The organism is Faecalibacterium duncaniae (assembly GCF_010509575.1).
GTDB classification, from domain to species: Bacteria; Bacillota; Clostridia; order Oscillospirales; family Ruminococcaceae; genus Faecalibacterium; species Faecalibacterium duncaniae.
In genome coordinates this window covers 2,702,155-2,815,327 of record NZ_CP048437.1, presented here as the reverse complement: position 1 = coordinate 2,815,327, position 113,173 = coordinate 2,702,155, and the positions used below count along the sequence as shown (strand labels likewise).

117 protein-coding genes, 3 tRNA genes and 3 rRNA genes (1 of these 123 cut by a window edge) are annotated in these 113,173 nt (G+C 58.1%); 99 read left to right on the top strand and 24 right to left on the bottom strand.

The features are described from left to right. Positions 1-786, top strand: the 3' portion of a protein-coding gene (locus tag GXM22_RS13540; RefSeq protein WP_005934515.1) for a phospholipase D-like domain-containing protein. Its footprint begins 834 nt before the window's first position; 786 of the gene's 1,620 nt are visible here — the last part of the coding sequence; its start codon lies beyond the left edge, outside the window; the stop codon is at positions 784-786. 70 nt (positions 787-856) lie between these two features. Here the strand turns inward: GXM22_RS13540 and GXM22_RS13535 are convergent, their stop codons facing one another. From GXM22_RS13535 to GXM22_RS13505, 7 genes are all read right to left on the bottom strand, one after another. After that, on the bottom strand, positions 857-1,795 hold the full coding sequence (locus GXM22_RS13535) for a nucleoside hydrolase (protein ID WP_005934514.1): 939 nt from the start codon (positions 1,793-1,795) through the stop codon (positions 857-859). Positions 1,796-1,806: 11 nt separating this feature from the next. Continuing rightward, complete coding sequence (locus GXM22_RS13530; protein WP_005934513.1) at positions 1,807-2,787, bottom strand: alpha/beta hydrolase; 981 nt, start codon at positions 2,785-2,787, stop codon at positions 1,807-1,809. 142 nt (positions 2,788-2,929) lie between these two features. After that, complete coding sequence (locus GXM22_RS13525) at positions 2,930-3,799, bottom strand: YitT family protein (RefSeq protein WP_035394591.1); 870 nt, start codon at positions 3,797-3,799, stop codon at positions 2,930-2,932. A 154-nt stretch (positions 3,800-3,953) separates the two neighbouring features. After that, positions 3,954-4,628 (bottom strand): P-II family nitrogen regulator, encoded by a 675-nt coding sequence (locus GXM22_RS13520; RefSeq protein WP_005934511.1) that lies wholly within the window; start codon positions 4,626-4,628, stop codon positions 3,954-3,956. 12 nt (positions 4,629-4,640) lie between these two features. Next, a complete protein-coding gene (locus GXM22_RS13515; protein WP_005934510.1) occupies positions 4,641-6,191 on the bottom strand; it encodes a DUF1538 domain-containing protein in 1,551 nt (516 codons plus the stop codon). Positions 6,192-6,390: 199 nt separating this feature from the next. Next, positions 6,391-7,710, bottom strand: a complete 1,320-nt coding sequence (locus tag GXM22_RS13510; RefSeq protein ID WP_005934508.1) for an NAD(P)-dependent oxidoreductase — start codon at positions 7,708-7,710, stop codon at positions 6,391-6,393. 124 nt (positions 7,711-7,834) lie between these two features. Continuing rightward, complete coding sequence (locus GXM22_RS13505) at positions 7,835-9,061, bottom strand: nucleotidyltransferase family protein (RefSeq protein ID WP_242651685.1); 1,227 nt, start codon at positions 9,059-9,061, stop codon at positions 7,835-7,837. 183 nt (positions 9,062-9,244) lie between these two features. On the opposite strand from GXM22_RS13505, the gene GXM22_RS13500 reads away from it, so the two are divergent. The 47 genes from GXM22_RS13500 to GXM22_RS13270 all read left to right on the top strand — a co-directional run bounded on the left by GXM22_RS13500 (position 9,245) and on the right by GXM22_RS13270 (position 42,058). Beyond that, positions 9,245-10,441 carry an acetate/propionate family kinase gene (locus tag GXM22_RS13500; protein ID WP_005934505.1) on the top strand — a complete coding sequence of 399 codons (1,197 nt, stop codon included), beginning with the start codon at positions 9,245-9,247 and terminating at the stop codon, positions 10,439-10,441. Between the two features lie 315 nt (positions 10,442-10,756). Then, positions 10,757-11,044 (top strand): zinc-ribbon domain containing protein, encoded by a 288-nt coding sequence (locus GXM22_RS13495; RefSeq protein ID WP_005921120.1) that lies wholly within the window; start codon positions 10,757-10,759, stop codon positions 11,042-11,044. 332 nt (positions 11,045-11,376) lie between these two features. Beyond that, entirely contained in the window at positions 11,377-11,631 is a 255-nt protein-coding gene (locus GXM22_RS13490; protein ID WP_005934504.1) for a DUF1858 domain-containing protein, read from the top strand. Next, positions 11,632-12,303 carry a class I SAM-dependent methyltransferase gene (locus GXM22_RS13485; protein ID WP_005934503.1) on the top strand — a complete coding sequence of 224 codons (672 nt, stop codon included), beginning with the start codon at positions 11,632-11,634 and terminating at the stop codon, positions 12,301-12,303. Between the two features lie 143 nt (positions 12,304-12,446). Then, on the top strand, positions 12,447-13,223 hold the full coding sequence (locus GXM22_RS13480) for a Nif3-like dinuclear metal center hexameric protein (RefSeq protein ID WP_005934926.1): 777 nt from the start codon (positions 12,447-12,449) through the stop codon (positions 13,221-13,223). 234 nt (positions 13,224-13,457) lie between these two features. Beyond that, on the top strand, positions 13,458-15,215 hold the full coding sequence (locus tag GXM22_RS13475; RefSeq protein ID WP_005934925.1) for an Rqc2 family fibronectin-binding protein: 1,758 nt from the start codon (positions 13,458-13,460) through the stop codon (positions 15,213-15,215). Positions 15,216-15,799: 584 nt separating this feature from the next. Beyond that, the gene (gene rpsJ, locus GXM22_RS13470; protein WP_005934923.1) at positions 15,800-16,111 is read left to right on the top strand and encodes a 30S ribosomal protein S10; all 312 of its coding nucleotides are present in this window, start codon (positions 15,800-15,802) and stop codon (positions 16,109-16,111) included. A gap of 93 nt (positions 16,112-16,204) precedes the next feature. Beyond that, positions 16,205-16,837, top strand: a complete 633-nt coding sequence (gene rplC, locus GXM22_RS13465; RefSeq protein ID WP_005934921.1) for a 50S ribosomal protein L3 — start codon at positions 16,205-16,207, stop codon at positions 16,835-16,837. 14 nt (positions 16,838-16,851) lie between these two features. Continuing rightward, entirely contained in the window at positions 16,852-17,475 is a 624-nt protein-coding gene (rplD, locus tag GXM22_RS13460; RefSeq protein WP_005934920.1) for a 50S ribosomal protein L4, read from the top strand. Then, positions 17,475-17,771 (top strand): 50S ribosomal protein L23, encoded by a 297-nt coding sequence (gene rplW, locus GXM22_RS13455; RefSeq protein WP_005934919.1) that lies wholly within the window; start codon positions 17,475-17,477, stop codon positions 17,769-17,771. The genes rplD and rplW overlap by 1 nt, the downstream gene beginning before the upstream one ends. A gap of 78 nt (positions 17,772-17,849) precedes the next feature. Next, positions 17,850-18,680: a 50S ribosomal protein L2 gene (rplB, locus tag GXM22_RS13450; protein ID WP_005934917.1), complete on the top strand. Its 831-nt coding sequence runs from the start codon at positions 17,850-17,852 to the stop codon at positions 18,678-18,680. 17 nt (positions 18,681-18,697) lie between these two features. Continuing rightward, positions 18,698-18,964, top strand: a complete 267-nt coding sequence (rpsS, locus tag GXM22_RS13445; RefSeq protein WP_005934915.1) for a 30S ribosomal protein S19 — start codon at positions 18,698-18,700, stop codon at positions 18,962-18,964. A gap of 18 nt (positions 18,965-18,982) precedes the next feature. Next, a complete protein-coding gene (gene rplV / locus GXM22_RS13440; protein WP_005921882.1) occupies positions 18,983-19,318 on the top strand; it encodes a 50S ribosomal protein L22 in 336 nt (111 codons plus the stop codon). Positions 19,319-19,330: 12 nt separating this feature from the next. Beyond that, on the top strand, positions 19,331-20,035 hold the full coding sequence (gene rpsC, locus GXM22_RS13435; RefSeq protein ID WP_005934914.1) for a 30S ribosomal protein S3: 705 nt from the start codon (positions 19,331-19,333) through the stop codon (positions 20,033-20,035). After that, positions 20,035-20,475, top strand: coding sequence for a 50S ribosomal protein L16 (rplP, locus tag GXM22_RS13430; protein WP_005934913.1), 441 nt, complete (start codon positions 20,035-20,037; stop codon positions 20,473-20,475). The genes rpsC and rplP overlap by 1 nt, the downstream gene beginning before the upstream one ends. Continuing rightward, on the top strand, positions 20,465-20,650 hold the full coding sequence (rpmC, locus tag GXM22_RS13425) for a 50S ribosomal protein L29 (RefSeq protein ID WP_005934912.1): 186 nt from the start codon (positions 20,465-20,467) through the stop codon (positions 20,648-20,650). The genes rplP and rpmC overlap by 11 nt, the downstream gene beginning before the upstream one ends. A gap of 12 nt (positions 20,651-20,662) precedes the next feature. Then, positions 20,663-20,920: a 30S ribosomal protein S17 gene (gene rpsQ / locus GXM22_RS13420; protein ID WP_005921877.1), complete on the top strand. Its 258-nt coding sequence runs from the start codon at positions 20,663-20,665 to the stop codon at positions 20,918-20,920. A 43-nt stretch (positions 20,921-20,963) separates the two neighbouring features. Further along, positions 20,964-21,332, top strand: coding sequence for a 50S ribosomal protein L14 (rplN, locus tag GXM22_RS13415; RefSeq protein ID WP_005921875.1), 369 nt, complete (start codon positions 20,964-20,966; stop codon positions 21,330-21,332). A 13-nt stretch (positions 21,333-21,345) separates the two neighbouring features. Beyond that, positions 21,346-21,660 carry a 50S ribosomal protein L24 gene (gene rplX, locus GXM22_RS13410; protein ID WP_005934911.1) on the top strand — a complete coding sequence of 105 codons (315 nt, stop codon included), beginning with the start codon at positions 21,346-21,348 and terminating at the stop codon, positions 21,658-21,660. Positions 21,661-21,678: 18 nt separating this feature from the next. Continuing rightward, positions 21,679-22,227: a 50S ribosomal protein L5 gene (rplE, locus tag GXM22_RS13405; RefSeq protein WP_005934909.1), complete on the top strand. Its 549-nt coding sequence runs from the start codon at positions 21,679-21,681 to the stop codon at positions 22,225-22,227. Positions 22,228-22,243: 16 nt separating this feature from the next. After that, positions 22,244-22,429 (top strand): type Z 30S ribosomal protein S14, encoded by a 186-nt coding sequence (locus GXM22_RS13400; protein WP_005921866.1) that lies wholly within the window; start codon positions 22,244-22,246, stop codon positions 22,427-22,429. 110 nt (positions 22,430-22,539) lie between these two features. Continuing rightward, on the top strand, positions 22,540-22,938 hold the full coding sequence (rpsH, locus tag GXM22_RS13395; protein ID WP_005934908.1) for a 30S ribosomal protein S8: 399 nt from the start codon (positions 22,540-22,542) through the stop codon (positions 22,936-22,938). A gap of 17 nt (positions 22,939-22,955) precedes the next feature. Then, complete coding sequence (rplF, locus tag GXM22_RS13390) at positions 22,956-23,507, top strand: 50S ribosomal protein L6 (RefSeq protein WP_005934907.1); 552 nt, start codon at positions 22,956-22,958, stop codon at positions 23,505-23,507. A gap of 18 nt (positions 23,508-23,525) precedes the next feature. Then, positions 23,526-23,885 (top strand): 50S ribosomal protein L18, encoded by a 360-nt coding sequence (gene rplR / locus GXM22_RS13385; protein ID WP_005934906.1) that lies wholly within the window; start codon positions 23,526-23,528, stop codon positions 23,883-23,885. A gap of 19 nt (positions 23,886-23,904) precedes the next feature. Then, on the top strand, positions 23,905-24,405 hold the full coding sequence (gene rpsE / locus GXM22_RS13380) for a 30S ribosomal protein S5 (RefSeq protein WP_005934905.1): 501 nt from the start codon (positions 23,905-23,907) through the stop codon (positions 24,403-24,405). A gap of 14 nt (positions 24,406-24,419) precedes the next feature. Beyond that, positions 24,420-24,605: a 50S ribosomal protein L30 gene (gene rpmD, locus GXM22_RS13375; RefSeq protein ID WP_005934904.1), complete on the top strand. Its 186-nt coding sequence runs from the start codon at positions 24,420-24,422 to the stop codon at positions 24,603-24,605. A gap of 20 nt (positions 24,606-24,625) precedes the next feature. Beyond that, positions 24,626-25,066, top strand: a complete 441-nt coding sequence (rplO, locus tag GXM22_RS13370; RefSeq protein ID WP_005934902.1) for a 50S ribosomal protein L15 — start codon at positions 24,626-24,628, stop codon at positions 25,064-25,066. 1 nt (position 25,067) lies between these two features. Beyond that, complete coding sequence (gene secY, locus GXM22_RS13365) at positions 25,068-26,363, top strand: preprotein translocase subunit SecY (protein WP_005934901.1); 1,296 nt, start codon at positions 25,068-25,070, stop codon at positions 26,361-26,363. A gap of 141 nt (positions 26,364-26,504) precedes the next feature. Further along, on the top strand, positions 26,505-27,137 hold the full coding sequence (locus GXM22_RS13360; protein WP_005934900.1) for an adenylate kinase: 633 nt from the start codon (positions 26,505-26,507) through the stop codon (positions 27,135-27,137). A 2-nt stretch (positions 27,138-27,139) separates the two neighbouring features. Then, a complete protein-coding gene (map, locus tag GXM22_RS13355) occupies positions 27,140-27,931 on the top strand; it encodes a type I methionyl aminopeptidase (protein WP_005934899.1) in 792 nt (263 codons plus the stop codon). 383 nt (positions 27,932-28,314) lie between these two features. Beyond that, positions 28,315-28,566 carry a translation initiation factor IF-1 gene (infA, locus tag GXM22_RS13350; RefSeq protein WP_005937979.1) on the top strand — a complete coding sequence of 84 codons (252 nt, stop codon included), beginning with the start codon at positions 28,315-28,317 and terminating at the stop codon, positions 28,564-28,566. A 35-nt stretch (positions 28,567-28,601) separates the two neighbouring features. Further along, on the top strand, positions 28,602-28,715 hold the full coding sequence (gene rpmJ, locus GXM22_RS13345; RefSeq protein ID WP_005921832.1) for a 50S ribosomal protein L36: 114 nt from the start codon (positions 28,602-28,604) through the stop codon (positions 28,713-28,715). Between the two features lie 81 nt (positions 28,716-28,796). After that, positions 28,797-29,168 (top strand): 30S ribosomal protein S13, encoded by a 372-nt coding sequence (rpsM, locus tag GXM22_RS13340; RefSeq protein ID WP_005937976.1) that lies wholly within the window; start codon positions 28,797-28,799, stop codon positions 29,166-29,168. A gap of 14 nt (positions 29,169-29,182) precedes the next feature. After that, on the top strand, positions 29,183-29,593 hold the full coding sequence (rpsK, locus tag GXM22_RS13335) for a 30S ribosomal protein S11 (RefSeq protein WP_005934894.1): 411 nt from the start codon (positions 29,183-29,185) through the stop codon (positions 29,591-29,593). Between the two features lie 20 nt (positions 29,594-29,613). Then, the gene (gene rpsD / locus GXM22_RS13330; protein WP_005934893.1) at positions 29,614-30,216 is read left to right on the top strand and encodes a 30S ribosomal protein S4; all 603 of its coding nucleotides are present in this window, start codon (positions 29,614-29,616) and stop codon (positions 30,214-30,216) included. A 110-nt stretch (positions 30,217-30,326) separates the two neighbouring features. After that, positions 30,327-31,283, top strand: coding sequence for a DNA-directed RNA polymerase subunit alpha (locus GXM22_RS13325; protein ID WP_035394747.1), 957 nt, complete (start codon positions 30,327-30,329; stop codon positions 31,281-31,283). A gap of 25 nt (positions 31,284-31,308) precedes the next feature. Beyond that, a complete protein-coding gene (rplQ, locus tag GXM22_RS13320; protein WP_005934891.1) occupies positions 31,309-31,650 on the top strand; it encodes a 50S ribosomal protein L17 in 342 nt (113 codons plus the stop codon). A 299-nt stretch (positions 31,651-31,949) separates the two neighbouring features. Further along, positions 31,950-33,254: a hypothetical protein gene (locus tag GXM22_RS13315; RefSeq protein ID WP_242651690.1), complete on the top strand. Its 1,305-nt coding sequence runs from the start codon at positions 31,950-31,952 to the stop codon at positions 33,252-33,254. A 116-nt stretch (positions 33,255-33,370) separates the two neighbouring features. Then, positions 33,371-34,075, top strand: a complete 705-nt coding sequence (locus GXM22_RS13310) for a response regulator transcription factor (RefSeq protein WP_005934889.1) — start codon at positions 33,371-33,373, stop codon at positions 34,073-34,075. Positions 34,076-34,156: 81 nt separating this feature from the next. Continuing rightward, positions 34,157-35,578: a sensor histidine kinase gene (locus tag GXM22_RS13305; protein ID WP_005934888.1), complete on the top strand. Its 1,422-nt coding sequence runs from the start codon at positions 34,157-34,159 to the stop codon at positions 35,576-35,578. An 81-nt stretch (positions 35,579-35,659) separates the two neighbouring features. Continuing rightward, the gene (locus GXM22_RS13300) at positions 35,660-36,607 is read left to right on the top strand and encodes a DUF1385 domain-containing protein (protein ID WP_005934887.1); all 948 of its coding nucleotides are present in this window, start codon (positions 35,660-35,662) and stop codon (positions 36,605-36,607) included. Next, positions 36,601-37,452 (top strand): peptide chain release factor N(5)-glutamine methyltransferase, encoded by an 852-nt coding sequence (gene prmC / locus GXM22_RS13295; protein ID WP_005934886.1) that lies wholly within the window; start codon positions 36,601-36,603, stop codon positions 37,450-37,452. The genes GXM22_RS13300 and prmC overlap by 7 nt, the downstream gene beginning before the upstream one ends. Positions 37,453-37,578: 126 nt before the next feature. After that, the gene (gene recA, locus GXM22_RS13290; RefSeq protein WP_082210798.1) at positions 37,579-38,760 is read left to right on the top strand and encodes a recombinase RecA; all 1,182 of its coding nucleotides are present in this window, start codon (positions 37,579-37,581) and stop codon (positions 38,758-38,760) included. After that, positions 38,761-39,273: a regulatory protein RecX gene (locus GXM22_RS13285; protein ID WP_005934884.1), complete on the top strand. Its 513-nt coding sequence runs from the start codon at positions 38,761-38,763 to the stop codon at positions 39,271-39,273. A gap of 191 nt (positions 39,274-39,464) precedes the next feature. Beyond that, entirely contained in the window at positions 39,465-40,790 is a 1,326-nt protein-coding gene (gene rimO / locus GXM22_RS13280) for a 30S ribosomal protein S12 methylthiotransferase RimO (RefSeq protein ID WP_005934883.1), read from the top strand. An 18-nt stretch (positions 40,791-40,808) separates the two neighbouring features. Then, a complete protein-coding gene (pgsA, locus tag GXM22_RS13275) occupies positions 40,809-41,399 on the top strand; it encodes a CDP-diacylglycerol--glycerol-3-phosphate 3-phosphatidyltransferase (protein ID WP_005934882.1) in 591 nt (196 codons plus the stop codon). Then, complete coding sequence (locus GXM22_RS13270) at positions 41,396-42,058, top strand: hypothetical protein (protein WP_005934880.1); 663 nt, start codon at positions 41,396-41,398, stop codon at positions 42,056-42,058. Before pgsA ends, GXM22_RS13270 begins: the two co-directional genes overlap by 4 nt. Before the next feature lie 55 nt (positions 42,059-42,113). On the opposite strand, the gene asnA is transcribed toward GXM22_RS13270, so the two are convergent. After that, complete coding sequence (asnA, locus tag GXM22_RS13265) at positions 42,114-43,127, bottom strand: aspartate--ammonia ligase (protein ID WP_005934879.1); 1,014 nt, start codon at positions 43,125-43,127, stop codon at positions 42,114-42,116. Positions 43,128-43,264: 137 nt separating this feature from the next. Next, positions 43,265-43,633 carry a RidA family protein gene (locus tag GXM22_RS13260; protein WP_005934878.1) on the bottom strand — a complete coding sequence of 123 codons (369 nt, stop codon included), beginning with the start codon at positions 43,631-43,633 and terminating at the stop codon, positions 43,265-43,267. A 190-nt stretch (positions 43,634-43,823) separates the two neighbouring features. Between GXM22_RS13260 and GXM22_RS13255 the strand changes: the two genes are divergently transcribed. Then, positions 43,824-45,584 carry a tyrosine-protein phosphatase gene (locus GXM22_RS13255; protein ID WP_005934877.1) on the top strand — a complete coding sequence of 587 codons (1,761 nt, stop codon included), beginning with the start codon at positions 43,824-43,826 and terminating at the stop codon, positions 45,582-45,584. A 330-nt stretch (positions 45,585-45,914) separates the two neighbouring features. Next, a complete protein-coding gene (gene rny, locus GXM22_RS13250; RefSeq protein WP_005934875.1) occupies positions 45,915-47,486 on the top strand; it encodes a ribonuclease Y in 1,572 nt (523 codons plus the stop codon). Positions 47,487-47,709: 223 nt separating this feature from the next. On the opposite strand, the gene GXM22_RS13245 is transcribed toward rny, so the two are convergent. From GXM22_RS13245 to GXM22_RS13230, 4 genes are all read right to left on the bottom strand, one after another. After that, complete coding sequence (locus GXM22_RS13245) at positions 47,710-48,201, bottom strand: GNAT family N-acetyltransferase (RefSeq protein WP_005934874.1); 492 nt, start codon at positions 48,199-48,201, stop codon at positions 47,710-47,712. A 249-nt stretch (positions 48,202-48,450) separates the two neighbouring features. Then, entirely contained in the window at positions 48,451-48,903 is a 453-nt protein-coding gene (locus GXM22_RS13240; protein WP_005934872.1) for a VOC family protein, read from the bottom strand. A gap of 247 nt (positions 48,904-49,150) precedes the next feature. Continuing rightward, on the bottom strand, positions 49,151-49,591 hold the full coding sequence (locus GXM22_RS13235; RefSeq protein ID WP_005934870.1) for a hypothetical protein: 441 nt from the start codon (positions 49,589-49,591) through the stop codon (positions 49,151-49,153). Positions 49,592-49,708: 117 nt separating this feature from the next. Further along, positions 49,709-49,781: transfer RNA gene (locus GXM22_RS13230), tRNA-Val, on the bottom strand. 223 nt (positions 49,782-50,004) lie between these two features. On the opposite strand from GXM22_RS13230, the gene ruvC reads away from it, so the two are divergent. From ruvC to GXM22_RS13175, 11 genes are all read left to right on the top strand, one after another. After that, positions 50,005-50,517: a crossover junction endodeoxyribonuclease RuvC gene (ruvC, locus tag GXM22_RS13225; RefSeq protein ID WP_005934868.1), complete on the top strand. Its 513-nt coding sequence runs from the start codon at positions 50,005-50,007 to the stop codon at positions 50,515-50,517. A gap of 176 nt (positions 50,518-50,693) precedes the next feature. Continuing rightward, positions 50,694-51,302, top strand: a complete 609-nt coding sequence (ruvA, locus tag GXM22_RS13220; RefSeq protein ID WP_005934867.1) for a Holliday junction branch migration protein RuvA — start codon at positions 50,694-50,696, stop codon at positions 51,300-51,302. Between the two features lie 3 nt (positions 51,303-51,305). Next, complete coding sequence (gene ruvB, locus GXM22_RS13215; RefSeq protein WP_005934866.1) at positions 51,306-52,361, top strand: Holliday junction branch migration DNA helicase RuvB; 1,056 nt, start codon at positions 51,306-51,308, stop codon at positions 52,359-52,361. A 29-nt stretch (positions 52,362-52,390) separates the two neighbouring features. Further along, entirely contained in the window at positions 52,391-53,266 is an 876-nt protein-coding gene (locus GXM22_RS13210; RefSeq protein WP_005934865.1) for a class I SAM-dependent methyltransferase, read from the top strand. Between the two features lie 243 nt (positions 53,267-53,509). Further along, on the top strand, positions 53,510-54,349 hold the full coding sequence (locus tag GXM22_RS13205; protein WP_005934864.1) for an energy-coupling factor transporter ATPase: 840 nt from the start codon (positions 53,510-53,512) through the stop codon (positions 54,347-54,349). Positions 54,350-54,364: 15 nt separating this feature from the next. Continuing rightward, positions 54,365-55,285, top strand: a complete 921-nt coding sequence (locus GXM22_RS13200) for an energy-coupling factor transporter ATPase (protein WP_005934863.1) — start codon at positions 54,365-54,367, stop codon at positions 55,283-55,285. Further along, the gene (locus GXM22_RS13195; RefSeq protein WP_005934862.1) at positions 55,279-56,094 is read left to right on the top strand and encodes an energy-coupling factor transporter transmembrane component T family protein; all 816 of its coding nucleotides are present in this window, start codon (positions 55,279-55,281) and stop codon (positions 56,092-56,094) included. The genes GXM22_RS13200 and GXM22_RS13195 overlap by 7 nt, the downstream gene beginning before the upstream one ends. A gap of 104 nt (positions 56,095-56,198) precedes the next feature. Next, positions 56,199-56,948, top strand: a complete 750-nt coding sequence (gene truA, locus GXM22_RS13190) for a tRNA pseudouridine(38-40) synthase TruA (RefSeq protein WP_005934861.1) — start codon at positions 56,199-56,201, stop codon at positions 56,946-56,948. Continuing rightward, entirely contained in the window at positions 56,945-58,147 is a 1,203-nt protein-coding gene (locus GXM22_RS13185) for a DUF5711 family protein (protein ID WP_005934860.1), read from the top strand. The genes truA and GXM22_RS13185 overlap by 4 nt, the downstream gene beginning before the upstream one ends. 187 nt (positions 58,148-58,334) lie before the next feature. Next, the gene (locus GXM22_RS13180) at positions 58,335-59,030 is read left to right on the top strand and encodes a hypothetical protein (RefSeq protein ID WP_005934859.1); all 696 of its coding nucleotides are present in this window, start codon (positions 58,335-58,337) and stop codon (positions 59,028-59,030) included. Positions 59,031-59,086: 56 nt separating this feature from the next. Further along, positions 59,087-61,390, top strand: a complete 2,304-nt coding sequence (locus GXM22_RS13175) for an ATP-dependent Clp protease ATP-binding subunit (RefSeq protein ID WP_005934858.1) — start codon at positions 59,087-59,089, stop codon at positions 61,388-61,390. 123 nt (positions 61,391-61,513) lie between these two features. On the opposite strand, the gene GXM22_RS13170 is transcribed toward GXM22_RS13175, so the two are convergent. Together GXM22_RS13170 and GXM22_RS13165 are read right to left on the bottom strand one after the other, a co-directional pair. Further along, positions 61,514-62,809: a cation:proton antiporter gene (locus tag GXM22_RS13170; RefSeq protein WP_005934857.1), complete on the bottom strand. Its 1,296-nt coding sequence runs from the start codon at positions 62,807-62,809 to the stop codon at positions 61,514-61,516. 73 nt (positions 62,810-62,882) lie between these two features. Further along, positions 62,883-63,911: a glycosyltransferase family 2 protein gene (locus GXM22_RS13165; RefSeq protein ID WP_005934856.1), complete on the bottom strand. Its 1,029-nt coding sequence runs from the start codon at positions 63,909-63,911 to the stop codon at positions 62,883-62,885. Positions 63,912-64,172: 261 nt separating this feature from the next. Here GXM22_RS13165 and GXM22_RS13160 point away from each other — a divergent pair, with 261 nt between their 5' ends. Continuing rightward, entirely contained in the window at positions 64,173-65,753 is a 1,581-nt protein-coding gene (locus GXM22_RS13160) for a RecQ family ATP-dependent DNA helicase (RefSeq protein WP_097773281.1), read from the top strand. 189 nt (positions 65,754-65,942) lie between these two features. Here GXM22_RS13160 and GXM22_RS13155 read toward each other — a convergent pair whose 3' ends face one another. The 3 genes from GXM22_RS13155 to nrdD form a co-directional block, all read right to left on the bottom strand. Next, on the bottom strand, positions 65,943-66,923 hold the full coding sequence (locus tag GXM22_RS13155; protein ID WP_035394743.1) for an Abi family protein: 981 nt from the start codon (positions 66,921-66,923) through the stop codon (positions 65,943-65,945). Between the two features lie 13 nt (positions 66,924-66,936). Then, positions 66,937-67,488, bottom strand: a complete 552-nt coding sequence (nrdG, locus tag GXM22_RS13150; RefSeq protein WP_005934849.1) for an anaerobic ribonucleoside-triphosphate reductase activating protein — start codon at positions 67,486-67,488, stop codon at positions 66,937-66,939. A 69-nt stretch (positions 67,489-67,557) separates the two neighbouring features. Next, positions 67,558-69,729 carry an anaerobic ribonucleoside-triphosphate reductase gene (gene nrdD, locus GXM22_RS13145; RefSeq protein WP_005934848.1) on the bottom strand — a complete coding sequence of 724 codons (2,172 nt, stop codon included), beginning with the start codon at positions 69,727-69,729 and terminating at the stop codon, positions 67,558-67,560. Positions 69,730-70,547: 818 nt separating this feature from the next. Here nrdD and GXM22_RS13140 point away from each other — a divergent pair. The 20 genes from GXM22_RS13140 (at position 70,548) to GXM22_RS13045 (ending at position 88,628) form a co-directional block, all read left to right on the top strand. Further along, a 16S ribosomal RNA gene (locus tag GXM22_RS13140) occupies positions 70,548-72,058 on the top strand. A gap of 127 nt (positions 72,059-72,185) precedes the next feature. Next, positions 72,186-72,261, top strand: a tRNA-Ala gene (locus tag GXM22_RS13135). Positions 72,262-72,264: 3 nt separating this feature from the next. Beyond that, positions 72,265-72,341, top strand: a tRNA-Ile gene (locus GXM22_RS13130). A gap of 206 nt (positions 72,342-72,547) precedes the next feature. After that, a 23S ribosomal RNA gene (locus GXM22_RS13125) occupies positions 72,548-75,382 on the top strand. Positions 75,383-75,506: 124 nt separating this feature from the next. Continuing rightward, a 5S ribosomal RNA gene (gene rrf / locus GXM22_RS13120) occupies positions 75,507-75,623 on the top strand. The 16S, 23S and 5S rRNA genes sit together here with 2 tRNA genes alongside, the layout of an rRNA operon. A 148-nt stretch (positions 75,624-75,771) precedes the next feature. Next, complete coding sequence (locus GXM22_RS13115) at positions 75,772-76,242, top strand: LURP-one-related/scramblase family protein (RefSeq protein ID WP_005935115.1); 471 nt, start codon at positions 75,772-75,774, stop codon at positions 76,240-76,242. 118 nt (positions 76,243-76,360) lie between these two features. Next, the gene (locus GXM22_RS13110) at positions 76,361-76,879 is read left to right on the top strand and encodes a GNAT family N-acetyltransferase (RefSeq protein ID WP_035394816.1); all 519 of its coding nucleotides are present in this window, start codon (positions 76,361-76,363) and stop codon (positions 76,877-76,879) included. Between the two features lie 66 nt (positions 76,880-76,945). After that, positions 76,946-77,809 (top strand): TraX family protein, encoded by an 864-nt coding sequence (locus tag GXM22_RS13105; RefSeq protein WP_005935120.1) that lies wholly within the window; start codon positions 76,946-76,948, stop codon positions 77,807-77,809. 4 nt (positions 77,810-77,813) lie between these two features. Further along, positions 77,814-78,494: a response regulator transcription factor gene (locus GXM22_RS13100; RefSeq protein WP_005935122.1), complete on the top strand. Its 681-nt coding sequence runs from the start codon at positions 77,814-77,816 to the stop codon at positions 78,492-78,494. Then, entirely contained in the window at positions 78,476-79,417 is a 942-nt protein-coding gene (locus GXM22_RS13095) for a histidine kinase dimerization/phospho-acceptor domain-containing protein (RefSeq protein WP_005935124.1), read from the top strand. The genes GXM22_RS13100 and GXM22_RS13095 overlap by 19 nt, the downstream gene beginning before the upstream one ends. 185 nt (positions 79,418-79,602) lie before the next feature. Next, on the top strand, positions 79,603-80,514 hold the full coding sequence (locus GXM22_RS13090; RefSeq protein WP_005935125.1) for a hypothetical protein: 912 nt from the start codon (positions 79,603-79,605) through the stop codon (positions 80,512-80,514). 103 nt (positions 80,515-80,617) lie between these two features. Further along, on the top strand, positions 80,618-81,412 hold the full coding sequence (locus GXM22_RS13085) for an NAD(P)-binding domain-containing protein (protein ID WP_005935126.1): 795 nt from the start codon (positions 80,618-80,620) through the stop codon (positions 81,410-81,412). Beyond that, on the top strand, positions 81,409-81,999 hold the full coding sequence (locus tag GXM22_RS13080; RefSeq protein WP_005935128.1) for a dipicolinate synthase subunit B: 591 nt from the start codon (positions 81,409-81,411) through the stop codon (positions 81,997-81,999). Before GXM22_RS13085 ends, GXM22_RS13080 begins: the two co-directional genes overlap by 4 nt. A gap of 70 nt (positions 82,000-82,069) precedes the next feature. Further along, a complete protein-coding gene (locus GXM22_RS13075) occupies positions 82,070-83,389 on the top strand; it encodes a D-alanyl-D-alanine carboxypeptidase family protein (RefSeq protein ID WP_005935129.1) in 1,320 nt (439 codons plus the stop codon). A 144-nt stretch (positions 83,390-83,533) separates the two neighbouring features. Further along, entirely contained in the window at positions 83,534-84,100 is a 567-nt protein-coding gene (rfbC, locus tag GXM22_RS13070) for a dTDP-4-dehydrorhamnose 3,5-epimerase (RefSeq protein ID WP_005935131.1), read from the top strand. A 6-nt stretch (positions 84,101-84,106) separates the two neighbouring features. Next, a complete protein-coding gene (locus GXM22_RS13065; RefSeq protein WP_227611134.1) occupies positions 84,107-84,916 on the top strand; it encodes an ABC transporter permease in 810 nt (269 codons plus the stop codon). 13 nt (positions 84,917-84,929) lie between these two features. Further along, entirely contained in the window at positions 84,930-85,673 is a 744-nt protein-coding gene (locus GXM22_RS13060) for an ABC transporter ATP-binding protein (RefSeq protein ID WP_005935135.1), read from the top strand. A 3-nt stretch (positions 85,674-85,676) separates the two neighbouring features. Continuing rightward, entirely contained in the window at positions 85,677-87,566 is a 1,890-nt protein-coding gene (locus GXM22_RS13055) for a glycosyltransferase family 2 protein (protein ID WP_005935137.1), read from the top strand. Beyond that, a complete protein-coding gene (locus GXM22_RS13050) occupies positions 87,563-88,099 on the top strand; it encodes a DUF5662 family protein (RefSeq protein ID WP_005935139.1) in 537 nt (178 codons plus the stop codon). Before GXM22_RS13055 ends, GXM22_RS13050 begins: the two co-directional genes overlap by 4 nt. A gap of 22 nt (positions 88,100-88,121) precedes the next feature. Then, a complete protein-coding gene (locus GXM22_RS13045; RefSeq protein ID WP_005935141.1) occupies positions 88,122-88,628 on the top strand; it encodes a hypothetical protein in 507 nt (168 codons plus the stop codon). Positions 88,629-88,727: 99 nt separating this feature from the next. Here the strand turns inward: GXM22_RS13045 and GXM22_RS15375 are convergent, their stop codons facing one another. Continuing rightward, positions 88,728-88,853 (bottom strand): hypothetical protein, encoded by a 126-nt coding sequence (locus GXM22_RS15375; RefSeq protein WP_005935143.1) that lies wholly within the window; start codon positions 88,851-88,853, stop codon positions 88,728-88,730. Positions 88,854-89,198: 345 nt separating this feature from the next. Here GXM22_RS15375 and rsxC point away from each other — a divergent pair, with 345 nt between their 5' ends. The 13 genes from rsxC to GXM22_RS12980 all read left to right on the top strand — a co-directional run bounded on the left by rsxC (position 89,199) and on the right by GXM22_RS12980 (position 102,628). Then, positions 89,199-90,521, top strand: a complete 1,323-nt coding sequence (gene rsxC, locus GXM22_RS13040) for an electron transport complex subunit RsxC (protein WP_035394819.1) — start codon at positions 89,199-89,201, stop codon at positions 90,519-90,521. Then, a complete protein-coding gene (locus tag GXM22_RS13035) occupies positions 90,521-91,480 on the top strand; it encodes an RnfABCDGE type electron transport complex subunit D (RefSeq protein WP_005935147.1) in 960 nt (319 codons plus the stop codon). The genes rsxC and GXM22_RS13035 overlap by 1 nt, the downstream gene beginning before the upstream one ends. Then, positions 91,477-92,025, top strand: coding sequence for an RnfABCDGE type electron transport complex subunit G (locus GXM22_RS13030; RefSeq protein WP_005935149.1), 549 nt, complete (start codon positions 91,477-91,479; stop codon positions 92,023-92,025). Before GXM22_RS13035 ends, GXM22_RS13030 begins: the two co-directional genes overlap by 4 nt. Before the next feature lie 16 nt (positions 92,026-92,041). Further along, positions 92,042-92,707 (top strand): electron transport complex subunit RsxE, encoded by a 666-nt coding sequence (gene rsxE, locus GXM22_RS13025; RefSeq protein WP_005935151.1) that lies wholly within the window; start codon positions 92,042-92,044, stop codon positions 92,705-92,707. Between the two features lies 1 nt (position 92,708). Beyond that, on the top strand, positions 92,709-93,341 hold the full coding sequence (locus GXM22_RS13020; RefSeq protein WP_005935153.1) for an electron transport complex protein RnfA: 633 nt from the start codon (positions 92,709-92,711) through the stop codon (positions 93,339-93,341). A gap of 15 nt (positions 93,342-93,356) precedes the next feature. Then, the gene (locus GXM22_RS13015; RefSeq protein WP_005935155.1) at positions 93,357-94,274 is read left to right on the top strand and encodes an RnfABCDGE type electron transport complex subunit B; all 918 of its coding nucleotides are present in this window, start codon (positions 93,357-93,359) and stop codon (positions 94,272-94,274) included. A 734-nt stretch (positions 94,275-95,008) separates the two neighbouring features. Continuing rightward, positions 95,009-98,143 carry an InlB B-repeat-containing protein gene (locus GXM22_RS13010; protein WP_035394822.1) on the top strand — a complete coding sequence of 1,045 codons (3,135 nt, stop codon included), beginning with the start codon at positions 95,009-95,011 and terminating at the stop codon, positions 98,141-98,143. A gap of 14 nt (positions 98,144-98,157) precedes the next feature. Beyond that, entirely contained in the window at positions 98,158-98,472 is a 315-nt protein-coding gene (locus tag GXM22_RS13005) for a hypothetical protein (protein WP_005935164.1), read from the top strand. After that, positions 98,453-99,007 carry a signal peptidase I gene (lepB, locus tag GXM22_RS13000; protein ID WP_005935166.1) on the top strand — a complete coding sequence of 185 codons (555 nt, stop codon included), beginning with the start codon at positions 98,453-98,455 and terminating at the stop codon, positions 99,005-99,007. The genes GXM22_RS13005 and lepB overlap by 20 nt, the downstream gene beginning before the upstream one ends. Before the next feature lie 103 nt (positions 99,008-99,110). After that, positions 99,111-100,271, top strand: coding sequence for a DUF7601 domain-containing protein (locus GXM22_RS12995; protein WP_005935167.1), 1,161 nt, complete (start codon positions 99,111-99,113; stop codon positions 100,269-100,271). Between the two features lie 234 nt (positions 100,272-100,505). Beyond that, a complete protein-coding gene (srtB, locus tag GXM22_RS12990) occupies positions 100,506-101,255 on the top strand; it encodes a class B sortase (RefSeq protein ID WP_242651694.1) in 750 nt (249 codons plus the stop codon). A 13-nt stretch (positions 101,256-101,268) separates the two neighbouring features. After that, entirely contained in the window at positions 101,269-102,048 is a 780-nt protein-coding gene (locus tag GXM22_RS12985; RefSeq protein ID WP_005935171.1) for a Spy0128 family protein, read from the top strand. After that, the gene (locus GXM22_RS12980) at positions 102,041-102,628 is read left to right on the top strand and encodes a sortase (protein WP_005935173.1); all 588 of its coding nucleotides are present in this window, start codon (positions 102,041-102,043) and stop codon (positions 102,626-102,628) included. Before GXM22_RS12985 ends, GXM22_RS12980 begins: the two co-directional genes overlap by 8 nt. A 175-nt stretch (positions 102,629-102,803) precedes the next feature. Here the strand turns inward: GXM22_RS12980 and GXM22_RS12975 are convergent, their stop codons facing one another. The 3 genes from GXM22_RS12975 to GXM22_RS12965 form a co-directional block, all read right to left on the bottom strand. Beyond that, on the bottom strand, positions 102,804-103,703 hold the full coding sequence (locus GXM22_RS12975; protein WP_005935175.1) for a DegV family protein: 900 nt from the start codon (positions 103,701-103,703) through the stop codon (positions 102,804-102,806). A gap of 42 nt (positions 103,704-103,745) precedes the next feature. Continuing rightward, complete coding sequence (locus tag GXM22_RS12970; protein ID WP_035394824.1) at positions 103,746-105,041, bottom strand: adenylosuccinate synthase; 1,296 nt, start codon at positions 105,039-105,041, stop codon at positions 103,746-103,748. Positions 105,042-105,246: 205 nt separating this feature from the next. Then, positions 105,247-105,450, bottom strand: coding sequence for a DUF896 domain-containing protein (locus GXM22_RS12965; protein WP_005935179.1), 204 nt, complete (start codon positions 105,448-105,450; stop codon positions 105,247-105,249). 122 nt (positions 105,451-105,572) lie between these two features. Here GXM22_RS12965 and GXM22_RS12960 point away from each other — a divergent pair, with 122 nt between their 5' ends. Continuing rightward, positions 105,573-106,193 carry an epoxyqueuosine reductase QueH gene (locus tag GXM22_RS12960; protein ID WP_005935181.1) on the top strand — a complete coding sequence of 207 codons (621 nt, stop codon included), beginning with the start codon at positions 105,573-105,575 and terminating at the stop codon, positions 106,191-106,193. Positions 106,194-106,263: 70 nt separating this feature from the next. Here the strand turns inward: GXM22_RS12960 and GXM22_RS12955 are convergent, their stop codons facing one another. Next, positions 106,264-107,394 (bottom strand): MFS transporter, encoded by a 1,131-nt coding sequence (locus GXM22_RS12955; RefSeq protein WP_005935182.1) that lies wholly within the window; start codon positions 107,392-107,394, stop codon positions 106,264-106,266. A gap of 264 nt (positions 107,395-107,658) precedes the next feature. Between GXM22_RS12955 and GXM22_RS12950 the strand changes: the two genes are divergently transcribed. The 3 genes from GXM22_RS12950 to GXM22_RS12940 are packed head-to-tail and all read left to right on the top strand — an operon-like array spanning position 107,659 to position 111,843. Continuing rightward, positions 107,659-108,135, top strand: coding sequence for a MarR family winged helix-turn-helix transcriptional regulator (locus tag GXM22_RS12950; protein ID WP_005935186.1), 477 nt, complete (start codon positions 107,659-107,661; stop codon positions 108,133-108,135). Positions 108,136-108,169: 34 nt separating this feature from the next. Beyond that, positions 108,170-109,921 carry an ABC transporter ATP-binding protein gene (locus GXM22_RS12945; protein WP_005935188.1) on the top strand — a complete coding sequence of 584 codons (1,752 nt, stop codon included), beginning with the start codon at positions 108,170-108,172 and terminating at the stop codon, positions 109,919-109,921. Then, positions 109,921-111,843, top strand: a complete 1,923-nt coding sequence (locus tag GXM22_RS12940) for an ABC transporter ATP-binding protein (protein WP_005935190.1) — start codon at positions 109,921-109,923, stop codon at positions 111,841-111,843. Before GXM22_RS12945 ends, GXM22_RS12940 begins: the two co-directional genes overlap by 1 nt. Positions 111,844-112,236: 393 nt before the next feature. On the opposite strand, the gene GXM22_RS12935 is transcribed toward GXM22_RS12940, so the two are convergent. Continuing rightward, the gene (locus GXM22_RS12935; protein WP_005935194.1) at positions 112,237-113,055 is read right to left on the bottom strand and encodes a PfkB family carbohydrate kinase; all 819 of its coding nucleotides are present in this window, start codon (positions 113,053-113,055) and stop codon (positions 112,237-112,239) included. Positions 113,056-113,173: the final 118 nt, after the last annotated feature.

The window sequence follows — 113,173 nt, the reverse complement described above, 5'->3', positions numbered from 1 at the left end:
CGGAAAATTCTTGTCATTGACGGGCGGGTCGGTTTTACCGGCGGCGTGAATCTTGCCGATGAGTACATCAACCACATCCAGAAGCATGGCCGCTGGAAGGATGCCGCCGTGATGCTGGAGGGCGAGGCAGTCCGTTCGCTGACGGCTCAGTTTCTGCAGATGTGGGGCATCCTGAAGGAGCCGGAATATGAGCAGTTCCTGACCCAGCCCATTCCGGTGCCGGAAAATGCAAAGGGCGTGGCGGCTCCCTACGGGGACTGCCCGCTGGACGGCGAGCGGGTGGGCGAGATGGTCTATATCGACCTGCTCAACCGGGCCAGGGATTACATCCACATTATGACCCCCTACCTTATCCTGGACGGCGAGCTGGAGACCGCCCTGAAATTTGCCGCTGAACGGGGCGTGGATGTCCACCTTATCCTGCCCGGAAAGCCGGACAAGCAGTTCCCCTACGCACTGGCAAAGAGCCACTATTCGGCCCTGCTGGATTCGGGCGTGAAGATCAGCGAGTGGAGCCCTGGTTTTGTCCATGCAAAGGTATTCGTGGTGGATGGCAGGGAAGCGGTGGTGGGCACCATCAATCTGGACTACCGCAGCCTGTACCATCACTTTGAAGATGCCGTCTGGATGGTGGATGCTCCCTGTATCCGGGACATTGAGCAGGATTTCCAGCACACGCTGGAACAGTGCCGCACGGTGGAAAATACCTCGGCCAGCATCTGGCAGAAGCATTATCTGCTCCGTGCCACCGGAATGCTGCTCAAGGTCATTGCACCGCTGCTGTAACAGCTGAATTACAGAGCAACAGCCCCCTCAGGCTATTATGACCCGAGGGGGCTGTTGTTTTGTATGATCCTTATCTGAGGTAGCACAGCGCCAGCTTGGAATAAAAATCTTCCAGTGCAAAACGAACATCCAGATCGTGATAGACACGGATGGTTTTACGGTCGGAAGCTTCAGCATAGGTCAGGCTGGGCAGGAGCACAGGGGCCGGGCGGAGTGTCCAGTGCCCCCGGAATCCATTCTCCAGCAGGACGGCGGCGGTAGTGTTGTCACCCAAAGTCCAATTGCCCCCGGTGCGCAGAGGAAAGCGGGGATCGTATTCGGAGGGGTACTCGTCCATCAGCTGCTGAAATAGATAGGCTCCCACTTCGCCGCAGGGCCGTACCCGAAGCGCCAATTCGGCAAGGGATACCTCGAATCCGGCGTAGACATCCTGTGGGATCTGCCAGACCGTGACAGCGCTGTCCAACAGGACACGGCAGGCGATGGGGTCTTGCTGAACATTGAATTCCGGTCGTCCGGCGGGATAGGGGCCGCCGCCGTTCCAGAGCACCGTCATGCGGGACGCGATCTCCGGGGCACGGTTCAGGGCGGCGGCAATGTTTGTCATAGCGCCCTGGGCCGCAATGTACAGGGGAGCCGGGTCATCCCGCAGAGCCTCCTGGATCAGAAACTCGACAGCTTCACAGTCGGGAGCATCCTCCGGGGAGGCGAGAGGGGCAGTACAACCATGAAAAACAGGAACATCGTCGATGTGTGCGGCGTTCAGCAGGCGGCATACCTCCTGGTAACTGCGTTCCATGCTGTGGGGCGGCAAGCCCCTTTGGGTGGTTTTGACCTCGAAATGGGTGGCACAGATACCACGCACATCAAATTGCGGAGTAAGCAGATGGTGCAGGATGGCAAAGTCATCATCGCCCTCGTTTTTTGCATCGGTGTCAATGATGACCCGCACCCGGCAGGCCTCCGGCGGTGCAAATCCCAGCCGCGCAAGAAGTTCAGAGCGTTCCATGTGGTGTTACCTCAATTCAGTTTTACCAGAGCTTCGTTCAGTGCGGCCAGCTTTTCTTCATCGAACATTTTGTTGCTGTAGAATTGCAGATCATTCACCGAAATGCCCCGGGAGCCGGGCTCCTGCTGCACATATTGGGCCAGCTCCGGCAGCAGCTGCTGGATCAGGGCAGCGGACTGAGGAGTGTCCAGCAGGGTGCCGATCTTCATATCAAGACAGAATTCCTTGATTTCCTCCGGGGCGGGCACCAGCACGTCGTGGTTGAAGATGTGGTTCAGGAAGCCGAGTGCCATGCCCTGCCACACTGCGGATTCCGGGTTTTCCGGGTTTTGGGAATTGGCGATGTGGCGGCTGCCGGTGGAGAAGCCGTGGTCGCCGTAAGCAAAGATATGCATCTCATAGGGGATCTTCCGCTCTGCCAACAGGGTGGCAAACTGCAGGGACTGTGTGGCGGGCACCAGATGGTCGCCCTGAGTGGCAAAAAGGAAGGCAGGGGGAGTCTGGTCATCCACCTGCTGCAGCAGGTCCGGCAGCTCCATGCCTAACGCCTTGCCCGGGACGCTGAACACAGCGTAGCCCAGCAGCATGGCCGCAGGACGGACCCGGCCCATGGTGCCCACCGAGGCGGCAAGATGCCCGCCGGCAGAGAAGCCTACCACGGCAATCTGCTCCGAGTCGATGTGCAGGTCACCTGCGTTCTGATGCAGGTAGTCCATGGCCTCCTGCGCTTCGGCAAAGGCATTGGTATAGACCTCCTCCACCGGACAGTTCTGGGAGACGCTGTACCGCAGCACAAAGGCATTGTAGCCTGCATTCAGGAAGGCCAGCGCTACAGGATCGGCTTCCCGGTCTGAGCAGAAGGCATAGGCTCCACCCGGAAAGATCAGGATCGCAGGGCAGCGATCCAGAGCAGGCATTTCGGTGCAGGGATCCTGCAGGTAGCAGGTCAGCTGGGCATTGTGGGTCCCCATGGGGATCTGAGTGATTTTCATAGTTGGCTCCTTTTTCCTGTAGTAAAACGGGCCTTCGTACAGATAACCCCGAAAAGCAGGGGGGTCCCTGTGCGAAAGCCCAAAATCGACTTTGTTATTCCGATATCAATATAGCAGATAGCAGAAACACTGTCAAGGAGATTTACTGGTATTCCTTTTCCATCGAGAAGCCCCGGCCGCTGACTTCGGTCACGCGGCTGACGATGAGGAAACAGGCGGGGTCGATGGAATGGACCAGCTTTTCCAGCCGGGGCAGCTCCCGGTTGGAGATGACGCTGAGCAGCACCTCGCTGGGCTCGCCGGTGTAGCCGCCCTCGCCGTGGAGCACGGTCACGCCGCGGTCGATCTCAGCCAGAATGGCGGTGCGGATCTCATCCGACCGGGTGCTGATGATCTTGACCTCGGTGCGGCTGTCGCCCAGCATCAGCATCTTGTCCATGACGATGGTGTGGGTGATGACCAGCACGATGCCGTAGAGCACCTGCTCCGGCTGGCTGAACGCTGCCTGCACCAGCAGGATGGCGATATCAAAGAGCATCATGGTGATGGACACCGGCCAGCGGAACCATTTCTGCAGCACCAGCGGAGGGATATCCATGCCGCCTGTGGAAGCGCCCGCCCGGATGACCATGCCCAGCGCAACGCCGATGCCCAGACCCGAGAAGATGGTACAGAGGAAGATATCCTCAGTCAGCACCCGGCCATCCAGCAGCCGCTCAAACAGCGCCAGAAAGGCGGGGCTCAGCACGCTGCTGGCAAGGGTGTTCAGTGCGAACTTCCTGCCCAGCACCGCCCAGCCCCACACCAGCATGGACATGTTGAAGAGGAAGAGGAAACCGGAGACGGAGAGCCCCGTCAGCCGCCCGAAGGCCAGCGCGATGCCGGTGGCACCGCCCGTGATGAGCCCGGCGGGCTCCAGAAACAGGGCCACCGCCAGCGAATACAGTGCGTTGCCCAGGATGATAGCCAGACTGTTCAGCAAAAGCTGCTGCCAGCGACGAGTAGATTTCATAGCAGTACCTCCCATACTATCCTTATAATACAGGAAAACTTCAAGAAAATCCACCCGATGCGGTTGCTTCCCATCAGAACAGCGGAATTGATGTGGCTGCCAAGGGCTCCCCCTTTGGGGGAGCTGGCGCGAAGCGCCTGAGAGGGCGAGACCGTTACTCCTCGTCCAGCAGCCGCAGACCCGCCGTATCGGTCACGGGCAAGGAGAACACGATGGCTCCCGCCTTGGGGCCTGCCCCCTGCATGATGGCCTGCATGATCTGGTTTTTCAGGGTGGTGCGGGACACGATGAGCACCAGCTCCTTCTCGTTGACCAGCTCCACCCCCATAAAGTGGGCGGCACCCTCCATGCCGGTGCCCTTTGCGTGGATGACGGTGCCGCCGCCAGCTCCGGCGGCGCGGGCCGTGTCCATGATGGAGCCGGTGTGGCTCTGATTGGCAATGACGAGCAGCAGCTCATAGCGGGTATCCTTCAAGGTGCTTTCCTCCTTCAGTGCAAAGGTCTGGTGTTCGGTCAGGAATTGCAGCGCCCGCTTGCCGCCGATGCTGCTGACCGGGATGATGAACGCGATGCCGGTGCCCGGCACATCGATGCGCATTTTGCGGCGCAGGTCTTTTTGCAGGCCGGGCCAGGTCTCGGCGGTGATCATGGCAAAGAGCACGGCCTTTTCGGTCTGCTCCAGCCCCAGGGTGGAAAGGGTCTCCCGCACCGCCGTGCCTGCACCCACCGTGCGCAGGCTGACCGTGATGCCGTGCTCCTCGTAAAGGGCCAGAAAGGCATCGGTGGAGTGGCGGTCGGTGATGGTGATGAGCCAGTATAAAGTATTCACAGCAGGACCTCCTTACAGCTCGATGATGGCATCATCCGGCAGGTCGGCAAAGGCCAGCGCGGCGGCGGGCACAGGCTGTGCCTGGCGGGCCCGGCGCTGCTTGAGCTGGGCCATCAGACCCATGAGCTGCACCGTGATGAGGGGGGTCATGGCGACCATGGCCACCACGCCGAAGGCATCGGTGACGATATTGCCGCCCACGGCCACACAGGCACCCTGTGCCAGCGGCAGCAGGAAGGTGGCCGTCATGGGGCCGGAAGCAACGCCGCCCGCGTCAAAGGCGATGGCGGTGTAGAGCTTGGGCACCACGAAGGAGATGCCGATGGCAAAGGCATAGCCCGGGATGAGAAACCACAGGATGGAGATGCCGGTGAGCACCCGCACCATGGCAAGACCCACCGAGAGGGAAACGCCTGCCGAGAGGGCTGCGCCCATGGTGCTGGCGGAGATGGCACCGTCGGTCACTTCCTCGACCTGCTTGTTCAGTACATAGACGGCGGGCTCGGCCTTGACGATGAAGTAGCCGATGAGCATCCCGATGGGCACCAGCAGCCAGCGGAAGCTCTGGCCTGCCAGCACCTGGCCCAGATAATTACCGGCGGGCATAAAGCCGATGTTTGCGCCTGCGAGGAATAGCACAAGACCGAGATAAGTATAGGCCAGGCCCACGCCGATGCGGCCCAGCGTCCGCCGGTCGAGCTTGAGGGCCGCCAGCTGGAACACGCCGAACATGGCGATGATGGGCAGCAGGGAGGTGGCGATCTCCTTGATGTAGGTGGGCAGGCCCTCGTGGAAGAGCTGCCACAGCTCCACGGAATCGCTGACGTTGGGCAGGATGGGCGGAACGTAGGTGCTGTCGCTGGCCTGGAACGCAATGCCCAGAATGAGCACTGCCAGAATGGGGCCGATGGAACACAGCGCCACCAGACCAAAGCTGTCGTCCGCGGCATGGCGGTCGGAACGGATAGCGGCCACGCCGACACCCAGCGCCATGATGAAAGGAACGGTGATGGGGCCGGTGGTCACGCCGCCGGAATCAAAGGCCACGGAAAGAAATTCCTTTGGTACAAAGGCGGCCAGCACAAAGATGAGCCCGTAGAACACCACCAGCAGCTTGGGCAGGGCAATGCCCAGCAGCATACGCAGGAAGGCGACCACGAGAAACAGCCCCACGCCTGCCGCCACTGAGAGGATGAGGGTCATGTTGGGGATGGAGGGCACCTGATTGGCCAATACCTGTAAGTCGGGCTCCGAGATGGTGATGAGGAAGCCCAGCAGAAAGCCGACACCGATGATGAGCGGCACGCTCCGGCTTTTGGTGAGCATTGCGCCCACCCGCTCGCCCATGGGGCTCATGCTCATCTCCGCGCCCAGCGTAAAGAACATGATGCCCACAATGATCATAGCCGCGCCCAGCAGGAAGCAGAGCAGGATGCTGGGGGAGACGGGAGCAATGGAAAAGCAGAGCACCAGCACGATGGCCACGATGGGCAGCACCGCCTGAAGCGCTTCCAATAATTTTTCCCGCAGTTTGGGGATGGATGCCTTGAGAATAATGTCCACCGACCTTTCGAGAAAATATTTCCGCAGTGTACAAAACACATACGGATATATGATTAGTATACTGAAAAACGGAAAAAGGGGTCAACTAAGAAACGGTAAAGATGGATAAATAGATGCAAAATTTACAAATTGGAAATCAAATGGAAACCGATGAGAAATAAAACGCCCGGCGGGACAGACCAGCCGGGCGGGAAAAGCATTATTTGACTTCCTGTTTGCCCAGAACGTCTGAGGTGGGGGTCTGGAAGGTGGGGATGTCGGCGTAGGGATCGGGGGTCGTATCTGCAGGCAGGCTCTTCATGTACTTGTCCATGGATTCGGCCACCTGCTTGGCAATGGCTACGGCCTCGACCACGGTACGGGCACCCATAACGGCATCGCCGCCGGCAAACACGCCCTCGCGGGTGGTGCTGCCGTCCTCGCTGACGGTCAGCAGGCCCTTCTGGTTGGTCTCGATGCCGGTGGTGGTCTTGACGAGGTTGCTCTCCGAGCCCTGGCTCACCGAGACGATGACACCGGTGTGGGGGTAGAAGGTCTCGCTGCCCTCTACCTGCACGAACTTGCCCTCTTCGTTCTTGACCGTGTCGCGGCAGATCAGGCCGTTTTCCCGGATCTCCACCGGGGCCTTGCAGAAGCGGAAGCCCACGCCCTCGAGCTTGGCATAGCTGACCTCGTACGCAGAGGCGCTGATGCAGCTTTCGTCCCGGCGGGCATAGCAGGTGACATGGCGGGCACCGTTGCGGATGGCGGTGCGGGCGCAGTCCATGGCCGAGTTGCCCACGCCGATCACGGCGATGTCGTCCCCCAGCCGGAAGGCCTTGGAGTTGGCCAGATAGTCGATGCCGAAGGCCACGTTGCCCAGGGCCTCGCCCTTGATGTGCATGGCGTTGGCCTTCCACAGACCGGCACCGATGAACACGCTCTTGTAGCCGTCGCGGAACAGGTCGTCGATGGTGATGGTCTTGCCGATGGTGGTGTTGGGCCGGACATGGATGCCCTTGAGCTCAAGGTGGCGGTACTGGAAATCGTCCAGCACGCTGTCGGGCAGGCGGTAGTTGGGGATGCCGTACCGCATCACGCCGCCGATCTTATCCCGGGCATCGAAGATGGTGATATCATAGCCCCAGCGTGCCAGCAGCACGGCAATGGTCAGGCCGGCAGGGCCTGCACCCACCACAGCGGCCTTCATGCCGTTCTTGGGGGCGGGGCCCTTGGTCATCTTGTTGGCATAGGTGGTGGAGATATAGTCCTCGATGATGGAAAAGTGGACAGGATCGTGGCTGGGCATCCGGTTGCGGATGCAGTGGCCCTCGCACTGGTTCTCGTGGTTGCAGACCAGAGAGCAGACCGTGGTCAGGGGGTTGTTCTCAAACAGCATCCGGCCTGCGGCATCCAGCTCGTTTGCCTTGAGCAGACGGATGACCTCGGGGATGTTGGTGTGGATGGGACAGCCCTGCTGGCACATCGGCTTTTTGCAGCCGAGGCAGCGGTTGGCTTCGTCCAGAACGTGTAATGCCATGGAGTTCCTCCTCTTGTCCCACAGGCTGGGGACGCTTCGTTGTATCCAATACTATCATTATGATACACCGAACTGCTGCCGGGATACAAGTGTGGAAATGTAAAAATTTCAGGAGAAAATTTTGCTATTTCGTCAAAAAGATAATTTTTTGACGAAGTACACCCCCCATCGGCTCCGGCTTTTTACGACACAGCGCGCCAAAATCACAGGCCCGCAGCTGTGCATCCACCACCGCCCGGCAGGGGGTGTTCTGTTCGGCCAGCCGTGCAAGGGAGTGGGACACCGGCAGTGCGGCAGCCTTCAGGAAGGGAAGGGCATCCTTCTGCGCCCCCAGCAGGTGGAGATAGGGCGGCAGGGCGGGGAAGGCATCGGCAGAATAGTCCAGAGCGGCATCCATGGCCAGGCGGCGCATCCGTGCCCGTGGATAGCGCACGGTGGTCAGGCTATCCAGCAGCTCCGCATGGGTGGTGCTGGAACGCACGGCGGCTTCCAGCCGGTGCTCCAGACCTTCCGAAATGCCCCGCACCTGGGCAAACGGCGCGGTTCCTGTGCACCGGCTGCGCAGAAGCGCCAGCTGACAGCGCTGGGCGGCCGCAAGATCGGTGTACTGCCCGGCGGCAAAGGCTTCCCGGTAGAGCGGCAGGACTTCCGCCGGAACATAGGGGGCAGCGGCATTAGCTCCGCCGTTCTGCCAGAGCGTGCGCAGGGCGCTGGCACTGGCAAACTGCCCCCCTGTTTCGGTCAGGGCCTGCCCGTGACCGGCACCCTGCCGGGGCAGGGGGATCGGCACCAGAGAAGCCCCCAGCTCCAGAATAGCCTTGCAGTATTCCACGGCCAGATTGTTGTTGGGCTTGTCCAGCAGGGCGGCAAGGCCGGTGCCCGGGCAGACTGCTTCCACTGCTGCCTGCCGGGCTGCCGCAAAGCTGCGGGCCCCGGCAGCAAGCCGGGCCTTGAGGGCGGTGCGGTATTCCGCGCCGGAGAGCACCCGGGCGGCTTCCATCAGAAGCGCCGCATCCGGGGTCTCGGCTCCGAACACCAGAGCGTCGCACCCGGCGGCGGCCAGCAGCTGCACCCCGGCCCGGGCAAAGCATTCCGCCCCGGAACAGGCATAAGGAGCGGGCAGGGCGAACACGAGGTCGGCCCCGCAGGTCAGCGCGGCCTGCACCCGCACGCTTTCGGGCAGCAGGGGCAGCGCGCCCCGCTGGGTCAGCCCGCAGCTCATGGCCACCGCCACCCGCTGAGCACCCAGTGCCTTTGCCTGCTGCAGCTGCCAGGCGTGGCCGTTGTGGAAGGGATCGTATTCGGCAATGATCCCGGCAAGCTTATACATTGTGAAATTTATATCGTTCATACAGAAATAACCTGTGTCTCTTTCCATTTGTGGGCAGGGTGTACAAAAAAGCATGGATACTTTGTGGAACCCTTTGCCCGGTTGCGGCTTGAAAACCCTTGGAACCTATTATATAATATTTCTAGGAATCTGTAAAATTCTGTCCGCATCTGCGAACCGAAAAGAATATGGAGGCACAAGAAGATGAAAGTTCTGGTTATTAACTGCGGCTCTTCTTCCCTGAAGTATCAGCTGATCGATATGGACGGCGAGAAGGTGCTGTGCAAGGGCCTGTGCGAGCGCATTGGCATGGAAAGCAGCATGATCACCCACGAGGCCAACGGCCACAAGGCCACCACCCCGGCGATCTTCCCCACCCACACCGAGGCTTTTGCTGAGGTCGTGAAGAAGATGACCACCGGCGAGGGCAAGTGCATCAACGATGTCAGCGAGATCAACGCCATCGGCCACCGCGTTGTCCACGGCGGCGAGAAGTTCAAGGCCAGCTGCCTGATCACCGATGAAGTCATCAATACCCTCCGGGAGCTGAGCCCCCTGGCCCCCCTGCACAACCCCGCAGGCATTCTGGGCATTGAGGCTGCACGCAAGGTGTTCGGCAACATCCCCATGGTCGCTGTGTTCGATACCGCTTTCCACAGCACCATGCCCCCGAAGGCTTATATGTACGCCATCCCCTACGAGTACTATGAGAAGTACGGTGTCCGCCGTTACGGCTTCCACGGCACCAGCCACAAGTATGTTGCATACAAGGCTGCTGAGTACCTGGAGGAGCCCATTGAGCGCCTGAAGCTGATCACCTGCCACCTTGGCAACGGTTCTTCCATTGCTGCTGTGGACCAGGGCAAGGTCGTGGATACCTCCATGGGCATGACCCCGCTGGCAGGCCTGATGATGGGCACCCGCTGCGGTGACCTGGACCCCTCTGTAGTCAACTACCTGAAGTACACCCTGAACATCACCGGCCACGAGCTGGACGAGATCCTGAACAAGAAGTCCGGCCTGCTGGGCATCTCCGGTGTCTCCAGCGACAAGCGCGATGTGGAGGAGGCAGCTGCTGCAGGCAACAAGCGCGCACAGCTGGCTTCTGACATGCTGAACTACCAGATCAAGAAGACCATCGGCAGCTACATTGCCGCCATGGGCGGCGTGGATGCCATCGTCTTTACCGGCGGCATCGGCGAGCATGATGCTGCTGCCCGTGCAAAGATCTGCCACCACATGGATTGGCTGGGAATCCGCATCGATACCGACAAGAACAAGCATATCCAGGGCGATGTCTGCGAGATCACTGCCTGGGGCGCAAAGGTCCGCACGCTGGTCATTGCTACCGATGAGGAGCTGATGATCGCCCGCGACACCAAGGAAGTTGTCGAGAAGTAAGCCGTTCGTATTTTACGCGGTTTTTACAATGCAATAAAAAGGGGAACGCGCTTCTGGATGGGGCGCGTTCCCTTTTGCTGTTTTCCGGGGCGCAAACCCTGTCTAATTGGGCCGAATGCACAAAAATGAAGCCGAAGGTTTGTTTTTTGGTTGACAAATCAAAAAAAGAACGGTACAATAGAGAAGTCCTCAACCAGAGGATGTTCTATCATTCAAGCCCCTGGTAGCTTACGATCAGCGCGATGGTCCCTAAAAACCAAAGGTATGGTTACAATCCTTCCGCGGGCAAGAACTAAACAAAGAGGAGATACTACTATGTTCGAAGACAAGACTTTAGTTTGCAAAGACTGCGGCAAGGAGTTTGTTTGGACTGCTGGTGAGCAGGAGTTCTACGCATCTCGCGGCTTTGAGAACCAGCCCCAGCGCTGCAAGCCCTGCCGTGACGCTCGCAAGAACGGCGGCGCACGCAGCAACAGCGGTGAGCGCCAGATGTTCGATGCTGTCTGCGCAGCTTGCGGCAAGGCTTGCAAGGTTCCCTTCCAGCCCCGTGAGGACCGTCCGGTCTACTGCTCCGACTGCTTCGCTCGTATGAAGCAGAACTAAGCGCTGATTTTTAAATCTGAAGCTTGGCCCCCGCTGTCGCAAGATGGCGGGGGCTTTTTGTGTGGAAAGAGGACGCAAAACCTCTCCGTCATTGCTTCGCAATGCCACCTCCCCTAACGAGGGGAGGCCTTGGCATTCCACGCAAAGTTTCCGGTTTCGTCAGAGGCTCCCCTACCAGGGGAGCTGGCGAGCGTAAGCTCGACTGAGAGGTTGTACAAAGATGAGGCTTAAAATTTGTAAGAAGTCTTGCAAAAATACCTAGTAATAGGGTATAGTATATACGAATGGTCTGTTTGACCACGAAAACACCCACAACAGAAAGGAATCCCATCATGTTTGATATTTTTAATATGCTCAAGAAGAACGAGGAGAACAAGACGATGCAGGTGACCCGCGAGACCATCATTGGCGATATTCTGGATATGGATCAGACCACCGCTCCCTATTTTATGGAGATCGGTATGCACTGCCTGGGCTGCCCCGCTTCCCGCGGCGAGACCATTGCCGAGGCTTGCGAGGTCCACGGTGTGGACTGCGACGAGCTGCTGGAGAAGCTGAACGCCCATCTGGCTTCCAAGAAGGCCTGAGTGCTCCCCACACTGGATGCGCGTCTGACCGCCGCCGCCGAGCTGGTGCTGCCGGGCAAGCCGGTGGCCGACATCGGCTGTGACCACGGCAAGCTGACAGCGGTGCTGGCGGCCTCGGGGAAATACCCCCGGGTCATCGGGGCTGATCTGCGCCCCGGCCCGCTGGCAAAGGCAGAACAGACGCTGGAACATGCAGGATGCAAAGACCGCGTTGAGCTTCGGCTCGGCGACGGTCTTTCTGTGTTGTCTGCGGGCGAGGTGGGTACCATTGTGCTGGCGGGCGTTTCGGCACAGACCACCTGGGAGATCATCGAACAGGCCCCGTGGGTGTCGCAGGTCGGCGGGCCCCGGCTGGTGATGGTGCCGGCCACCCGCCACAGCGAGCTGCGCCGCTGGCTGTGGGAACACGGCTTTGCGCTGGCGGCAGACCGCCCCGTGCAGGCGGCGGGCCGCTGGTACGCCGTGATGGCCGCCGAGTACACCGGCGAGGTGCGCATCCCCACCTTTACCGAGTGCCTGTTCGGCAGAACAGCCGAATGGCCCGAGGGTGCAGGATATGCCGCCTGGCAGAAGGCCAAGCTCCCCCGTTTCCGGCTGGGCGTGCCGGATGGGACGGAGCTGGCAGAGGAGATCGATAAATTGTTAGATGGCTCGCCCTCTCAGACTCGCTGACGCTCGCCAGCTCCCCCAAAGGGGGAGCCCTTGGCAAAACCGGAAACTTTGTGGGGATTGTCAAAACCTCGCCCTTCGGGAGAGGTGGCATTGCGCAGCAATGACGGAGAGGGTGAGGCTGCTGAAATCGGAGGTACAGCTTTATGGCTACAACCAATGATATTTACGCTGAGATGCAGCGCTATGCGCCGCTGGAACTGGCAGAGAGCTGGGATAACCCCGGCCTGCTGGTGGACTGCGGCCGTGAGGTGTCCCGGGTGCTGGTAACGCTGGACATCACCCCCGAGGTGGTGGAGGAAGCTGCGGCCGGGGGCTGCGAGCTCATCGTGTCCCACCACCCGGTCATCTTCAGCCCGCTGAAAAAGCTGACCCCCCGAGATGTATCGTTCCAGCTGGTGCAAAAGGGCATCTCTGCCATCTGTATGCACACCAATCTGGATGCCGCCGAGGGCGGTGTGAACGAGGTGCTGGCGGGCATCTTCGGGATGCGGGACTGGGAAGTGTTTGCCGATGGCTGCGGCCGGGTGGGTGAGGTTGAGCCCATCACGGTGCCGGAGCTGGCCCGCAAGGCGCAGGCTGTGCTGGGCGGGCGGTGCAACCGGCCCCGGAGCGGCCCCGCGGTGCAGGTCAAGTTTGCGGATACCGGCAGGACCGTAAAGCGGCTGGCGGTCATCAGCGGCGCGGGCGGAAGTATGTTCGAGGATGCCCTTGCCGTGGGGGCGGACTGTCTGCTGACCGGCGAGGCCAACCACCACGCGGCCATAGATGCCGTGCGTCTGGGGCTGTCGCTGGTGGCGGCGGGGCACTACGCCACCGAGTTCCCGGTGTGTGCCGCCATCGCTGACCGTTTGCGCACTGCGTTCCCGGAGCTGGAGGTGCGGGTGAGCGGAGAGAACAGAGATCCGTTTACTTATATATAATAAGGAATTAAACCTCTCAGGCGCTTTGCGCCAGCATACGGGTTGCGGCTCCCAGCGTCCACTTCGTGCAAAGTATTACACTCGTGTCCTGCTGGCCGCTGCCCCAACAACTCCTCCCTTCATCCGCCACTGGCGGCGGTCGTCGTCGTTGCCTAGTAGGGGAGCCCTTGGCAAAACCGGAGCGTTTTGCGTAAACGAATAAGAGATTCTATCAGAGAAACAGGTGATTATAAGATGGCACTTGATGCCGCGACGCTGGCGCTGACGGCTGGGGAGCTGAAACAGACCCTGACCGATGCGAAGATCGCAAAAATATTTGAACCCACCCGCGACGAGCTGGTGCTGACCCTGCGCACCCGCACCGAGACCTATGCGCTGCTGCTCTCGGCACGCAGCGGCTCGGCCCGGGTCTGCTTGACCGAAGAGAGCTTCGAGAACCCCGAGACACCTCCCTCCTTCTGTATGCTGATGCGCAAGCATCTGACCGGCGGCAAGCTGCTGGATGTGCAGATGGAGCCGGGTGACCGCATCGTGTACTTTACCTTCCAGTGCACCAACGAGATGGGTGACCTGGTGCAGGACATCCTCTGCGCTGAGCTGATGGGCCGCTACTCCAATCTGGTGCTGGTGCAGAACGGCAAGATCATCGATGCCCTCAAGCGGGTGGATTTTGAGGACAGCGATGTCCGGCAGCTGCTGCCGGGCCTGCCCTACACCATTCCGCCCAAACCGGCCCGCCCTGACTTTTTGCAGGTGAGCGCCGCGTCTATCGTGGCGGCAGCCTGTGAGCGGGACCTGCCTGTGGCCGATGCTCTGAACAAGACCGTGGCCGGTGTCGGCCCGGTGGTCTGCCGGGAAGCCGCCTGGCGCGCCTTCGACGGGGAACACCTGCTGGCCAACGAGCTGGACGATGCGCAGAAGCGGAAGCTGATGGCCGCCATTGATGAGCTGAAGGAACTCCACCACAACGGCGGCTGTCCCTGCAGCGTGACAGCCCCGGACGGCAAGCCGGTGGAGTTCACCTTCTTCCGGCCCCTGCAGTACGGCGATACCTATATTATAAAAGAGTGGCCGTCCTTCAACGCCCTGCTCGAGGGCTACTATGCCGAGAAGGACCGCGCCGAGCGCCTGCGCACCAAGAGCAAGGAGCTGCACAAGGCCGTGCACAACATGTACGAGCGTGCGGTCCGCAAGCAGGCCGCCCGGCAGGAGGAGCTGGCCGCCAGCGGCAAGAGCGAGAAGCTGCGGCTCTACGGGGAGCTGCTCTCGGCCAACCTCTACATGGCCCAGAAGGGAATGAAGAGCATCACCGTGCCCAACTGGTACGATGAGGGCAAGGAAGTGACCATTCCGCTGGACCTGCGGTTCAGCCCCAGCCAGAACGCCCAGAACTTCTTCAAGAACTACAAGAAGAAGCAGACCGCCGCCCGGATGCTGGTAGACCTGTTGGCAGAGGGTGAAAAGGAGATCGCTTATCTGGAAACCGTACTCTATGAGGTGGAGACCGCCGCCGGTGAGGCGGCACTGAACGAGATCCGGGCCGAGCTCAAGAGTCAGGGCTACCTGAAATACTACAAGCAGCGCGACAAGCGCCAGAAGCCTGCCGACTTCCTGCGCTTTACCTCCAGCGACGGCTTTGAAATTCTTGTGGGCCGCAACAATGCCCAGAACGACAAGCTGACCCTCCACACCGCCCGGGGCAAGGATCTCTGGTTCCATGTCCAGAAGGCTCCCGGCAGCCATGTGGTCGTGATGAGCCGGGGGGAGGATATCCCGGACACCACCCGGCAGGAGGCCGCCGAGCTGGCCGTGATCTATTCCAGCGCCTACAAGGCCGGGACCGGTGCCAAGGTGGCCGTGGACACCACCGAGGTGAAGAACATCTGGAAAGCCAACGGCGCAAAGCCCGGCATGGTTCTGTATGAGGTGTACACCACCGTCTACATCACTCCCCGGGATGGGCTGGAAGAACAGCTGAAACAGAAAAAGTAAAGAATGACCCTCTCCGTCAAAGCCTGTGGGCCCTGACGGAGAGGGTCTTTTTGTATAAAGCGCCCCATTCCGGTGCATCCTGAAAGGCGGGGGAGTTTTCCACGCAAAAACGTGGAACGCGGTATGCAAAATGCACAAAAAATGCGCCAAAAGACCGTGTAGAGAAAATAAAAAAGAAAAATACGATTTTTTTGAAAAAACACTTGCCAAATGCACGCAGATGTGATAAAATATCTCTCGGCTGCAAAGGGCTTGTGCGATACAAGTCGTGCAGGCCAGCGATATGCGTAGATGCGGGAGGTTGTCATCCGGCAATAGTCGTGATGGGTTATTTCCGCGGAGTATGTCCGATCTTAGAACCGGGCGAAAAAATTACTGACAGCGATGGAATACGTTCCCTCGGCGGGGCAACCTGCGAAACGGGCGGAACCAATGTTCGGATTTGATTTGCTAATATATTTCCGGGAGAACTGCCAAGCGGTTCACCGGTTTTTCTAGTGCCAAATCGAGGAACACCCGGAACTGTGTAGAGCAATTTATCGGCTCGCCTAGGGCAAAATCAATTTTTTCAGGAGGCGTAAGCAATGGCAGTCAAAGAGAAAATCAGAATCCGTCTGCAGAGCTATGATGCTCAGCTGATCGATGCCGCAGCAGAGAAGATCGTGGAGACCGCAAAGCACACTGGTGCCCGCGTGTCCGGCCCCATCCCCCTGCCCACCGATCGTGAGATCGTTACCGTTCTGCGCGCTACCCACAAGTACAAGGATAGCCGCGAGCAGTTCGAGAGCCGCACTCATAAGCGTCTGATCGACATTCTGAAGCCGTCCAACAAGACGGTCGAGGCTCTGATGAGCCTCCAGCTCCCCGCTGGCGTGGACATCGAGATCAAGCTGTAACAGCTGATCCAAGCGATGCTCCTCGTTTCCCGAGGGGTCATGTTGGCGGTGACGTGCGCCGCCAACCAATAACCTTTACAGGAGGAAAAGAAAATGGTTAAAGGCATTATCGGCAAGAAAGTCGGTATGACCCAGCTGTTCGATGAGAGCGGCAAGGTTATTCCCGTAACTGTCATCGAGGCTGGTCCCTGCACCGTGGTGCAGAAGAAGACCGTCGAGAGCGATGGTTACCAGGCTGTCCAGCTGGGCTTCGGCGAGGTTTCCGCCAAGAAGGTCAACAAGGCAGCTGCAGGTCACTTCAAGAAGGCAAACGTTGCCCCCAAGAAGACCCTGCGCGAGTTCCGTCTGGAAGATGTTTCCGCAATGAACGTTGGCGACGTGCTGAAGGCTGATGTCTTCGCAGCAGGCGACAAGGTTGACGTTGCAGGCGTTTCCAAGGGCAAGGGCTACCAGGGCGTTATCAAGCGCTTTGGCCAGCACCGTCTGCGTGAGAGCCACGGCACCGGCCCTGTTGCTCGTCATGCAGGTTCTATGGGCGCTATTTCCAACCCCTCTCGTGTGTTCCCCGGCAAGCGCCTGCCCGGTCACATGGGCTTTGTGCGGGTCACCGTGCAGAACCTGACCGTTGTCAAGGTTGACACCGAGAACAATCTGATCGCTGTCAAGGGTGCGGTTCCCGGCTCCAAGGGCACCATCGTCACTCTGGCCAACAGCGTGAAGGCGTAAGGAGGAAAGCTACAATGGCAAAGTTTAATGTAGTCGATATGAACGGTCAGCACGTTAGCGAGATCGAGCTTTCCGACGCCGTGTTCGGTATCACCCCGAACGAGAAGGCTGTCCACATTGCTGTGGTGAACTTCCTGGCCAACCAGCGTCAGGGCACCCAGAACACCAAGATCCGCATGGAAGTTTCCGGCGGCGGCAAGAAGCCCTGGCGTCAGAAGGGCACCGGCCACGCTCGTCAGGGCTCCATCCGTGCTCCCCAGTGGACTCACGGCGGCGTTGCTCTGGGCCCCAAGCCCCGCAGCTACAACTACCACATCAACAACAAGGTCAAGCGCCTGGCTCTGCTGAGCGTTCTGTCTGACAAGGCTGCCAATGGCAACATGGTCGTTGTTGATAAGTTCACCTGCGACGAGTACAAGACCAAGGCTGTGGTTGCAATGCTGAACGCTGTTGGCGCTGGCAAGAAGAACCTGCTGGTCAACGAGACCGTCGATGCAAAGTTCGTCAAGAGCGCTGGCAACATTGCCGGTGTCAAGACCACCTTTGCAGGCAGCGTGAACACCTACGATGTGCTGAACGCCGACAAGCTGATCATCAGCGTCGACGCAGCTAAGAAGCTCGAGGAGGTGCTTGGCTAATGAAAACCGCACATGATATCATCCTGAAGCCGGTCATTACCGAGAACTCCATGGCTGGCATCGCTGATAAGAAGTACACCTTCAAGGTTGCTACTGATGCCACCAAGGTCGAGATCGCTCAGGCTGTCGAGACCCTGTTCCCCGGCGCTAAGGTCGCTAAGGTCAACACCATTTCCGTGCGTGGCCGCTTCCGCCGCCAGGGCATGCATGCTGGTTACACTGCCGCTTCCAAGAAGGCAATCGTGACCCTGACCAAGGACTCCAAGGAAATCGAGTTCTTCAACAGCATGGTCTAAACCGAACCCGCCGAGGGTTCCTCTATGGGGATATGACCCCGATAATAATTCATAAGATAAACAAAGGAGAATAGCACAATGGCTATCAAGAAGTATGGCCCCACTACTCCGGGCCGCCGCGGCATGACCGTCACGGATTACAGCGTCCTGAGCAAGGTCGCTCCCGAGCGCAGCCTGCTGGAGCCCATGAAGAAGCACAGCGGCCGCAACAACACCGGTCGTATCACCGTCCGCCACCAGGGCGGCGGCAACCGCACCAAGTATCGTGTCATCGACTTCAAGCGTCAGAAGACCGATATCCCCGCTACCGTCAAGACTCTCGAGTATGATCCGAACCGCAGCGCATTCATCGCTCTGGTCGAGTACACCGATGGCGTTAAGAGCTACATCATTGCTCCCGATGGCCTGAAGGTGGGCGATGTGGTCATCAGCAGCAAGTCTGCCGACATCAAGCCCGGCAACTGCCTGCCCTTCGAGAACATCCCCGTTGGTACCATCATCCACAACATCGAGCTGTATCCCGGCCGCGGCGCTCAGCTGGTTCGTTCCGCTGGCAACATGGCTCAGCTGATGGCTAAGGAGAATGGCTACGCTCTGGTTCGTCTGCCCTCCGGTGAGATGCGCAACGTGGCCGTGAACTGCACCGCAGTTGTGGGCCAGGTTTCCAACATCGACCACGAGAACGTCAACCTGGGCAAGGCCGGCCGTAAGCGCCACATGGGCGTTCGTCCCGGCAGCCGTGGTACCGTTATGAACCCCTGCGACCACCCCCACGGCGGTGGCGAGGGCCGCGCACCTGTTGGTCACTCCGGTCCTATGACTCCCTGGGGCAAGCCCGCTCTGGGTCTCAAGACTCGCAAGCATCATAAGCGCTCCGATAAGCTCATCGTGAAGCGTGCAGGTAAGTAAGAGAGGAGTTTAAGACAATGGGTAGAAGCATTAAAAAAGGACCTTTCGTCCAGGCTGCTCTTCTGAAGCACGTTGAAGCAATGAACGCTTCCGGCAAGAAGCAGGTCATCAAGACCTGGAGCCGCGCCTCCACGATCTTCCCCGAATTCGTTGGTCACACCTTTGCCGTTCACGACGGCCGCAAGCATGTGCCTGTGTATGTGACTGAGGACATGGTTGGCCACAAGCTGGGTGAGTTCGTTCCCACCCGTACCTTCAAGGGCCACACCGGTAATTCTAAATAATAGAGGGAGGAACACAACATGGAAGCTCGGGCAATTCTTCGTTATGCCCGCATTAGTCCCCGTAAGGTGTCTATCGTTATGGACCTGATCCGTAACAAGCCCCTGGACGAAGCGCTGGCAATCCTGCAGTACACCCCGAAGGCCGCTTGTGAGCCCCTTCTGAAGCTGGTGAAGTCTGCAGCCGCTAATGCGGAAAACAACTTCAATATGGACAAGAACAATCTGTACGTTGCTGAGTGCTACGTGTGCCCCGGCCCCACGCTGAAGCGCATGATGCCTCGTGCACAGGGCCGCGGCTACCGCATCCTGAAGCGCACCAGCCACATGACCGTTGTTCTGAAAGAGAAAGAGTAAGGAGGGAAAACAATGGGCCAGAAAGTAAATCCGCACGGCATTCGTGTCGGCGTTATTAAAGACTGGGACAGCCGCTGGTTTGCCTCCAAGAAGGATTTCAGCGATAACCTCGTCGAGGATCACAAGATCCGCACTGAGCTGAAGGCTCAGCTGAAGGACGCTGGTGTCCCCAAGATCGAGATCGAGCGTACTGTGGATCCTTCCACTTCCGCTCCTCGCGTGACTGTTAACATCTACTGCGCTAAGCCGGGCATGGTCATCGGCAAGGGCGGTGAGGAGCGCGTTGCTCTGCAGAACAAGCTGACCAAGGAGTATGGCAAGACTGTGATCGTCAATGTCATCGAGGTCAAGAGCGCTTCCACCAACGCACAGCTGGTTGCTGAGGACATCGCTCGTCAGCTGGAGAACCGTGTGACCTTCCGCCGTGCCATGAAGCAGTGCATGCGCAATGCTATGAGCCCCCGCGATCGTTCCACCGTTCCCGCTAAGGGCATCAAGGCTATGTGCTCCGGCCGTCTGGGCGGCGCTGATATCGCTCGTACTGAGAGCTATCACGAGGGCACCATCCCCCTGCAGACCCTGCGTGCCGACATCGACTACGGCTTTGCTGAGGCTGCTACCACCTACGGCCGCATCGGCGTTAAGGTGTGGGTCTACAAGGGCGAGGTCCTGAAGAGCGCTAAGACCGCTCAGAAGAAGGAAGGAGGCAACAAGTAATGTTACTGCCTAAGCGTGTTAAGTACCGCCGCGTTCAGCGCGGCCGCATGACCGGCAAGGCTACCCGCGGCAACGTGGTGTGCCAGGGCCAGTACGGCCTTGTTGCTCTGGAGCCGGCATGGATCTCTTCCACCCAGATCGAGGCTGCTCGTGTTGCCATGACTCGTTACATCAAGCGTGGCGGCAAGGTGTGGATCAAGATCTTCCCCGATAAGCCCGTTACTGAGAAGCCCGCTGAGACCCGCATGGGTTCCGGTAAAGGCTCTCCCGAGTACTGGGTTGCTGTCGTTAAGCCCGGCCGCGTTCTGTTCGAGCTGGCAGATGTCGATGAGGCAACTGCTCGCGAGGCTCTGCGCCTGGCTATGCACAAGCTGCCCATCAAGTGCAAATTTGCAGTCCGTGAGGACTCCGTGAAGGAGGATGGCACCAATGAAGGCTAATGAACTCCGCGAAATGCAGACCGCAGAGCTGACCAGCAAGCTGGTCGACCTGAAGGCTGAGCTGTTTAACCTGCGCTTCCAGCATGCCATCAACCAGCTGGAGAACCCCGGCCGCATCGACGCAGTCAAGAAGGACATCGCCCGCGTGATGACCGTTCTGGCTGAGAAGCAGTAAGGAGGTTAAACGATGGAAGAACGTAATCTGAGAAAGACCCGCGTCGGCGTTGTCGTGTCCGACAAGATGGATAAGACCATCGTGGTTGCCGTTAAGGATAGCGTGCAGCACCCCCTGTACAAGAAGATCCTGAAGCGTACCGTGAAGTTCAAGGCTCGTGACGAGCAGAACGAGTGCGGTATCGGTGACCGTGTTGAGATCATGGAGTGCCGCCCCCTGAGCAAGGATGTGCGCTGGCGCCTGGTCCGTATCGTTGAGAAGGCAAAGTAATCTTTGCCCGCTGCTTTGAACAGTTTGAAAGGAGATATCTGAAATGGTTCAGATGCAAACTTATCTCAAAGTTGCCGACAACACCGGTGCCAAGGAGCTGATGTGCTTCCGTGTGCTGGGCGGCACCCGCAAGAGATACGCAAACATTGGTGACGTCGTGGTCTGCTCTGTCAAGAAGGCAGCCCCCGGCGGCTCCGTTAAGAAGGGCGACGTCGTCAAGGCTGTCATCGTGCGCAGCAAGCATGGCGTGCGCCGCGACGACGGTTCCTACATCCGTTTTGATGAGAACGCCGCCGTTATCGTTATGGCCGACAAGAACCCCAAGGGTACCCGTATCTTTGGACCTGTTGCTCGCGAGCTGCGTGATGCCGGCTACACCAAGATCCTGAGCCTGGCTCCGGAATCGCTGTAAGGAGGTTTTAAAAATGAATAATCTTCATGTTAAAACCGGCGACAACGTTATGATCATCAGCGGCAAGGACAAGGGCCACACTGGTAAGGTCCTGCAGGTCAGCCCCTCTGAGAACAAGGTCATCGTTGAGGGCCAGAACATGGTTACCAAGCACGTCAAGCCTCGTCGTCAGGGCGAGCAGGGCGGCATCGTGAAGGCTGAGGGTGCTATGTACGCATCCAAGGTCATGCCCATCTGCCCCAAGTGCGGCAAGGCCGTGCGCGTGGGCCATGTCGAGAAGGACGGTAAGATGGTCCGCGTCTGCAAGAAGTGCGGCGCTGAGCTGTAAGGAAAGGAGTAAGGAACAATGGCTCGTTTGAAAGAACAGTATGTCAATGAAATTGCTCCTGCTCTGAACTCTAAGTTCGGTTACAAGAGCGTTATGCAGATCCCCAAGCTGGACAAGGTCGTCATCAACGTTGCCTGCGGCGAAGCCAAGGACAACGAGAAGATCCTGGAAGCTGTTATGAAGGATCTGGGCCAGATCACTGGCCAGAAGGCAGTCGTCTGCCGTGCCAAGAAGAGCGTTGCTAACTTCAAGCTGCGCCAGGGCACTCCCATCGGCTGCAAGGTCACCCTGCGTGGTGAGCGTATGTACGAGTTTGTCGATCGTTTCTTCAACGTCGCTCTGCCCCGTGTCCGCGACTTCCGCGGCATCAACGGCAACGGCTTTGACGGCCGCGGCAACTTTGCATGCGGCATCAAGGAGCAGATCATCTTCCCCGAGATCGACTTTGATAAGGTCGATGCAGTCCGCGGCATGGATGTCTGCTTTGTTACCACCGCTAAGACCGACGAAGAGGGCAAGGAGCTGCTGAAGGCTCTGGGTGCTCCGTTCGCTACCGAGAATAACTAAGGAGGAGATTGATACAATGGCTAAACTGTCTATGAAGCTGAAGCAGTCTCGTCCTGCTAAGTTCTCTACCCGTGCATACACCCGCTGCCGCATCTGCGGCCGCCCCCACTCCGTGCTGCGCAAGTACGGCGTGTGCCGTGTGTGCTTCCGTGAGCTGGCCTACAAGGGCGAGATCCCGGGCGTGAAGAAGGCTTCCTGGTAATCAAGCCAGAGGGCTGGATAGAATGTCGGATATCCGCCCCGGGGCAAGCATGTTTCGGGGCGGTATCATTATAAAACAAATGAGAGCTAATCTAAGGAGGTTAGTGGCACATGCAGATTACTGATCCTATCGCGGACCTGCTGACTCGCATCCGCAACGCTAGCACTGCCAAACACCCTTCTGTGGAGATCCCCGCTTCCAACATGAAGAAGGCTATCTGCCAGATTCTGGTTGACGAGGGCTACATCAAGGGCATGCAGGTGAAGAACGACACCGTTCAGGGCACCATCGTTGTCACCCTGAAGTACCAGGCTAACGGCGAGCCCGTTATCGCTGGCCTGCGCCGCGTGTCCAAGCCCGGCCTGCGCATCTACACCAACTGCGAGGATATGCCGAAGGTCATGAAGGGCCTGGGCACCGCAATCATTTCCACCTCTAAGGGCATTATGACCGATAAGGCTGCTCGTGCTGCGCACGTTGGCGGCGAGGTCCTGGCCTTTGTGTGGTAAGAAAGGGGTAAAAGACAATGTCGAGAATTGGAAGAAAACCCATCGTCATTCCTGCCGGCGTCACTGTTACTGTTGATGAAGCAGCACACACCGTCGCTGTCAAGGGCCCCAAGGGCAGCCTGAATTCCAACTTCCACCCCCTGATGACCGTTAAGGTCGAGGGCAATGAAGTTCTGGTCACCCGCCCCAATGACGATCCCCAGGCCCGCAGCCTGCACGGCCTGACCCGTACCAACATCGCTAACATGGTCAACGGTGTTGTGAACGGCTACGAGAAGAAGCTGGAGATCGTGGGCGTTGGCCTGCGTTGCCAGAAGCAGGGCTCCAACCTGGTTATGAACCTGGGCTTCTCCCACCAGGTGAATGTCCCCGATACCGAGGACTGCACCATCGTGTGGCAGGACCCCAACCACTTCTCTGTCACTGGTATTGACAAGCAGAAGGTGGGCCAGTACGCCGCCGAGATCCGCGCCAAGAAGCCGCCCGAACCCTACAAGGGCAAGGGCATCCGCTACGCAGGCGAGGTTGTCAAGCACAAAGAAGGCAAGGCCGGCAAGGGCAAGAAATAAGGTAAGGAGTGAAAGACAATGGTTAAGCAGATCGACAAGAACGAAGCTCGTCTTCGTCGTCATCGCCGCGTTCGCAACAAGATCAGCGGCACCGCAGCACGTCCCCGTCTGGATGTTTTCCGCTCCGCCAAGCACATTTACGCTCAGATCATCGATGATGAGCAGGGCGTGACCCTGGTGTCTGCATCCACTATGGACAAGGACTTCAATGGTTTCGGCGGCAACGTCGAGGCCGCAGCTGAGATCGGCAAGAAGGTCGCAGCAAAGGCTCTGGAAAAGGGCATCACCGAGGTCGTGTTCGACCGTGGTGGCTACGTTTATCATGGCCGTGTTAAGGCCCTGGCTGATGGCGCCCGTGAGGGCGGCCTGAAGCTGTAATGAGAGGAGGAAACACATTATGGCTATGAGAAACCGTGAAGACGACGGCATGATCACCAAGGTTGTCTCCATCAACCGCGTTTCCAAGACTGTCAAGGGCGGCCGCATCATGAAGTTTGCCGCTCTGGTTGTCGTGGGCGACGGCAAGGGCACCATCGGTTATGGCATCGGCAAGTCTGGCGAAGTGCCTGAGGCAATCCGCAAGGGCGAGGCTGCTGCAAAGAAGAACATGCACAAGGTTGCCCTGAAGGGCACCACCATCCCCCACGAGATCGTCGGCAAGTACGGCGCAGGTGCCGTTCTGCTCAAGCCGGCTGCACCCGGTACCGGCATGATCGCCGGCGGCCCTGTGCGTGCCGTCATTGAGGCTGCTGGCATCAAGGACGTCCGTGCGAAGTCTATGCGTTCCAACAACCCCATCAACGTTGTTTCTGCTACCTTCGCAGGTCTGTGCGGCCTGGTCAGCGCGGAGTCCGTCGCTGAGAAGCGCGGCAAGACCGTGAGTGAGATTCTGGGTTAAGGAGGTAACAAACCATGGCAGATAAGATGCTCAAGATCGAGCTGAAGAAGAGCCTGATCGGCCGCGGCGCTAAGCAGATCGCTACCGCTGAGGCCCTGGGCCTGAAGAAGCCGGGCGACGTTACCGTTCAGCCTGACAATGCCGCTACGCAGGGCAAGATCGCAAAGATCGGCTTTATGCTCAGCGTCACCGAAGCCTAATAGCAGGGGGTATACGCATAATGAAACTTCATGAACTGCACGCTATTCCCGGTGCAAACAAGGCTGTGACCCGCAAGGGCCGCGGCATTGGCTCCGGCAATGGCAAGACTGCCGGTTTCGGCAGCAAGGGCCAGAAGGCCCGTTCCGGCGTGAAGCACGCTGGTTTCGAGGGCGGCCAGATGCCTCTGGCACGCCGCCTGCCGAAGGTTGGCTTTAACAACATCTTTGCTACCCAGTACGCCATTGTTAACGTGGCTGACCTGGAAGCAGCTTTCAATGCTGGCGATGTCGTTGACACCGAGGCTCTGAAGGCAAAGGGTCTGGTCAAGAAGACTCTGGACGGTGTTAAGGTCCTGGGCAACGGCGAGCTGACCAAGGCTCTGACCGTCAAGGCCGCAGCCTATTCCGCTTCTGCCAAAGAGAAAATCGAGAAGGCAGGCGGAAAGGCTGAGGTGATGTAAGGTGTTCCAGACATTCCGTAACGCATGGAAGATTCCCGAGCTTAAAAATCGTCTCCTGTTCACGCTGGCGATCCTCGTGGTGTATCGTCTGGGCAGCGCCATCCCCGTTCCGTTCATCACCGGTTCTGCACTGAACCAGATGTTCTCCAACGGCAATATGCTCTCGTATCTCGATATGATGAGCGGTGGTGCCCTGTCCCGGTGCACACTCTTCGCGTTAGGTGTGACGCCTTATATCAACGCTTCCATCATTGTGCAGCTGCTCACCGTTGCGATCCCCGCCTTGGAAAACATGGCGAAGGAAGCCGACGGCCAGCAGAAGATGCAGCAGATCACCCGGTATGTCGGCGGTGTCATCGCTCTGGTGATGAGCCTCGGCTACTACTTCGTGATCCGCAAAATGGGCGCACTGAAGTACACCAGCGGCGCGGCCGGTATCTTTACCGCCGTTGTTATCATTGCCACCTTTACCGCAGGTGCGCAGCTGATCACCTGGTGTGGTGAGCAGATCGACGACAAGGGTATCGGCAACGGTATCTCTCTGTTGATCTTCTCTTCGATCGTTTCCAACTGGTCCGGTGTCTACACCACCGTCACGGGTCTGCTGACCCGCGCCGCTGCAGGCGAGACCCGGTTCTATATCCTGCTGCCCCTGCTGCTGGTTCTGGCACTGGTGGTGATCGTGTTCATCGTTGTTATGACCAACGCTGAGCGCCGCATCACCATCCAGTATGCCAAGCGTGTGGTGGGCCGCAAGCAGATGGGCGGGCAGAACAGCTACCTGCCCCTGAAGCTGAACATGAGCGGCGTGATGCCCATCATCTTCGCTTCCGCGATGGTTTCGATCCCCGGCACCATCGGCAGCTTCCTGCAGATCGATCAGGCAGCACATCCGTTCTGGTATGCTTTCTTCCATACCTTCAACTACACGTCGCTGCTCTATATCGTGATCTACCTGCTGCTGATCCTGGCCTTCAACTACTTCTATGTGGCCATCCAGTACAACCCCGTTGAGATTGCCAACAATCTGCGCCGCAACAACGGCTCGATCCCCGGCTTCCGTCCCGGCAAGCCGACCAGCGATTTCCTGACCCGCACCCTGAATAAGATCACCCTCATGGGTGCCATCTTCCTGGCTGCGGTGGCTGTACTGCCGATCATTCTGGGCAACCTGACCGGTATGAGCATCCAGCTGGGCGGTACCAGCCTGCTGATCGTGGTTGGTGTGGCACTTGATACCACCCGCAGCCTCGACAGCTTTATGACGATGCGCAACCACAAGGGTTTCCTTGGCTGATCTAAAACAAAAGCACTGATGTGAGAAAGCACTGGAAAGGGGAGCATGCTCGTACTTTTCAGTGCTTTTTTGCTTTGAAGGGGCGTTAGTTCCTTCAAACATCAAAAAAGGCTCCTTTGATAGAGGAAAGGAAGAATACCTATGAATCTGATTCTGTTAGGCGCACCCGGCGCGGGCAAAGGCACCCAGGCCGAGATCATCTGCGCAAAGCTGAACATCCCCTCCATCAGCACCGGCAACATCCTGCGCGCTGCTGTCAAGGAAGGCACCGAGATGGGCCTGAAGGCAAAGAGCTTCATGGACGCTGGCGCTCTGGTGCCCGATGAGGTCATCATCGGCATCCTGAAGGAACGCCTGGCACAGGACGACTGCGCCAACGGCTTCATCCTGGACGGCGTGCCCCGCACCATCGCTCAGGCCGAGGCCATCGAGACCATGGGCATCCGCATTGACAAGGTGCTGGAGCTGTCTGTGGCGGACGATGTCATCGTGGAGCGGATGAGCGGCCGCCGCGTCTGCGAGAAGTGCGGCGCAAGCTACCACATCATCAACAAGAAGAGCAAGGTCGAGGGCGTGTGCGACCTGTGCGGCGGCAAGACTGTCATCCGCAAGGACGACCAGCCTGCTACCGTTCTGGATCGCCTGAAGGCTTACCACGAGCAGACCGAGCCGCTGGTGGCGTTCTACCGTGAGCGCGGCAAGCTGGCCGTGATCCCCTTCTGCCCCTCCATCGAGGAGACGACCGCTGAAGTGATGAAGGCACTGGAGGCATAATCGTGATCCAAATCAAGAATGCGAAAGAACTGGACGGAATGCGCAGGGCCAATGCCCTGAGCGCAGCTGCCCTGAAGTACGGCGGCCAGCACATTGAGGCTGGCATGACCACCTGGGAACTGGATAAGCTGATCTACGATTTCATCGTAAAGCACGGCGGTACCCCCAACTTCAAGGGACTGTACGGTTTCCCGGGAACGGCCTGCATCAGCCTGAATGATACCATCATCCATGGCATCCCGTCGCATGATATCGTCATCCGCCCGGGCGACATCGTCAGCATCGACACCGGTGCAAAGGTCGATGGCTTCAACGGCGACAACGCCTGCACCTATGCGGTGGGCAAGATCGACCTGGAAGCACAGCGCCTGCTGGATGTGACCAAGGCAGCTCTGTACAAGGGCATCGAGCAGGCAAAGGCCGGCAACCGCATCGGTGATATCGGCTATGCGGTGCAGAGCTACTGCGAGGACGCAGGTTTCTCCGTGGTCCGGGAGTTTGTGGGCCACGGCACCGGCCGTGAACTGCACGAGGACCCCGAGGTGCCCAACTACGGCCATCAGGGCCGCGGCCCCCGCCTTGTGCCCGGCATGACCATTGCCATTGAGCCTATGATCTGTCAGTACGACTGCAAGATCACCCAGGCCAAGGACGGCTGGACGGTCAAGACCAAGGACGGCGGTCTGGCAGCGCACTTCGAGCACTCGAACGCGATCCTGAAGGATCACACCGAGATCATGACCCGCTTCTGGGATGATCCCGATTTTGATCCCGAGACCTTTTGCCTGAAGTAAGCAGACCGGTACAGCATCCCCCAAGGCCTCCCGGAAACGGGAGGTCTTTTTGCATCCGGAGCAGGTCCTTTGTGCAATTCTGACAAGTTTTGGTGAAAAATTTTCATCTTCCCGGTGGAGAAGCGCAAAACCGGGGCGGGGAAACGGCCGGTTTGAAAATGCGAGAATTTTTTATCGGAAATACGGAAAAAACACTTGCAAATCCATTGCAAAAGGTGTATAATCTATAAATGGCCGTGACAGCCAGATGCTTTCTCGGTGGACAGGGATTTTCTGCCCACTTTGCGGATTTTGTGCCGCAGGAGAAGAAGTATGTGGCGGTTATCGCCGCCTGTCCGTCAATTCATGGCAAACTGAGCAGATCCAATGAGGAGGCAAATAGCTTGTCTAAAGAAGACGTTATCGAGATCGAAGGCATCGTGCGTGAAGCCATGCCCAACGCCATCTTTAAGGTGGAAATGTTGAGCGAGGATAAGAACACCGGGAAGCTCACTCCCAGCGGGCACATCCTCTTAGCGCACATCTCCGGCAAGCTGCGGACCAATTTCATCCGTATCCTGCCCGGGGACAAGGTTACCGTAGAAATGTCGCCCTATGACTTGTCAAAGGGCCGCATCACCTGGCGCTCCAAATAAGTGCCAGGGCATCAACCAAAAGGAGGTTCAACATCATGAAGGTCAAGCCTTCCGTGAAACCCATCTGCGAAAAGTGCAAGGTCATCCGCCGCAAAGGCCGCGTGATGGTCATCTGCCAGAACCCCAAGCATAAGCAGCGCCAGGGCTAATTCGGGCGCCTGGGGGTCAAGTGCGTAGAGTCCCGGCGCAGACCCCGACACTGACATGGGATGATTTTGGAGGATACTACTATGGCACGTATTGCCGGCGTTGACCTGCCCCGCGAGAAGCGCGTTCAGGTGGGTCTCACCTACGTTTACGGTATCGGTCAGACCACTGCTAACAAGATCCTGGAAGCAACTGGCATCAACCCCGATACCCGCGTCAAGGACCTGACTCTGGAAGAAGAGGCTAAGATCCGTGACTACATCGATCAGGCTAACATCATCGTTGAGGGCGACCTGCGCCGCAACGTTGCTCTGGACATCAAGCGCCTGGTTGAGATCCAGTCCTTCCGTGGCACCCGCCATCGCAAGAATCTGCCCTGCCGCGGCCAGCGCACCAAGACCAATGCACGTACCTGCAAGGGTCCCAAGCGCACTGTCGCTAACAAGAAGAAGTAAGGAGGATTTGAGAAATGGCAAGTGCAAATAACGCCAAGAAGGGCGCAAATGTCCGCATGAAGCGGAAAGAGCGCAAGAACATTGCTGCTGGTCAGGCTCATATCCAGTCTACCTTCAACAATACTGTCGTTACCATCACCGACCTGCAGGGTAATGCAGTGTCCTGGTGCTCCTCTGGCTCCCTGAACTTCCGTGGCAGCCGTAAGAGCACCCCGTTCGCAGCCCAGTCTGCTGCCGAGACCGCAGCCAAGGTTGCAATCGAGCATGGCATGAAGACTGTTGAAGTCTACGTCAAGGGCCCCGGCGCTGGCCGTGAGTCCGCTATCCGTGCGCTGCAGGCTACCGGCCTGGAAGTCACCCTGATCAAGGACGTGACTCCCATCCCCCACAACGGCTGCCGTCCCCCGAAGCGCCGTCGTGTCTGATCGAAGGAGGAAATTGAATTATGGCAAAGAATACGCAGCCTATCGCAAAGCGTTGCAAGGCCCTGGGCATTTCTCCTGCGGTCATGGGCTATGCAAAGAAGAATACCACCCGCAACTCCAACGGCAATGTCCGCAAGAAGCAGTCTGAGTACGCATCTCAGCTGAAGGAGAAGCAGAAGGTCAAGTTTATCTACGGCGTTCTGGAGAAGCAGTTCCACAATGCTTACCTGCGTGCTGAGGCTCGCCCCGGCAAGACCGGTGAGAACCTGCTCCAGATCATGGAGTGCCGTCTGGACAACGTCGTGTTCCGCCTGGGCTTTGCTCAGACCCGCCGCGACGCTCGTCAGCTGGTGAGCCACGCTCACTTCACCGTCAATGGCAAGAAGGTCAACATTCCTTCCTACCAGGTCAAGGCCGGTGACGTGATCGAAGTTCGTGAGTCCAGCCGCTCTTCTGCTAAGTTCGCAAAGCTCGTTGGCCCCGAGGCTCCCGTTGTGGCTCTGCCTTCCTGGCTGAACCGTGAGGCCGGCACCCTGAAGGGTGTTGTGACCAAGCTCCCCGAGCGCAGCGACATCGACTACGAAGTTGCAGAGCACCTCATCGTCGAGCTGTACTCCAAGTAATCCATTAAGAAGGGGAGGCCTTCCTTCTGGATGGCGACCTTTCGCATTCTTTTTAAAAGAATTTAATAATGGGCCGATGGCAACATCGGTTTGACAAGGAGGGCATAGATATGATGGAGATTGAACGTCCCAAAATCGAAACGGCAAGCCTGTCCCCGGACGGCCGCTACGGCAGATTCGTGGCGGAGCCTCTGGAGCGTGGCTTTGGCATCACACTGGGCAACAGCCTGCGTCGTGTGCTTCTTTCCTCTCTGCCCGGTGTCGCCGTGACCAGCGTCAAGATCGACGGCGTGGTTCACGAGTTCTCCACCATTGAGGGCGTCAAGGAAGACGTTACCGAAATTGTCCTGAACCTGAAGGGTATTGCTGCAAAGCTGTACACCGACGGGCCGAAGACAGTGCGTGTTGAGGCAGTCGGCCCTTGTGAGGTTACTGCGGACAACATCAAGCAGGGCGACGATATTGAGATCCTGAACCCTGAATGGCACATTGCAACCCTGGGCGAGGGCGGCAAGCTCGTCATGGAGCTCACCTTCGATAAGGGCCGCGGTTATGTGCCTGCAGAGCGCAACAAGCAGGCCATCGTCGAGAAGAACGATATCAACACTCTTCCCGTCGATAGCATTTACACCCCCGTGCTCAAGGTGAATTATAACGTTGAGAGCACCCGCGTTGGACAGGCCATCGATTACGACAAGCTGACCATCGAGGTTTGGACGGATGGCACGATCAATGCACAGGAAGCCGTTTCTCTGGCTGCCCGTGTGCTGACCGAGCACCTGAACCTCTTCGTCAACCTGTCCGATGAGGCTGCCGGTACGGAGATCATGGTGGAGAAGACCAACGACGATAAGGAAAAGGCTCTGGAGATGACCATCGAAGAGCTGGATCTGAGCGTCCGTTCCTTCAACTGCCTGAAGCGCGCCGGTATCAACACGGTGGAGGATCTGGTCAGCAAGAGCGAGGACGAGATGATGAAAGTCCGTAACCTCGGCCGCAAGAGCCTGGAAGAAGTCATGGCAAAGCTGGACTCCCTGGGCTTCAAGCTGAACACAGACGATGAGTAACTAAAATAATAAGGAGTGAAACGGGATGCCCGGTACCAGAAAGCTCGGTAGAACCAGCGACAGCCGCAACGCTATGATGCGCGCTATGGTCACCTACCTGTTAGAGAATGGCAAGATTGAGACCACTGTCACTCGCGCTAAGGACGTTCGTTCCATGGCCGAGAAGATGATCACCCTGGGTAAGGCCAGCGACCTGCACACCAAGCGTCAGGTCTACGCCTACATCACCAAGGAAGATGTTGCAAAGAAGCTGTTTGATGAGATCAGCCCCAAGTACGCTGACCGCAACGGCGGCTACACCCGCATCATCAAGATCGGCGCTCGCCGCGGCGACGCTGCTGAGATGGCAGTTCTGGAGCTCGTCTGATCGACTCTGACTGTTCAAACAGTGTAACAAAGGCTCTTTCCCTTCGGGGAAAGGGCCTTTTTTGCATCGTGTGGCCCGGGCAGCGGGGTGTTCCCAAAGCAAGTGTCCGCTGGGGTGGGACCCTGCTGCCGCAGGCAGTAGGGCGGGCGATGGAATGGCCCGTTTCACTTGCGTGGGAATGCCGCGCTGCCCGGTTGGGCGTTAGCAGCTGGGGCTTGTGATGGCGGGGCAAGAATGCTATAATTGTACTGTATTTCTGCACGACTTTGCGAATTTTCCACAGAAGGGAGGGGCGGCGGTTGAAAAGACGACGGTTTCTGGTGCTGAGTGCAGGCTGCATGATGGGTCTGCTCTCGGCGTGCGGCCTTCCGATGTCGGAAAATGTGCAGGTGGAGGAGTTGCTGCGTGCCCCGCGCCTTCCGGGCGACTACGGTGCACTGCAAAATGCCCTGAACGAATGGCTGGGGGAGAGCGCCCAGCTGAAATACCCGATGCAGGGGGAGCTGCTCTCGCCGTTCCTTTTGCAGGATCTGGATGGTGACGGCCAGCAGGATGCCGCTGTTCTCTACACCACGGCTCAGAGCTCCAACGTCTGCATTGCATTTTTGCAGAAGGATGCCGCAGGCGTGTGGCAGGTCCGCCAGAGCATCGAGGGTCTGGCGGATACAGTGGACAATGTCCGGCTGGCACAGCTGCAGGATGGTGCCGCCACCCAGCTGGTGGTGGGGTACCTCGCCGCGCAGGGGGACAGCTATCTGGCGGTGTACTCCTACGAGAACGGCACGGTCAATGCCATTCTGGAACAGTCCTATGAGCAGTATCTGGTGGAGGATATCACCGGCGGCGGCAACGAGGATCTGATCCTGATGTCCACGCTGGAGGACGGCGGGGTGCAGATCGAGCTGCTGACCGTTGACCGGGACGGGATGTTCCAGCAGGTGGCTGTCATGGGCCTTTCGGCAGATAAGTTCTCGGGCTGCGCCGCTGTGGCGGCGGGCCTGGGAGCGGATGGAAAGCGCTATCTGGTGCTGGACGGCTGGACCGGCCTCTCAGGCAACAATCTGGCCACGGTGCTGCTCTACTTCGATGAGGAAAGCCAGCAGATGCTGCCCGCGGAGCAGATCAGCACCAGTGAGCTGTACAATGCGTCCCTGCGCAATGTCTCCACGCTGGTCAGCCGGGATCTGGACGGCGACGGCATCGTGGAGATCCCCACCCAGCCTGACGAAGCGGGCCTGCTGAACCTGAGCCAGAGCCGACGAATGGATTTTATCGTCTGGATGGACTACACCAGCCCGGAGCCGGAAAAGAGCTTCGGCCTGTTGGACGAGGAGAGCAGCTGCTACATTGAGCTGCCTGCCGAGTGGGAGGGCAACCTGATGCTCACTGACAGCGCTGAGGGAGAGGAAGCTGTGGAGCTGCACACCGTGGACGAGGGCAAGCTGGTGCTGACCATGCGCCTGGTTCCTTCCAGCGAGAGCGCGGCGGGCTGGACCCGTCTGGGCGTGGTGGCATCCCGCCAGATGCAGGCCAGGTTCGGGCCGGACGTGGTGCTGAAGGATCAGAGCTATCGACTGTCCCGGTCGTTGTACCGGTTGAATTGATGATGCCGCTCAGTTTTGCAGAAGCTTACCGGATGCAGGCTGGATGTTCTGAGGTGAAATGCTTCTCCGTGTGCTCTTGGGCAGAGGGAGAAGGCAGAAAAATATGGAGGTCTTAGATGGTCAAGGTACTTGTGGTAGAGGATGAAGCCAGCATCCGCGAGATGATCGCGCTGAACCTGCGGCTGGCGGGGATGGAGGCGGTGGAGGCCGACAGCGCCGAAGCCGCCCTGCCTCTGCTGGAGCAGAAACCCGGCTGTGATGCTGCCATTCTGGATGTGATGCTGCCCGGCATGAATGGGTTCTCGCTCTGCGAGACCATCCGCCGCACCGACCAGAAGATCGGCATTATCATCCTGAGTGCCAAGGGGCAGGAGCAGGACAAGATCCGCGGCCTGTCCATCGGCGCGGATGACTATATGACCAAGCCCTTCAGTGTCAGTGAGCTACTGGCCCGTGTGGAGGCCCTCTGCCGCCGGGTGGGCCGCTCGGGCGGCGGCTCCGCTGCAGACGAAAATGCCCCCACCACGCTGGTCAGCGGGGAATTTGTGCTGGATGAGAACCGCCGTGTTCTCCTCAAGGCCGGGCGGCAGATCGAGCTGACCCAGGTGGAGTTCCAGATCATGGAGCTGTTCTTCCACAACCCCGGCATCGCGCTGGTGCGGGAAAAGATCCTGAAGGGCGTGTGGGGCGAGAACTACTTCGGCGATGTGAAGATCGTGGATGTGAACATCCGCCGCCTGCGGATGAAGGTAGAGGATGAGCCCAGCCACCCCACCCACATTATGACAGTGTGGGGCTACGGCTACCGGTGGGAGGAGTAAAGAAAAACCTCTCAGTTGCGCTGTACTCGACTGCTCTCCCAATAGGAGAGCCAGGATTACTGACAGAAAGGAGGAAAAGCAATGCGCAGTGGGATTACCCACCGCTGGCTGCGGGGAAGCCTGTTCCTGACGGTGCTGCTGGTGCTGTTGGTGGAAAGCATGTTCGTGTACAACTTCAGCCGCAGCTACTACAACAGCGTCCAGCAGACCATGATGCGGCGTTTTTCCTCCATCAACGGTCAGCTGAAAATGTACACCGGCGACACGGCCCAGAAGACCGCGGCCAACCGCAGTGTGGCCCTGCGCCGGATGGTGGAGCAGTTTGCGGATAAAGACAAATATGAGTTCATGCTGCTGGACGGTTACGGCGGCGTGATCGCCTCGTCCAGCGGCACAGGTGCGGACGGCATCGTGGTGCAGGACGATTTTAACAAGGCGCAGGATGCCCCGGACGGCGTGGGTGTGGCCATCTACCGCACCGCCAGCGGGGAAACGGTCATGGCCGTGTGCAGTCTGGTGCCCTATGCGGCCGAGGACGTGGCTGCCATGCGCCTTGTCACCAGCCTGACGCTGGTGCAGGCGCAGCTGAAGAGCGTTTTCATCGTCAGCCTGATCGTGGTGGCGGCCATTCTGGGCTTTACAGTGGCCTCCGGCCTGTACTTTGTGCGGGGCATCGTGGTGCCGCTGGGGCAGGTGGAGCGGATCGCCGCCAGCATCGCCCGGGGAGAACTGGATGTCCGCCTGCCTGTGACCGGTGACGAGCGGGACGAGGTGGACCGCCTGCGCGGCACCATCAATCAGATGGCCGAGGGACTGGAAGAGACGGAGAAGATGAAGAACGAATTCATCAGCTCGGTCTCCCATGAGCTGCGCACGCCGCTCACCTCCATCCGGGGATGGGTGGAGACCCTGCGCACCCTGGATGACCCCACCGATGAGAACTACCGCAAGGGGCTGGAGATCATCAACAACGAGACCGCCCGCCTGTACAACATGGTGGAGGAGCTGCTGGATTTCAGCCGCCTGCAGAATGGTCGCCTGAAAATGGAGTGCCGCCCCCTGGACCTTGTGGCCGAGCTGACGGACGCTGTCCTTTTCTGTGAAGCGCGCATCCAGCGGGAGGGGCTTCTGCTGGCCTATGCGGAGCCGGAGGAGATGATTCCGGTCTACGCCGACCCCGACCGCCTGCGGCAGGTGTTCATCAACATTCTGGACAATGCCATCAAGTATTCGGCCCCCGGCGGACGCATCACGGTCAAGATCTGGCAGGGTGAGTACAAAGCTTTCATCGAGATCATCGATCAGGGCCGCGGCATCCCGCCGGAGGATCTGGAAAACGTCAAGACCAAGTTTTACAAGGGCAGCAACTCGGTGCGGGGCAGCGGCATCGGCCTTGCGCTGGTGGATTCCATTATGACCGCACTGGACGGCACCATGGACCTCAAGAGTACGCTGGGCCGGGGCACAGTGGTCACCCTGGGCCTGCCGATCTATAAACGATAAGAGATTGTCCATATTTATCTGGTAAGATAGAGGGGCAGTTTTTACGATAGAGAGGGGCCGCAGCGCCCCATAGGAGAGCCAATGAATCAACCGAACAAGGAACGCTTCAAGACGAGTGTGGGCGGGCAGGCCCTGATGGAGGGCATTATGATGCGGGGCCCGAAAAACATCTGCTGTGCCGTCCGCAAGCCCGATGGCACCATTGAGACCAAGGTCGAACCAACCCCTGCTCACGGCGTGTGGACGAAGATCCCGCTGGTGCGGGGAGCCATCTCGATGATCGAGAGCCTGATCATGGGATACAAGTACATGATGTACTCGGCACAGGTGAGCATGGGGGACGACTACGACCCCGCCGAAGAGGAGACCGCCTTTGAAAAATGGGTGGGTGACCATCTGGGCAAAAAGGCCGAAGATATCATGTTGGCGGCAGCTGCCGTGATCGGCGGGCTGTTTGCCATCCTGCTCTTCACTGTTCTGCCCACGGTGCTGGTGGGTGGCCTGAACCATCTGGTGCCGCTGGGCCGCTGGGCCAAGGTGGTGCTGGAGGCGGTGCTCAAGGTCGCCATCTTCCTGACCTACATGGCCGCCATCTCCCGGATGAAGGAGATCCACCGGGTGTTCGAGTACCACGGAGCAGAGCACAAGACCATTGCCTGCTACGAGGCTGGAGACCCCCTCACGGTGGAGAATGTCCGCAAATATACCCGCTTCCACCCCCGGTGCGGCACCAGCTTTTTGATTTTGGTGGTCATCGTCAGCGTGTTCCTGTACAGCGTGCTGCCCTGGTCCAGCACCAGCCTGCGGGTGGTGTTCAAACTGCTGCTCCTGCCGCTGGTCATGGGCATCAGCTACGAGCTGCTCAAGTGGTGCGGCCGGTCGGACAATATTGCCACCCGCATCATCCGGCAGCCCGGCATCTGGGTGCAGCATCTGACCGTGTTTGAGCCGGACGACAGCATGATCGAGGTGGCCATTGCCGCCGTCACGCCGGTCCTGCCCGAGGACCCGGAGGACGGCAGATGGTAACCGCAGGGATGCTGCCCCGGGCAGCAGTCCGGGAGGTGGAGGCACGCCTGCGCGCCGCAGGCTGCCCCGACGCGGATTTTGACGCGGCCGAGCTCTTCCGGCTGGCAGCGGGCGGGGATGCCCGCCTTGCCGATGCTCCGCTGGGCGCAGAGCAGGCCGAGCGGCTGGAAGCCCTGACGGCCCGCCGCGCGGCCCGGGAGCCTTTGCAGTACCTTTGCGGCAGCTGGCCCTTCCTCGACTTTGAGCTGGCTGTCGGCCCCGGCGTGCTCTGCCCCCGGGCCGATACTGAGGTGGTGGCCGAAGCCGCCGCCGGAATGCTGGCTGGGGTGGAGGCACCCCGGGTGCTCGACCTCTGCGCCGGCACGGGCTGTTTGGGGCTGGGCGTGAAGCGCTTCTGCCCGGCGGCACAGGTCACCAGTCTGGAGAAGAGCCCTGCGGCATACCGCTATCTGGAGCAGAACGCCCATCTCTCCCCGGTACTGACCATCACCCCGGTGCAGGGGGATCTGTTCACCTACTGGCAGACCCTGCCGGAGGGGCAGCTCGACCTCATTGTGTCGAACCCGCCTTACCTGACCGCCGCCGAGATGGGCGCGCTGCAGCCCGAGGTGGCGCAGGAGCCTGCCATGGCGCTGGAAGCGGGGGAGGATGGGCTGGTATTTTACCGCGCCATTGCGGAACACTACCAGAAAGTTCTGCGCCCCGGCGGTGCCCTTGCCCTGGAGATCGGCTGGCAGCAGCGGGAAGCTGTAACGGCCCTGCTTGCCGCCAACGGGTGGACGGATATCGTGTGCAGAAAAGACTTTGGCGGCAATGACCGCTGTGTGATGGCGAGAAAACAATAAAAATATCTACAACTTCCTGTTGTAATATCTGTAAAATGTGTTATACTAGTACCGAAAGAATTGGAATGCCCGCGCCTGCGTTTGGCCGCACCGCGCCGGGAACAGATGACAAAGGAGCATGACACTATGGCAAAAAATCAGAACAACAACGTTGCCCCGGCGACCCAGAAGACCGATCCCGGTGCCAAGAAGGATGCGCTGGCCACGGCACTGGCCCAGATCGAGAAGCAGTTCGGCAAGGGCGCTGTGATGAAGCTGGGCGACAACGCCGCCATGCAGGTGGATGCCATCTCGACCGGCAGCATCGGCCTGGATCTGGCACTGGGCGTGGGCGGTGTGCCCCGGGGCCGCATCATTGAGGTGTACGGCCCTGAATCCAGTGGTAAGACCACGCTGGCCCTGCATGTTCTGGCCGAAGCCCAGAAGAAGGGCGGCGATGTTGCCTTCATCGACGTGGAGCACGCGCTGGACCCTGTGTATGCCGAGGCGCTGGGTGTGGACATCAACAACCTGCTGGTCAGCCAGCCCGATACCGGTGAGCAGGCCATGGAGATCTGCGAGGCGCTGGTGCGCTCCGGTGCCATTGATGCCATCGTTGTGGACTCTGTTGCCGCCATGGTGCCCCGCGCCGAGATCGAGGGTGAGATGGGCGACAGCCATGTGGGCCTGCAGGCCCGCCTGATGAGCCAGGCCATGCGCAAGCTGACCAGCGTCATCGGCAAGACCAACACCGTCTGCATCTTCATCAACCAGCTGCGTGAAAAGGTCGGCGTGGTCTACGGCAACCCCGAGGTCACCACCGGCGGCCGCGCCCTGAAGTATTATTCCTCTGTCCGCATCGATATCCGCCGCGTGGAGGGACTGAAGGATTCTTCCGGCCAGTTCATCGGCAACCATACCCGCGCCAAGATCGTCAAGAACAAGGTGGCTCCTCCGTTCCGTGAGGCGGAGTTCGACATCATGTTCGGCGAGGGCATCTCCAAGATGAGTGAGCTCATCGATCTGGGTGTCAAGCTGGGCATCGTTCAGAAGAGCGGTGCATGGTTCAACTACGGCGATATCCGCCTGGGTCAGGGCCGCGACAATGCCAAGCAGTTCCTGCGCGATAACCCCGAGATCGCCAACGATATCGAGGGTCAGGTGCGCGCCAATGCCGACAAGCTCTATGCCACCCGCCGCCCGGGGGGCAAGGCTGCTGCCGCCCCTGCAGAGGGGGAACCGGCAGCTCCTGCCACAGCAAAGGAGCCGGTGGTCAAGGCTCCCGCCCGCAGCAGCGAGAGTGAGCTGGATATCATGGTGGAAGAGTAAATGGCCTTTTACAGCCGTGGCCGCCGCCCGCTGGCCGAAGAGGAAAAATCTACCGATGCCGCCAAGGCCCGCACCCGGGCCATGGAGCTGCTGGCCGGGCAGGAGCTTTCCTCTGGCCAGCTGTATGAGCGGCTGAACCGCCGCTATACCCAGCAGACCAGTGCCGCCGTGGTGGCAGAGATGGTGCAGCGGGAGTATATCAACGATGCCCGCTATGCCGAGACCTGTGCCCACGCCCTGCTGGCGGCAAAAAAGAGCCGCCGCGCCGCTGCCCAGAATCTGCGGCAGAAGGGTCTGGCCGCAGGCGAGATCCAGCAGGCGCTGGATGCTGTTTACACCCCCGATGCTTCCGGCGAGGACCCGGAGCTGGAGGCCGCCGCCGCTCTGGTGGAAGGGCATTACCGCAAAAAGCTGGAAGCGGGCCGCAGGGATCTGGTCATTGCGGCCCTGCAGCGGCGGGGATTTTCGTATTCCATCATTAAGGAAGCCATTCGGCGAATCGAAGAGGAATAAGTGATCCGTTGTATAACCTCTCAGTCTCGCATCCGCTCGACAGCTCCCCTAGTAGGGGAGCCCTTGGCAAAACGGGAAACTTCTCCCTTACTGCCAAGGCCTCTCCTACTAGGAGAGGTGGCATTGCGAAGCAATGACGGAGAGGTTATACAACGGAGATTTGACAAACAGGAAAGAGAGTATCCCTTTTTATGAAAATTGCATGTATTTCCCTTGGCTGCCCCAAGAACCAGGTCGATCTGGACGTGATGGTGCACATCCTGCTTTCGGCCGGTCACGAGACGGTGGCCGATCTGGGTGAAGCCGATGTTATTCTGGTCAACACCTGCGGCTTTATCGAGAGCGCCAAGACCGAGGCCATTGAGAACATTCTGGAGGCCTGCGCCTACAAGCAGCAGAACCCGGAGCTGAAGGTCATCGTCACCGGCTGCCTGGCCGAGCGTTACCGCAGCCAGATCGAGGAGGAGATCCCCGAGGTGGATGCTGTGGTGGGCTGTGCCTCCAACAAGGCCATTGACACCATCGTGGCCCGCCTGTTCCACGGTGAGAACCATCTGGAAAGCTACGGTGCCAAAAAGGACTTCCCGCTGGGCGGCAAGCGTGTCATCGGCACGCCTGCCCACTATGCGTACTTAAAGATCGCAGAGGGCTGCAACAACCGCTGCCACTACTGCGCCATCCCCGGCATCCGCGGCCCGCTGCACAGCCGCGATCTGGCCGACTGCGTGGCCGAGGCCCGCTGGCTGGCCGGTGAGGGCGTGAAGGAGCTGATCGTGGTGGCCCAGGACCCCACCGCCTATGGCGAGGACTGGGGCAAGCCCGGCAGCATCTGTGAGCTGCTGGACAAGCTGAACAAGGTGCCGGGCCTTGAGTGGATCCGCATCATGTACGCCTACCCGGAGCGCATCACCGATGACTTTATTGCCGCCATGAAGCGGAACGAGAAGGTGGTGCCTTACCTTGACCTGCCCATCCAGCACTGCAACGATACCATCCTCAAAAACATGAACCGCCGCTCCACCCGTGCGGAGCTGCTGGAGGTCATCGGCAAGCTGCGCCGGGAGATCCCCGGCATCACCCTGCGCACCACCCTGATCGCAGGCTTCCCCGGCGAGACCGAGGAGCAGTTCGAGGACCTGTGCAACTTCGTCAAGGAGGTCAGATTTGACCGTCTGGGCTGTTTTGCCTATTCTGCCGAGGAGAACACCGTGGCCGCAAAGATGGACGGCCAGATCGATCAGGAGACCAAGGACCGGCGCGCTGAGCTGGTGATGCAGATCCAGACCGGCATCATGGCCCAGAAACAGGCCGAAAAGGTGGGCCAGACCGTCCGTGTGCTCTGTGACGGCATCGACGAGGAGAGCGGCCTGTACCTCTGCCGCACCACCGGCGATGCCCCCGAGGTGGACGGCAATGTCTGCGTTTCCAGCGAGGAGCCGCTCTACCCCGGCCAGTTCTATGATGTGCTGGTGGAGGACAGTGACCTTTACGATCTGTATGGCACGGTTGCAAAATAACAAATTGGAGGAATCTATATGAATCTGCCCAATAAGCTCACCCTGACCCGCATCATTCTGGTGCCGGTGTTCATGGTCTTCGTTTCCCTGACCCAGATCGGCACGGAAGATTTCAACCCCACCTGGTATCTGGTGGCGGGCATCATCTTTGCCGCGGCCAGCTTTACCGATTTTCTGGACGGCCATCTGGCCCGCAAGTGGAACATGGTCACCGACTTTGGCAAGTTTGCCGACCCGCTGGCCGACAAGATGCTGACCACCGTGGCCTTCATTTACATGCTGCGGGACGGCGTGTGCAGCCCGGTGGTGCTCTGCATCATCCTGGCCCGTGAGTTTGCCGTGTCCGGTCTGCGGATGGTGGCCGCCGGTGCCAAGGACGGCAAGGTCATCGCCGCCAACATGTGGGGCAAGGTCAAGACCGTGCTGCAGATGCTGACCATCATCTTCTACTACTTCGGCACCGCATTGACCTGGGGCAATTCCGTTATGATAGGCGCTGACTGCGTGTTCCTCTCTTACTGGCTGTGCTGGCTGGTGGCCATTGCCACCGCCATCTCCGGCATCAAGTACCTGTGGGACAACCGCAGCTTCATCAATACCGCAAAATGATCAAGAAGATCGCCATTCTCTGTTCCATTTTCCTGAACCTCTGCATCGTGCGGTGGGAGCCGGTGGCCATCCGGATGACCTGGGAAGCGGTGGGCAGCCAGACCTTCACCTTTTACACCGAGAACTCCAATGTCTTTGCGTTCTTTGTCTGCCTGCTGGTGGCGGTGTGTCAGGTGATCTGTCTGTTCACGGGGCGGCAGCTGCCCCGCTGGGTCAAGACACTCAAGTACATTGCCACCTGCTGCCTGACCATGACCTTCCTGACCGTGGTGTTCGTGCTGGGGCCCTACTGTGCCGACCAGGGCGGCGTGGTATTTCTGCTGACCGAGAGCTCCATGCTCTACCACCACCTGCTCAACCCGCTGTGTGCCTTTGTCTCCTTTGTCCTGCTGGAACGGGAGCCAAAGCTGCCTGCGCGGTGCGTTCCGCTGGCGTTGGTCCCCACGATGCTCTATGGCTCTGTGGCCCTCTGGGCCAATTACCAGCGGCTCATCACCGGGCCTTACCCGTTCCTGCTGGTCTATCAGCAGACCACCCGGCAGACGGTGCTGTGGTGTGCGGCCATCCTGGCCATGAACCTGCTCTATGCCTGGCTTGTCTGGCGGCTGGGCGGGAATCGCCGCAAAAAGAAAAATGTGGGCTTGCTTTTCAGAAGCTGAGATGCAAAAAAGGCTCTCTGCCGGTTTTGGCAGAGAGCCTTTTCTCGTGTTTTGCTTACAGCAGGGGGATCCCGGCCTTTGCGCAGGCCGCGCGGGTGGCTTCGTCCCAGACGCTTGCCTGTACTTCGCCGATGTGGGCGCTGCCCAGCAGCAGCATGCACAGACGGCTCTGGCCGATGCCGCCGCCGATGGTGTAGGGCAGCTCACCGCTCAGCACTGCCTTGTGGAAAGGCAGGGTGCGGCGGTCGTCACAGCCTGCCATGGTCAGCTGCCGGTCCATGCTCTCGGGGCTGACGCGGATGCCCATGCTGCTCAGCTCGTAGCTGCACTGCAGGGGCTCGTTCCAGAACAGCAGGTCACCGTTCAGGTCCCAGTCATCGTAGTCGGGGGCGCGGCCATCGTGGGGCTTGCCGCTCTTCAGGGGAGCACCGATCTTCATCAGGAAGGTGGTGCCGTTTTCCTTTACAAAGGCGTTCTCGCGCTCCTTCGGGGTCAGGTCAGGGTACTTGTCCTCCAGCTCCTGGGTGGTGATAAAGGTTACGTTGGGGGTGTGCAGGGGCAGATCCTGCAGCTGGGGGAACATGGCGTGCAGATTCATCTCGGTGGCGCAGACGGCCGACACGATGGAGCGCACCACGTTCTTCAGGTAGGCCTCGCTGCGGTCCTCCTTGCGGATGACCTTCTCCCAGTCCCACTGGTCCACATAAACGGAGTGGAGGTTGTCCAGCTCCTCGTCCCGGCGGATGGCGTTCATGTCGCAGTACAGGCCCTTGCCCACGCGGAAGCCGTAGTCCTTCAGGGCCTTGCGCTTCCACTTTGCCAGCGACTGCACCACCTGTGCCTCAATGCCGCTGTCCCGGATGTCAAAGGTGACCTTGCGTTCCACGCCGTTCAGGTCATCGTTCAGGCCGGTGGAAGCCTCCAGAAACAGCGGAGCCGACACGCGGTAGAGGTTCAGCGTGGCACACAGGGTGTCGGCGAACAGCCGCTTCACGGTGCCGATGGCACGCTGGGTGTCGTACAGGTTCAGCGCGGGTGTGTAGTTCTGCGGGATCATCGTTTTGCTCATAACAGTTTACCCCTCTCTTTCCGTTCTCCGCCGCCGAGTTGCGGCACCGGAACGGCTTTCCCTTTAATACAGTAAATTATGGCACAATTTCAGAGCGTTGTAAAGGGGAGAACGCAAAGCTGGTGCAATTCGGGAGCTTACGCCTCTGCCACGGCCTCGATCTCGCACAGGACACCCTTGGGCAGATCCTTGACGGCAACGCAGCTGCGGGCGGGCTTGGAGGTAAAATACTTTGCGTAGACCTCGTTGAAGGCGGCAAAGTCGGCGATATCGGCCAGGAAGCAGGTGGTCTTGATGACCTTGTCGTAGCCGGAACCGGCGGCTTCCAGGATCGCACCCACGTTCTTGCAGCTCTGCTCGGTCTGGGCGGCGATGCCCTCGAGCACAGTGCCGTCTGCGGGGTTCACAGGGATCTGGCCGGAGGTGTAGACGAAACCGCCTGCGATGAAGCCCTGGGAGTAGGGGCCGATCGCGCCGGGAGCTTTTTCAGTAGCGATGACTTTCATGGAAAATACCTTCTTTCTGTGTGTTTGATGGAGCTTTTCTCTTCGGGGAGAAAAATTCTGCTGCTTGAAGTCTACACCATGCGGCGGGATGTGTCAATCCGGGAGGGACTTTTTGCCCATGCGGCCTTTACAAGCGGGCAAAAAGGCGGTATCCTTAATCTATTGATACACCACCCTTCAGGAGGAACCCATGGATATCCGCCAGCTGCACTATTTTCTGGTTTTGTGCGAAGAAATGAACTATACCCGCGCGTCACAGCGGCTGTTTCTGTCGCGGCAGGCCCTGCGGCAGAGCATCACGGCGCTGGAAGCCGAGCTCTGCGGCCCGCTGTTCGTCAGCGCCCACCACAAGCTCTCGCTCACCGAGCGGGGGCTGAGCTTGCAGCGCCATGCGGCCCCGGTGGTGGAGCAGTTCCAGCAGATGCAGGCGGCCCTCCATGCGGAGATCCAGTCGGCCCAGCCGGTGCGCATCGGCATCAGTGTCTCGCTGGTGCCGGACTACCTGCCCGGGCTGGAGACCCAGCTGGACAAGTTCCGCCAGCAGTACCCCCACATTGAGATGCGGTTCCGCCTGCTGGAAAACGATGCCGTGGCCGATGGTGTGGAGCAGGGCGAGCTGGACGCGGGCCTTGTGATGGATCTGGGCACGGCGGCCCCGGTGCTGGCCCGCACCACCCTGCGGGCCGACCCGGCCTGCCTGCTGGTGCCGCGCGGCCATCCCCTCTGGGAGAAGGAGCGGGTGCCGCTTTCGGCTCTGCGGGGCCAGCGGGTGCTGCTGCCCAGCCTGCGGCAGGATCTGTTCAGCCCCCTGTGGGATGCCTGCGCCAGGGAGGGGTTTGCACCCAACGCGGAGATCGGCCCCAGCTTCTATCAGGCGTACTATCTGGTGCAGGAGCAGCTCTGCACCTGCCTGACCCGCTACGAGCCGGGGGCACGGCGGGAGCTGGACCGGGTGCGTGACGTGCTGCTGGAAGATCTGCCGCCCCTCTGCGTCTCGATGGTGCAGCGGCGCGACCACAACTCGGCCTATCTTGACCTGCTGCGGGGCTACCTGATGGAGGTCATCGGGGGAGCGGCATCCCTGCCGCCCCGGCGGGGCCGCCCGGCAAAGCCCTTCTACAACTTCCCGGTGCTGTCCAGCGCCGCCCCCAAGGCGGCACCGCAGCACCCGGCTCCGGGCACCCAGCTGCCCTTTGCGGGCGGAAACAACTTCCGGGAGCTGGGCGGCTACGAGGCCGACGAGGGCAAGCATGTCAAGTGGGGGCAGATCTACCGCGGCATTCCCACCGGACTGCTGACCGGGGCGGCTGACCGTAAGCTGCTGGACAGCCTGGGCCTGCGGCTCATCCTTGACCTGCGCAGCGAGTCCGAGGCAGCGGAGCAGCCTGACTATGTGCCCGATGGCGCGCGGCTGGTGCGCATCTGCGGGCTTTGCCACCCGGACGGAAGCGAGATCTCCTTCTCTCCCGGGGACATTGAAAAGCTGCTCAAGGGCAAGAAGGATGAGGAGCATAACCTCGCCGATGCCATGTATGAGCAGATGCTCTTCCGCAATAAGGCCTACAAGGAGCTGTTCCGGGCGCTGGAGGCGGGCGAAACGCCGATCCTGTTCCACTGCTCCGGCGGGAAAGACCGCACCGGCGTGGCGGCCATGCTCATCCTGCTGGCGCTGGGCGCTTCCGATGAAACGATCTGTCAGGATTTTGTCCGGACCAATGTCTGCCGCCGCCCGGAGCTGGAAAAAATCTGGGCCGCCCATGCCGAGGAGATCGAGGCGCATCCCGAACAGAAGCAGTTCTATCAGGGCATTGCCGGTGTCCACCCGGAGTCTGCCCCCTTTGTGTTGGACACCATCCGCAAAAAGTACGGCACCACCGATGCCTATCTTGAAGCCGAATACGGCCTGACCCCCGCCCGTCTGATGCGGCTGCGGCGGATGTATCTGGAATAATGGCTGTTTTTTTAGAAAATTCCTTTCACTTTACTTGACATTGTACCAAATGTTTCGTAATATAAGAAGTAGTATGGAATCCATGACGCTGCGTGCAGGGATCTTCCACAACCAAAGTTCAATGGGGCTTCATCTGCCCGTTTTTATATGAAAACCTTGTAGATAAAAAAGCTGCATCAGGCCGCAGGGGCAAACATGCCCTTTTTGTGCGGTGCTGTTGTCTGTTTTGTTGTTGAGAGCTTGATTTTGTATTGTTGACCCACGCCTTGCGCGGCAGCGTCTCCAGATTTTAGTTAATTTTGAACTTTAATTGTAAGGAGAGTGAACACGATGTCCCCGATCATTCTGTTGATCGTGGTCGTGGTTGCTGCTGTTGCTGCCGGCGCGGGTTATTTTATTGGTTACAACAACCGTAAAAAGACTGCCGAGGCACAGATCGGCAGCGCAGAAGCCGAGGCTACCCGCCTGGTGAACGAAGCAATCAAGACCGCTGACCAAAAACGAAAAGAAGCTGTTCTGGAAGCCAAGGATGAGGCTTTCCGTCTGAAAGCCGAGGTCGATGCCCAGAAGGCAGAGGCCGACAAGGAGATCAAGCAGCGCCGTGCTGAGATCAGCCGCCAGGAGAACCGCATTGACCAGAAGGAAAATGCGCTGGACCGCAAGACCGAAGCCCTGGAAAAGAAGGAAGAAGAGCTCAAGAAAAAGCACGAGGAGGCCGACAGCCGCTTGGCTGAGGTGGATGCCATCCGTGCCAAGGAGATGGAGCGCCTGGAGACCCTGGCGGGCCTGAGCCAGGAGGATGCCCGCGAAGTGCTGCTGCACAAGGTGGACGAGGAGCTCACCCACGAGAAGGCTGTCCGTGTGGCTGCCTACGAGACCGACCTGAAGGAAAACTGCGATAACATCGCCCGAAACATGATCGGTCAGGCCATCAGCCGCTGCGCCGCTGACCACTGCAGCGAGACCACCGTCAGCGTGGTGCCCCTGCCCAGCGACGAGATGAAGGGCCGTATCATCGGCCGTGAGGGCCGCAACATCCGCGCGCTGGAAACTGCCACCGGCGTGGATCTTATCATCGACGATACCCCGGAGGCTATCACCCTGTCCTCCTTTGACCAGACCCGCCGCGAGGTTGCCCGCATGACGCTGGAGCGCCTGATCGGTGATGGCCGCATCCACCCCGCCCGCATTGAGGAGACGGTGGAGAAGTGCCGCCACGACCTTGAGCTGCAGATGAAGCGGGAGGGCGAGCGCGCCGTGATGGAACTTGGCATCCACGGCCTGCACCCCGACCTCATCAAGCTCATCGGCCGCCTGAAGTACCGCACCAGCTTTGGCCAGAACGCTCTGACCCACAGCATGGAGGTGGCCTGGCTGGCCGGTCTGCTGGCAGGCGAGATGGGCGTGAACGTCACGCTGGCCCGCCGTGCCGGTCTGCTGCATGATATCGGCAAGGCCCTTGACCACGAGATCGAGGGCAGCCATGTCCAGATCGGTGTGGATATCTGCCGCAAGTACAAGGAAAACACCCAGATCATCCATGCCATTGAGGCCCATCACGGCGACGTGGAGCCCAAGACCCCGCTGGCCTTTATCATTCAGGCCTGCGATGCCATCAGCGCCGCACGTCCCGGTGCCCGCCGCGAGAACGTGGAGAGCTATGTCAAGCGTCTGGAAAATCTGGAGGAGATCTCTTCCAGCTTTGAGGGCGTGGAGCAGGCCTTTGCCGTTCAGGCCGGCCGTGAAGTCCGCATCATGGTCAAGCCCGATGTCATCAGCGATGATCAGGTCATCCTGCTGGCCCGCCAGATCGCCAAGAAGATCGAGGATACCCTCGATTATCCCGGCCAGATCAAGGTCAACGTCATCCGCGAGAGCCGCGCCATCGAGTACGCGAAGTAAGATCAGAACCAGGAGGAGCCCGTTGTGTTCGTACAGCGGGCTCCTTTTTTGTCTGTGAGCCTCTCGGGTGCGTCGTGTCAGATCTCCGGGCAGCCACTACGTCAAGTGCACAGACGCAGAGTTTGCCCAGTGGTGCAGGTAGACCATATCCTCCCAGCAAATGCAAAGCGCCCCCGCTCACCGGTGTTTCCGGCAGGCGGGGGCGCTGCTTTTTGTAGGAAGTTCAGAAGGTCAGCCGCATCTGGTACCACACCACGCCGCCGTGGGTGGAGCCGGAAACGCCTTCGCTGACAAAGCCGAAGCCGGCGTAATAGTGCACGAGCCTGTCCTTGCAGGTGAGCACCAGCCCCCTGCGGCCCTGAGCCTTTGCATCGGCGATGGCCCGGCGGAGCAGCTGCCCGGCCAGGCCCTGCTTCCGGTATTCGGGCAGGGTGTTCACCCCAAAGATCATCTGCCACGCCCCATGGGCATCGTGCAGGGAAGCGTCAGCGTACATCTCGTCTGTCAGGTCGGGGGTATCGGTCACAAAGCCGTCCACAAAGGAGACGAGCTTTTCGTCCTCGAACAGCAGCCAGAAGTGGTCGGCATAATGGGCCAGCCGCCCGGCAAATTCTTCTTTTGTGGCCGCCTCCGCAGCCGGAAAGCAGGCCGCCTCCACGGCAGCAATGGCATCCAGATCTTCAAAGGTGGCAGTACGGATCTTTTGCATAGTCATTCTCCAGAGTTTGATTTGTTGAGCTGAGTATACCACACCATCCCGCAAAGCGCCAGCAAAACAAAAAGAACCACCGATTGAAGCCGATGGTTCTTGTCCTCGGGTGGAGGATGGTCCATCCGGAACTTCACTTCTCAAGCTCCTGCGAGTTTCCGAAGTGCTCTTGTTGGAGCGTGCCTGCCCCAAACCCTGCCAGGAACGAGTATGGCAAACTGGAAGTTGGCAATTTCCTATACCTATAATTTCTTATCAAAGAGGCTGCATCATTTCAAGGATAATACCATCCGGGTCTCTGAAATAAAAAGCTCGACTCTCCCCAAATCCATTTGCTCTAAAGTCGAAATACTGCGGTTCAGATAAGCACTCCACATGATTTTCGATAAGGATATTATAGACAGAATCAATGTCATCCGTATAGAAACATACTTCCGAGATGGATGTCGTAAACAAGTCTGATTGTTCTTTATGGATCTCGCTGTTTACGAACTGAATCAGTTCGACCGGTGGTGCTTCAATAGCCTTAGAGCCATTCAAATAAGCAACTCTTGCTTTGCAATTTGCTCTACGAAACATTTTATCGGTTTCTTTGCCTTCCATAAAAATTTCTCCTTGAAACTCAAGACCAAGGATGTCTCTGTAGAAAGCAATCGAGCGATCCAAATCAGAAACTGTTAATCCAACGTGATAAATTCTTCCAATCATATTTTTATAGCCTCCTGAGAAAATCCCGAGTTGTTGAACTTAGCCGAGTATACCACACCATCCCACAAAGCGCCAGCAAAACAAAAAGAACCACCGATTGAAGTCGATGGTTCTTATCCTCGGGTGGAGGATGGTCCATCCGGGACTTCACTTCTTCAACTCATGTGAGTTGAAGAAGTGCTCTTGTTGGAGCATGCCTGCTCCAAACCCTGCCAGGAACGAGTACGGCAAACTGTAAGTTGTCTGCTTAGTTCATTATTTCAATCATTTGCTCAATAAACCGTTCAGCGTCTTCCATATTATAAGTTTTTTCATTGATGACAACTTTCCCTGATGATGTCGCAAATACACTGTTGATCAGCAAATCATCATCATACACATAAATAGAAAGTGTTTTGTTCCCTAAATCGGATGTAGACCCATTTGAAAATAGTGTACCTACTGTTCTCCTGTAAGTATATTTATCTAACAGAGATAGAATGGCATTCTTTTGGTCTATGGTAATATCCTGGTAATTCACAGAATCAATGTATGCCTCACCATTTTCTACTCCAATCTGGCTGTATATCATTTTCATCTGGTTGTCAGCCTCTGCAACATCTGAAAGTGATAAAGGCTTGAAATATACGATACAGCAAATTAAAAATGCAATCACAATTACTATAGGGCATAACATTTTCTTTTTCATACACAATATCTCCAAATTCCGAGTTGTTGAACTAAGCCGAGTATACCACACCATCCCGCAAAGCGCCAGCAAAACAAAAAGAACCACCGACCGAAGTCGATGGTTCTTTTCCACGAGTGGACGGTACAGGACTCGAACCTGTGACCTCCTGCACGTCAAGCAGATGCTCTACCAGCTGAGCTAACCGTCCATATTCTGTTTGTGCCGCAATCAGCTTGATTATGATATCATACCGCCGGGCAAAAAGCAAGCCCTTTTTTGAAAATTCTGCAAACTTTTTGATGCCTGGTTTGCCGGGAATGGAAAATCAGCCGCCCAGCGCACATTTTGTAAACCGCCCCAAGGTGTTTCCGTTGCCCTGAACGCCGGTTTGTGGTATAATACATTGATTATAATAGGAAAGGTATCGCAGAATGAGAGTTTTGGGCATCGACCCGGGTTACGCCATCGTGGGCTGGGGCGTTTTGGACTATGCGGGCAACCGGTTTGCACCGGTGGATTTCGGGGCCGTGTGCACCGATGCCGGGGTGCCGTTTGAGCAACGGCTGGACGAGGTCTACACCGGCATCCGGGAGGTCATTGAGCGGACACAGCCCGAGGTGCTTGCCATCGAAAAGCTGTTCTACCAGCACAACCAGACCACAGTGATCGGCGTGGCCGAGGCACGCGGGGTTATCCTGCTGGCGGCGGCGCAGGCGGGCATCCCCATCTACGAGTACACCCCCATGCAGGTGAAACAGGCTGTTACCGGCTACGGCAAGGCCGTGAAAAAGCAGGTGCAGGAGATGACCCGCATCCTGCTGCATCTGCCTGCTGTGCCCAAGCCCGATGATACCGCCGATGCACTGGCCATGGCCATCACCTTCTGCCATACCAACGGCAACCAGCTGAACCGCTTTGCAAGAAGGGGCGTTGGGCCGATCTGAGCCCTCTCCGTCAATGCTGCGCATTGCCACCTCTCCCGAAGGGAGAGGCGATCGCGGCTTTTGGCATCAGTGGATGAGTACAGTAGCAGCTGCCCAATTCGATGCTTTGGCTCCCCCTTTGGGGGAGCTGGCGAGCGAATGCGAGACTGAGAGGGGAAGGCTGCTGGAGGAAAACTATGATTTACAGTCTATCCGGAAAAATCATCAAAAAGACCCTGAACGCCGTGGTGGTGAGCTGCGGCGGGGTGGGCTACTATGTACAGTGCCCGACCAGCGTTGCGGGCGCACTGCCCGGGGTGGGCCGGGAAGCCACCCTTTACACCGTGATGAGCGTGGCCGAAAATGACATCAGCCTGTACGGCTTTGCCACCGAGGAGCAGCAGAGCTGCTTTGAGCTGCTGACTGCCGTTTCCGGTGTGGGCCCCAAGGTGGGTCTGGCCATTCTCAGCGTCATGGAGCCTGACCGGGTGGCGCTGGCGATCTCGGCGGGCGACCACAAGGCCTTCAAGGCAGCATCCGGCGTGGGCCCCAAGCTGGCCCAGCGCATCGTGCTGGAACTGAAGGATAAGGTAGCAAAGGGCTTTGTGGATGGCATCAACCTCGAGGATGTGGGCGCGGCCACTGCCGCCCCCGCCGCACAGGGAGCCGGGCAGGCCATTGCGGCGCTGGTGTCGTTGGGGTACAGCCAGAGCGAAGCCGCCCTGGCCGTTTCCAAGATCGACGCAAGCCTTCCCGTGGAAGAAATCATCAAGCTGGCCCTGCGGGGCATGGCAGGCAGGAGGTAATCCATGCAGGACGAAACCGCGCTCTATGGCGCAAAAATGATGCAGCCCGGCTTAACGGCGGCGGACAACGAGGAAAACAGCCTTCGCCCGCAGCATCTGGAGGACTACATCGGACAGGACAAGGTCAAGCAGAACCTGAAAATCTATCTGGAAGCCGCCAAGCGGCGCGGCGAGCCCATGGATCACATCCTGCTCTATGGCCCTCCGGGCCTGGGCAAGACCACGCTGGCGGGCATCATCGCCAACGAGATGGGGGTGCAGATCCGCATCACCAGCGGCCCGGCCATTGAGAAGCCCGGCGACCTTGCCGCCCTGCTGACCAATCTGCAGGAGGGCGATGTGCTCTTCATTGATGAGATCCACCGCCTGTCCCGGCAGGTGGAGGAAGTGCTCTACCCGGCGCTGGAGGATTACGCGCTGGATATTATGATCGGCAAGGGCCCCAGCGCCCAGAGCATCCGGATCAATCTGCCCCGCTTCACGCTGGTGGGCGCTACCACCCGTGCGGGCCAGATCACCGGCCCCCTGCGGGACCGCTTCGGTGTGCTGCTCAAGCTGGAGCTGTACAGCCCCGATGAGCTGAGCCGGATCATCCAGCGCTCGGCGGGCATCCTCGACCAGCCCATCACCCCGGAGGGCGCTTACGAGCTGGCCAAATGCAGCCGGGGCACCCCCCGCGTGGCAAACCGCTTCTTGAAGCGTGTCCGCGACTTTGCCACCGTGCTGGGGGATGGCATCATCGACCGGGATGTTTCCCTGATGAGCCTGAAGCGGATGGACGTGGACGCGCTGGGTCTGGACGAGCTGGACCGCAGCCTGCTCCGCGCCATCATTGAGATGTACAACGGCGGCCCTGTGGGCCTGGAAACGCTGGCGGCGGCGCTGGGCGAGGAGGCCGTGACGCTGGAGGACCTGTGTGAGCCCTACCTGATGCAGATGGGCTTTCTGACCCGCACCCCCCGGGGCCGCTGTGCCACCCGCCTTGCCTATGAGCACCTGGGCCTGAAAGCCCCCGAGACCGGAAGCCCGGAGGACAACGGCCAGCAGAGCCTGTTCTGAGCCGTTTGAAGAGAGAAAGGAGGACGCTTATGCGCCCTGCAGATAGTTGGAAAGATTACGAGCTGCTGGATGCCACCGGCGGCAACCGCCTGGAGCGCTGGGGAGAGACCATCCTCATCCGGCCCGACCCGCAGGTGGTGTGGAAAACCGAGAAGCAGAGCCCGCTCTGGGCCAAGGCCGATGCCATCTACCACCGCTCCAATCAGGGGGGCGGAGAGTGGGAGTACCGCCGCCGTCTGCCTGAGAAGTGGAAGATCTCCTGCGGTGAGGGCGAGGACAAGCTGACCCTCATCGTCAGCCCCACCGGTTTCAAGCACACCGGCGTGTTCCCGGAGCAGGCCGTCAACTGGGCCTGGTACGCCAGAAAGATCCGTGCGGCAGGCCGCCCTGTCAAGGTGCTGAACCTGTTTGGCTACACCGGCGGCGCAACGCTGGCCTGTGCCGCTGCGGGCGCTACTGTCTGCCATGTGGATGCTTCCAAGGGCATCGTAGCGTGGGGCAAGGACAACGCCGTGGCCAGCGGTCTGGCGGACCGGCCCATCCGCTGGCTGGTGGACGACTGCGCCAAGTTCGTGGCCCGGGAAAAGCGCCGGGGCAACACCTACGATGGTATCATCATGGACCCGCCCAGCTACGGCCGCGGCCCCGGCGGCGAGATCTGGAAGCTGGAGGACTGCATCTACGAGCTCATCAGCCAGTGCGAGGAAGTGCTGAGCGATACGCCCCTCTTCTTTGCGGTCAACAGCTACACCACCGGCCTGTCCCCCGCGGTCATGGAGTATATGCTCAAGACCACGCTGGTGCCCCGCTTTGGCGGCAAGACCAGCTGTGATGAGATCGGCCTGCCCGTTTCCGCCACCGGCGGCGTTGTGCCCTGCGGCGCAACGGCCATTTGGGAAGAATGAACTCCCTCAGTCACGGCTGTCGCCGTGCCAGCTCCCTCGGGGAGGGAGCCTTTGGCATGGCGGGAACGTTGACCGTTTGCCGGAAAACTTCTCGGTTGCGCCAGAGGCCCCATCTCAGAGGGGGCTGTCTGCGAAGCAGACTGGGGGAGTGTCCTGACGGCAGCTATTCTGAAAAAATGAAGAAGAACCAAGAATGGGGTACAGCCCTTTTGAGAAGGGCGCACCACCGGAAAGAGAAAACCTATGGAAGAAACGATTTTAACTGCGAAAGATCTGAAGTTCCGCTATGACCCGGAACAGCCGGACTACGCCCTGAACGGCGTGTCGGCTGAGGTGAAGCGGGGCGAATTTGTGGCAGTGCTGGGGGCCAACGGCTGTGGAAAATCCACGCTGGCCAAGCACTTCAACGCCATCCTCCTGCCGGAGAGCGGCACTGTGCTGGTGGAGGGGATGGACACCAAAGACGAGGACAAGATCTACGATATCCGCCAGACCGTGGGCATGGTGTTCCAGAGCCCGGACAACCAGATCGTTGCCACCGTGGTGGAGGAAGATGTCGCCTTTGCGCTGGAAAATCTGGGCGTGCCGCCGGAGGAGATGCGCCGCCGCGTGGATGAAGCGATGAAGATGGCGGGCATCTACGAGTACCGGGAGCGTGCACCCCACAACCTGTCCGGCGGCCAGAAGCAGCGCGTTGCCATTGCGGGCGTGGTCGCCATGCGGCCCGACTGCCTGATCCTGGACGAGGCCACCGCCATGCTTGATCCCCGGGGCCGGGAGCAGGTGATGCAGACCATCCACCATCTGAACAAGAACATGGGAATCACGGTGGTGTCCATCACCCACTATATGGAAGAAGCTGCTCAGGCCGACCGCGTGCTGGTGATGAGCAAGGGCAATGTGGTCATGGAGGGCACCCCAAAAGAGGTGTTCAGCCAGACCGAAAAGGTGCGCGCCCTGCGGCTGGATGTGCCGCAGGCTGCCGAGCTGCGGGATGAGCTGGTCAAGGCCGGCATCCCCATGCCCGAGGGCATCATCGACACCGGCGCGTGCGCACAGGCTCTGTATGAGCTTTTGAAGTAAGGGAGGGGACGGAAGATGGGAAGCATTATCAAAGTAGATCACCTGAGTTATGTCTATAACCCGGGAATGCCCAATGCCGTCACCGCGCTGGATGACGTGAGCTTTGAGGTGGAAGAGGGAGACTTTGTGGGCATCATCGGTGCCACCGGCTCCGGCAAGAGCACCCTCATCACCCACATGAACGGCCTGAACAAGCCCACCAGCGGCCACATCATCATCGATGGCCGTGACCTGTGGGCCGAGCCGGAAAAGATCCGGGAATTCCGTTTCCTCACCGGTCTGGTGTTCCAGTACCCGGAGTACCAGCTGTTTGAGGAGACCTGCTATAAGGATATCGCCTTTGGCCCCAGAAACATGGGGCTGGACGAGGCCGAGATCGACAGGCGGGTGCATGAAGCAGCGGACTTTGTCGGCCTGGATGAGGCGCTGCTGCAGCGCAGCCCCTTTGAGCTGTCCGGCGGCCAGAAGCGCCGGGTGGCCGTGGCGGGTGTGATGGCCATGAAGCCCCGCATTCTGGTGCTGGATGAGCCTGCCGCCGGTCTGGACCCCGAGGGCCGGGACGAGATCCTGTCTGAGGTCAAGGAGTACCACAAAAAGACCGGCACCACCGTGCTGCTGGTCTCCCACAGCATGGAGGATATTGCCAAGTACGCCGACCGTGTGCTGGTGATGAGCAACAAGAAGATCGCCATGTACGACACCGTGGAGAACGTGTTTGCCCGTGCGCCCGAGCTGCTGGCGCTGGGCCTGAGCGTGCCGCAGGTCACAAAGATCTTCCTCAAGCTGCGGGAGATGGGGGTGGATGTCCCGGCGGATGTTTACACCGTGCCCTATGCCGTCAAGATGATTTTGGAAGCCAAGAAGCGCCGGGACGCAGGCGAAAGCCTTGTGCTGCCCCGTGTGGATGCAAAGAAGGGGGGCGCTGCCACATGCTGAGAGATATCACCATCGGCCAGCACTTCCCGGGCGACAGCCTTGTGCATAAGTTCGATCCCCGCATGAAGCTGGTGCTGACCATCGTCTACATCATCCTGCTGTTTGCCGCGTCCAACCCGCTGGGCCTGACGCTGTCCCTTGTGTTCCTTGTGGCCATGTACGGCGTGGCAAAGATCCCCTTCAAGCTGATCACCAAGAGCCTGAAGCCCATTTTGCCCATCATCCTCTTTACCGCGGTGCTCAACCTCTTCTTTGTTTCGGGCGAGGGCGAGCCGCTGGTGCACTTCTGGGTGCTGAACATCTACGCCGAGGGCCTGCGCTATGCCATCCTGATGGCGGTGCGCGTGATGGCACTGATCGCAGGCACCAGCCTGCTGACCTATACCACCAGCCCCATTGTGCTGACAGATGCCATCGAGCAGCTGCTCAAGCCTTTGGGCAGGCTGCACTTCCCGGTGCATGAGCTGGCCATGATGATGAGCATTGCCCTGCGCTTTATTCCAACCCTGATCGAAGAGACCGACAAGATCATGAACGCCCAGAAAGCCCGCGGTGCCATGCTGGACAACGGCTCCATGATGGAGCGTGTCAAGGCGCTGGTGCCGGTGCTCATCCCGCTGTTCATTTCGGCCTTCCGCCGCGCCGATGAGCTGGCCATGGCCATGGAGTGCCGCTGCTACCGCGGCGGTGATGGCCGCACCCGCCTGAAGGTGCTGCGCTGCACCCGGCAGGATTATATCGATCTGGCGGTGTGCATCGTCTGCTTTATGGTGATCCTGAGCTCGAGACTGGTGTTCCCGAATTTTTAAAAACTCCCCCAGTCGCCTGCGGCGACAGCCCCCTCGAGGAGGGGGCCTTATAGCCTCCCTCTTTGAGAGAGGTGGCACGGCAAAGCCGTGACGGAAGGAGTTCCATGCAGAACTATTTACTGACCCTTGCCTACGACGGCACCAACTACTGCGGCTTTCAGGTGCAGCCCAACGGGCGGAGCGTGGCCCAGACCTTTCAGGATGGGCTGGAAGCGGTGCTCCACAGCCGCCCCGATATCAAGGGGTGCAGCCGCACCGATGCCGGGGTCCACGCGCTGGGCTTTGCGCTGAACTTCCACGCGGAGACCCGCATCCCCCCCGAAAAGCTGCCGTTGGCCATCAACCAGCACCTGCCCCCGGATATCCGGGTGCTGTGCGCCCGGGTGGTGCCGGAGGAGTTCCACGCCCGCTATGCCGCCCATACCAAGACCTACCTGTACCGCATCCACAACCACCCCATCGATTCGCCTTTTGATGAAAAATATTACACCCGGGTGCCCCGGCGGCTGGATGTGGATGCCATGCAGAGGGCGGCGGAACAGTTTGTGGGAAAGCACGATTTTCTGGCCCTGTGCGCGGCGGGCTCCTCTGCTGCTGCCCACGGAGATACCGTGCGCACCATCACCGACTGCCATGTGACCCGGAAGGGCGACGAGGTGGACATTGAGGTGACAGCGGACGGCTACCTCTATAACATGGTGCGCATTCTGGCAGGCACCCTGTGTGAGGTGGGCGCGGGCCGGATGCAGCCCGATGCCATCCCCGGCATCCTTGCCAGCCGGGACCGCAGCCAGGCCGGGCCGACGCTGCCCGCAAAAGGGCTATTTTTGGAGAAGGTGGACTACGACCTATGAGAAAAAATCGCAACCGTCCGGAGAGTGACGAGCCGCTTTCGGAAGGGCGGGTCGAATATCTGGAAGCTGCCCGCCAGCGTGTGCGGAACAGGCGCATCCGCCGCACGGCGGTGCTGCTGGTGCTGCTGACGGCGGTGGTGCTGTTTGCCACCGGCATCGCGGGCAGCTCGGTGGCGGCCCTGAAGGACCTGACCGATACGGCCCGCATTGCCCTGCTGCCCGGCTCCGGTTGGCCCCAGCAGACCGGTGTGGCCGAGCTGGAGCAGATGGCCCCCCTGACCGGCAGCTTTGTGGAGCTGGGGGACGAGGGCTGTGTGGTCTGGTCGCGCACCGGCAAAAAGCTGAACAGCATCCAGAGCGGCTATGCCCGCCCGGCGCTGGCCGCGGGCAAGACCCGCTTTGTCCTCTACAACCGCTCCGGAAACGAGCTGCGGGTGGAGAGCCGCACCCAGAACCTTTACACCAAGCAGCTGGAAAACAGTATTTTCCTCTGCGCCATGTCGGACAACGGCACGCTGGCCGTGGTCACGGAGGACCAGACCAGCATGGCAAAGCTGCTGGTATACAGCCCCTCCATGGAGCAGCAGCTCAGCTGGAGCATGACCTCCAACGACGGCACCCCCCTGCGGATGGCCTTTTCCCCCGACAGCCGGAAGCTGGCGGCGGCAGCCGTCACCGTCAGCGGGGGACAGGTGATGACCAACCTCTACCTCATCAATCTGGCATCGGGCGATCCCGTCAGTCTGGTGAATCAGGGCGGTGTGCCCCAGTGGCTGGGGTGGACCTCTGCTTCCACGATCCTGGCTGTCTACGATACCAGGGCCGTGCTCTACAATGCGGGCGGCGGCGAGCGTGCGGTCTATGATTTTGCGGGCACGGAGCTGAAAGATGTTTCGGTGGACGCGGCAGGCAATGTGGCCCTGCTGCTGGCATCGGGGCAGGTCTCTCAGGCTGTGACGCTGGACAAAAACCTGAACGTCCAGTTCAGCGCCGCTGTCTCGGCGGCAAATTCCATTGTCCGGGCGGGGAACCTGTTCTATCTGCTGGCCGATAACGCCGTGGAGTGTTTTGATGCGTCCGGCACCCAGCAGTGGAGCCAGAACCTTGACACCAGCCCGCAGGCATTGCTGGCCAACAGCAAGGATCTGCTGCTGTTCAGCGGCAACACGGTGCAGAAGTTGGAAGCACCCGCTGAATAACCCTCTCCGTCAATGCTTGCGCATTGCTACCTCTCCCAAAGGGAGAGGCAATTGCGGCTTTGAGGAAAAAGAGTGCAATCTATTTTGTAGCTTCCCCTGTCAGAAGCGTTGGCTCCCACTTTGGGGGAGCTGGCACGACGGCAGTCGTGACTGAGAGGGTGAGCCAGTTCGGAATAAGGTTAAACGTATGTTCAAGAATCCGTCATTTATTTTTGATATCCTATGTACGGTGGTCTGGCTGGTGCTGGCCGTCCGGTATGCCCGCAAAGGCTTTCTGGCCTCGGTGGTGCAGCTGACGGGCAGCCTCATCAGCCTGTTCGGTGCCAAAGCCTTTTCAGGCTGGGCAGCCGGGCAGGTGTTCGAGCGCTTCCTCGCCGGAAGCTTCCGGGACCAGATTGCTGCCAATATCGCCGCCGGGGGAGCCGTCAGTCTGGATGGCATTGCCCAGCGGTACGCGGGCTTTCTGCCCGAGGCGTTCCGGGCATCCATCGTGGATGCCTGCGAGCGCTCCATCTCTGCCGTCCTCAATGACAACGCCGTTGTGCTGGCGGATACCATCGTCCAGAAGGTGCTGGCTCCGCTGCTGACCCCGGTGATCTCGCTGGTGCTGTTCTTTGTGGCGTTTGCCCTGCTGCGGATGCTGGTCAGCCTGCTGGTCACAGTGCTGGGGCTGGTGAACAAGCTGCCCGTGATCGGTGCAGTGAACCACTGGCTGGGCTGGGGCGTGGGCGGCATTGCCAGCCTTGTGGACATCTATCTGGTGCTCTGCGTGGTCTGGGCGCTCATTGTGATCACCGGCGGCAACCTCACCATGCTCAACGACACGGTGATGAGCGGCAGCCTTTACTATAAAGTATTCAATGTGTTCAACCCGTTTGTCTGAAAAGTATTCAATGTGTTCAACCCGTTTGTCTGAGCGGGGAGGGAAAAGGAGGAACAATGGTCTGCATTCGATGCCAGAAGCGGCCTGCCATTATTTTTGTCCAGCGGATGGAAAATGGCCAGATGAAAAACGAGGGGTACTGCCTGCACTGTGCCCGGGAGATGCACATCAAACCGGTCGATGATCTGATGAAGCAGTTCGGCATGTCCGACGAGGACATGGATGCCATGGAAGACCGGATGGAAAACATGATGCAGGAGATGGGGGACATGAGCAACATGAACCCCTTCTCCATGATGATGGGCATGGGCCAGCCGGACCAGAGCGAGGAGGACGGCGACCTTGTGCCCGGCTCCAGCGCCACCTTCCCGCTGGGGGTGAACGGCGGTGCCCAGAACGGCAAAAACGAAAAGAAGGCGGGCAAAAACGACAAAAAGCCGCCCCGCCGCAAGTTTTTGGATACCTACTGCGAGAACCTGACCCGCAAAGCCCGGGAGGGGAAGCTGGATGATATCATCGGCCGCGACCGGGAGATCTACCGCACCATCCAGATCCTGAGCCGCCGCCAGAAGAACAACCCCTGCCTCATTGGTGAGGCGGGCGTTGGCAAGACCGCCATTGCCGAGGGCATTGCCGAGCGCATTGCCAAGGGGCAGGTGCCGGCAGGGCTGCAGGATAAGGAGATCTTCCTGCTCGACCTGACCAGCCTTGTGGCAGGCACCCAGTTCCGCGGCCAGTTTGAGCAGCGGGTCAAGGGCCTGCTGAGCGAGGTCAAGGCGGCGGGCAACGTCATCCTGTTCATTGACGAGATCCACACCATTACCTCTGCCGGTGAGAGCGAGGGTGCCATGAATGCGGGCAACATCCTGAAGCCCGCCCTCTCCCGTGGCGAGATCCAGGTCATCGGTGCCACCACCTTCAACGAGTACCGCAAGTATATCGAGAAGGACCAGGCGCTGGAGCGCCGGTTCCAGCCCGTGCGGGTGGAGGAGCCCAGCGTCGCTGATACGCTGGCCGTGATGGGCGGCATCAAGCACTACTACGAGGAGCACCACCATGTGCAGGTGCCCGCCGATGTGCTGAACGCCACCGTGACCCTGAGCGAACGGTATATCACCGACCGCTACCTGCCCGACAAGGCCATCGACCTGCTGGACGAGGCCTGTGCCTGCTGCAATCTGGCCCACCCGGTCATCTCCGAGTACCTGACCATGCAGAAGGAACTGGAGGCCCTCAAGCAGGAAGAGGCCGACATGGAAAACGCCGATGTGAACGAGCCCATCGATTACGAGCGTGTGGCAGAGCGCAAGACCCGGATGGCGCAGCTGGAGCGGGAATTGCCCGCCAAGCAGGCCGCGGCCGGGGAGATCCAGGTGACCATGGACGATGTGGCCAAGGTCATTGAGCTGTGGACGGGTATCCCGGCGGTGAAGATCCGGGAGACCGAGTATGCAAAGCTCGCCAGCCTTGAGACCGAGCTGAAAAAGAAGATCATCGGTCAGGACGATGCCGTGCATCTGGTGGCGCAGGCGGTCAAGCGCAGCCGCGCCGACCTTTCGGGCCGCCGCCGTCCGGCCAGCTTCATCTTTGTGGGCCCCACCGGCGTGGGCAAGACGGAGCTGGTGAAGCAGCTGGCAAACCAGCTCTTTGACGGCCCCGACCCCCTGATCCGGCTGGATATGAGCGAGTATATGGAGAAGTACGCGGTGTCCCGCATGATCGGTTCCCCTCCGGGCTATGTGGGCTACGAGGAGGCGGGTCAGCTGACCGAAAAGGTCCGCCGCCGCCCATACAGCGTGGTGCTGTTCGATGAGATCGAAAAGGCCCACCCCGATGTGATGAATATCCTGCTGCAGATCCTGGACGAGGGCAAGATCAACGATGCCCAGGGCCGCACCGTGGATTTCTCCAACACCGTCATCTGCATGACCTCCAATGCGGGCAGCAGCGACCAGACCACCGCAAGTCTGGGCTTCAACCGCAGCGAGGAGGAGCGGAACGAGGAAAAGAGCCGCAAGGCACTGAGCCAGTTCCTCCGCCCTGAGTTTTTGGGCCGCGTAGATGAGGTCATCACCTTCAAGCCGCTGAGCGAGGAGACCCTGCAGGGCATTGCCGCCCTGATGCTGGACGAGTACAAGCCCAGCATGGAGGCCAAGGGCATTGCCTACAGCTATACCCCGGCGGCACTGGCAGCGCTGGTGCACAAGAGCCAGGGCGGCAAGTTTGGTGCCCGCGACCTGCGCCGCACCATCCGCAAGGCTGTGGAGGACCCCGCCGCTGAAAAGATCATCGACGGCACCCTTGTTTCCGGTTCCACCCTGACCGTGGATGCTGAGAACGATGAGATCGTGCTGAAATAAAGAGCAAACAGAAAGCCGCTGCACAGCGTAAAAACTGTGCAGCGGCTTTTGTAGTGTATAAAACCTCTCAGCCGCCTGCGGCGGCAGCTCCCCTGATAGGGGAGCCAAGCCCTGTGGGAGAGGTTACTCCACGCTGACCGGCTCCTCCGGCTTGTTGGCGGTACGGGCGCTCGTGCGGCCCTCGGGAATGATCTCGCCTGCGGCGGTCAGGCTGAGCTTGGCCAGGGTCGGGCCGACCAGCTCGTACACCAGCACCGAGAAGAGCACCACGTTGCGCACCATGTGGCCATCGGAAAGCTCGGCAGCCTCGGCGGCCATGCCCAGCGCCACACCGGCCTGCGGCAGCAGGGTGATGCCCAGATACTTCTGAATCCTCTCGCTGCAGCGGGTGGCCTTGCAGCTGACATAGGAGCCGGAGATCTTGCCCAGAGAGCGGGAAGCGATATAGACGGCACCAATGAGCAGGACCATGGGGTTTGCGAGGATGTTCAGATCCAGCTCCGCGCCGGACAGCACGAAGAACAGGATGTTCACCGGGCTTACCCAGCGGTCCAGGCGGTCCATCAGCTCATCGGAAGTGGGGCAGATGTTGCAGAACACGGTGCCGGTCATCATGCAGACCAGCAGCAGCGAGAAGCTGCAGTGGATGGGGCCGACCTCAAAGCTGACCATGGAAAGGCCCACCGTCAGCAGCACAAAGGCCACCGAAAGGCTCATGCGCTTGGAGCGGGAGTGGAAGTAGATCTCCAGCTGGTTGAGCAGCAGACCGGCCAGCGCGCCCAGACCCAGGCTGAGTACGATCTCCACCAGAGGCTCCAGAAGGATGCTGATGGGGTCGATGCGGCCCTGCTCCAGTGCGTTTGCGATGCCGAAAGAGGCTGAGAAGAGCACCAGACCTACGGCATCATCAATGGCGACCACCATCAGCAGCAGGCGGGTCAGGGGACCGCTTGCCTTGTACTGCTTGACCACCATCAGGGTGGCGGCAGGGGCTGTGGCAGAGGCGATGGCACCCAGCGTGATGGCCGATGCCATTGAGATGACATCCGGCCGGGCAAAGTGCAGGACCACCAGAGCGATATCCACCAGCACGGTGGTGATAACGGCCTGCAGGATGCCCACAGTGACCGCCTGCCTGCCCATCCTCTCCAACGCGCTGAGCCGGAACTCATTGCCGATGACAAAGGCGATGAAGCCCAGTGCCACCTGTGTGATGATGCCGTAGCTCTCGACCTGTGCAAGGCTCCCGAAGCCGAAGCCCCAGCCGCTCAGGCCCAGCCGACCCAGAAAGAAGGGGCCCAGCAGAAGCCCCGCCACCAGATAAGAGGTGACAGCCGGCAGACGGACCGCTTTCGCTGCACGGGATGCCAACAGGCCTGCAATGAGCGAAAGAGACATGCAAATGAGCAATTGCTCCATAAAACAAGATCCTCCTCAGGAATTAAGATACGTTAAAAAGTATATTTTATCTGAGGAGGAAAAGCAACATTTGTTAATTGAATTTAAAAATCTTCTGTGCAAGGCGGTAACCGCCCAGCACGAGCTTGTCGCCCTTGGGGATCTTCAGGTTGGTCACGCCGCCAAAGCCGTAGCGGATGGAGCGGTAGACCCCGGCACTGGTGTGTGCCTTGAGGTAGGCCCACAGTTCGTTCTCCTTCTGCTTGGCAGCGGCACTGCCGTCCAGCAGAAGGAAGATGTCGCTGATGGCCATCATCATGGAGAGGTAGTGCAGCATATAGCTGCGCAGCTTCTTCTGGCCCTTAAGGGCATCCAGGTCCTGGCAGTCGATCATGTGGCGGGTCACCCGCAGCTGCTGGTCCACCCGCTTGACCATTACACTTTCGTTCACGCTCTGGTCGGCCCGGCCGATGAAGTAGCGGTACAGGTCCAGATCCATATAGTACATGCTCTTGACAAAGGGCAGGGGCTGGTAGACAAAGATGTTGTCCACATAGAAGGTGTGCTTGGGCAGCACCATGCCGCAGTCCCGCAGCACCTGCGTGCGGTACATCACCGAGTGCATCAGCAGGTTCTGGTCGGGCCGGAAGTGGCCGACATGCGTCCAGCTGAACAGCCGGTTCTGGGGGAACACATTGGTGTAGCGCACGGTGTGGCTGGTGTTGTCCTCCACATGCTCGTAGACATAGTTGCAGATCATCAGGTCAGGCGCGGTGCCCCGGGCAGTCAGCGTGTTCAGCTTGGCCAGCACGGTCCTGAGGGCTGCTTCGTCCAGCCAGTCGTCGCTGTCCACTACCTTGTAATACAGGCCGGTGGCGTTGCGGATGCCCTGATTCACGCCCTCGCCGTGGCCGCCGTTCTCCTGATGGATGGCCTTGACGATGGTGGGATATTTGGCGGCGTACTCGTCGCAGATGGCGGGGGTGTCATCCTTGGTGGAACCATCGTCCACCAGGATGATTTCGGCCTGCTCCCCGGCGGAGAGCAGGGTCTCGATGCAGTGGCGCATATATGCCGCCGAGTTGTAGCACGGGACGGCGAAGGTGATCAATTTCTGAGCCATACAAAATACTCCTTTGCTTTTTTCCGGCAGATGCGCAAGGCAGGGGCCGGGATGGAGATATGTACCCATATTATAGCATTTTTGTGCAGGAAATGCTATCGAACGTGGGAAATGTCAGAGATGTTTTACAATTATCCGGGGAGTTGTGGTATACTGATTGGGTTACAGACCGCTCAGGCCGCAAGCGCGTCCGCTTCCCCGTACAGGAGAGACGGCATGGCAGGGCAATGACGGAGAGGTTTTGTATGGATAGGAGGAACCATGGAAAGTCCGCATAGTATTCTGAAAAAAGTCTTTGGCTACGACAGCTTCCGCCCGGGTCAGGAGGAGATCGTCTCCCGCCTGCTGGCCGGGCAGGATGTGCTGGCCGTGATGCCCACAGGTGCGGGCAAGTCCATCTGCTATCAGGTGCCGGCCCTGCTGCTGCCGGGCATCACCATCGTGGTCTCGCCGCTGGTGAGCCTGATGAAGGATCAGGTGGGGGCGCTGGTACAGGCCGGTGTGGCGGCAGCTTTCCTGAACAACAGCCTGACGGACAACCAGAAGGCCCTGATGCTCCGCCGCGCCCGGGAGGGGTGGTATAAGATCATCTATGTGGCTCCGGAGCGGCTGGAGATGCCGGGTTTCCAACGGTTTGCGCAGGAGCGGGAGATCAGCATGGTCACGGTGGACGAGGCCCACTGCATCAGCCAGTGGGGGCAGGACTTCCGCCCCAGCTACCTGCGCATCAAGGCGTTTGTGGACAGCCTGCCCAAGCGCCCGGTGGTGGGAGCCTTTACGGCCACCGCCACGGCCCATGTGCGGGAGGACATCCGCACCCATCTGGAACTCCACACCCCCTACGAGGTGACCACCAGCTTCGACCGGCCCAACCTCTATTTTGCCACCCGCAGGGCCCTGCCCAGCGAGAAGCCCAAAGTTCTGCTCGAACTTGTACTCAGGGAGCGGGACAATGCGGGCATCATCTATTGCAGTACCACCCGGCAGGTGGACGAGACCACCCGCCTGCTGCAGAGCCGGGGCATCCGTGCGGCAGCCTACCACGCCAAACTGGATGCGGATACCCGGCGGCAGAATCAGGACGATTTCCTCTATGACCGGGTGCAGATCATGGTGGCGACCAATGCCTTCGGCATGGGCATCGATAAGCCAAACGTCCGGTTCGTCATCCATTATAATATGCCCAAGGATCTGGAGAGCTATTATCAGGAGGCGGGCCGCGCGGGCCGTGACGGGGAGCCAGCCCGCTGCACCCTGCTCTATTCCGGCACCGATGTGCGCACCATCCGGTTCTTCATCGACAAGGAGATGGAGGCTGACAACGGCCTGCCTGCGGATGTCAAGGCCGAAGCGGCACGCAAGGCAGAGGAACGGCTCAAGTACATGACCTTCTACTCCACCACGCCGCGCTGCCTGCGGGGGTATCTGCTGAGCTACTTCGGCGAGGCCGCGCCCCAGAAGTGCGAGAACTGTTCCAACTGTCTGCTGGCAGCACAGGCCGCCGAACAGGTGGAGGAGCAGGCGGCACAAGCCCGCCAGCGTGCCGCGGCCAGTGCGAAGCGGCTGGCCTCGGCCTCCCGCCGCCGTGCCGACGAGGATGCCCTCAGCGAAGCGGACGAGAAGCTGCTGGCGGCCCTCTATGCCCTGCGCAAGCGGCTGGCCGCAAAGCAGAAGCTCCCTGCCTATATGGTGTTCAACGATTCCACCCTCCGCCAGATGGCACTGAAAAAGCCCCTGAGCGTGGAGGAACTGCTCAATATCCCCGGTGTGGGCGAGAAAAAGGCCGCCCGCTATGGGCAGGAGTTCCTCAGTGTGATCGAAGAAACCGTTGGCACACGGTGAATTGGAGATAAAAGAACAAATAAAGCGTCCCGTTTTCCACGGCCAGTGCAGGCAGGGTGGAAAACGGGACGCTTTTTGTAAAAATAAAAGGGAACTGAATCGCTCCAGTTCCCTCAAGTATATGTCCCTGAGAACATATACCCCAATTAGTAAGAATATTATATCGCAGCTGTTGAAAAAATGCAACTGTTAAATATAATTTTTCAAAATTTCCATCCGTTTCGTCAGGTCGGGATGAATGACAATTGAAGCGACGGCAGGGTTGACTTCAGAGCGATAGGTTTCTGTGATATGCTCAAATTCTTCAATGAACTTAAGGATTTCGGAATTTGGCATCTGCAATAGCTTCAGATAATAGGACATCAGAATGACATAATCTCCGATGGTTTTGAAATTGACATACGGAAGCTGAATCGCAGAACGGAGACAGGCTTTCATTGCCTTTGTGGGGTCAAAATTGCGAAATCGGGTATCAAATACCACGGCATTGTGAGCAATAGCATTTCGGAGATCTTTCAAAGCATAGATGTAGCGAAATAAGAGCTCACAGGATGTATCGTTGGAAAGATCAAGGCCAATGCGGGTGGAAATATCTTTTCGGACAGGAAAAGTCAAACAAGAAAGCAAGTATCCAAAATCTCCCATGGTCATGATCTCGAAGAAAGCCCAAAGAGGAACACCGGAGTAAGTTGGATTATTGTAAAAATGTGTGATTTTTGGATTTCCTTTCGCATAGGCGTTTGCAAGGCTGGACTGGATGGAACGCTGAAGGTTCAATTTGTTTTGCTGGGCTCGCTTTTTCTGTTCAACGGTGAAATTGGCAGGGGAGTTGTTGTAACTGCAAACGACACGATCCAGAACATCCGAAATACTCTCGGATTGTGCGTTTTCAAGGATGCCCTGCAATGCGATGTTCTTGACAGCAGTTTCGATGAACATCATTTTTCCGTAAAACAGAGCTTTCAGGGCAGAATCATATTGGATGGTGGCATAGAGCTCTTGATAAGAGGAAAAAGGCAGGCGCGCACCGGCAGATTTGAAGAAACGATAGCCTTTATAGCCATGATAATATCCGGTTGTGACAAGCTGCTGTTTCTGTGTTTCGCCGGAGATGGCGATGCCGTTGTCACGCAGGTGCTGCATTAAGTCGTTTGTTGTTTTATAGCTCATGGGCATCCTCGATTTACATGCTATGGGTAGCAAACACCTGTTCGTCCTCCCACCAGACGGGGGCCTTTGCGGCAAGGCTCTTGGGTACATCCAGAAGCCGCTGGTTGGAGCTGCCCCGGAAGCGCAGGGAGATATCGTGCTGGGCTTCCACAAAGCGGCCGTCCACCAGAACATCCAGCAGGCTCAGCAGCTCATCGGTGACCTCACAGCGGGCCGGGCAGGGAACACTGCCGGTCAGCTGCTCCCAGGTGTAGCCGGAATAGCACCAGACGCTCTTATTCGGGTACAGCGCCCTGAAGTTGCGGACGAAGGGCAGCAGTTCCCGCTGATTCTCCGGCTCAAAAGGCTCACCGCCCAGCAGGGAGATGCCTGCAATATAGTCGGGCTGGCAGGATGCAAAGATCTCGTTGCGCACAGCTTTGTCGAAAGGCTGACCGTACCCGAAATCCCATGCTACCTCGTTGAAGCAGCCCGGGCAGTGGTGCCTGCAGCCCGAAACAAAGATGCTGGTGCGCACCCCCGGCCCATTGGCAATGTCGTAATACTTGATTGTTGCGTAATTCATAGATAAAACTCCATATAAAAAGCTCCCCCTCTCGGGGGAGCTGTCAATGCGAAGCGTTGACTGAGAGGGTTACAGATGCAGCACCCGATCCTTGATCTCCTGTGTCCGGCCCTGGTTCCAGAACTGGGTGCCGATATAACCGCAGGTGCGGCGGGCAACGTTCAACTTGTTCTGGTCACGGTTGCCGCACTTGGGGCACTCCCACACCAGCTTGCCGTCATCCTCCACGATCTTGATCTCTCCGTCGTAGCCGCAGCACTGGCAGTAATCGGACTTGGTGTTCAACTCGGCGTACATGATGTTATCATAGATGAACTGCAGCACGCTTATCACGGCCTCCAGATTGTCCTGCATGTTGGGCACTTCCACATAGCTGATGGCACCGCCCGGGGACAGCTTCTGGAACTCGCTCTCAAACTTGAGCTTGGTGAAGGCATCAATGGGCTCCGAAACATGGACGTGGTAACTGTTGGTGATATAGTTCTTATCGGTGATGCCGGGCACGATGCCGAACCGCTTCTGCAGGCACTTGGCAAACTTGTAGGTGGTGGATTCCAGCGGGGTGCCGTAGAGGGAGTAATCCATGTTCTCGGCCTTCTTCCACTCGGTGCACTTGTCGTTCATGTGCTGCATCACGCTCAGGGCAAAGGGTTTGGCACCGGCATCGGTGTGGCTCTTGCCGGTCATATACTTCACGCACTCATACAGACCGGCGTAGCCCAGGCTGATGGTGGAGTAGCCGCCAAAGAGCAGCTTGTCGATCTTCTCGCCCTTCTTCAGGCGGGCCAGTGCGCCGTACTGCCACAGAATGGGGGCGGCATCGCTGGGGGTGCCCATCAGGCGCTGATGGCGGGCCTGCAGTGCCTTGTGGCAGAGAGCCAGACGCTCGTCAAAGATCTTCCAGAACTTCTCGAAGTTGCCGCCGGAGGAAAGGGCTACATCCACCAGATTGATGGTGACAACACCCTGATTGAAGCGGCCGTAGTATTTGGGCTTGCCGGTCTCGGGGTCCACATAGGGGGTCAGGAAGCTGCGGCAGCCCATGCAGGTGTAGCAATGGCCCTCGCCGTTTTTGTCCACCTTGAGTTCGAGCATCTTCTTCTCAGAGATGTAGTCGGGCACCATCCGCTTGGCAGTGCACTTGGCAGCCAATTCGGTCAGGTAATAATAAGGAGTGCCGGGGCGGATGTTGTCCTCTTCCAGCACATAGATCAGCTTGGGGAAGGCGGGGGTGATCCAGACACCGGCCTCGTTCTTCACGCCCTGATAGCGCTGACGGATGGTCTCCTCGATGATGATGGCAAGGTCGGCCTTTTCCTGTGCGTTGCGGGCTTCTCCCAGATACATGAACACGGTGATGAAGGGGGCCTGACCGTTGGTGGTCATCAGAGTCACGACCTGATACTGGATGGTCTGGACACCGCGGTTGATCTCGTTGCGCAGGCGGCGCTCCACGATCTCCTTCTTGCGCTCCGGGGTAACGTCCAGCCCTTCCATCTCCGCCTCGACCTCAGCGGCGATCTTCTTGCGGGAGACATCCACAAAGGGAGCCAGATGGGTCAGACTGATGCTCTGGCCGCCGTACTGGTTGGATGCCACCTGCGCAATGATCTGGGTGGCAATGTTGCAGGCGGTGGAAAAGCTGTGGGGCTTTTCAATATAGGTGCCGGAGATCACGGTGCCGTTCTGCAGCATATCTTCCAGGTTGACCAGATCGCAGTTGTGCATGTGCTGCGCAAAGTAGTCGGAATCGTGGAAGTGGATCAGGCCCTCGTTGTGTGCCTTGACGATCTCCGGGTCCAGCAGAAGGCGGGCGGTCAGGTCTTTGGAGATCTCACCAGCCATATAGTCGCGCTGGACGCTGTTCACGGTGGGGTTCTTGTTGGCGTTCTCCTGCTTGACTTCCTCGTTCTGGCACTCGATCAGGCTGAGGATGCGCTCGTCGGTGGTGTTGGTCTGGCGCTTCAGGCTCTGCACATAACGGTAGGTGATATAATGGCGGGCTACATCGTGGGCCTGAATGTCCATCAGCTTGTTCTCCACCATGTCCTGGATCTCTTCCACGCTCACGGCACGGTTCAGCGCCTGGCACTGCTCCGTGACATCGTTGGCGATGGACAGGATCTGCTCCTGGGTCAGGCTGCTCTTGCGGCTGACCGAATCGCTGGCCTTGGTGACCGCAGTGATGATCTTGGTGATATCAAATGGAACTTCCGAACCGTTGCGCTTGATGATCTTCATAGTGTTCCTCCGTCGTTCTATCTGTGTACAGTTCAAACGGGTGCCTCTTGCGAAAGAGGCACCCGCAAAGCAGTCTTGGGATGCGTTCAATTGATGTGATTCTATGATATCACTATTTAGTGATATGTCAATGGAGAAACCACTACATTTTGTGTTTTGGCGGTTTCGCCAAAATTGAGCCAAGAATCTTGGAGCAAAATTTGAGGCCAAAGCTCTTGACAAACTGTGCAAGGAAAGTGTTTGCATTCCGGGGCGTAATATCCACGGCGGTGTATACTTCTCTGGAAGTTTGGATAGAACAATACCTTATTATATAGAGAAAAATGACCTCTGAGGTCCCTGCAGCCTTCTGCGTCAAGGAACGTGTAAATTACAGTTAAAAAACTAGTCAAAAAGTCAAAGACGCAAAAAGAAACGAAAAAAGTGAAAAAAGGGGTTGCCAAACGTGTCGGGATATGGTATTATACTTGAGCGCCAAGGGCCGCCGGAAAGAATGACTTCTGAAAGCGGCAGAAGCAAAGCGAAAGAACCAATATGGATACGTTGAAAAACGAGCCACAAGTTCGAAAAGATCGAAAAGCTTCTGAAAAAAGTGCTTGACAAAAAATCACTTCTGTGGTAAAATAATCAAGTCGTCAGCTGCAAGGCTGAGGCGCACAGGACCTTGAAAATTGAACAATATCGAAAAACTTGTAACGGAACCTATTTTCGTGTTGGAAAAACACGTTAAACAATTCCAAACAAAGTAATTCACACAGGACGCAAGCGATTGCGTGCTGAGCGAAAAAGATTTAACACTTTTTAAGTGATAAATATCATTTATAAAGAGTTTGATCCTGGCTCAGGACGAACGCTGGCGGCGCGCCTAACACATGCAAGTCGAACGAGCGAGAGAGAGCTTGCTTTCTCAAGCGAGTGGCGAACGGGTGAGTAACGCGTGAGGAACCTGCCTCAAAGAGGGGGACAACAGTTGGAAACGACTGCTAATACCGCATAAGCCCACAGCTCGGCATCGAGCAGAGGGAAAAGGAGCAATCCGCTTTGAGATGGCCTCGCGTCCGATTAGCTAGTTGGTGAGGTAATGGCCCACCAAGGCGACGATCGGTAGCCGGACTGAGAGGTTGAACGGCCACATTGGGACTGAGACACGGCCCAGACTCCTACGGGAGGCAGCAGTGGGGAATATTGCACAATGGGGGAAACCCTGATGCAGCGACGCCGCGTGGAGGAAGAAGGTCTTCGGATTGTAAACTCCTGTTGTTGAGGAAGATAATGACGGTACTCAACAAGGAAGTGACGGCTAACTACGTGCCAGCAGCCGCGGTAAAACGTAGGTCACAAGCGTTGTCCGGAATTACTGGGTGTAAAGGGAGCGCAGGCGGGAAGACAAGTTGGAAGTGAAATCTATGGGCTCAACCCATAAACTGCTTTCAAAACTGTTTTTCTTGAGTAGTGCAGAGGTAGGCGGAATTCCCGGTGTAGCGGTGGAATGCGTAGATATCGGGAGGAACACCAGTGGCGAAGGCGGCCTACTGGGCACCAACTGACGCTGAGGCTCGAAAGTGTGGGTAGCAAACAGGATTAGATACCCTGGTAGTCCACACCGTAAACGATGATTACTAGGTGTTGGAGGATTGACCCCTTCAGTGCCGCAGTTAACACAATAAGTAATCCACCTGGGGAGTACGACCGCAAGGTTGAAACTCAAAGGAATTGACGGGGGCCCGCACAAGCAGTGGAGTATGTGGTTTAATTCGACGCAACGCGAAGAACCTTACCAAGTCTTGACATCCTGCGACGATGCTGGAAACAGTATTTTCCTTCGGGACGCAGAGACAGGTGGTGCATGGTTGTCGTCAGCTCGTGTCGTGAGATGTTGGGTTAAGTCCCGCAACGAGCGCAACCCTTACTGTCAGTTACTACGCAAGAGGACTCTGGCAGGACTGCCGTTGACAAAACGGAGGAAGGTGGGGATGACGTCAAATCATCATGCCCTTTATGACTTGGGCTACACACGTACTACAATGGCGTTAAACAAAGAGAAGCAAGACCGCGAGGTGGAGCAAAACTCAGAAACAACGTCCCAGTTCGGACTGCAGGCTGCAACTCGCCTGCACGAAGTCGGAATTGCTAGTAATCGTGGATCAGCATGCCACGGTGAATACGTTCCCGGGCCTTGTACACACCGCCCGTCACACCATGAGAGCCGGGGGGACCCGAAGTCGGTAGTCTAACCGCAAGGAGGACGCCGCCGAAGGTAAAACTGGTGATTGGGGTGAAGTCGTAACAAGGTAGCCGTAGGAGAACCTGCGGCTGGATCACCTCCTTTCTAAGGAGTCAGGCAGATGGAAGAACATCGAAGATGGTCGGCCATCTGGAACAGGTGACAGATACAAGCAGAGTAGATATTGTTCGATTTTGAGGGCCCTGAAAAGGGGTTACTCAAAACCTTATGTGGGGGTTTAGCTCAGCTGGGAGAGCACCTGCTTTGCAAGCAGGGGGTCAAGGGTTCGATTCCCTTAATCTCCACCACATGGGCCAATAGCTCAGCTGGCTAGAGCACACGACTGATAATCGTGAGGTCGATGGTTCGAGTCCATTTTGGCCCACCATGTGATGAAAATCAAAGTTTCGGGAGACCGGGCTTTGAGGAACATCACCAAGACGTACCTTGAAAACTGAATAATAACTGCGAAACAAAGATTATAGTAAGTTCTTTTAAGAAATATTGCAATTTCAAAAGGAAGGGTAACAATAATCTTCGTTGGCAAAAGAGAGAATCAAGAGGATACCAAATGTTCTGAAAGAACGTTTGAAAGGTCAAGCGAACAAGGGCGCAGGGCGAATGCCTTGGCACTGGGAGCCGATGAAAGACGTGATAAGCTGCGATAAGCTTCGGGGAGCTGCAAATAAGCATTGATCCGGAGATTTCTGAATGAGGAAACTCACCTGGGTTCATACTCAGGTACAATACACTGAAATTCAAAATAGGTGTATTGAGGGAACCGCCTGAACTGAAACATCTAAGTAGGGCGAGGAAGAGACATCAAACGAGATTCCGTAAGTAGTGGCGAGCGAACGCGGAAGAGGGCAAACCGAGAGTAGAAATACTTTCGGGGTACGGACTGCTTTTAAGACTTAATCTGTTAACCGAACGGCATGGGAAGGCCGGTCAGAGAGTGTGAGAACCACGTAGGTGAAAACGGAGAGAGCTGCGCAGGATCCAGAGTACGGCCAGACACGTGAAACCTGGTCGGAATACGGGGGGACCACCCTCCAACCCTAAATACTACCCAGTGACCGATAGCGTATAGTACTGTGAAGGAAAGGTGAAAAGCACCCCGGGAGGGGAGTGAAAAAGAACCTGAAACCCTGTGCCTACAAGCACCTAGAGCGCGTCAAAGCGTGATAGGGTACTTTTTGTAGAACGGTCCGGCGAGCGATTGTATGCAGCAAGGTTAAGGACTTAAGGTCTGGAGCCGAAGCGAAAGCGAGTTTGAAAAGGGCGTTAAGTTGCATATAATGGGCCCGAAACCGGGTGACCTACCCATGGTCAGGTTGAAGTGGAAGTAAAATTCCATGGAGGACCGAACCGACCTCCGTTGAAAAGGCGGCGGATGAACTGTGGGTAGCGGAGAAATTCCAATCGAACCCGGAGATAGCTGGTTCTCCCCGAAATAGTTTTAGGACTAGCCTCAAGTTAGATACCTGGAGGTAAAGCACTGAATAGCCTAGCGGCCGAGAGGTTAGCGAAGCTTATCAAACTCAGAATGCCAGAGTATTGATGCTTGGGAGTCAGACAGTGTCAGATAAATGTCATTGTCAAAAGGGAAACAGCCCAGATCTACAGCTAAGGTCCCAAAGTCAGGTTAAGTGGAAAACGATGTGAAGATACGCAGACAACCAGGATGTTGGCTCAGAAGCAGCCACTCATTCAAAGAGTGCGTAATAGCTCACTGGTCGAGCGTCTTTGCGCGGAGAATTTAACGGGGCTAAACCTGACACCGAAGCTTAGGCAATACAGAAATGTATTGGGTAGGGGAGCGTTGTATACGCGGAGAAACAGTAGCGCAAGCGGCTGTGGAGTGTATAGAAGTGAGAATGCCGGAATGAGTAGCGCGAATGCAGTGAGAATCTGCATGGCCGAAAGCCTCAGGTTTCTGGAGGAAGGTTCGTCCGCTCCAGGTTAGTCGGGAGCTAAGGTGAGGCCGGAAGGCGTAGCCGATGCACAGACGGTAGAGATTCCGTCACCACCAAAAGAGTTAAGCACAGGGACACATATGAAGTCTCAGAGCCGGGTGTTGGTTCCGGTAGAGATCGAGGGAAATTAGTACCGAAGTCTGAGATGGAAGATGGCGAGAAAAGCTGTGTGTATTTCTGAGGTGCCCGTACCGCAAACCGACACAGGTAGGTAGGAAGAAGATTCTAAGGCCAACGGGAGAAGGGTTGTTAAGGAACTCGGCAAATTGACCCCGTAACTTCGGGAGAAGGGGTGCTCCAGAGATGGAGCCGCAGAGAATCGGCCCAAGCAACTGTTTACCAAAAACACAGGTTTGTGCTAAATCGAAAGATGACGTATACGAGCTGACGCCTGCCCGGTGCTGGAAGGTTAAGAGGAGATGTGCAAGCATTGAATCGAAGCCCCAGTGAACGGCGGCCGTAACTATAACGGTCCTAAGGTAGCGAAATTCCTTGTCAGGTAAGTTCTGACCCGCATGAAAGGCGTAATGATTTGGGCACTGTCTCAACAGCCCGCCCGGCGAAATTGTAGTACCGGTGAAGATGCCGGTTACCCGCGACAAGACGGAAAGACCCCATGGAGCTTTACTGTAGCCTAATATTGGGTTTCGATGTTGCATGCACAGGATAGATGGGACTCTGGGAAACCAAGGCTTTGGCTTTGGCGGAGAGGCCGTTGGGATACCATCCTTGCGATATTGGAATTCTAACCTGCGGCTCTGAATCGAGTCGGGGGACATTGTTAGGTGGGCAGTTTGACTGGGGCGGTCGCCTCCTAAAGAGTAACGGAGGCGTTCAAAGGTTCGCTCAGCTTGAACGGAAATCAAGCAAAAGAGTGCAAACGCAGAAGCGAGCCTAACTGCGAGACTGACGGGTCGAGCAGTAACGAAAGTTGGAGTTAGTGATCCGGTGGTATGTGAGTGGAAATGCCATCGCTCAACGGATAAAAGTTACCCTGGGGATAACAGGCTGATCTCCCCCAAGAGTCCACATCGACGGGGAGGTTTGGCACCTCGATGTCGGCTCATCGCATCCTGGGGCTGTATTCGGTCCCAAGGGTTTGGCTGTTCGCCAATTAAAGCGGTACGCGAGCTGGGTTCAGAACGTCGTGAGACAGTTCGGTCCCTATCTGTCGTGGGCGCAGGATATTTGATGGGAGCTGTCCCTAGTACGAGAGGACCGGGACGGACGTACCTCTGGCGCACCAGTTGTTCCGCCAGGAGCATAGCTGGGCAACTACGTACGGATCGGATAAACGCTGAAAGCATCTAAGCGTGAAGCCGACCCAAAGATAAGATATCCCACTGATTGAATCAGGTAAGATCCCTTGTAGATTACGAGGTTGATAGGCACGATGTGTAAGTGGAGCGATCCATTCAGCAAGTGTGTACTAATAGATCGAGGGCTTGACCACAATTCGCTTGAATTCTCAAGTCAATGATAAAATGTGAGCAGTGATTATTCAGTTTTGAAGGCACGTCCTTCTACAAACACTGGACAAAGTAGGACAGAAATGTTATACTGAACCAGTCATATTGGTCGGTGACGATGACGGTGAGGTTCCACCTGTTCCCATTCCGAACACAGAAGTTAAGCTCACTCGTGCCCAAGATAGTTCGCTGGAAACGGCGCGTGAAAATAGGTAGTCGCCGACTTAAATGAAGCCCCTGAGGAAGAAATTCCTTGGGGGTTTGTTGTTTGAAAAAAATTTTGTAGCATCTGCCTTAAAACCCGTCCCTGAATCGTATATGGGATAAGCAGGTATTCCGTCTGCGGTGAAATCGCAAAAAGAGGAGGGGCAGGATGAAGCTTTTATTCAAACAACGGATGTTTTCGTGGTTCGACAGCTACGATATCTATGATGAAAACGAGAACACGGTCTATGTGGTAAAGGGGCAGCTCTCGTGGGGGCACTGCCTGAAAATCTTCGACACGGAAGAGAACGAGCTTGGTACTGTCAAGCAGGAGGTGCTGACCTGGCTGCCCAAGTTTGAACTCTATGAAGGGGAAAACTATATCGGCTGCCTCGAAAAGGAACTGGGCTGGTTCAAGCCCAAGTACAACATCGATTTCAACGGCTGGCATGTGGAGGGAGATTTCCCTGGGTGGGATTACACCATTACAAAGCCGGTGGGAGAGACAGTCGCAACGGTTTCCAAAGAGCTGCTGCAATGGACGGACACCTATGTGCTGGATATCGTTGACCCGGCAGACGCGCTCCATGTGCTGATGTTCGTGCTGGCCATCGATGCTGAAAAGTGCTCTGCAAAATGAAATAGAATTGCCCGGCTGTGTGGGAGTGCCCGCATGGCAGGGCTTTTTACGTTGCATGGGTTGGAAAACAGTGGTATCATTAAAAAGTACGATAAAACCTGAAAATAACGAGATGCAAATGGAAGTATTTGAAATCGAGACAGAGCGTCTGCAACTGCGGCAGTTCCGGGTGAAGGACGCGCAGGACGTATTTGCGATTTTCTCGGATGAGCAGACCACGCTGGATTGCGGCGGTTATCATGCCTTTGATGCAATGGATGAGGAATATGACCGTCTGATGCAGAAATTTGCGGGACAGACCCGTTACAGCGTTGTCCGCAAGGCAGATGGGCGTGTGATCGGCGTGATCTCGCTGATGGATGCCGAGCGTGCCGTGCCCGGCTGGGAGCTGGGCATTGAGATGGCTCCGGATGTCCGGCGGCAGGGCTGTGCCCGGGAAGCGCTGGCGGCAGTAATCCAGGCGTTCTTCGAGAAAACGGATACGGTGCTTTTCACGGGTGGGCACTATGCCTATAACACCATCTCCGGGAAACTGCTGAAAAAACTGGGCTTCACCTATGAGGGCATCGAACACAAGGCCATGCGCCATGCAGAGCGCGGCCCCACGGATCTGGTGCGCTATTATCTGGAAAAATAAGTTCTCCCTCAGAATTCCTACAGATTTCCCTGTTACAATGATAGCATCATCGAAAGGGGAATTTGTATGCTGACAAAATTGAAAAACGGGCTGGACGGTACCCAGCTCAAGACCATTGCACTGGCGCTGATGGTGCTGGATCACATTCATTATTTCTTTGAATTCACCGGCTGCATCCCAACGGTGTTCAGTATGCTGGGGCGGCTCAGCGCACCACTGTTTCTGTTCTGCACGGTGGAGGGCTTTGCCCACACCCATGACCGCAGGCGGTATTTTATCCGCATCTGGGGTATCGGAACGGCTATGGCGGCGCTGGAATTTTTTATGATCTACGCCAAAGCCTTCCGGCGCGGGGATGGCTTCTACCCGCTGAACGCTATTTTTCAGGATTTGATGCTGCTGTGCATCGTCTGGCAGGGCATCGACTGGCTCCGGGAAAAGAAATTTGCAAAAGGCATAGCTGCCATTGCCGCCGTTTTGTGCTGGCCGTTTGTGATAGTGGCGTTTCTGAGCGCCTTCCCCCAGATCCAGCAGATGCCGTGGGCTTCCACGGTGGTGGCGTTTGTCATCACCAGCCCGCTGCCCCTGTGGACCAGCATCACGGACGGCAGCTGGAGCTTTTTGCTGGGCGGTGCGCTGCTGTATGCATTGCGTGGACGGCGCAAAGTGCAGCTGACGGTATGGGCACTGGTGATTTTCCTGTGTGATTTTGTGCTGACCTTCGGGATGGCTTGCCGGCAGGAGGGCTTTGTCTGGACCCAGATGTTCACCAACAACTATGAGTGGTTCGGGGTGGCGGCGGTGCTGCTGATGCTGCTGTACAACGGGCAGCGTGGCAGCGGACACAAGCAGCTGTTCTACTGGTTCTACCCGGCCCATGTGTATCTGCTGTATGGGGCATCCTGCCTTGTTTATAACGCTTTGAGGTGATCTTGTGGCAAATATTCTGGCAGTGGATGACAATATAGAACTCTGCAAGCTGATCCGCACTGCCTTGGAGCGGGACGGCCACCGGGTGGAAACGCGGCTCTCCGGCGCGGAGCTTACTGAACAACTCTGCCATTGGGCGGACTGCATCCTGCTGGATGTGATGATGCCCGGGGAGGATGGCTTTGCCGTCTGCCGCCGCATCCGGGGCCTGACCGATGCCCCCATTCTGTTTCTGACGGCCCGGACCGACGAAGCGTCTGTTCTGGAGGGGCTGGGCATCGGGGCAGACGATTACCTTGCAAAGCCCTTCCGGGTGGCAGAGCTGCGTGCCCGGGTGGCGGCGCATCTGCGGCGGCAGAACCGCACCCCGGTGCATCGGTTGGTGCGCGGCGGGGTCAGTTTTGACCTGTCCGCGCGGGAGGCGGCGGTGGGAGAAACTCCTCTGCCGCTGACCCGCTCCGAGTATGCCATCTGCGAGTATCTGGCGCTGCACGCCGGGCAGACCTTTACCAAGGAGCAAATTTACGAAGCGGTTTTTGGGATTGACGGCACTGCGGACGACACCGCCGTGACACAGCACATCAAGAACATCCGGTCCAAGCTCCGGGCGGCGGGCGTGCCGGAGCCGGAAAAGCTGCTCAATACCGTATGGGGTGTGGGATACCGATGGAAAAGCGAAGACTGACCTCTCTGCGCAGCGTGCTGCTGCGATATCTGGTGCAGACCGTCTTTTGCTGTGTGCTGGCGCTGCTGTTGTGGTTTGCGGCGCTGATGTGCGTCATCAACAGCGGGCTGGCGCTCCCGGCCAATCAGGCCGCGCAGGCCTGCCAGAAGGCTGCACAGGACGTTTTGCCGGGCATGACTGCCGCCACCTTTGATGAGACCCAGCTGGACTCCTTGTGCCGTTACGCCCTGTTTGCTGCGCCGGACAGCAGCGAGGTGCTGGCCACCAACATGGATGCCGGGCACTTGCAGCGGGCAATGGAGAACCGGCAGGGGAAAACCCGCTGGCATTTTGGATACACACAGTATTATATGACATCAAAATTGCGAGACGGAACGGTCTGTCTGCTGCAATTTGACTATGCCGTGCCCTACGCCGCCCCTGCGCTGCGGGGAAAGCTGCCAGATGTGCAGACGGTGCACAGCATTCTGGGCATTCTGCTGCTGGTGGGAGCGGTGGTGTGGAGCACCCACCGCTCCAGAAAGTTTCTGGCCCGGGAGACGGCCCGCCTGACCGAGGTCTCCCGGCAGGTGGCTGAGAAAAAGGGCGTGGAAGAGATCGATTTTTCCGGGGCGCAGGTGCGGGAATACGCCGAGACACTGGCTGCCCTGCAGACCATGGGGCAGGAGCTGACGGCCAGCCTGCAGGCCCAATGGAAAATGGAGCAGCAGCAGCGGGAGCAGATCATCCAGCTTTCCCATGAGCTCAAAACGCCGCTGGCCGTCATTGAGGGCAACGCCGACCTGCTGGCCGAGGACGAGGCCCTGACCCCGGAGCAGCGGGAACAGGTGGAGGCCATCCTGCGGGGCACCGAGCAGACCCGGACCTATCTGCTCAAGATCCGTGCTCAGGTGCAGACACCGCTGAAATATAAGCGGCCCTGAACAGAACTGAATGATGAAAAAGGAAGCCGCCCGGCTGTGTGGGAACGCCCGCATGGCCGGGCGTTTTGCATTGCATGAGCAGGAAAACCGTGGTATCATAAAAAACGATAGGGTCTGAAAATAGAGGGGAAAATGAACACTTACGGCCATTCGTTCGTCTATCCAAAAAAGAGAGGGGAAAAACAATGAATTTTGAAGAGACAGAAGTCCTTTACAATGTTTACCGTGGAATCCTGCGGAACAATCGGAGCTTTCAACCGGGAAAGAGCACGGCGGTGGAATATCGCATGGACTGCCCGGAGTATGCCGACCTCCTGAAAAAGTATCCCTTTGAGAAAATTGCAGGAAAAGGCACGGACCTGCAGCGGGCAATTCGGGTGCTGAAATACCTCTCGCCTAAGCTGACGCACAGCCCGTGGTACGACGGCCATGTGGACTGCAACGCCCTGGCGCTTTTGGATTACAGTCTGGATAAACCGGAACAGGGCATCAACTGCCTGAATAAGGCTAAAATTCTGGAGGAGGTCTGCCTGGCACTGGGAATCTACGCACGGCGTGTGCGCTTCCTGCCCTATTCTCCCTTCGATTTTGATTGTCACGTTGTCACGGAGATCTACGACCGGTCGCAGGAAAAGTGGTATATGCTGGACCCAACGACCAACGGGTATCTGGTAGATGAGCAGGGCACGATCCTGAGCCTGCTGGAAGCCAGAGAGCGGATGGCAGACACCCGATTTGTGACGTATTGCAAGGCGACGAGCCGGGAAAAGGATCTGCAGAAGCTCTACCGGAAAAATATCGCAAGGACCGCTTACTATGCAAAGAATCTGTTCCGCATTCAGGTGGACGCGGTCTCGCAGTTTGGAGAGAGTGGAAACTGGCTGAATTTTCCGCCGGAGCACTTTTCTATCCGGGAATGGAGCGTTGCAAGTGCAGAATACCGGTTGGAAATGGTGCCTGTCTACGCAAAGGGATATGCGGATTTTGATGAAGCCGTCCAGCTGCCGCGGATGCGTGAGGCCGTGGAGCGGACGCGAAACATGGAGGAGCCAAAGGCAATCTCTGCCGCCGCTCTGACCGAAAAGCCGATATCATAAAAAACAGATCGCCGCTGCTTTCCTGACGGAGAGCGGCGGCTTTTTCACACCCGGCGCTCCATGGGCATAGGATGACGCAGACCATGGGGAGGAGGGGCCGGGAATGGATGGACAAAGACGATTTGCGGTGATCGGAACGGACGCGCGGCTGGCGGCGGCAGGCCGGGCGCTGGCCCGTGCCGGGTTTGCGGTGGGCGGGCCGGAGCAGACGGCACTGGCCGATTACATCTTACTGCCGCTGCCGCTGGACGAGAGCCGCACCCCGCTGGCGGAGCTGCTGCGGGCCGCAAAACCGGGGGCGCTGGCGCTGGGCGGAAAGCTCTCGGCGCAGGCAAGGCAGATCGCGGCGGAGGCGGGCGTGGAGCTGGTGGACTACTTTGCCCGGGAGGAACTGATCCTCTGCAACGCCATCCCGACAGCAGAGGGCTGCATCGGCATCCTGATGGCGGAGCGGACGCGGACGCTTTGGAACAGCGCCATCCTGCTGGCCGGTTTTGGGCCGGTGGGGCAGGCGCTTGGGGTACGGCTGGCGGCATTGGGCGCACAGGTGACGGTGGCCGCGCGGCGGCCGGCCCAGCGGGCACTGGCGGAGAGTTTCAGCCTGCGGGCCGTGGATCTGGCCCGGCTGGAACAGGCCGCTCCGGCCTTTGACACGGTGGTGAACACCATCCCGGCCCCTGTTCTGACGGAAGCCGTGCTGGCAGCCCTGCGGCCCGGGAGCCTGGTCGTGGATCTGGCATCCAAGCCGGGCGGCACTGACTTTGCCGCGGCCCGGCGGCTGGGGCACCGGGCCATCCATGCCCTGAGCCTGCCTGCGGCCTGCGCTCCCGAAACGGCGGGCGAGGCTCTGGCCCGGACGGTCTGTGAGATCCTGGCGGAAAGGGAGGAAACACCATGAAAAGGCAATTGCGTGGGACAGTGGCGTTTGCGGTCTGCGGGAGCTTCTGCACGCTGGGCGCGGCAGTGGCTCAGGCTGAACAGCTGGTGCGGCAGGGCTGGGAGCTGCTGCCGGTGATGAGCTATGCGGCCTCCGGCCTGAACACCCGCTTTGGCCGGGCGGATGAGTGGAAGGCGCGGCTGGAGATCCTGACCGGCCACAGGGTGCTGGATACCCTGCAGGATGTGGAGCCGCTGGGGCCGCAGCAGCTGGCCCGGGCACTGGTGGTGGCCCCCTGCACCGGCACCACACTGGCCCGGCTGGCAGCGGGCCTTTCCGACACGCCGGTCACGCTGGCGGCAAAAAGCCTGCTGCGGGTCGGGTGCCCGGTGCTGCTGGCTGTCTCCACAAACGATGGGCTGGGGGCTTCCGGGGAGAACATCGCCCGGCTGATGCAGCGCAAGCACTATTACTTTGTGCCCTACGGACAGGACGATGCAGCGCAGAAACCCCAGAGCCTGAAGGCGGATCTCACCCTGCTGCCCGCTGCACTGGAGGCTGCCCTGCACGGTCAGCAGCTGCAGCCGGTGCTCCGGGAGTGGAACTGAGGGTTTCTCTTTTCAGAGGGATAAAAATGTGGTATACTATATCATAATATCTTGAGATAGAGGAACTGGAATGAAAAAACACATCGCCATGCTGTGTGCGGTGCTTTTGACCGCACTGGCGGCGTTTGCGCCGGGCGCGGCAGCTGCCGGGCCTGCACTGACGGCTACGGAAGCGTACTGCATCATCGATGCCGACACCGGTCTGGTGCTGGCCCAGCAGAACATGAACGAGGAACTGCACCCGGCATCCATCACCAAGGTGATGACGCTGGGCCTTGCCTGTGAAAAGGCCCAGGGCAAGTGGGACAATGTCAAGCTGACGGTCAGCCACGAGGATGTCTACTCGCTGGCGGGCACCGATTCCAGCCACATCGCCCTGCAGGAAGGGGAGGAAGTGCCCCTGACCGATGCCCTGTATGCCACCATGATGGCCAGCGCCAACGATGGGGCCAACCTGCTGGCCGAATACTTCGGCGGCGGCTCCATTGAGGGCGGTGTGGCCGCCATGAACGCGCAGGCAAAGGAGCTGGGGCTGGAACACACCCACTTTGCCAACCCCCACGGCATCAGCGATGAGGACCACTACACCAGCTGCTATGACATGGCGCAGATCCTGCGCTGGGCGCTGACCCAGCCCGGGTTCGAGACCCTGTTTACCCGGAACGAGATGTACACCATGGGCCCGACCAATGTCCAGCCCGTGACCCGGTACTTCCACCAGCAGGATAAAATGCGGGTGGGCTCCAGCCGGTACTATATCCCGGCCATCCTGGGTTCCAAGATCGGCTACACCAACATTGCCCGGTACAGCTATGTCTGCCTGGCGGAGCAGAACGGCGTGCGGCTGATCTGCGTGACCATGCAGAGCCAGATCAAGACCGACAAATACAACGATGTTCGCACCCTGCTGGACGATGCCTTTGCCCGCTACACCGGCTACACCGAGATCCCTGCCCAGGGCGTGACCGGGGAGCTGGAAGTGGCGGGCGGCGGCAGCACGCTGGGCACGGTGACGGTTTCTGACCCGGGCGTGAAGCTGCTGCTGGCCGACGGCCTGACCGCTGCGGATGTGTCGGTCACGCTGGAACTGCCCGAACGATACCTCTTGGGGGTTGACCCGGCGGTGTATGCGGTGTATACCATTCATGGGCGGGACGTGCAGGAAACGGCCAGCGTCCGGGTGCCTGCCGCTGTGACCGGGCTGGAGGAGCTGCTGGCCAAGAGCGCCAACGCCACCCTGCCCGCCTCCCGGGATGTGGGGCCGAAGAGGATCGCAGGCGGCCTGCTGGCGATCTCGGTCGGTGCCACTGTGCTGGCCGCCCTTGCGGCGTTCGGCGTGGTGCGGCTGAGAATAAAATGGAAGAAACGTAAATCAAGAAGTAAGCACTGACCCGTTTCGCCAGAGGCTCCCCTACCAGGGGAGGCCTTGGCAGGAAGGGACAGTTTGACCGATCGCGCAAAAGCCCGCAAGGACTTTTCCATATACTACAAACAGACAAAATTTTCTGAAAGAAAACAGAGAGGAAAAAGAAATATGGGCAAGTTTACGTTTACTGAGACCGAGATCCCTGGTGTTGTGGTCATTGAGCCGCAGGTGTTCGGTGATGACCGCGGTTATTTTATGGAGACCTACCAGAAGGATCAGTTTGCTGCTGCCGGCATCGACAAGGAGTTCGTGCAGGACAACCAGAGCCGCTCCACCCGCGGTGTGCTGCGCGGCCTGCATTTCCAGAAGAATCACACCCAGGGCAAGCTGGTGCGTGTGACCAAGGGCGAGGTCTATGATGTTGCCGTGGACTGCCGCCCCCACAGCGCCACCTTTGGCAAGTGGGTGGGCGTGACCCTGAGCGAGGAGAACAAGAAGATGTTCTATATCCCCGAGGGCTTTGCCCACGGCTTCCTGGTGCTGAGCGATGTGGCCGAGTTCTGCTACAAGTGCACCGATGTCTATGACCCCACCAGCGAGGGCGGCATCCCCTACGATGACCCCACCGTGAACGTGCAGTGGCCCGACTGCGGCTGTGAGCACAAGACCAGCGCAAAGGACAAGCTGCATGAGCCCTTTGCAGCCCAGAAGTTTGAATTCTTTGAAAAGTGGTGATAGCCCGTGGCGAAACTGAAAGGAATGTTCAACGGCTTCTGGCACTACCGCTATCTGTTGTGGAATCTGGTCAGCCGTGATTTCAAGCTGAAATACCGCCGCAGCGTGCTGGGTGTGCTGTGGAGCGTGCTGAACCCCCTGCTGATGTGCCTGGTCTACTGGGCTGTGTTCAGCAGCCTGATGGATATGCGGGGCAGCGGCATCGACAACTTCCCGGTGTTCCTGATGTGCGGTCAGCTGCTCTTCAACTTCTTCAACGAGGCCACCTCCTCCAGCATGAGCAGCGTGCTCAGCGCTGCCCCCCTGCTGAAAAAGGTGTATATCCCCAAGTATATCTTCCCGCTGGAAAAGTGCTGCTTTGCCATGGTGAACTGCGTGTTCAGCTTTGTGGCCCTGCTGCTGGTGATGATCTTTACCGGCGCGCCCTTCCACCTGACCCTTCTGGAAGCGCTCTACCCGCTCATCACCCTCTTCTTCTTCAGCCTGGGGGTGGGTCTGTTCCTGGCGGCGGCAACGGTGTTCTTCCGGGACATCATGCACATCTGGAGCGTGTTCATCACGGCGCTGCTCTACTTCTCCGCCATCTTCTATGACCCCACCCAGATGACCTTTTCCATCGGCGGGTTCAACATGCAGCAGATCATCAAGCTGAACCCCATGTACTGGTATATCACCGGCTTCCGCCGCACCCTGATGTGGGGCATCCCGCTGGACCTCAACATGTTTGCGGTCTGCGGCATCTGCGCAGTGGTCTCCATGTGGGTGGGCGTGCACATGTTCCGCAAAACGCAGGATCGTTTTGTGCTGCATATTTAAGGAGGGGAGAAGAATGGAACCGATCATCAAAGTGGACAACGTGTCCATGTGCTTCAACCTCTCCACCGAAAAGCACGAGAGCCTGAAGGAATATCTGCTGGCCATGGTGCAGGGCCGCCTGCAGTACGACGAGTTTTACGCCCTGAAGGACGTGAGCCTGGACATCATGCCCGGCGATTTTTACGGTCTGGTGGGCCTGAACGGCTCGGGCAAATCCACCCTGCTCAAGACCATTGCGGGCGTGTACAAGCCCACCAAGGGCAAGGTCACCGTCAACGGCACTATCGCCCCGCTCATCGAGCTGGGTGCGGGCTTTGATATGGACCTGACCGCCCGGGAGAACATCTACCTCAACGGCACGGTGCTGGGGTTCTCGCCCAAGTATCTGGACGAGAAGTTCGACGAGATCGTGGAGTTCAGCGAGCTGCAGAACTTTCTGGATGTACCGCTGAAAAACTACTCCTCCGGCATGGTGGCCCGCATCGGCTTTGCCATTGCCACCATCACCAAGCCTGATATCCTGATCGCGGACGAGGTGCTCTCGGTGGGCGACTTCCTGTTCCAGCAGAAATGCGAAAAACGGATGAAGGAGCTGATGGCAGGCGGCACCACCGTCATTCTGGTGTCCCACTCCATCGAGCAGATCGAGCGGATGTGCAGCAAGGTGGCATGGCTGAGCCACGGCCACCTGAAAATGAACGGTGATACTGAGACAGTCTGCGCGGCCTACAAGGCCACCCAGCGCGGCGAGGCCTGAGCCATGAATGTGCGATTGAAACGTGCCAGAGAGCTGGCAGGCTATGCGGTCCAGCTGACAAAGGACGAGGGTCTGGGCACCATGCTGGCCCGGGGTGCGGGCTTTGTCAGGCGGCGGTGCTTTGGCAAAAAGGCCCGCTACCTGCCCGCAAAAAAGGTGCTGGAAGCCCAGAGAGCCGAAATGGCAGGAAAAAATTTTGAAAACTGCCAACTTTCGACGATTTCCGTGTTGACACCGTTGTATAATACTCCTGAGGTGTTTCTGCGGCAGTTTCTGGATTCCTTTGTGAACCAGACCGCCCCCAATGGTGAGCTCTGCCTGGCGGATGCCTCGGATGCCGCCCACAGCAGTGTGGGGGATATCGTAAGGGAATATCAGGCAAAATATCAACACATCGTATACAAAAAGATCGAAAACAAGGGCATTGCGGCCAATACCAACGCCGCCGCTGAACTGGCATCGGGGGAATATCTGGCGCTGGCCGACCACGATGACATCCTTGCGCCCCACGCCATGTACACCATGGGTCAGGCGATCCGGCAGCTGCGTGAGGCAGGGGAGCCGGACGGCTTCCTGTACAGCGACGAGGCTCTCTTTACCAAAAAGATCGAAAAGCCGCTGGTGGCCCACTTCAAGCCCGATTACGCCCCGGATTACCTGCTCTGCTGCAACTACATCTGCCATCTGGCCGTGTTCCGGCGGGAGCTGTTCGAGCAGGTGGGCGGGGAACGCCCCGAATGTGATGGCAGTCAGGATCACGACCTCTTCCTCCGGCTCATTGAGCAGGTGGGCGGCGCGGCCCATGTGCCGCAGGTGCTCTACTACTGGCGGGTGCACGAAGGCTCGACCTCCGGCGGCACCGATGCCAAGCCCTACGTTGCCAAAGCGGCAAAGAAGGCGCTGGCCGACCATCTGGAGCGCACCGGCCGCACCGGCACCATAGAGGATGGCCTGTACCCCAGCACCTATCGGGTCAGGTGGGACATTGTGGGGGAGCCGAAGGTGAGCATCCTCATCCCCAACAAGGATCACACCGAGGATCTGGAAAAGTGCCTGCAGAGCATCTGGAAAAAGACCACCTGGGACCGGTTCGAGGTCATCGTCATCGAGAACAACTCCACAGACCCGGCCACCTTTGCCTATTACGAGAAGGCCCGGCAGCGGTACGACGGCCTGAAGGTGGTCACCTACCCGGACAAGGGCTTCAACTTCTCGGCCATCAACAACTTTGGCCGGAAAGCGGCAGAGGGCGACTATCTGCTGCTGCTCAACAACGATGTGGAAGTGGTAAACGGCGACTGGCTCACGGAGCTGCTCCGGCAGTGTGCCCACCCCGGCGGTGCGGCGATCTGCGGTGCCATGCTCTGGTACCCGGATGAGACCATCCAGCACGCAGGGATCGTGACCGGTCTGGGCGGCTACGCGGGCCACAGCCACAAGTATAAGAAGAAGGGCGGCAGCGGCTATCTGTTCCGCACCTCTACCGTGCAGGACTTCTCCGGTGTGACCGGTGCCTGCCTGCTGGTAAAGACCGCCGTCTATGACGAGATGCACGGGCTGGACGAGCAGTTCGCCGTGGCCTTCAACGATGTGGACTTCTGCCTGCGGGTGCGGGATGCAGGCTACCGCATTGCCTGGACCCCCTACGCCGAGCTCATTCACTATGAGAGCAAGAGCCGGGGCGGGGATGAAAAAGACCCCGTTAAGGCGGCCCGCTTTGCGGCGGAGCAGCAGCGGCTCTACACCATCCACGGCAAGGAAAACATTCTGGATGACCCCTACTACAACCCCAACCTGACCCGCGACCGGGAGGATTTTTCGGAGAACGACGATCTGCGCAGGTTGAAAGAGGGCAGGGTAACGGTAAGATTCCGGGGAGGTACCCTCCAATGAACATCAAGGGACACTTTGAGACCATCACCCGGCATAAACTGCTGGTGATGAAGTATTGCTTTGAATGCGGCCTTTATCAGCAGGGCCTGACCCATGACCTGAGCAAGTACAGCCCCACCGAGTTCATCCCGGGCTGCATCTACTATCAGGGCGACCACAGCCCCAACGAGGCAGAGCGCGCCGCCCGGGGCTATTCCTCGGCATGGCTCCACCATAAGGGCCGCAACAAGCACCATCTGGAATACTGGATCGACTACACAACCAACAAATCCGGCCTGGGCGGCATGAAAATGCCCCTGCGCTATGTCTGCGAGATGGTCTGCGACCGCGTGGCGGCCAGCCAGATCTATCTGGGCGACAAGTACACCGACGCATCCCCGTGGCAGTATTATGAAAAGAGCAGGGATCACTATCTGCTCCATCCCGAAACAAGGGCACTGCTGGAAAAGCTGCTGCTGATGGTCCGGGATCTGGGGCAGGAGCGCACCTTTGCCTACATAAGATTCCTGCTCGGGTGTGAAGATAACGATTAAATAAAATCAAGGAGGCATTGCAATGAAGCGTTTCAAAAAAGTTCTGGCACTTGTTCTGGCCGGTGTTCTGGCACTGGCAATGCTGACCGCCTGCGACGGTGGCACCACCGACCCGGATAGCATAATGCCGGAGGACGGTACTCCCGAAGTGGTGATGACCGTGAATAACATGGCTGCCAATAAGGGTCTGGGCCAGGTTGAGTACAGTGCAAAGTACAGCGCAGTGACGAAGGCTCTGCTGGAGAACTGGCTGGAGTATACCAATAACAAGATCAATAACACGACCTACTGGGAAAATTACCGTAAGATCACTGCTGAACTGGGCAGTGTGAAGATTGTGGTTGGCATGACCAAAGATTACCGTCCCATCACCAGTGATTATAACCCCGCTTCCAAGACCAGCTTCAAGTATGATTCGCTGTTCAAAGATACCAGTGCATTCAACTTAGCAGAAAAGATCGGCGTTGCATACGTTCCCACTTCTAACGGCACTGTCTATCAGGCGGTCTGCCTGTTCGACGTGAACTGAGCGTTCCCCGATACAGAGGAAAAAACCATAAAGCATAAAGATCCCCCGGAGGGCGGCGCGGGCCGCTTTCCGGGGGATCTTGTCTGTCAGAGAAACCGCTTACTGCTCGTTCTCGTAGATCTTAATATAGTGGGGGGCGTTTCTGTCCTGCACAAAGAGAAGCGTGCAGGTGAGTGCGGCGGCTAAGAACGTGAAGATGGCAAGCAGAGCTTTGAGAACTTTCATGGTATCCGATCCTCCTTGGCGGGCATGGCCCGGTCGTTCAAATGCGGAGCAGGGGACGTTCCGCAGGGTCATTAGCAACAGTATACCATAATCCCGGTAGAAAGGCAAACGGTAGTAAAGTTGCGTGAAGTTGGTGGTTGTTAATAAAAAAACAATTGGTTAGATACGACTAATCGTTAAAAATGGCAAAGAAAATTGAGGAAATTGCATCATTTTGGTGCTGTTGTCGTTGAACTTCCGGCTGTAAAATGATACAATAACTGTGTTAAGCAGCTGCTGTCCCTGCCGCAGTGCGCCCGCATGAGGGCAGGGGTGGCAATTCAAGCAGAATGGGGGATTTATTCCATGTTGAACAAGCTGAAACGTGCGGCGCTTGGCGCGCATACGCCGCATGACAAGGCAACCGCTGCAAGCAAACCAGTTCCGATGCCTCTGCCCGCGCAGGTACGCATCCTGATGAGCCAGCACATCGGCGCTCCGGCGAAAGCCCTGGTCAAAAAGGGCGACGAAGTGTTTGTTGGCACCAAGATCGGTGAAGCAGGCGGTTTCGTCTCTGCAAATATCCACTCCAGTGTTTCTGGTACTGTGGCCGCTGTGGAACCCTTCCGTCTCTCCAATGGCCGGATGTGCGACTCTGTTGTCATCAAGACCGATGGCAAGCAGACCGTGGACCCTGCCGTGAAGGCACCCGAGGTCACCGACAAGGCCAGCTTCCTGGCAGCCGTGCGTGAGTGCGGCCTGGTGGGTCTGGGCGGCGCAGGCTTCCCGACCGATGTCAAGCTGCAGCCCAAGCAGACCGTGGACACCCTGCTCATCAACGCTTCCGAGTGTGAAGTCTGGCTGACCAGCGACACGCAGGAGATGCTGAACTGCAGCGATGATATCGTCCGCGGCATCGAGGCCGTGCTGAAGTATACCGGCATCCCGAAGTGCATCATCGGCATTGAGAACAACAAGCCCGAGTGCATCGAGCTGTTGACCCAGAAGACCAAAGACAAGCCCGCCATCGAGGTCAAGGCACTGCCCAGTGTTTACGGCACCGGCGCAGAGCTGATCCTGATCGAGAAGTGCCTGGGCCGCGAGGTTCCGCACGGCGGTCTGCCCGCAGATGCAGGTGCCATCGTGATGAACGTGACCTCTGTTTCTACCCTGGGCAAGTACCTGGCTACCGGTATGCCGGTGGTCAGCCGCTGCATCACCGTGGATGGCGATGCCTGCGCAAAGCCCCAGAACCTGATCGTTCCCGTGGGCACTGCCTACGAGGATGTTCTGAACGCTGCCGGCATCAAGGGCGGCGTGGAGCTGGGCAAGGTGGTTGCCGGCGGTGCCATGATGGGCCCCGCTGTGGAGAACCTGAGCTACCCCACCACTAAGACCACCTCCGGCCTGATCATGCTCAGCGCCGCTGCTGCAGAGCCCCCGCAGGTCAACCCCTGCATCCGCTGCGGCCGCTGCGTGGAGTACTGCCCCATGGGTCTGGAGCCCGTGGAGGTCAACCAGGCTTACGCTGCCCGCGACGTTCAGGAGCTGGGCAAGCTGCATGTTGATTACTGCTTCAACTGCGGCTCCTGCACTTTTGTCTGCCCGGCAAAGCGCCCCTGCACCCAGATGATGGGCCTGGCAAAGGCGTTCTACCTTGGTGAAATCAAAAAAGGAGGCAATAAGTAATGGATACGAAGCTTATTGTTTCGGCCTCCCCGCACCTGCGCAGTGAGGAAACGACCCAGAGCCTGATGGCCAACGTGATCGTTGCCCTGTGCCCCTGTGTGGTGGCCTCTGCAATCATCTTTGGCGCGCGTGCCCTGCTGGTCACTGCAGTGTCCGTTGTGGCATGTGTGGCCTTTGAGTGGCTGTACTGCAAGCTGCTGAAGAAAGCAAACCCCATCAGCGACCTGTCCGCTGTGGTCACCGGCATCATTCTGGCCATGAACGTGCCCGTGGGCATGCCCATCGGCCAGCTCATCATCGGCGACCTGGTTGCCATCATCGTGGTCAAGCAGCTGTTCGGCGGCATTGGCATGAACTTTGCAAACCCTGCACTGGTCGGCCGTATCGTGCTGTTCATCAGCTTTGCCGGTTCCATGAACAATTGGGTGTTCCCCGATGCAGCGGTTGACCAGCTGTCCAGCGCTACCCCGCTGGCTGTGGCTGACACCAGCAAGCTGAGCCTGCTGGATCTGTTCATGGGCGTGCACGGCGGTGTTCTGGGCGAGACCTGCGCTCTGGCCATCCTGCTGGGCCTGATTTATATGGTGGCCACCAAGACCATCAGCATCGCCATCCCCGCTTCTTACATCGGCAGCATGTTTATCTTCTACCTGATCTCCACCGGCAGCCTGCACGGCGCACTGGTCGGCATCCTGTCCGGCGGCCTGATGTTCGGTGCTGTGTTCATGGCAACGGACTACGTTACCAGCCCCTTTACCCTGAAGGGCAAGCTGATCTACGGCCTGTGCCTGGGCATCGTCACCTTCGCCATCCGTCAGTGGGGCAGCTACGCCGAGGGCGTTTCCTTCGCGCTGCTGTTTATGAACCTGTGGGTCCCCTTTATCAACGATTGGACCCGTCAGACTCCTTACGGCTATGTTAAGCCTGCAAAGAAAGCAAAGGAGGGTGCTGGCAAATGAATAAGAATTCTTCCTGGGAGACCAGTGTAAAGCCTGTTGTTGTGCTGAGCGTGATCGCACTGATCGTCAGCCTGCTGCTGGCTATGGTCAACTCCTTTACGGCTCCCATCATTGAGGATAACCAGAAGGCCGCAACGCTGGCTGCCTATGTGGACGTGATGCCCACCGTTTCCAGCGCCTCCGATCTGGAGGAAGTGACCGACTACACCACCGAGAACATCACCGGTGCTGTAAAGGCCACCGACGGCTCCCTGGCCATCAAGGCTGAGGAAAAGGGCTTTGACGGCGGCATCCTGTCCGTCATCATCGGCTTCGACACCAACGGCACTGTCACCGGCATCTGGGTGGACGCTTCTACCCAGACCAAGGGCATCGGCAGCAACGTTGCCACCGACAGCTTCCTTGCTCAGTTCGATGGCATGGATGGCACCCAGAACATCACCCTGGGCCAGGGCTACGACGCATACAGCGGCGCAACCATTTCCTCTAAGGCTCTGTTTGCCGCCATCAACGATTGCATCAACTGCTACAACGAGTTGGCATAAAGGAGGTTGGTAAGAAATGGCAAGCGAAAACAAGTCCAAGGTAAGCATCCTTACCAACGGCATCATCAAAGAAAACCCCGTTCTGCGTCTGGTTCTGGGCACCTGCTCCTGCCTGGCTGTTACCACGGCAGTTTCCAGCGCGCTGGGCATGGGCGCAGCCTTCACCTTCGTGCTGGTGTGCTCCAACATCCTGATCTCGCTGCTGCGCAACGTGATCCCCGCTAAAGTCCACCTGCCCTGCTACATCGTCATCATTGCAGGCTTCGTGACCATCGTTCAGATGGTGATGCACGCCTACATGGACAGCCTGTACACCGCACTGGGCGTGTTCCTGCCCCTGATCGTTGTCAACTGCATCATTCTGGGCCGTGCCGAGATGTTTGCCTGCAAGAACAATGTGGTGGATTCCGCACTTGACGGCATCGGCATGGGCATCGGCTACACCCTCACCGTGGTGCTGATGGCCTCCATCCGTGAGATCCTGGGCAGCGGCACCTGGCTGGGCTTCCAGGTCCTGCCCGAGAGCATGGCCAAGATGAGCATTATGACCCAGGCTCCCGGCGCATTCTTCTGCTACGGCGTGCTGATGGCCGGCTGCGTCTGGCTGGAAGGCAAGCTGGATGCCCGCATCGAGCGCAAGAGCTGCTGCGACCTCGACAACCTGAAGAAGGAGGCAGAATAAGATGTTAGTCAAACTTGCTGCGATCTTCTTCAGCATGATCCTGGTGAACAACTACGTGCTGGTGAAGTTCTACGGTATCTGCCCGTTCCTGGGCGTTTCCAAGAAGCTGGATTCCTCCATTGGTATGTCCGGCGCTGTTATCTTTGTTATGCTGGTGGCAACGGCTGTCACCTTCCCCATCCAGATCTTCATTCTGAACCCCGCTGACCTGGGCTACCTGCAGACCATCGTGTTCATCCTGGTCATTGCAGTGCTGGTGCAGTTCATCGAGATCTTCCTGAAGAAGTATGTTGTTGCACTGTACAATTCTCTGGGCGTTTACCTGCCCCTGATCACCACCAACTGCTGCGTGCTGGCCGTGACCATTCTGGTCGTGGACGACTACGGCGCAGACGTTGCTACCCTTGGCTTTGCCGCTGCCTACATTGAGGCTCTGGTCTGTGCCGTGGGTGCAGGTGTCGGCTTTATGCTGGCCATGGTCATGTTCAGCGGCGTGCGCAAGCGTGTGGAAGCCTGCGATCCCCCGGCACCCTTCAAGGGCCTGCCCATCACCCTGATCGCAGCAGCCATCACCAGCCTGTCCTTTATGGGCTTCGGCGGTCTCGTCGAAAACCTGTTCAACGTGACGCTGTAAGGGAGGAACAGGATTATGAATATTGTATCTGCTGTGATCCTCTGTACCATCGTGGGCGCGATCGGTGCCGTTGTTCTGGTGCTGGCCGCAAAGTTCATGGCGGTTGAGGAAGACCCCCGTATTGAAGAAGTTTCTGCCTGCCTGGCCGGTGCAAACTGCGGCGGCTGCGGCTACGCCGGCTGTGCCGACTACGCAAAGGCCGTTGTTATGGACGGCGTTCCCTGCGACAAGTGCGCCCCCGGCGGCCCCAAGGCTGCTGCCGCCATTGCCAAGATCATGGGCGGCGAGGCAAGCGCTGTGGAGAAGAAGGCTGTGGTCCAGTGCCAGGGCAACTCCGAGCACTGCAAGCCCAGCTACGAGTACAAGGGCATCCAGACCTGTGCCGCTGCTGCCACCCTGTACGGCGGCCCCAAGACCTGTACCTTTGCCTGCATCGGCCTGGGCGACTGCACCAAGGTGTGTAAGTTCGATGCCATCCACATTGTGGACGGCGTGGCCAAGGTGGACAAGGACAAGTGCACCGGCTGTGGTGCCTGCGCCAACATCTGCCCCAAGCACGTCATTATGATCGACGCAGGCGGCCCCCGCAAGCCCGTGGTCATGTGCTCCAATCAGGATAAGGGTGCTGTGGCAAACAAGCTGTGCACCACTTCCTGCATTGCCTGCGGCATGTGCGAGCGCACCTGTAAGTTTGATGCCATCCACGTTGTGGACGGCGTGGCCCGTGTGGACTACGACAAGTGCAAGGGCTGCGGCATGTGCGCCCAGAAGTGCCCCAAGCACATCATCCTCTTCCCGCTGAAGGACGATCCGAATCCCCCCAAGCCCGTGGTGAAGCAGGCTCCGAAGCCTGCTGCCGCTCCTGCCGCTCCGGCAGAGCCCGCCGCAAAGGCTGAGGAAGCAAAGGCTCCCGAAGCCCCCAAGGCTGAGTAAGCGGAACCTATCGTAATATGGTAAAGCGCCCCCATTGCTCCTTTGAGTGATGGGGGCGCTTTTTGGTGCAAAACCTCTCCGTCATCATCGCTGACGCTCGATGCCACCTCCCCTAGTAGGGGAGGCCTTGGCATGAGATTCATTTTTCAATCTGATCGCTGGCGCTCCAAGGGCATCATCTGCCGCAAGGCAGAAATAACGTTGCGTCAGCAGGGCAAACAGGAGCGAAGCGCCAGACCCCGAAAACGCGACGGCCTGCCAAGGGCTCCCCTACTAGGGGAGCTGTCACGGCGAAGCCCGTGACTGAGAGGTTTAACCCGGACGCTGTCGAGCTTTGCGAGACTGAGAGGGCTCCGAAAACTTTTTTCAAAAAATCTCGAAAAAAAGTGAAAGGAATCTGCGTTTCATGTATTATAGAGAGTGAAACTGCGAATATACAACACAAAACTGCGCGATATATCAATGCGGCGGGCGGTGCGGATAAGTTAGACTGCGCTACTCCCCACAATGATATTACGACGGTTCATAACGTGCTGTATATCGCAGAATATTTTGTCTGAAAAGGGGAAGGGAAAATAAAATTTCACTATTGAAAATACTGGATATACATGCTATTATTACAATAATGATGTGTCTGGTAAAAATAACCTGCCAAGGGAAAGAAAGCCGACAAAAGTTGGATATCTTTTCCTCCGGTTTTGCCAAAAATACTATGATGCAGGGAGGGCTCCACTGTGCGGAAAAATCATCACGGAAAAAAAGATAGGCTGGTGAAGCGTGTTTTTGCGCTTTGTCTGGCGCTTGCGGTCATCTGCACCTGCCTTGTGCCGGTGTTTGCAACGGAGGGTCTGATCGATCCTCAGGTTAATCAAGAGGCCTCCCGGCCCGTAGATGACGGCGAGGCATCCTATCCTGACGACGAATTTGGCGGTTTCGGCGAGGAGGAAGCCACCCGGCCTGTAGACGACGGTGAAGCTGCCGGTTTTGGCGAGGACGAAGTTGCCACCCGGCCTGTAGAGGGCGGCGAGGACAACCTCGACGGCGGCCCCAACGTTAAGGAAACAGAGTGGGGTACCGTCATTGAGTACGACACCAGCACCAGCACCAGTACCGACCCCAGCTCCAGCACCGAGACCCAGTGGTCCGGCGAGGACGACGTTGTGGAAAAGCCTGATGACAAAGTGGTCGTTTCCGGCGACGAGATCAAAAAGCTGCAGGACATGGTGGTCTACCGCTTCTGGCTGAGGGAGCTGAACACCCTTGATCTGCAGGACATTACCGCTCAGGCACAGATCAACAATATGACGGAGAGCGAGTATCTGGCCCGGAACGGTGAGGTTCTGTGGAACCTGTACTTCATTCAGGCTGTGCCCCGGGCAGAGACCATTGCGGATTACAGCAGCTACATCGAGAACCCCTCCTCCAACCGGGACCCCAAGGGCGAACTGCGGCAGTTTGACTACTGGTACACGCTGGACGAGTTTGGCAACCGGGTGCGCCTGAACCTCACCGACCCCACCAGCAACATTCTGGACGACAAGACCACCACCGTGAACGTCTACGCCGCATGGAAGGACGGTACCGTTGGCTCCGATGAGGAAGAGGACGTGGATCACGAGGATCTGGTGGACAAGAACCCCGTGCCTGTGGATCTGACTGCCAAGGCCTCTGCTTCCTACGAGGACGAGGACGGCAACACGAAGAGCGTCAATCTGCCGGTGGAAGTGAAAAATCTGCCTTCTGCCGCAGATCACCTCAGCGTCATCCACATGGGTGATGACGATATGCAGACCTTCTACGAGAGCCACGAGGACAGCTTTGGGGAAATGATGCCCATTCTGGGCCTGAAGATCTCCCCCAAGAACGCCAAGGGCGAAACGGTGCAGCCTGCCAAGGGCCAGAAGGCTACCGTTACCGTTTCTGGTTTGAACAAACTGCCGGAAATTGCGGCAATGGAAGAAGAGGGAGCGCTCACTGCCGATGCACTGAAGGTGCTCCACAAGAAAGACGACGGCAGCGTGGAGACACTGGATGTCCTTTCTTATCAGAATGGCACCCTGACCTTTGAAACCTCCAGCTTCAGCCCCTTTGTGCTTGCGCTGGAATACCCGGATCAGGAAAGTGAAGACTTCGATGATGACGGCATTGAGATCGTCAGCATTGAGATCGATGGCGTTGAGTATCCGAATGTGAATGATGGAATTGCTACGATCAGTAGCATCAGCGGCATTCAGGGCGATACAAAAGTTCCGGTTGGTGCAACGATTACACTGCGGGCCAAAAACGGAAAAACAAACTACAATCACACATGGAGACTTAATCCGGACAAGACTAACGGTAATGCGGTATTTATAAACAGTAAAAATATAGAAGTTAATCAGATAAAAGGTACAGGAGATACCTACAAAACAGTACGGATAAAGGTTACGCAAGAGGGTAAGGTGACGGTTGCTCACCGTTATGGTGACCCTAAGAGCAAAGATCCGGAAGGTAACGGCGATGAGCTGGAGATTACAGTTGTGAAGAGCGATAATCCGACATTTCCTTACAATCTTTATGTTTACACGCAGGTTTTGGGCTATTCGGGTGATTACTATGGTAATAAAGCTGAAAATAAAGCGTGGAACGGCATGGCCGTTGGTACGATTTCAAATGTAGATGCTCCGAGTAAATACAATAAACGTACCTCAATTTATGACACGGCCGTTATTGCTACGAAGTTGGGAACTGAAATTATAGTTGATTCTGGACAGTTTCCTGTGATTCCGATTAAACAGGATGGCAAATACAAGGACTACTATTACGAATCACTCCCGAAAGAAATCCAAAAGGAAATTGAGAAGGATCCAACGAAAGCGAATACTGTAGGCACGTACACAATTGAATGGTACGAGGTCGTTGCTGCGGGTGGAGCCAATACTGGCAAAAACGGCGAGGATGGAGACTGGACGGGTGAAGAGAACTATAAATCCACATACACGAAGGGCATATATAAATCTCCGATTTCGTCGGTCAGTGATAAAAAAATGACGTACCATCTGGATGGTTTGATAGTGCTCCATGATACAACGCACATCAACGTCAAGTTTATGGTTCAGGATGTGGGTAAAGATACCTTTGCTCTAGTGCGTGATTATGGCGGAGCATTTACTGTCCCAGAAGGGAGTACTTCGATTTCGCTGAAAGCGATTGCCCGCCCGGATGTTATTGGTGAAGGTCAGACTGAAGCAACCTGCCCGAAAACTAAAACAACCCCAGATGGTACAGTTTACACCTTTGATGGTTGGTATACAAATCAGGACTGCACGGAAGGTAGCAAGTTTGATTTTGATGAAGATACCATTAAAGAAGATACAACTTTCTACGCAAAGTATGTGCCTGCTTCTGCAAACCTGACCGTCTCCAAAACCGTTACCGGCAAACTTGGCGACACCAACAAAGCCTTTACCTTTACAATTACCAAAGCTGATGGCACAGCGGCAAATATCACTGATACCAATATTGAGATTAGTGAAGCAGATCGTGCAAAGGTTGAATGGAAAGGTAATGGTCAGTTTACGCTGAAAGACGGAGCTTCGATTATCTTCAAGAATCTACCGAGCGGCCAATACAAGGTTGTAGAGGATAATTATTCAGGCGAAAAGTACGAGACCAGCTATGTGGTTGATTCCGGAACACCTGAGAATAGGCGAGAAGCAAGTGTGACGATTGGTACGGACGCTAAGACGATTGCCTTTACCAATAATTGCACCCTGCAACCTGACCTTGGTGTCCTCCTCGACACCCTGCCTTACATTGTCATCCTTGCTGTGGTAGCTGGCGGCGTTGCCCTGTTGATGCTGCGTAAGCGCCGTAAGGAAGATGACTAAAGGGGGCTGACCGCATGGCGAAGAAGAAAGCGCCCCAGCGGCTGGCCGGTGCAGAGGAAAGCTGTATCAGCCCGGAGCAGGAAGCGATCATCCAGTGGTTCCGGACGGTGAAATTCCGCAAGAACCTGCTGGGCGGCGTGGATGAAGCGTCAATGTGGAAGAAGCTGGAAGAGCTTTACGCCCTGTACGAAGCCGCCATCCGCGCCGAGCGCACCCGCTATAATGTGCTCTTGGAGCAGCAGACCGGAAGCCTGCCCTTGGATACCACCAAAGTTGACAGCTCTGACCCCCAAAAGGAGGCGCATTCCGATGCACCCGCTGGACAATGAAGCCCTGAAGCTGGGGGCACGGGCGGTGCGCCGCCGTAGGCTGGACGCTGAGAACCGGCAGGATTTTATCAGCCTGCTGGGCCGCGTTGTGGTGATCCTGCTGTGCGCCTGGGTGCTGTTCACGCAGGTGTTCCTGCTCACGCAGGCCAAGGGCAGCAGCATGTTCCCCGCGGTAAAGGATGGCGACCTGCTCATCTGCTACCGCCTGCAAAAAACCTACGCAAAAAACGACGTTGTGGTCTACACCCAGGGCGGCAAGCTCCGGGTGGGCCGCATCCTTGGGCGCGAGGGCGACCTTGTGGCTCTGGACGACAGCGGCACCCTTGTGGTGAACGGCGCGGTGCAGAGCGGCGAGATCCTCTACCCCACCTACGCAAAAGACGCGCTGGAGTACCCCTACACGGTGCCGGAAGGCTGCTTTTTTGTGCTGGGCGATTACCGCACACAATCCGAGGACAGCCGGGACTTTGGCCCGGTTCCGCTGGAGGATGTGCAAGCAAAAGTAATTACACTACTGCGGCGACGCAGTTTGTAATACCACGGAGGCCGGAAGAAGCTGCCGGCATCCTGCCTGTGAACCGCGGAGTTTGGGCCGTGGCACAGGAGTACGAACTATTTCTTACTAGGGAGGAATAACAATGAAACTGAAGAAATTCTTCGCGGGCGTTCTGGCTGCCGCCATGATGCTCACCGTCGGCGCAACCGCAGCGTTTGCAGAGGGGCCGGCTGCTATTACCCATAATCAGGCTTTGACTGCAACTAGCGAGATTCCCCTGTATAAAACCTATGAGGTAAAGAATGGTACTGCACCGGCAGAAACTTTTAGCTTCCAGGTGAAGTACTTGCAGGTTATTCGTCAGGACAAGGCAGCAACGGCTCCGTATAATAATGAGACTGTTATCAATCTGACGGGTAAAGAAACCGCATTTGGCTCGATGACCAAAGGTAGTGAGTCTAAGAGCTTTACTGTTACCCCGACTGAGTTGGGCCTGGGCAATCCTACTGGTACTGGCAAGTATCTGTACGAGATTTCTGAAAATGCAGGTCAGACTGTTGCGACTACCTATGCTGCTCCTGTTTACATGGCTGTGACTGTTGCGCATAAAGTTGATGCTGAAACCAATCAGATTAAGACTGGTGAGTATGAGTACTATGTCACCATGTTTAGCTCTAAAGAGGCTGCATTAAATGCGACGGGTGATAGCGCTACTGGTAAGGTTAACAATACTGAAGCTTTTACTAACACCTACGGTGATGGCAATCTGTATACCTTGACGCTGGATAAAACTGTTCAGGGCAGCTTTGGTGATCTGGGTGAGACCTTTACCTTTGTGATCGAGTTCACTGGTGATGCTAACAAGTATGCAAATGTTGTGGTTGAAACCAATCAGGGTACTATTAAGGACGCTGATGATAACGCTGTGACATCTCTGGCATTGAATACTCCTTATACTATTACTCTGGGCCATAAAAATAAGATTGTCTTTAACAACCTTCCCAAGGATATCAGCTATAAGATTTACGAGAAGAATACTACTGATGATAGCAAGAATGGCCAGTATACTGTTAGCGTTGCTGATACCACTATGCAAAATGTCACCATTGATGGAAAGACCGTTCTTGGTGTTACTGATAGCGTAAACAATGCAAATGTGACTGTTAGCTTTGTCAATACCCACGAAGGTACCCCCGACATGGGCGTTGTGCTGGACAATGCACCTTACATTGCAATGCTGGCCATCGTTGCCATTGGTGGTGTGGCCCTGATGCTGAACAAGCGCCGCCGCGACGAGGAGTAATTGCTTGCGGTAGATTAAACCCCACCGTCATCCCTTGCGGGATGCCACCGCCCCTAGTAGGGGCGGCCTTGGCAAAACCGTGAAGCTTTGCGCCATGCCAAGGGCCCCCCCTATTAGCGGGGGCTGGCACGCGAAGCGTGACTGGGGGGTTATCTCAGCACAAACCTAACGAATAACCACTTATTTGAATTTGTTTAACCGGAGGTGGGCTGTATCAACTGGCAGAGAAAAGCGTTGAGGGCAGCCGACTTTCTGGTGAGCACGGTGGTCGTGCTGTTCCTGGTGGTCGCCGGGGCGTATTCAGCCTATGCCCTGTGGGACAACTCGCAGGTGTACGCCGCCGCAGACAATGTTCAGGCAGAGCTTTTGCAGTTCAAGCCCAAGGCGGGCGCGGATAACGGCGCGAGCTTTGAGGAGCTGCTGGGCATCAACCCGGATGTCTGCGCGTGGGTCACACTGGACAACACCGCCATCGACTACCCTGTGGTACAGGGCGAGGACAACTTTACCTATGTGAACACCGATGTCTACGGTGATTTCTCGCTGGCAGGCAGCATCTTTCTGGATGTGAACTGCGACAAGAACTTCACCGACCCTTACTCTCTGCTGTATGGTCACCACATGGAAGAGAGCAAGATGTTCGGTGATCTGGATCTGTACAAGGACGCAGAGTTCTTTGCAGAGAACACCACCGGTGAGCTGATCCTGCCCGACCGCACCTATGATCTTAAAACCTTTGCATGTCTGCTGGTTCCAGCGTCTGAGAATGCAATCTTCGATCCCCAGCGCTGGGACAGCGACTTGCAGGGATTGTACACCTTTGCGCAGGAGAACGCCCTGAACCTGAACACCGAAACGCTGGCCGCCATGAAAGCGGCGGGCGATGACGCTCAGGTGCTGGCGCTGTCCACCTGTTCAACGGAGTTTACCGATGCACGCACCATTCTTCTGGCGTGGATGATCCCGTCCGCGTCGGATTCATAAAGGAGAGGATGAAATGAGGTTCCGTAAAATTGCGGCAGCACTCCTGACGCTTGCGTTGGGGTTCTGCCTGTGTCAGCCGGCGGCATTTGCGGCCACCGCGGCTGACCAGCATACACAGCTGCAGGAGCTTCCGGTTTCCATTCAGTCCACGGGGGAAACACCTCTCCCAAAGGAAACACTGACTGTGGAACTTGAGGCTGTGGACAATGCGCCCCTGCCCGAGGTGACCACTCTGGAGATCACCGACGGCGAGACCGGCAGCTTTGGCCCCATCAGCTACACCAAGCCCGGCTATTACGTTTACACCGTGCGCCAGCGCGCCGGTGTCAACACCCGCGGCACCTACGATGAAACCGTGTACTATCTGCGCGTTTCCGTGGTGTGGGACAACGACAAGCTGGTGGCCCGGATGGCCGTGCACACACAGGCCGACCTGATGGACGAAAAGGTGAGCAGCATCACCTTCAACAACAGATACAAGGCCATCGAGACCCCGTACTACCCGGACCCGTATGACCCTGATCCTGTCACCCCGCCCACCCCTTCCACGCCGGAGAACCCGGCCCCGGCAGATGCCCGCCCGACCGTGACTGAAACCACCACCCCTAGTGCACCGGAGCCCACCGCCCCGGCCAGCGTGGTGGCGGATGCCCGCCCGGCCGAAGGCCCCAAACTGATCCAGACCGGTCAGCTGAACTGGCCCATACCTGTTCTGACGGCAAGCGGTCTGGTGCTGGTGGCCGTGGGTGCCTACCTGATGGAGCGCAGCAAGAAACGTGAAAAGAATGCGTAAAGTATCCCCCGGGCTTGTCTGCATCGTGCTGGGTGTGGTGCTCCTGCTGGCGGCTGGCGGCCTGTACGCCTACAACCGCTGCGAGGATGCCCACGCCGGTGCCGAGGCTCAGACCGTGGTGGCCGACCTTCAGCAGAAGGTGGAGACCCCGGAACCGGAGGCAGAGAGCGGCCCCTTGGACCCCGAGCTCCCGGTGGTGGAGATCGACGGCAATGAATATGTGGGTGAGATCTCCATTCCCGCCATCGGCATTGATCTGCCGGTGATGAGCGAGTGGAGCTACCCCCGCCTGAAGATCGCCCCCTGCCGCCAGTTCGGCTCTTCCCGCACCGATGATCTGGTCATTGCGGCGCACAACTACGAGAGCCATTTCGGCAAGCTGACCTCCCTCACAGCGGGGGACAGCGTCACCTTCACCGATATGGACGGCATCGTGAATGAGTACGTCGTGAACAAGGTCGAAGTGCTTGACCCCCACAGTGTGGAGGAAGTGGAACACAGCGGCTACGCCCTGGTGCTGTACACCTGCACCTACGGCGGCAAGACCCGTGTCACCGTCTTCTGTGATCGTGCATCGTAAAAATCAAGGCTGAAAAACAAAAAGAAGCCCCGACATTCGTCGGGGCTTCTTTTTTACTATGTGGGAACTCCCTCCGTCATTGCTGACGCAATGCCACCTCCCTCTCAGAGAGAGGCTTTTCGCTGCCGTAAGGCTCCCTCCTAGAGGGAGCTGTCGCCGGAGGCGACTGAGGGAGTTACTGTTTTTTCCACCGCCGCATCACGCCCATGCCCAACGCATAGGGGCCGGTGTGCACGGCAATGGTGCAGCCGATCTGCAGCAAGACCACATTGCACTCGCAGGTGGGGTACTTGGCGCGCAGGGCGGCGCGGGTCTGCATCCAGAGCCGCTTGCCCTCGTCGGCATCGTAGCCGTAGCCCACTGTGATGCAGTAGTCGTCGGGCGTGCCGTTGTGTTCGGCCAGATAGGTCATCAGCAGGTCGAGGGCCTTCTCAAAGCTCTTCTGGCGGCCGCGGGCCACACCAGCGGAGAAGATCTCGCCCTCCTTGAACAGGATCATGGGCTTGATGCCCAGAATGTTGGCGGCACGGCCCGTGACTTTGCCGATGCGCCCGCCCTTGATGAGGTAGTCCAGATTACCCACCGTGAAGAAGATCTGGTTGGTGATCTTTTCCGCTTCCAGCCAGGTCACGGCTTCGTCCAGCGTACAGCCTGCATCCCGCATGGCCACCGCGTTTTCCACCACGATGGATTCGGTCACGGTGGCGGCGGTGCTGTCAATGACCTCGATCTTAGCATCGGGGAAATCCTCCAGCACCAGCTCCCGGGCGTTGCGGGCACTGCCCACGCAGCCGCTCATCTTGCTGGTAAAGCAGATGCAGAGCACCGGGCGACCCGCCTCGGCATGGGCCCGGAAGGCGGTCTCAAAATCCTCCAGAGAAGGCAGGCTGGTCTTGGGGTAGGCCGAGGGGTTATCTACCATGAACTGGTAGAAATCGCGCACGGCGATCTCCTTGCCTTCCTTGCGGTAGTGCTCACCGTCCAGCGAGACATAGAAGGGGATGATCTCAATATTCAGTGTTGCGGCCGTCTCAGGGGTCAGGTCACAGGCGCTGTCCGTGATGATATCAAACATAGTCACGCTTCCTTTTCAATGCGGCGGGTTCTGTGGCGCGGATCAGACGTTGTGGTGGATGTAAGCCTCACGCTCGGCACCCACGGAGATGTAGGTGATCTTGCAGCCAATAGCCTTTTCCAGATACTCAACGTAATCGCGGGCTTCCTGGGGCAGATCCTCCCACTTGCGGGCGGCAGTGATATCGCAGTGCCAGCCGGGCAGATATTCCACCACGGGCTGTGCGGTGTCCAGAGCCATGCCCATGGGGAAGCGCTTGGTGATGGTGCCGTCGGTCAGCTTGTAGCCGGTGACCATGGGAATCTTCTCCATGTAGTCCAGCACGTCCAGCAGGGTCAGGGCAACCTCATCGCAGCCCTGGCAGAACACGCCGTAGTGGCTTGCCACCAGGTCGATGGGGCCAACGCGGCGGGGACGGCCGGTGGCTGCACCGTACTCGTGGCCAGCCTCACGCAGGGCGTGCTTCTCTTCCTCGGTCATGGCCAGCTCAGTGACAAAGGGGCCGTCGCCCACGCAGGAGGAGTAAGCCTTCATCACGCCGATGCTGTTGGTCAGCTTATGGCCCGGGATGCCTGCGCCGATGGGGGCGTAAGCGCCGATAACGTTGGAGGAGGTGGTGTAGGGGTAGATGCCGAAGTCGATGTCGCGCAGAGCGCCCAGCTGGGCCTCGAACAGCACCTTCTTGCCGGCGGCATCTGCGTCAGCCAGATACTGGCCCGCGTCGCAGATGTAATCCTTGAAGATGGCGGCATACTTCTCCAGCCATGCCCACATCTCGTCCACGCTGATGGGAGCGGAGTGGTAGCTGCCCTCCATCACCAGGTTCTTGGAATCCACCATGGTCACCAGGCGCTTCTTCACGCTGTCGTCCAGGTGGAGCAGGTCGCCCATGCGCAGGGTCTTCTTCATGTACTTGTCACCGTAAGTGTAGGCGATGCCGCGCTTGGTGGAGCCGAACTGTGCGCCGGTCTTGGCCAGGCGGGCCTCTTCCAGGCCGTCCTGATCGACATGGTAGGGCATGGTGATGGTGGCCCGGTCGGAGATCTTCAGGTTATCGGGGGTGATGGAAATGCCATGCTCCCGCAGATTGTTGATCTCGCCGTCCAGATGATGCGGGTCGATGACCATACCGTTGCCCATCACGCAGACAACGTTGGGGCGCAGGATGCCGGAGGGCAGCAGGTTCAGCACGAACTTGCCGCGCTCGTTCTTCACGGTGTGGCCTGCGTTGTTGCCGCCCTGATACCGTGCAACGATGTCATAATCCTGGCTGATCAGATCGACCATGCGGCCCTTGCCCTCATCGCCCCAGTTGATACCCGTAATTGCAGTAAGCATAATAAATGACCTCTTTATCATTTTTTCAAAAGACAGCCTTTTCCGTGCACCTTGCCCGGGATACGCCACCTTGGGAATCTGTACCGCCCGCGGAAATGTCCGCAACAATACAATTATAGTATAGCACGAAACGCGGAACAAAAAAAGAGGGAAGAAATACTTTTCTCTCAATTATCCGCCAGGCGCTCCTCTTCGTGATGCTGCTTTAGTTCTTCTTCCCCAGCTTGTGCACAGTGCCATCCGGCTCTTTGATCGAGGTGTTGTTCAGCTGGGCGCGCAGGCTGGCCTTTACGTCCGCAACATACTCCTGCCGCAGGGCCTGCTGCTCTGCCTTTTCGGCATCGGTCAGGCCGGTGGTCTTGCTCTTTTTTGCCAGCTCGTTGATGCGGGCGATCTTCTCGTTTGTCATCGCAGTTCTCCTATTAGATAAAATGTGATATAATATGACCGGGATGCCCCTTCCGGCAGCTGTGGCTCTTTTGGCGAGGCAGCAGGAGGGAGCTATTTGAATCAAAGCAAGTATAACAAAGGATGAAACCGATGTCAAAACAGTTGAATTTTGCACAGCAGATGGACGAAGTGTTGAAAACGCTGGGGTCGCAGCGGCCAAAGCTGCTGCTCCATGCCTGCTGCGGGCCCTGTTCCAGCGCCGTGCTGGAAAAGCTGTGCCGGTATTTTGAGATCACGGTGCTTTACTATAACCCCAACACCTGGCCTGCCGAAGAATACTACCGCCGGGGCGAGGAGCTGAAAAAGTTCGTGGCGCAGGCGCACCCGCTGGGGGTCACGGTCATCGAGGACCACTACGACCCGCAGGAGTTCTATACGGCTGTGCAGGGGCTGGAAAATGAGCCGGAGCGGGGCGGGCGGTGCACCGTCTGCTACCGTTTGCGGATGCGCCGGGCGGCACAGTACGCAAAGGAGCACGGCTTTGATTGGTTCACCACCACGCTCTCCATCAGCCCCCACAAGGATGCTGCCCGCATCAATCAAATCGGACAGGAGCTTGAAGCCGAATTCGGCATCAGGCACCTGCCCTCGGATTTCAAAAAGCAGAACGGCTACCTGCGCTCCCTCCAGCTTTCGGAGGAGTACGGGCTTTACCGTCAGGATTACTGTGGGTGTGAGTTCAGCGCAAAGGCGAGGGGGTGAACCGCTCAGTCGCCTGCTGCTTGCCTCTCCTGCCAGGAGAGGTGGCATTGCGAAGCAATGACGGAGAGGTTTACTCCTCACGCATTCTGGACACCAGAATTGCAAAGACGATCAGCCCTACGCAGGGCACGATGTTGGTTGCCATACCAACAGCAAGACCGGCGCTTTCAGCTACCTTGCCGATGACCCAGGGCATCAGGATCGCGCCGCTGGATGCCACCGGCAGCATGATGCCCATGCTGGTCACGGTGGTCATTTTACCGGCGCTGGCCACGGCGGTGGGGTTCATACCGGCCATGGAGAAGGCAAAGGCGAACAGCAGCAGGATGGCAGGCAGTTGGCTGTGGGTCTGCATCATGGCAAAGTAGAAGGCAGTGCAGAAAACAGCCATAAACACCATGGCCTTGCGGGGCTGTTGGAGCGGGAACACAAAGGCGATGAGCAGGCGGCCGATCAGGGTGGCACCCCACATCACGGTGACGGTATAGGCCGCCAGCGTGCCTGCAATGATGCCGCTGTCCTTGAAGTAGGTGACCATCCAGCCCACAACGCTCTGCTCGGCGGCGTTCTGGCAGAACAGCAGGCCGGTGAGCAGCCAGAAGCGGGAGGAGCGCAAAAAGTTCCAATCGGTGACAGCTTCTTTGGCCTTGGCGCGGCCTGCCATGGGGGTGAACAGGTATACCAGCCAGAGCACCAGACCCAGCGCCGCCAGTGCCAGCACGGCCAGCGTGGTGCTGACCCTGGCCGCGGCAGAGATCAGAAAGGGGCAGAGCAGGGCACCGCAGGCGTAGCAGGCGTGCATGGTGTTCATGCCCCGGGTGCGGTCTGCAGAGTTGCCGCTGACAAGGATGGTGCAGGTGTTCAGGACACTGCCCTTGGCAATGCCTACAATGAAGAAGGCCAGCGCCAGCAGAATGGGCAGGCCGGTCAGGCCCATCAGGCCGTAGCCCACCGCATAGCCGATGGTCAGCAGCAGGACGCTTGGCTTCATGCCCATTTTTCCCACCAGCGCACCGGCCAGCAGGCCCGCCAGCAGGTTGCCGATGCTCAGCAGGCTGAGCAGGGTGCCGGTCATGCCGTAGGCAAAGCCGTATTCTTCCTGCAGCAGGCTGACCACCACACCGCTGGAAATGGTGCAGATGCCGCTGAAAAAGAAGGTGACGAAGCCCGCGTTCCGCAGGCGGGTGTTCCGTTGTTCCATAGGGTTCTCCTTGCAGTATTCGGGGGCGCAGTGCCCGTAGTTGCTTTTATTAAAGCATATTCTGGTCAGAAAGCAAGGGATGTTGAGCCAACAGAAGCAAAATCAGCGCCCAGTGGAAGCGCCCTGCCGTTCGGTGGGGCGCTTCTGAATTTTATTTTGCGTCTCCTATTGACAATGATCGAATCGTGCGTTATGATATTGTACGGCATCAAACAGTTCTAAAGAAAACAGTCCTGTCACAAACAATTCAAAAGGGAAACCATTATGCACGATGAAAGCACCAAGCAACCCTGCTGCAACCCCCCATGGGAGCCACCGCAGGTCATCCCGGCACAGGTGCGCCGGGTGAACAACCTGATCTTCCGCAAGATCAACCAGTTCCATCGGGAGAACAACGTGGACAACGTGACCCCCATGCACGACTGGATCATGAGCTACCTCTACTGGCACAAGAACGACCCCGTGTACCAGCGCGATATCGAACGGGAGTTCTCCATCACACGCTCGACCGTGACGAACATCCTGCAGCTGATGGAGCGCAAGGGCTACATCGAACGCCAGAGCGTGCCGCAGGATGCCCGGCTCAAACGGCTGATCCTGACGGAAGAGGGGGTGCGCGTCCATGAAAAGACGATGCTCTCCCTGCACCAGACCGATGAGTTTGTGGCCGGATTGCTGACGGAAGAGGAAAACGCAGAGCTTCTGCGGTTACTGAACAAGCTGCGCAAGGGGCTGGAATGACCCCTGCAAATAAACTTCAGGAGGATTACAACAGATGATCAAAAAACTTGTGTCACATCTGGGCGAGTACAAGCGCGCCGCGATCCTGACACCGATCTTCTCTGCTCTGGAAGCCATCATGGATGTGCTGCTGCCCACCATCATGGCCGTGATCATTGACCAGGGCATTGAAAAGGGCGATATGAACGCCGTTATCAAGTACGGCCTGCTCACCTTCCTGGTGGCGGCCATTGCCCTGCTGCTGGGCGTGCTGGCCGGCAGGTTTGCTGCCACGGCATCCACCGGCTTTGCAGGCAACCTGCGCGATGCGATGTATGAGAACATCCAGCATTTCTCGTTCTCCAACATCGACAAGTATTCCACGGCCGGTCTGGTCACCCGTATGACCACCGACGTGACCAACCTGCAGAACGCGTTCCAGATGATCGAGCGCATGTGCGTGCGTGCCCCCGTCCATCTGGTTTTCGCGCTCATCATGGCCTCCATGATCAGCCGCTCGCTGACCATGGTGTTCCTGGTGGCGATCGTGTTCCTGGTGGCAGTGCTGGCAGGCATTATGGTTCCCACCTTCGGCATCTTTGACAAGGTGTTCAAGAACTACGATAACCTGAACGCCTCCGTGCAGGAGAATGTCTCGGCCATCCGCGTGGTCAAGAGCTTTGTCCGGGAGCACTTTGAGAACGAGAAGTACACCAAGGCCTGCGAGAGCCTGTACAAGCAGTTCGTCCACGCCGAGAGCCGTCTGAGCTTCAACAATCCCGCCATGCTGGTCTCTGTGTACGGCTGCAACATCGCCCTGAGCTGGTTCGGCGCACATTATGTCCTGAATGGTGCGATCACCACCGGCCAGCTGAACGCCCTGTTCGGTTACATTATGAACATCCTGATGGCCCTGATGATGCTGAGCATGGCCTTTGTGATGATCGCTATGTCCGCCGCTTCTGCCCGCCGTATCGTGGAAGTGCTGGACGAGACCACTGACCTGCCCCCGGCAAAGCAGCCGGTGCAGCAGGTGGCAGACGGCAGCATTGAGTTTGACCACGTTACCTTTAAGTATAAGCACGGCTCCGGCCAGCCTGTCCTGAACGATGTCACCTTCAGCATCCGGCCGGGCGAGACGCTGGGCATCATCGGCGGCACCGGCAGTGCAAAATCCAGTCTGGTGCAGCTGATCCCCCGCCTGTATGATGCCGAGACCGGCTCTGTCAAGGTGGGCGGCGTGGACGTTAAGGATTACAGCCTGGATGTCCTCCGCCGGGAAGTCTCCATGGTGCTGCAGAAGAACGTTCTGTTCAGCGGCACCATCCTCGACAACCTGCGCTGGGGCGATGAGAACGCCAGCGAGGAAGAGTGCATCCGGGTGGCCAAGCTGGCCTGCGCCGATGAGTTCATCGAGCGCTTCCCCGACAAGTACAATACCTGGATCGAGCAGGGCGGCTCCAACGTGTCCGGCGGCCAGAAGCAGCGCCTGACCATTGCCCGCGCGCTGCTGCGCAAGCCCAAGGTGCTGATCCTGGACGACAGCACCAGCGCCGTGGATACCGCCACCGATGCCAAGATCCGCAAGGCCTTCCGGGAGGAGATCCCCGGTACCACCAAGATCATCATTGCACAGCGCATCTCCTCCGTGCAGGATGCAGACCGCATCCTGGTGCTGGACAACGGCCAGATCAACGGCCTGGGCACCCACGAGGAGCTGCTCAAGACAAACAAGATCTATCAGGAAGTTTACAACAGCCAGACCCAGGGCGGCGGCGATTTTGACAAGCAGGGAGGTGAGCAGTAATGGCACAGGTGAAAGAAGTAAAGGGCCCCGGCCCCCGTAGGATGGGCGGCCCCAAGCCGAAGGTCGAGAACCCGGGCAAGCTGCTCAAGCGGATCATGGATGAGGTGTTCAAGCACTATCTGCCCCACTGCATCCTTGTGCTGGTCTGCATCATCGTCAGCGCGCTGGCAAATGTGCAGGCAAGCCTTTTCCTCAAGACCCTGATCGATGATTACATCGTCCCCATGACCAAGCAGGCCACGCCGGACTTCAGCCCGCTGGCAGGCGCACTGGTGCGCATCGGCTGCATCTATGCCATCGGCGTGCTGGCCGCATGGCTCAACGCCCGTATCATGGTCAACGTGACCCAGGGTACCCTGCGCAACCTGCGCGTCCAGCTTTTCACCCACATGGAAAGCCTGCCCATCCGGTATTTTGACTCCCACCCCCACGGCGACATCATGTCGGTGTACACCAACGATGTGGACACCCTGCGCCAGATGATCAGCCAGAGCATCCCCCAGCTGGTGTCCAGCGCCATCACCATCGTGTCCGTGTTCACCAGCATGTGCCTGATGAGCTGGCAGCTCACCGTTGTCACCATGCTGATGGTGACCCTGATGCTGTTCTGCTCCAAGAAGATCACTTCCATGAGCGGCAAGTACTTTGTGGCCCAGCAGAAGGATCTGGGTAAGGTGAACGGCTACATCGAAGAGATGATGGAGGGCCAGAAGGTCGTCAAGGTGTTCACCCACGAGCAGAAGGCTCTGGATGGCTTCCGGCAGCTGAACGATAAGCTGAAGGAAAGCGCCAAGCAGGCCAACAACTACGCCAACATCATCATGCCCGTTACCGCACAGCTGGGCAATATCAGCTATGCAGTCTGTGCTCTGGCGGGCGCAGCCATGGCCGTTGGCAATGTCGGCGGCATGACCCTGGGTACCGTGATGGCCTTCCTGAGCCTGAACAAGGGCTTCAATATGCCCATCAGCCAGGTGTCCATGCAGGCCAACAGCGTGATCATGGCACTGGCCGGTGCGGAGCGTATCTTCAAGATGATGGACGAGACCAGCGAGGCCGACGAGGGCTATGTCACCCTGGTCAACGTCAAGTATGGCAAGGATGACGAGCTGGTGGAGACCACCGAGCGCACCGGCATCTGGGCCTGGAAGCATCCCCACCACGACGGCACCACCACCTACCACAAGCTGGCGGGCGACATCACCTTTACCGATGTCGATTTTGGCTATGTGCCGGAAAAGACTGTTCTGCACGGGATCAACCTCTATGGCCGCCCGGGCCAGAAGATCGCCTTTGTCGGCTCCACCGGTGCCGGCAAAACGACCATCACCAACCTGATCAACCGCTTCTACGATATCGCAGACGGCAAGATCCGGTATGATGGCATCAACATCCGCAAGATCAAAAAGGACGATCTGCGCCGCTCTCTGGGCATCGTTCTGCAGGATACCCACCTGTTCACCGGCACGGTCATGGAGAACATCCGCTATGGCCGTCTGGATGCCACCGATGAGGAGTGCATTGCCGCCGCAAAGCTGGCCAATGCCGATGGCTTTGTCAAGCGTCTGCCCGATGGCTACAACACCATGCTGACCAACGACGGCGCAAACCTGTCGCAGGGCCAGCGCCAGCTGTTGGCCATTGCCCGCGCCGCAGTTGCCGATCCCCCGGTGCTGATCCTGGACGAGGCGACCTCCTCCATTGATACCCGCACCGAGGCGCTGGTCCAGCGGGGCATGGACGGCCTGATGTATGGCCGCACCAGCTTTGTCATTGCCCACCGCCTGTCTACCGTCCGCAATGCAGACTGCATCGTGGTTCTGGAGCAGGGCCGCATCATCGAGCGCGGTAGCCACGACGAGCTGATCGCCAAGAAGGGCAAGTACTACCAGCTCTACACCGGTAATCTGGCCGAAAATTAAAGAAAAGTCGTAAAAAACGGAGCCGCTGTACAAAATGATGTGCAGCGGCTCCGTTTATTTTCAATTTGTTCAAATTCCTCACAAAGAAACTCCATTTTTATCCTGTACAATAAGGGTGCAGTCAGGGAGGAACAGAAAAACATCCTCCCAAGATGCCATGCAGGCAATGAAAACCGCGCATCTCCGGCAGAAACCGGGCGGCGCGGCCCCTTTAAAAAACACTGTCCCCTGCTGATGCGAGGCAATAGCCAAGGCAGCGGACAGACTACCAACCATCTCCTGACAGCCGCAAATGTTTGGGAGTTCTCATACACAGCCAGCGCCGCTTTCTCCTCCTTTCCACGGCGCTGGCTGTTTTTGTTTGGCTTCCGCCGCCATCTCAGCGGCAGGTGGCTATCCGATCAGCGCGTTCAGCTCAGATTCCTTTAATCTGGGCAGAGAGGAGACAGGGAGCATCATTTTCTCCATCCGATACAAGACCAGAGCGGGGCTCTGGTCTTTTTTTGCGGCAGAAGCCATAACACTGCGTGTAAAGGCGAGAATCCTGTCCTTTTTGTAGAAAAAGATCAGCTGCACATGGCCGGTGAACAGGGCAAACAGGGCTGTGCGCAGCTCCCGGGAGCCGAAGAGGAGGAGCAGGTCGCTCTCCTCTAAAAAGAGAACGTCTGCCCGGTCAAGAAACTGCAGGGCGGTCTGGCACAGGGCCTCCCGCTGCGGCCAGTAGGGCGCGGCCTGCGCCAGCCGGGGAAGATAGCAGCAGAGCGCCCCGGCATCCCGGGCGGCGGCAAGGGCTTCGAGGTGGGCCAGCCGCAGGGGGCTGTCCACCAGCCCGGCGGAGGAAAAGCAGAAGGCAGAGGCTCCCCGGAACGGGGCGGCCTCCAGCTGTTCCGGCCCAAGGGCCAGCCCGGCGGTGTGGGCACGGTAGGGCAGAGCGGTGTCCTCTCCGGTGAACACCACCGGTGTGGGGAAGGCATCCGTGAAGCAGAGCAGGGAGCAATCCACACCATCCCGGGCAAGCTGGGCCGCCAGCTTGCGGCCAAAGGGGTCGGCTCCCAGCTGGGCCAGCAGAGCCGCCTGCCCGCCCAATGCGGCGTACTGGCGGCAGAAGCCTGCACCCCAGCCGCCGGTCTGCGCCCGGAATGTCTCCGTCAGTTCCGGAGCCGTGGCGGCGTTCAGCTCCAGCCAGACTTCGCCCAGACACAAAACGGACATGTGCACCCCTCCCTCCGCAAATAAAAATCGGGTTACAGTATACACGATTTGCCCACCGGATGCAACCGATCCGGGGCGAATCCTGACGGAATAAAAGTGCCTGCGGGCAGGAACAATC

Bases quoted from the DNA above. Each gene is read 5' to 3' on its own strand.
- GXM22_RS12965 (WP_005935179.1), bottom strand. From the start codon at position 105,450: ATGACAAACGAGAAGATCGCCCGCATCAACGAGCTGGCAAAAAAGAGC.
- rny (WP_005934875.1), top strand. From the start codon at position 45,915: ATGTCCCCGATCATTCTGTTGATCGTGGTCGTGGTTGCTGCTGTTGCT.
- rpsK (WP_005934894.1), top strand. From the start codon at position 29,183: ATGGCAAGTGCAAATAACGCCAAGAAGGGCGCAAATGTCCGCATGAAG.
- GXM22_RS13045 (WP_005935141.1), top strand. From the start codon at position 88,122: ATGAAGCGTTTCAAAAAAGTTCTGGCACTTGTTCTGGCCGGTGTTCTG.
- GXM22_RS13285 (WP_005934884.1), top strand. From the start codon at position 38,761: ATGGCCTTTTACAGCCGTGGCCGCCGCCCGCTGGCCGAAGAGGAAAAA.
- rplV (WP_005921882.1), top strand. From the start codon at position 18,983: ATGGAAGCTCGGGCAATTCTTCGTTATGCCCGCATTAGTCCCCGTAAG.
- GXM22_RS12950 (WP_005935186.1), top strand. From the start codon at position 107,659: ATGCACGATGAAAGCACCAAGCAACCCTGCTGCAACCCCCCATGGGAG.
- rpmJ (WP_005921832.1), top strand. From the start codon at position 28,602: ATGAAGGTCAAGCCTTCCGTGAAACCCATCTGCGAAAAGTGCAAGGTC.
- lepB (WP_005935166.1), top strand. From the start codon at position 98,453: ATGCACCCGCTGGACAATGAAGCCCTGAAGCTGGGGGCACGGGCGGTG.
- rplO (WP_005934902.1), top strand. From the start codon at position 24,626: ATGAAACTTCATGAACTGCACGCTATTCCCGGTGCAAACAAGGCTGTG.
- GXM22_RS13310 (WP_005934889.1), top strand. From the start codon at position 33,371: ATGGTCAAGGTACTTGTGGTAGAGGATGAAGCCAGCATCCGCGAGATG.
- GXM22_RS13300 (WP_005934887.1), top strand. From the start codon at position 35,660: ATGAATCAACCGAACAAGGAACGCTTCAAGACGAGTGTGGGCGGGCAG.
- rpsQ (WP_005921877.1), top strand. From the start codon at position 20,663: ATGGAAGAACGTAATCTGAGAAAGACCCGCGTCGGCGTTGTCGTGTCC.
- GXM22_RS13165 (WP_005934856.1), bottom strand. From the start codon at position 63,911: ATGGCTCAGAAATTGATCACCTTCGCCGTCCCGTGCTACAACTCGGCG.
- GXM22_RS12935 (WP_005935194.1), bottom strand. From the start codon at position 113,055: ATGTCCGTTTTGTGTCTGGGCGAAGTCTGGCTGGAGCTGAACGCCGCC.
- rfbC (WP_005935131.1), top strand. From the start codon at position 83,534: ATGGGCAAGTTTACGTTTACTGAGACCGAGATCCCTGGTGTTGTGGTC.
- rplN (WP_005921875.1), top strand. From the start codon at position 20,964: ATGGTTCAGATGCAAACTTATCTCAAAGTTGCCGACAACACCGGTGCC.
- rplE (WP_005934909.1), top strand. From the start codon at position 21,679: ATGGCTCGTTTGAAAGAACAGTATGTCAATGAAATTGCTCCTGCTCTG.
- rpmD (WP_005934904.1), top strand. From the start codon at position 24,420: ATGGCAGATAAGATGCTCAAGATCGAGCTGAAGAAGAGCCTGATCGGC.
- GXM22_RS13030 (WP_005935149.1), top strand. From the start codon at position 91,477: ATGAATAAGAATTCTTCCTGGGAGACCAGTGTAAAGCCTGTTGTTGTG.
- ruvA (WP_005934867.1), top strand. From the start codon at position 50,694: ATGATTTACAGTCTATCCGGAAAAATCATCAAAAAGACCCTGAACGCC.
- GXM22_RS13170 (WP_005934857.1), bottom strand. From the start codon at position 62,809: ATGGAGCAATTGCTCATTTGCATGTCTCTTTCGCTCATTGCAGGCCTG.
- GXM22_RS13090 (WP_005935125.1), top strand. From the start codon at position 79,603: ATGAATTTTGAAGAGACAGAAGTCCTTTACAATGTTTACCGTGGAATC.
- rplD (WP_005934920.1), top strand. From the start codon at position 16,852: ATGGCAAAGTTTAATGTAGTCGATATGAACGGTCAGCACGTTAGCGAG.
- rpsE (WP_005934905.1), top strand. From the start codon at position 23,905: ATGGCTATGAGAAACCGTGAAGACGACGGCATGATCACCAAGGTTGTC.
- GXM22_RS13235 (WP_005934870.1), bottom strand. From the start codon at position 49,591: ATGAAAAAGAAAATGTTATGCCCTATAGTAATTGTGATTGCATTTTTA.
- GXM22_RS12980 (WP_005935173.1), top strand. From the start codon at position 102,041: ATGCGTAAAGTATCCCCCGGGCTTGTCTGCATCGTGCTGGGTGTGGTG.
- rpsC (WP_005934914.1), top strand. From the start codon at position 19,331: ATGGGCCAGAAAGTAAATCCGCACGGCATTCGTGTCGGCGTTATTAAA.
- rplR (WP_005934906.1), top strand. From the start codon at position 23,526: ATGGTTAAGCAGATCGACAAGAACGAAGCTCGTCTTCGTCGTCATCGC.
- nrdG (WP_005934849.1), bottom strand. From the start codon at position 67,488: ATGAATTACGCAACAATCAAGTATTACGACATTGCCAATGGGCCGGGG.
- GXM22_RS13210 (WP_005934865.1), top strand. From the start codon at position 52,391: ATGCGCCCTGCAGATAGTTGGAAAGATTACGAGCTGCTGGATGCCACC.
- GXM22_RS13005 (WP_005935164.1), top strand. From the start codon at position 98,158: ATGGCGAAGAAGAAAGCGCCCCAGCGGCTGGCCGGTGCAGAGGAAAGC.
- rpsH (WP_005934908.1), top strand. From the start codon at position 22,540: ATGCAGATTACTGATCCTATCGCGGACCTGCTGACTCGCATCCGCAAC.
- GXM22_RS13110 (WP_035394816.1), top strand. From the start codon at position 76,361: ATGGAAGTATTTGAAATCGAGACAGAGCGTCTGCAACTGCGGCAGTTC.
- GXM22_RS13015 (WP_005935155.1), top strand. From the start codon at position 93,357: ATGAATATTGTATCTGCTGTGATCCTCTGTACCATCGTGGGCGCGATC.
- GXM22_RS13305 (WP_005934888.1), top strand. From the start codon at position 34,157: ATGCGCAGTGGGATTACCCACCGCTGGCTGCGGGGAAGCCTGTTCCTG.
- rplX (WP_005934911.1), top strand. From the start codon at position 21,346: ATGAATAATCTTCATGTTAAAACCGGCGACAACGTTATGATCATCAGC.
- rpsJ (WP_005934923.1), top strand. From the start codon at position 15,800: ATGGCAGTCAAAGAGAAAATCAGAATCCGTCTGCAGAGCTATGATGCT.
- GXM22_RS13080 (WP_005935128.1), top strand. From the start codon at position 81,409: ATGAAAAGGCAATTGCGTGGGACAGTGGCGTTTGCGGTCTGCGGGAGC.
- GXM22_RS13035 (WP_005935147.1), top strand. From the start codon at position 90,521: ATGGATACGAAGCTTATTGTTTCGGCCTCCCCGCACCTGCGCAGTGAG.
- GXM22_RS12970 (WP_035394824.1), bottom strand. From the start codon at position 105,041: ATGCTTACTGCAATTACGGGTATCAACTGGGGCGATGAGGGCAAGGGC.
- GXM22_RS13085 (WP_005935126.1), top strand. From the start codon at position 80,618: ATGGATGGACAAAGACGATTTGCGGTGATCGGAACGGACGCGCGGCTG.
- GXM22_RS13160 (WP_097773281.1), top strand. From the start codon at position 64,173: ATGGAAAGTCCGCATAGTATTCTGAAAAAAGTCTTTGGCTACGACAGC.
- rplB (WP_005934917.1), top strand. From the start codon at position 17,850: ATGGCTATCAAGAAGTATGGCCCCACTACTCCGGGCCGCCGCGGCATG.
- GXM22_RS13510 (WP_005934508.1), bottom strand. From the start codon at position 7,710: ATGGCATTACACGTTCTGGACGAAGCCAACCGCTGCCTCGGCTGCAAA.
- rplQ (WP_005934891.1), top strand. From the start codon at position 31,309: ATGCCCGGTACCAGAAAGCTCGGTAGAACCAGCGACAGCCGCAACGCT.
- GXM22_RS13200 (WP_005934863.1), top strand. From the start codon at position 54,365: ATGGGAAGCATTATCAAAGTAGATCACCTGAGTTATGTCTATAACCCG.
- GXM22_RS13475 (WP_005934925.1), top strand. From the start codon at position 13,458: ATGGCACTTGATGCCGCGACGCTGGCGCTGACGGCTGGGGAGCTGAAA.
- ruvC (WP_005934868.1), top strand. From the start codon at position 50,005: ATGAGAGTTTTGGGCATCGACCCGGGTTACGCCATCGTGGGCTGGGGC.
- GXM22_RS13095 (WP_005935124.1), top strand. From the start codon at position 78,476: ATGGAAAAGCGAAGACTGACCTCTCTGCGCAGCGTGCTGCTGCGATAT.
- GXM22_RS13500 (WP_005934505.1), top strand. From the start codon at position 9,245: ATGAAAGTTCTGGTTATTAACTGCGGCTCTTCTTCCCTGAAGTATCAG.
- GXM22_RS12995 (WP_005935167.1), top strand. From the start codon at position 99,111: ATGAAACTGAAGAAATTCTTCGCGGGCGTTCTGGCTGCCGCCATGATG.
- rpsM (WP_005937976.1), top strand. From the start codon at position 28,797: ATGGCACGTATTGCCGGCGTTGACCTGCCCCGCGAGAAGCGCGTTCAG.
- GXM22_RS13020 (WP_005935153.1), top strand. From the start codon at position 92,709: ATGTTAGTCAAACTTGCTGCGATCTTCTTCAGCATGATCCTGGTGAAC.
- rplF (WP_005934907.1), top strand. From the start codon at position 22,956: ATGTCGAGAATTGGAAGAAAACCCATCGTCATTCCTGCCGGCGTCACT.
- GXM22_RS13360 (WP_005934900.1), top strand. From the start codon at position 26,505: ATGAATCTGATTCTGTTAGGCGCACCCGGCGCGGGCAAAGGCACCCAG.
- GXM22_RS13060 (WP_005935135.1), top strand. From the start codon at position 84,930: ATGGAACCGATCATCAAAGTGGACAACGTGTCCATGTGCTTCAACCTC.
- GXM22_RS13115 (WP_005935115.1), top strand. From the start codon at position 75,772: ATGAAGCTTTTATTCAAACAACGGATGTTTTCGTGGTTCGACAGCTAC.
- recA (WP_082210798.1), top strand. From the start codon at position 37,579: ATGGCAAAAAATCAGAACAACAACGTTGCCCCGGCGACCCAGAAGACC.
- GXM22_RS13535 (WP_005934514.1), bottom strand. From the start codon at position 1,795: ATGGAACGCTCTGAACTTCTTGCGCGGCTGGGATTTGCACCGCCGGAG.
- GXM22_RS15375 (WP_005935143.1), bottom strand. From the start codon at position 88,853: ATGAAAGTTCTCAAAGCTCTGCTTGCCATCTTCACGTTCTTAGCCGCC.
- GXM22_RS13325 (WP_035394747.1), top strand. From the start codon at position 30,327: ATGATGGAGATTGAACGTCCCAAAATCGAAACGGCAAGCCTGTCCCCG.
- rpsD (WP_005934893.1), top strand. From the start codon at position 29,614: ATGGCAAAGAATACGCAGCCTATCGCAAAGCGTTGCAAGGCCCTGGGC.
- GXM22_RS13400 (WP_005921866.1), top strand. From the start codon at position 22,244: ATGGCTAAACTGTCTATGAAGCTGAAGCAGTCTCGTCCTGCTAAGTTC.
- GXM22_RS13260 (WP_005934878.1), bottom strand. From the start codon at position 43,633: ATGAAAGTCATCGCTACTGAAAAAGCTCCCGGCGCGATCGGCCCCTAC.
- GXM22_RS13055 (WP_005935137.1), top strand. From the start codon at position 85,677: ATGAATGTGCGATTGAAACGTGCCAGAGAGCTGGCAGGCTATGCGGTC.
- truA (WP_005934861.1), top strand. From the start codon at position 56,199: ATGCAGAACTATTTACTGACCCTTGCCTACGACGGCACCAACTACTGC.
- asnA (WP_005934879.1), bottom strand. From the start codon at position 43,127: ATGAGCAAAACGATGATCCCGCAGAACTACACACCCGCGCTGAACCTG.
- pgsA (WP_005934882.1), top strand. From the start codon at position 40,809: ATGAATCTGCCCAATAAGCTCACCCTGACCCGCATCATTCTGGTGCCG.
- GXM22_RS13180 (WP_005934859.1), top strand. From the start codon at position 58,335: ATGTTCAAGAATCCGTCATTTATTTTTGATATCCTATGTACGGTGGTC.
- GXM22_RS13205 (WP_005934864.1), top strand. From the start codon at position 53,510: ATGGAAGAAACGATTTTAACTGCGAAAGATCTGAAGTTCCGCTATGAC.
- GXM22_RS13245 (WP_005934874.1), bottom strand. From the start codon at position 48,201: ATGACTATGCAAAAGATCCGTACTGCCACCTTTGAAGATCTGGATGCC.
- GXM22_RS12940 (WP_005935190.1), top strand. From the start codon at position 109,921: ATGGCACAGGTGAAAGAAGTAAAGGGCCCCGGCCCCCGTAGGATGGGC.
- rpsS (WP_005934915.1), top strand. From the start codon at position 18,698: ATGGGTAGAAGCATTAAAAAAGGACCTTTCGTCCAGGCTGCTCTTCTG.
- GXM22_RS13255 (WP_005934877.1), top strand. From the start codon at position 43,824: ATGGATATCCGCCAGCTGCACTATTTTCTGGTTTTGTGCGAAGAAATG.
- nrdD (WP_005934848.1), bottom strand. From the start codon at position 69,729: ATGAAGATCATCAAGCGCAACGGTTCGGAAGTTCCATTTGATATCACC.
- prmC (WP_005934886.1), top strand. From the start codon at position 36,601: ATGGTAACCGCAGGGATGCTGCCCCGGGCAGCAGTCCGGGAGGTGGAG.
- GXM22_RS12975 (WP_005935175.1), bottom strand. From the start codon at position 103,703: ATGTTTGATATCATCACGGACAGCGCCTGTGACCTGACCCCTGAGACG.
- rplC (WP_005934921.1), top strand. From the start codon at position 16,205: ATGGTTAAAGGCATTATCGGCAAGAAAGTCGGTATGACCCAGCTGTTC.
- GXM22_RS13050 (WP_005935139.1), top strand. From the start codon at position 87,563: ATGAACATCAAGGGACACTTTGAGACCATCACCCGGCATAAACTGCTG.
- GXM22_RS13495 (WP_005921120.1), top strand. From the start codon at position 10,757: ATGTTCGAAGACAAGACTTTAGTTTGCAAAGACTGCGGCAAGGAGTTT.
- GXM22_RS13505 (WP_242651685.1), bottom strand. From the start codon at position 9,061: ATGAACGATATAAATTTCACAATGTATAAGCTTGCCGGGATCATTGCC.
- rimO (WP_005934883.1), top strand. From the start codon at position 39,465: ATGAAAATTGCATGTATTTCCCTTGGCTGCCCCAAGAACCAGGTCGAT.
- rplP (WP_005934913.1), top strand. From the start codon at position 20,035: ATGTTACTGCCTAAGCGTGTTAAGTACCGCCGCGTTCAGCGCGGCCGC.
- GXM22_RS13075 (WP_005935129.1), top strand. From the start codon at position 82,070: ATGAAAAAACACATCGCCATGCTGTGTGCGGTGCTTTTGACCGCACTG.
- GXM22_RS13105 (WP_005935120.1), top strand. From the start codon at position 76,946: ATGCTGACAAAATTGAAAAACGGGCTGGACGGTACCCAGCTCAAGACC.
- GXM22_RS12960 (WP_005935181.1), top strand. From the start codon at position 105,573: ATGAAACCGATGTCAAAACAGTTGAATTTTGCACAGCAGATGGACGAA.
- rsxC (WP_035394819.1), top strand. From the start codon at position 89,199: ATGTTGAACAAGCTGAAACGTGCGGCGCTTGGCGCGCATACGCCGCAT.
- GXM22_RS13525 (WP_035394591.1), bottom strand. From the start codon at position 3,799: ATGAAATCTACTCGTCGCTGGCAGCAGCTTTTGCTGAACAGTCTGGCT.
- GXM22_RS12955 (WP_005935182.1), bottom strand. From the start codon at position 107,394: ATGGAACAACGGAACACCCGCCTGCGGAACGCGGGCTTCGTCACCTTC.
- GXM22_RS13195 (WP_005934862.1), top strand. From the start codon at position 55,279: ATGCTGAGAGATATCACCATCGGCCAGCACTTCCCGGGCGACAGCCTT.
- GXM22_RS13240 (WP_005934872.1), bottom strand. From the start codon at position 48,903: ATGATTGGAAGAATTTATCACGTTGGATTAACAGTTTCTGATTTGGAT.
- GXM22_RS13185 (WP_005934860.1), top strand. From the start codon at position 56,945: ATGAGAAAAAATCGCAACCGTCCGGAGAGTGACGAGCCGCTTTCGGAA.
- GXM22_RS13270 (WP_005934880.1), top strand. From the start codon at position 41,396: ATGATCAAGAAGATCGCCATTCTCTGTTCCATTTTCCTGAACCTCTGC.
- GXM22_RS12985 (WP_005935171.1), top strand. From the start codon at position 101,269: ATGAGGTTCCGTAAAATTGCGGCAGCACTCCTGACGCTTGCGTTGGGG.
- GXM22_RS13490 (WP_005934504.1), top strand. From the start codon at position 11,377: ATGTTTGATATTTTTAATATGCTCAAGAAGAACGAGGAGAACAAGACG.
- rpmC (WP_005934912.1), top strand. From the start codon at position 20,465: ATGAAGGCTAATGAACTCCGCGAAATGCAGACCGCAGAGCTGACCAGC.
- GXM22_RS13480 (WP_005934926.1), top strand. From the start codon at position 12,447: ATGGCTACAACCAATGATATTTACGCTGAGATGCAGCGCTATGCGCCG.
- rplW (WP_005934919.1), top strand. From the start codon at position 17,475: ATGAAAACCGCACATGATATCATCCTGAAGCCGGTCATTACCGAGAAC.
- GXM22_RS13155 (WP_035394743.1), bottom strand. From the start codon at position 66,923: ATGAGCTATAAAACAACAAACGACTTAATGCAGCACCTGCGTGACAAC.
- GXM22_RS13175 (WP_005934858.1), top strand. From the start codon at position 59,087: ATGGTCTGCATTCGATGCCAGAAGCGGCCTGCCATTATTTTTGTCCAG.
- rsxE (WP_005935151.1), top strand. From the start codon at position 92,042: ATGGCAAGCGAAAACAAGTCCAAGGTAAGCATCCTTACCAACGGCATC.
- GXM22_RS13530 (WP_005934513.1), bottom strand. From the start codon at position 2,787: ATGAAAATCACTCAGATCCCCATGGGGACCCACAATGCCCAGCTGACC.
- ruvB (WP_005934866.1), top strand. From the start codon at position 51,306: ATGCAGGACGAAACCGCGCTCTATGGCGCAAAAATGATGCAGCCCGGC.
- GXM22_RS12945 (WP_005935188.1), top strand. From the start codon at position 108,170: ATGATCAAAAAACTTGTGTCACATCTGGGCGAGTACAAGCGCGCCGCG.